Consider the following 115,343-nt stretch of genomic DNA (forward strand, 5'->3'; position numbering starts at 1 on the left):
GTAGCCAGTGGCTTTGCTGCGCCCAACCAAAACCCAAGACACTGGGCCCTCGCGTTCACAAGGGCGACGCGCTTTCCACCCGTCGTGGCCGCGCATGCGGGTAGCCGGTGGCTTTGCTGCGCCTACTTAAAATCAAAGACGCTGGGCCCTCGCCTTCGCAAGGGCGACGGTGCTCATTGGCAGGACCGGCAGTAAGCGGACAGCCAGGGGTTATCTCAGAGTACGAATAACCATTGAAGCTGGCTGACTTCGGTGTTTGCCGGGTTGGGCTCCGCCACGGCTAAGGAGTCGGATCTGTTCAATGAGTTTGATGATGCATTTTACTTTACCCTTGGTGCCGGTTTTTTGGGCAGCTACCACCAAATCGAACCATGCCGCCTCCCCCTCAGGTGCGACCCAATAGTTTGCTCTCTAATCAATTTCGCTCTGGACACTGCATCAACAGCGTTATTATCGAGTCTATTTTTTCGAAGTTGCGCCCAATAAATGCCCAAACAAGCTATTTTAACTAGAGTTTTGGTGCTCTCCTGTTAGGATGAATCGCCCTGCGTGCCTTACCAGAAACCAAAATTCCGAGATGAATTCGGCCAACTGGCCGAGCAACTGCTTTGAATTCAAATCATAATTAAGCCATCCGTCAGGCACCCAGAGGCTCCTGAAGCAACCCGGGCTGAGGCCCAGAAGTGAGGATGAATGACCAAAGGCATCGATAAATACAGCATCGACAGTACCGACTACACCGTCGGTCAGGACAATGTCCAAAAATGGGGCTTTGATGTCCACAACCCAGTATTCGGCATCAGCGCTGGCCTGATTGGCCTGTTTCTGCTGGCCACTTTCATCAGTGACGCTGCCACCGCCAAGGCCACACTGGACGGAATCAAATGGAAGATCATCAATAACTTCGACGGCCTGTTCCTATGGTCCGGCAATGTGTTTGTGATTTTCTGTTTGGCTCTGATCGTGTCTCCATTCGGTCGAATCCGCCTGGGAGGCGCCAGCGCCAAAGCCGATTTCTCCTTCCTGTCCTGGCTGGCAATGCTGTTCGCCGCCGGCATGGGGATCGGCCTGATGTTCTGGAGCGTCGCCGAACCGGTGGCCTACCTGACAGGCTGGTACGAAACCCCTCTGGGCGTCGAAGCCAATACGCCGGAAGCCGCACGGCTGGCCCTGGGTGCCACCATGTTCCACTGGGGCCTGCACCCCTGGGCCATCTATGGTGTGGTTGCGCTGTCACTGGCCTTCTTTACTTATAACAAAGGTCTGCCGCTGTCGATGCGGTCGATTTTTTACCCCATTCTCGGCGACCGCGCCTGGGGCTGGGCCGGTCACATCGTTGATATCCTGGCGGTACTGGCTACCCTGTTTGGCCTGGCAACCTCGCTGGGACTGGGGGCACAGCAAGCCGCCAGCGGCATCAACCACGTGTTTGGCACCGATGGCGGCATCGGCCTGCAGATCGCTGTGATCGTGGTGGTCACCCTGCTGGCCGTGGTGTCGGTGTACCGTGGCATTGAAGGTGGCGTAAAGGTAATCAGTAACATCAACATGGTCATCGCCTTTGTGCTGCTGGTTGCGGTGGCCCTGATCGGTTTCGCGGTGACCTTTGGTACCGTGCCGACCACCCTGATGGCGTACCTGGAGAACCTGATTCCCCTGAGTAACCCCCATGGCCGTCCCGACGAAGCCTGGATGCACGGCTGGACCGTATTCTACTGGGCCTGGTGGATCTCCTGGTCACCTTTTGTCGGCATGTTTATCGCCCGCGTCTCCCGCGGCCGTACCGTGCGTGAGTTCATTACTGCGGTGCTGATTGTTCCTACCATAGTCACGCTGTTGTGGATGTCGGTCTTTGGCGGCATGGCCATCGATCAGGTGATGAACGATGTGGGTATTCTTGGCAGCCAGGGCCTGACCGAAGTGCCTCTGGCGATGTTCCAGATGTTTGAAGCCCTGCCGTTCAGCACTGTGTTGTCGGTAATTGCCATTATCCTGGTGCTGGTGTTCTTCATCACCTCCTCCGATTCCGGCTCTCTGGTGATCGACAGCATCACCGCCGGTGGCAAGGTGGATGCGCCGGTATTGCAGCGCATCTTCTGGGCCGCAATGGAAGGCGCCATCGCCGCCGCGTTGTTGTGGGTCGGTGGCACCGAGTCGATTCAAGCCCTGCAGGCGGGTGCCATCTCCACCGCACTGCCGTTTACCGTGGTGCTGCTGCTGATGTGTGTCAGCCTGATTCTGGGCATGCGCACCGAGCGCCGTTAATCGCGTTCACTTCCCGCTCGCACAAATAAAAAGGTTGGCCTGGGCCAACCTTTTTTCATTTCAGCGCCACAACTGACCAATAGGCAGATCGGGGCTGAAGTGGTGGGCCACCTGAGCCTGAAACAGCTCTGCAGTGGCAATGGCATCCGTCAGGGCGTGGTGCGGTTGATACACCGGCAGGCCATAACGGCTACGGGAGCTGCCGAGGCGAACCGATTCATTCTTTTCTCTGCCCAACAGGCGGCGCCAACTCCACTGTCGCTTGCTGTGCTGCAGATCCGACTCAATCTGCAAGGTATCCACCATGGGGAAAGCAATCCCCTCCCCCAGTCGAGTCATCAGTGCCTTGTCCAGGAACTCTCGCTCGATGTTGCGGTAGTGAACCACCACCACCTTGCCAGCCAGGGCGTCCAGTACCTGATGCAAAATGCGACGCAGATCCGGGGCGTCGGACAGATCCGAGTGGGTGATGCCATGAATCACCACCGAATCCTCCTGTAGCGGGCTCCTGGGGCTGACCAGCCAGTGGCACGCCTGGCGGCAATAGACCCGATTCAGATCAAAGGGCACCAGACCGATACTGATGATGCTGTCATTTTCCGCATCCAAACCGGTGGTTTCAAAATCCAGCGCCACAAAGGGCACCTCGGCAAGCGGGGTAGCGGCTGGCACCAGTCCCGCTCGAAAATAGTGTTTCAGGCGACCATCACGAGCGGTTTTGGCCTGCTCGGCAAAGCGGGCCTCCCAATCCTGAGTCGGAGTCGCCTCGGCAGTGCGTCCAAACAGACGTCGAATCATTGCGACTCCTTACTTGAAGCTATTGGCTTGGTAGCGGAACTTGAGAAAGTTCTGAGCGTTACTCAGAATCTGAAACGCGTCCTTCAGGTTTCGCCGTTCAAACTCCGACATGTTCTCCGGCTCGATATTGTTATCGGCCTCGGTCTGAGCCTGAATATCCAGAGCCTGATGACGAATTCGCACCATGGAGATGTACTCCATGGCATCACGCAGATCCTCGGCCTTACCTTTTGGCAAAATGCCGGCGTCGATGATGTCGTCCAGGCGCTCGAACGAGTTTTGCGACCGGGAGCCCACCGCCAGCGCGTGTACCCGAATCAGATCCGCCAGTGGCGCCGTGCCCCGCCGCTTCAGGTTGATGGTATTGTTATGGCGCCCATCCTTCTCCATCACAAAGCCTTTAAAGAAACCCAAAGGCGGCGTTCGGTTCAGGGCATTGCGGGCCAGACACGCCAGGAACCGGTTGTTCTTCCTCGCCCGGCGTACGATAAAGCCATTGAGCTGCTCGGCCCACTTTACCTTGCCATAGACCCCGTCCAGGTCGAAAAAGATGGAGCTGTTGAGCAGTGCCTTGGGATTGGGGTTATCAATCCAGTCGGCAAAACACTCCTCCCACTCCTTCTGTGTCATCCGCCAGTCGGAGTTGGTCGCCATAATGTCGCCGGTGCAGTAAGCATAGCCACAGCGAGCCAGCGCATCACAGACGAAGGTCGCCAGCTGTTCAAAATAGGCGTTGTGTTTCACCGCATCGTAATTGTCATCGAGGATGATGGCATTGTCCTGATCGGTCACAATCAGTTGCTCATCCCGCGCCATGGATCCCAAAGCCAGGAAGCAGTAGGGCACAGGCGGTGGACCAAACTCCTCCTCCGCCAACTCCAGTATTCTCTGCTTAAAGCTGCGACCGATCACCGCCATGGCGCTGCCGACCATGTGCGAGTTGGCGTCCTCATTGACCATGCGTACGAAACAGTCTTTCACCTGCTCAGACACGCTCTCCAGCTCATCCACGCTTTGCTGCTGGAAGATGCTGCTCACCAGCAGCAGGCTGTTTTGTGACTCGTAGCGAACGATGTCGGTAACGTCGATGATCCCCAGCGGAGTGTTGTTTTTCAGCACCGGCAGGTGGTGGACGTTGTAGCGCAGCATGTACAACATCGCCTCATACACGTAGGCGTTACTGTCCAATGAGATAATGTCACTGCTCATCACCTCCGAGACCGCGACACTGGCACCCAGGCCCTGGGCCAGCACCCGATGGCACAGATCCCGCTCGGTGATGATCCCAACCACACCGCTTTCATCCTCGTCGGCGACGGTATCAGGATCAAACACCAACAGAGACGACACGTTTTCATCGGCCATTTTGGCAGCGGCAGTTTGCACCGACTCCCCCATGAAGATCCAGGCCGGATCGCCGGTCAACAGGGTCTTCACCTTGGAGGTGGTCAGATCGCTAGCATCCACCGTATTGGACACGGTCTGGCGCAGGCGCGCCGCATCCTCCACCTCCACGAAATCGGCGAAGCTGTCGTGGGCCTCATACAGCTCGTGAAACAGGGCTTCAGGAATGCAATACAACAAACCGTCTTCCAGGGCCCTTGCCGGAAAGCGAACCTTATTGTTGGTCATCAGCCCCAGTTGGCCGAACAACGCCCCTTCGGCCAGGCGGTTGTACAACTCACCGTTACGGCGGTACACCTCCACCACACCGCTGCGCACCATATAGAGATCATGAATCGCGTCGCCAAACTTCACAATCTCCTGCTTTTCGCGCACATAGGCAATCTCAGTCTGTCGAGCCACCTGGGCCACCACCTCTTCAGGCAGGGAGTCAAAAGGGGGGTATTGGGATAGAAATCCCTGTATCTCAAATAGTTCAGCTTCCATGGCCTGCACTCAAGCGGGTTTTTATCAATCCTAATTGAAGTTAGGGGATTCAACCAGTGCCCCGGGGGTTGCAACGCAGGGAACGGGATCCGGCCGAGGTTGTTAAGGCTATGAAAATCAGGCAGGTTAATAACATGACCCAGCAGAGGAGACAGGCCGTGAGCCACAGCGTAATTCAAAAGGGATTGGTTGCAGCCGGCATCATCAATATTGGTGGCGTGCTGCTGTTTTCAAAAGGCTTCAGTAACGACGCGCTGACCCAGGCCGACCCGGTGCTGTTCTCCACCTTTGGTCTGCTGTCCATCATACTGTGGGGCGCAGCCTATCTGGCGGTTTCCGGCAGCTATCGGCAGGTGCCCTGGATCATGGCGGTGTTTGCGGTGGAAAAGCTGCTGTACACCCTGGCCTGGAGCCACTGGATGGTCAACTTCAGCCACGACCTGCCGGCCCTGTATCAGCAAGACTGGCTGGCCGGGGCCTTCTTCAGCATCTATGGTCTCAACGACGCCCTATTCATGCTGTTGTTTTTCTACGCCTTCATCAAGACGCGCCATTCCGATGTGCGCCCCTCTCAGATCACCTGAATCGCACAGCGCCCCGCACAGCGGGGCGCACGGCACTACAGTGAATAGAAGTAGTAGATCTGCGACTTCATGCGAATGATGATGCCTCGAATGACGTCCAGAAACGACATGAAGGCGATGGGCTTTTCACCGCTGACCCAGGCCAGCCCCACCGAACCGACAGGCACGGTATAGCCCTCCGGCTCTTCAATTTTAAGACGCACAAAGTGATGCTTATTCTGCACGTTGGCACCGGTAGTCTGGCGAACTGCCTCTTCCCGGCCGATGAGGTTCCCCTGAGACTCACCGGTCGCCTTAACGATGCCGGTCACCTCGGCCTTGAAGATGGTACCCGGGTAGATGGCCGAGGCAAACTCCGCCGTCTGTCCCACCTTGATGTTGCGCATCGCCTGGTGATTAACCCGCATCAGCACGTATTTCTCATCGGTAAACATATTGATGCGGGCCACCGCCCCCACATACTGACCGGGACGCAGAATAAAGTTGGTCATAAAGCCGTCGGCTGGGGCATACACCCTGGTTGAGTCCAGGTTCCAGCGATCCTGAGCCAGAGTCTGAATCGCCACATCCACATCCGCCTGGGCGCTGGCTACCGACAACTGAGCCTGCTCCACCGCCAGCAGCGCCTTATCGGCACTGACTCTGGCTTTAGCCAGCTTCGCCTGCAAAGCCACCTGCTGGGCCTGTGCTGCGGCGACTTTATTGTGCTGTTCATCCAGCAGGCTTTCGGTCACCGACTGGGGCACTACCCTGTTCTGTTCAATGAATCGGGTCAACTGCGCCTGCTTCCAGATTAAATCTTCGTTAGCGGCTTTGAGTTCATTGTCGATGATCTCGATGTCTTTGATCGCTTCCTGGTGCTGCGCCTGGCTGATGGCCACCTCTTCGCCGGCCATGCTCAGTGCCACCTTCTCGGATGACAGGTTGGCCTCCGAGCGCTCGACGGCGATTCGATAGGGTTCATCGTCAAGTTCATAGATTAACTGACCTTCGGTAACGAAATCGTTCGGGGCCACATGCAGCGCTTTGACCTTACCCTTAATGGCGGTATTGCCCGGCCTGAGCTGCACATGAGGCGCCTGCACCACAGAGCCGCCCGACATATCCATGGGGGTGTAGTTCAACAGCCCCACCCAGACAAACAACAGCCACCCACTGCCGCCCAGATAGGCAAAGCTCTTGGTGTAGGTGTTCCAGGGCATGCCGACCAGTCTCAGCAGATAGATAAACAGCGCCCAAACCGCCAATCCCTCAAGCATGATCGCCCTCCTTCACCGGAGATTCACGCCAGATATCACGCACCCGGCGCAGGGCACTCTCACCGTCAACAAAAGCCAGGATCACCGCCAATACCCAAACCCAGTGCCACACAAAGCCTATCCAGGTCAGTATGGTGATCAATCCGGTCTGATGATGCTTGCGATTGTGGGCCTTACTGATGGGCAGCTCGTGCAGCTTCCAGAAACCATACAAGGCCGCCGCAATACTGCCGACCAACACCACCGCCGCCACAACGTGCAAGGTGGTGTCGGCCCCAGTCCCGACAAAAGGTGAACTCAATAAACTCATTGTGGTGCCAAACTCCCGAGTGTGTACTGTGCCCTGCTGCAACACCTTCCCCCGGCGGACTCAAGCCGGAGAAACGGAGCAACACTGACTAAAAAGCGAAGAGGTTCAATCGGCCAGGACCCTGACCAAGGATCTAACGTGCGGAATACAAAGGTATTTTCGCCACCTCGAACCATCCTCTGTATCGATGGCAGACAATGTTACATTTTGTTACTGAACCAACACTTAACTCAGGCGGAAAAATCAGTAGCACCGGCATAATCGGCAGGTAGGTTGCCGAGGCCCGGCCAGCCGCCATTGCAGCGGACGACCGGAGTGCGGCTCAGTCCGGTTCGGACCCGGATGGTTTTAGATTATCGGCATAGCCCTTGGGCGGTGGGGTCCAGCTGCGTTCGGCACGGGAGTGGCGATCGTTGCCTTCCCCCTGCATCGCCTTGGCCAGTAACTCTTCCAGTTGCATAAACAGCTCCCGGTAATGGGTGCCGAAACGATCCTCTTCGCTGGATTGCAGCCACGACTCGTACAACAGTTTATCGTGCTCACGATCCAACGCCTCGTAGACCGCCCGCCGCTGGCGGACCCGGAATGGATGGCCACCGAGGGCGATCATCGCCTCAGAAGCCAGAGTCAGGGCCGACTGCATGGTCTCCTTGATGACGTAATCCACACCGACACTGCGCAGGGCATAGACATGGCCACGATCGTAGCCGCGGGCAAACACTTTCACCTTGGGATAGTGGCGCTTCACATACTGCACCAACTCAACCGAACGCTCCTTTTCATCCAGGGCGACCACCAGCAACGATGCCTGTTCAATACCGGCGGTGTGCAGCAAATCCGGCCGGGTCGCATCCCCAAAGTAACTCTTGATGTTGACGCTCCTGAGGATTTCGACCTGCGAAGCATTATGATCCAGCACCACGGTTTTGATTCCGTTGGCGATCAGCATGCGATTGATGATCTGCCCGAAGCGGCCAATCCCGGCGATGATCACCGTCCCCTGCTCATCAATCTCGTCCGCCTCAGGATCATTACTGCGCCTCTGATACCTGGGCAATATCAGCTTGTCATACAGAATAAACAATCCCGGCGTCAGGAACATCGACAGCGCCACCACCAGAGACAGCATCTGGCCCAAAGCCGGGGTGATCACGTGCTGCTGCTGGCTATAGCCCAACAACACAAAACCAAATTCACCGGCCTGGGCCAGGCTCAAGGCAAACAGCCAACGATCGCTGCCCCGAATCCGGAACACCAGTCCCAACAGATACAACACCAGCAATTTGATGACGATCACCGCCAACGTCAGTGCCAGCACCGTGCCCAACTGCCCGGCCAGCACCGAAAAGTTGATTCCGGCGCCGACGGTGATGAAAAACAGGCCCAGCAACAACCCCTTAAACGGCTCTATATTGGACTCCAGTTCATGACGAAATTCACTGTTGGCCAACACCACCCCGGCCAGAAATGCGCCCAGAGCCGGGGATAAGCCCAGCAGCCCCATCAGTGCCGCGATGCCAATCACCAACAGCAATGCCGTGGCGGTGAAGATCTCCCTCAGGCCGGAGTCGGCCACGAAACGAAACAGCGGCCGACTGAAGTAGTGCCCGGCGGCGACCAGTCCGATAATGGTCGCCAGTACCACCAGAGCGTACGCCCAGCCAGGCAACCCGGCCACCAGGGACAGGTCATGATGGTCGGCGGCTTGAGCCAGTCCTTCAGCCGCCTGCTGCAGCTCCGGCAATGCCAATAGTGGAATCAAGGCCAGCATGGGAATCACGGCAATGTCCTGAAACAGCAGCACCGAAAACGCCGAGCGGCCACCCTCTGTTCGCCCCAGGCTCTTCTCGTTAAAGGTTTGCAATACAATAGCCGTGGAAGAGAGAGAAAAGATAAACCCGATGGCCAGGGCCGTTTGCCAGGCCAGCTGGAAATAGAGCCCCAGTGCCGTCATGGCGGTCGCGGTGAGGGCCACTTGCAGTCCGCCCAACCCCAGCAAACGGTGACGCATCTCCCACAACATCCGCGGTTCCAGCTCCAGTCCAACCACAAACAGCATCATCACCACACCAAATTCAGCGAAATGCTGAATGGTGGCCGTCTCCTCCCCGACCAAGCCCCACAGCGGACCGATCACCACCCCGGCAACCAGATAGCCCAGGACTGACCCCAGCCCCAGCTTTTTGGCAATGGGAACCGCAATCACCGCGGCCAGCAGATAGATAAAGGCCTGTAAAAAATAAGTGGTCATGGGCGGGCCTCCGCATCGTCAAAACAGGCGTTACAGGTCTCCAGAGGCAACATCGCAGGCCAATCACTATCGTCTCTGACCAGGCTGGTGAGCATTCGCTTCCAGCGTTCGGTGTGCTGCTGAAGCCGCAACTCCTCCACCGCTGTCCGAGCCCCGAACAGCACCAGGGGGGGCAAATACTGCATTCCGGTCAGGCGGGCGGTCTGCTCCAGCGGCCGCAGCAACTCCCGGATTGAAAAGTGGTTGTATCCCTGCTCCTGATAGGCACTCTGAGCACCACCGGCACTGACGGCGCACACCAGCCGCTTTCCGTGCAGTGCATTTCCACCCTGACCATAGGCGAAGCCATACTCCAGTACCAGATCCTGCCACTCTTTGAGGATCGACGGAGTCGAGTACCAAAACAGGGGAAACAGAAACACCACCACATCATGATCTCTCAATCGTTGCTGCTCCCGCTCCACATCGATGCGAAAGTCCGGATAATCCCGGTAAAGATCCACCCGGGTAACGCCGTCAATGCCCTCTGCGGCTTTAAACAGCGGCGCATTGATCTCAGACCGGTGTGATGAGGGGTGGGCGTAGAGAATCAAAACGGATTTTTGGTTAAGCATCAGTTCTTCCATGACAGGCAGTCGAAGTCGATAATACGCGGGCAACCACGGTACCGGCATGGCTGCCGGCACCCTGTAACTATAATCCTGATATAGGATGTATACCAATAACTTAGAAATAGGTGAGCAGTTTGAACAGAGTAAGGAAAGCCCGTGCCGACGACGCGCCGCGCCTGTGGCAGCTGCGCATTGATGCCATCCTATGCGGCTGCCGTGGCCACTACCCTCGGGCACTGCTCGATCGCTGGACACAAGGCACGCTCAACAACGAGTTTGTGAACCAGGTCCGCGAGCGCTTCTGGGTTATTGAACAGTGTCGACGGGTCATCGCCTCTGGCACCATAGATCTTGACTCCGGCAAGCTCGATGCCATCTTTGTCTGCCCGTCTGCCATGGGAACCGGCGTGGGCCGTAACATGATGAACCACCTGCAACACCTGGCGCTTGATGCGGGATTGACGCAGATCCACCTTGAGGCCACCCTCAATGCGGCGTCATTTTATCGCCGGTTGGGGTTTAAGGGAGATACCCCTAGCCTCTATCACAGCCCCCGCGGGTTCAACCTGGCGTGCATTTTGATGCACAAGCCGATAGCGTGAACACCGAACGCTTGCAGCCTGGGCACGAATGTACTCTAATGCCCTACCCGCGTTTTCCAGCTCCAGACTATGACCCAGACTACCCGCGTTGATTTCCACAACTGGCAGCCACAGTTGTCCAACACCCTGAAATTCGTTGTGATCATGGCTCGTTATCGGCAGCAATGGCTGCTGGTTCGCCACCACCAACGTGACACCCTGGAGATTCCCGGAGGCAAAATCGATACCGGCGAAACGCCCATAGAAGCCGCCCGGCGCGAGCTCTATGAGGAAACCGGTGCCACTGACTTTACCCTGACTCCGATGGAGATCTATCGGGTGTGTGACGGCAACTCTGCCCCCAGTTTCGGGCTACTGCTGACCGCGGAGATCCGCAGCCTGTCAGCGATACCCAAGGGATCGGAGATCGCCGAAGTTTACCCTGTGACCCGTCGTCCTCAGGACAGCGACATGACCTGGCCCGCCATTCAGCCACGCTTATTCGATCACGTCACCCGGCGGCATCAGCTGCTTGAGCAACTGGGCACCTATCAACACGTAATCTGGGATTGGAACGGCACCTTGGTGGACGATGCGCCACTGGCGACCGACATTGTGAACCGCCTGATGGCCAGCCAGAATCTGGGCAGCATCAGCCTGGAACAGTATCGAAACGACTTCTGTCACCCGGTCATCGATTACTACCAGGGGTTGGGATTCGACTTTAACCGTTTGCCTTTTGATCAGCTGTGTCAGCAGTTTGGTCAACACTATCGCGCCGCTCGGGAGCAGCTGAAACTGCATAACGGCAGTCGCTTTCTGCTGCGCTCACTCAGCCGGAGCCATACTCAATCGCTGCTGTCTGCCAGTGCTCAGCACAGCCTGGAGCAGTGCATCAGCCACCATCAGCTCGATGGTCTGTTTGACTACCTCTACGGCCTGGACAACCACCATGCCGCCTGCAAAATCGACCGCGGGCGGGAACTGCTGCAGGTCAGTGGCATCGCTCCGGAGCGCACTCTGGTCATCGGTGATACCGATCATGACTGGGAGGTGGCCGACGCGCTGGGCACCCACCTGTGGCTGATCGCGGACGGCCACCAGAGTGAGGCCAAACTCGGCGCATTGCACGGCTCTGTTTTCAGAAACTGGCAGCAACTCAACCTCAGTGAAGCGTGATGACAGGCCTTAGAATATGGCCAGGCGAAGATTTTCTATAATCAACACCAAAGTCACAATCCAGCTAAGCAGAGTGCCCCAGAAACGGCCTGCATGATAACCGCCATTGCCGCCGACCAAGCCCCAGGGGTGAAGCACCCTGGCCACCAGCCAGACCGATCCGACCGAATGCAGCAGCCAGGCATTGGCCCCATTCGATTCGGCGGCGATGAGCATCAGCAACACCAGAGGGGCGTACTCCAGCAAGTTAGCGTGGCTGCGTACCCGCAGCTCCAGCGAGCGGTTATCGCCACAGCCAACACCGATGCCGCAGGCCCGTCGCATCGCCACTACCCGATAGGCCAGAACCATCATAATGGCGGCGGTAGCGGCAATGTAAATTCCACTGATCATCAATGACATAAGCTCTCTCCTTAGACCAATTACCCTAACACCGCCGCCGCATCCCGCCCAGCCTTACCAATGGGACAACTAAGTGCCCGGAGGCAGTTATCAGGATGCGGGTTTCGATGATTCGGACTCAGACGCGTAGTAAGGCCGGAACAGTGTCAACTTAACCACCCCCACCCCAAGCCGGAACATCAACCACAGCCAGCTCAAAAACAGTACGTGCCAAGCCTCCAATGCCCAGACCAGGGCGGAGCCTCCCGCGATGAGTCCCACCGAGATCTGAAACACGTTAATGACGTTGGTGTAATGATCCTCAATAACGGTCTGATAAGCCTCTGGCTTCTTTATCACGGTCCAGACACCGCCGCACACCCAAATCAGGGCACACAACCACCAAAACCAGGGGCTGACCAGTCCCAGCGGGCTAATCAGCAGACTGACGCACATCAAAATGTATGAGATTTGCGCATCGAGTCGTGCCATTTCATTGCGCTGGGGAAATGGCAGTAACCCCGGTGGGTTGGGGTGGCGAGCTGACATCATACCTCCTTGTATATACTGTCAGTTTTGCAACGGTGTGGATCCAAGATGGACGGTCCCGGTTATCGAATCAACCGAGAAAATCGCCGCTTTACAATCTGTTGAACAAATAAACGGAGGCTCTGATTCCTGCGCCGGCTCACTAGAGCGGCCGGAAATCTGAAGAGTCGGCGTTTCGATGAAAGTCGACGCCGTTGATGTAGGCGGTGATCACCTGCCCCATGGCTTGTTCCTTAGGGTTCGGCAATGGCATACGAATAACCGCCAAAGCCGCGTAACACAGGCCATCATTGGTCTGAATTCCGCGATCCACCACCTGCTGCAACAGCTGGACTTTATGGGCATCGCTAATCCCGCGGTCCGCCGCCAGCAGTGCCATATTGAAATCCCCCTCCTGCAGCGCTGCACTCACCAACTGCTGCAAGGCCTGTGCCTGCCGGTCTGCCAGCTTATGGGCCAGAGCCGTCTGATACATGGCAAACAGCCACTTTCTTTCACCGGCGTACTCCGGTTTGTCCAGGCTGACTTCTATGGGATCCCGCCCTGCCATCACCAGGGCTTCCATCGCCTGCGCAGAGCCTCCGACGCTGCCCTGTTTGACCACGGTCGTTGCCCGCATCGCCGAGATGCCCAGAGCCATCACCGCCACTACGGCCAGCACATGATGTAGTTTCAAGCCAATTCCTTGTTATTCCTGTCACAGCCGTATACGCCGCCGTCCGTCCCTGAAGCTGACCGCCGCACGAATCCGATAAAACATGCACTTCTAATTTAAGCCAGTCTACAAAGCCATCGGTAAGGATGCAAACGGCACAACCGGTATCACAGCATCTGTGGAGGCGTACGGCTCAGTGGATTGCAACACCACGGTGCTTAGTTGCGTCAAATCGCTGCCGAAATCCGGCCTATCCCCGACTGTCTCGAAACTCCGACGGGGTCTTACCGACCCATTTTTTAAAGTTGCGATAGAAGACCGAGGGTTCGGAGTAACCGAGCCGCTCGGCGATGTCACTGATGGGCAACTCGGAGCTGAGCAGTAACTTGACCGCCCGCCCCCGGCGCACCTTATCTTTCAACTCCAGAAACTGGTGCCCTTCCCGCTTCAGCCGGCGGCCGAGGGTGGCAACACTGATATTGAAGTGATTCGCCACCAGCTCCTGGCTCAGGGTTTCCAACTCCTGCTGGCGATCAATGTAATCACGCACCCGGGCACTCAGAGAGTCGTCGTTACGATAATGGGTGAGGAGTTGTTCCGGGCTGTTGGCCAAAAATGGTGACAGGGTATCGGCGCTTTGCTTAATGGGCGCTTGCAGATAGCGCACCGGCATCACCAACTCCGTGACCGGCGCATCGAAACGGATCGGAGCCTGTAACAGGGCAGACAGGTCGGTATCAAAGCTGTGACGGGGAAAAGAGAACTGAACCCGGCTGAGCAGCAGCGGTGAATCAATCATCCAGGCAGACCAGCGATGCAGGATAATAGCCAGGCTCAGCAGGAAAAAGCTGATGTCGCTGTCACTCTGACCGTTGACCATCCGCAGCTGAAACCGGGCTTCCTCGCCCTGCTCCAGCAATTGCCACTGATACTCATCGGACATCAACCGGAAATACTCGATCACCCGCAGCTGCGCCCGGCGCAGGTTGCGACAGCCGATGCAGGCTTGGCACATCATTCGGAAACTGCCCAGACGCATCGGCTTAACCGCATAGCCGGAGGACTCATCATCCAGCAACTGCCACAACTGCCTCAGCAGCGCCGCATAATCGCGGGCAACCAGCCCCCGGCCCTGCTCCAGCGCCTGCCAATCGAGTGCGAAATTGCCAAGCAACCGGTCAACATCCAGGCCCTGGCGCCTGGCGGCGGTGAGCGCACCGATGATAAAGGCACTGTCGATCATCCCCTCTCCGGGGGCGGCGCTGCATCTGCTCTGGCTCATCTCCCTGCCCTGGCTGTCCATACCCGCTCAGAGTATTACAACTCAATTGGGCCAAGGCAACCCGGTCATCGGCCGCGACAAGGCGGCATGGAAAACGGCGTCCCATCGAAACATCGGCAGTGGATGGCCGGTTTGGCTGAAAATGGCGATCAGCTTCCGTGAACAGGCTAAGAGATCATCAGCCTGATGTTGGTGACTCAAAGATCTTGAAGCGGTGTGTTTTGGGCGATGTCGACTCGATTGATTATCTGGCTAAATCACTGACGCTCACTCAATTGGCAACCCTTTGATTGTTATCAGGATCAAAAAAGCCGGGCATAGGCCCGGCTCTGGTTGGGATAGATAACGTCCGGGTGATTAACCCAGCAGGCCCATCACCAGGTTGGTGTTCTGGTTAGCACGGGACAGGATGTTGGTACCAGACTGAACCAGCAACTGGTTCTTGGTCATCGCCGCACTTTCCGCAGCAAAATCAGCATCCATGATGCGACCGGCAGCAGCAGTGGTGTTCTGGCTAACGTTAGCAAGGTTGTTGGAGGTGTGCTCCAGACGGTTGATGTTGGCACCCAAAGTAGAGCGGGAGGTACCCACAGCATCAATAACGGCATCAACAACGTCGATGGCAGCGTTGGCACCGGTAGTCAAATCTACGGCATCCAGGCCAAGAGCAGCAGTGTCCATGGCCGCAACGGTCACGGTCAGAGTTTCAGTAGAAGACGCACCGATTTGGAAATCAACACCAGTATCCAGAGTAGCGAACAGGTCGTTGCCGGCATACTCGGTATTACCCAGAATACGGCCAACTTCCGCTTTCAATTCGGTGAATTCCGCGTTCAGCGCAGTCAGATCGTCGGCGGAGTTCACGCCGTTAGCGCCCTGAGTCGCCAGCTCTTTCATGCGCATGGCGATGTTGTTTACTTCGTCCAGAGCGCCGTCGGCAGTCTGCAGCATGGAGGTGGCATCGCCGATGTTACGCTGGGCGGTGTTCATTCCGGTCACGTTGGCGTTCAGGCGGTTAGCAATCTGCAGGCCGGCAGCGTCGTCGGAAGCTGAGTTAATACGCAGACCGGTGGACAGACGCTCCATGGCGCTGTTGAGGCCATTGTTGCTCTGGTTCACAGAGTTTTGAGCAACCAGGGATGGGAAGTTAGTTTGTACTGAAAGCATTGGGTAATCTCCGTGAGATGTGTTTTCTAAGTTCAATAATCAAAAGCGCCTGATTCTCTGGGATCTTTAAAATTTTTTTTCGCTTCCAGATAAAAAATCTCTCTGCCTGGGTCTGCAGACGAAAAAAGCCCCGCCAATGGCGGGGCCTAATTCAAACCACCAAGGGTTACAACACGTACTTCAGGGAGAACATAAATCGACTCAGATCGGCGTCGGTGCCGTCGGTACGTTCGTTCAGGGCGTAGAGATACTCCACTCCGACCGTGATCGGCTTCACCGGTGAATACAGCAGGTTGATGTTGCCGCTGTAGGAGGTTTCGTTGACTGCCGCCACAGGAGAGGTATCGTAATCCGCCTCCAGCGCCGAGGCGGTAATGTTGGAACGCCATTTTTCATCCCACCAATGCTGGTAGGAGGCAAAACCGGAATAGGTGGTGATCGCTTCGACCTCGCCATTACCCAGCACCGCACCATTTACGAAGTTCAGTGCCATGTACCGACCCGCGCCTTCACCGACGTTGGCCATAAATTTAAAGGTATCCCTGCCGGAGCCCACCGGAATCACCCCGGAGCCACTTAATGCCCAGCCAAAGGTGCTCTCATCCATGTTCTCCTCTTCGTACTCCAACTCCCTCAGCAGCGCCGCCAGCATGAACTTACTGCTCCCGGTTTTGAAGTTGTAGCGCGCAATCAGGTCGGGAATCAGATCCGAACTGCCGGTCTTTCGAACTCCGGTGGTGTAATCAGTAAAGGTGCTGCTGGGGTTTTCCAGAGCAAACTGCCAACCGCCGTTGGTGTAACGAATCTGCCCCTGGCGGGCAAAGGTGGTGCCTTCAGCGGCTCCGACGAAATCCAGCGCTTCTGGCAGTGCTCCCACATCCTGGAAGGTGGTCCAGGTCTGCCCTACCAACCAGTTGTCCACACTGACAAAGGCGTGCCTGAGCCGGGGCGAGTAGCTGTTGGAGACCCGTTCATTGCCATCCGTATGGGTCAAAAAGTCCATCTCCACGAAAAACTTCAGCTTATGACCATCAATCTCATTGGTTGCGGCGAAGTTGAAGCGGGTCTCCCTGGCATGGAAATCGGTCACACTTTTGCCGCGGGAGCTGTCGCCGTATATGGCACCGGGTACATAGAACTGGCGCGAGATGTTGTTGTCATCCGGCGCCCCTTCGCTGTAGTTACTCACCATCAAATCGGCCTTGACGTAGCCGCCAAAGGCAAACTCGGTGTCACTGAGGGATTGAAGGGATACAGCCGCCTGTGTAGCCGCAACGGGGGTCAGCAAAGCCGCGACCGCCAGGGCCGTGCGATTAAGCAGTTTCATCATCATCTCCATGATATTTTTGTATTCCAAACCACTATCATCCATAGACAAACGGTTGAAAATTAGCCAAAGGTCGAAGATGATTTGATGGCATTTTCTAGAGATTTGAACTAGCAGCCGATCTCAATTGATGACTTGAGCGCAATAAACAGCCACAGCAACAGGGCCATTGAGGCCCACTCGAGCACAAAAAAGCCCCTGACAAGCAGGGGCTGTTGCAACTCGATGTTTTAAGGCCTTAGTTGGCGCTGCTGTCCTGGGACGCCATGGTAAAGCGCTTCATCCAGCCGAGGACATTGTCGTACCACTGCACCAGGTTGTCCTGACTCAGGATCCAGTGGTTCTCTTTCTCGAACACCAGCAATTCAGACGGGATGTTCTTACGCTGCAGTACGGTAAAGGCCGCCAGCCCCTGCTCCAGAGGCACCCGGTAGTCTTTGGCACCGTGAACCACCAACATCGGCGTGCGCCAGTTGTTAATGTGGTTTACCGGATTAAACTTCTCGTAGTTTTCGGTGGCATCCCAGTAAGTACCGCCAAACTCATGCTCGGGGAACCACAGCTCTTCGGTCACCATCGAGAAGCTGCGCATGTCGAACAGGCCGGCATGGTTCACCAGGCACTTGAAGCCATCTGGCCAGTTGCCGGCAATCCAGTTCATCATATAACCGCCGTAGGAACCACCGGCAGCACAGGCGTTATTGGTATCCAGCCAGGGCTGCTGTTGTCCCACTGCAGCCAGACCTTTCTGAAGATCTTCAAGCGGCTTGCCGCCCCAATCCAGAGAGATGGAATCGGTAAACGCCTGCCCGTAACCGGTAGAACCATGGAAATCGACCATCACCACGCCAAAGCCGGCGGCGGCCCACAACTGGGCATTCCAGCGACTGTGCCAGCGGTTGCCGAACGAGCCCTGGGGTCCGCCATGAACCAGGAAGGCTACCGGGTACTTGCTGCCCTTTTCGAAGTTGGCCGGCTTAATCCAGTAACCGTAAACGGTCTCATTGTTCCAGCCCTTAAAATTGAACTGTTGGAATTCACCCAACCCCTGCGGGTTCAACAGATCCTGATTCAGATGGGTCAGCCGGGTCGGCTCGCTGCCATTAAGCCCCACCACATACAGGTCGTTAGGCGACTGCAGGCTGTTGTGGGTATAGAACAGCTTGCCCCCCACCACTTTCACCAGGGAGTTGCTGCCCTCCTCCACCAAAGGGCGCTTGTCGCCAAAGCGTACGTCCATGGCATAGATGGCCACTTGTCCCAGATTCTGGGCAGTGACGTACAGAGTGTGGCTCTCTTCGGCAAAGGCGATGCCGGAGGCGCTGCGATCCCACAGCGGCGATACCTCACGGGTTTCGCCACTGCGCAGATCCTTGAGCATCACCCGGAATCGATCCGCTTCAAAGCCCGGCTTGCTCATGGCCAGATAGGCCAGGTAACGGCCGTCATCGGAGAATACCGGATTGGCGTCCCAGGCCAGATTAGACTCGGTCAGGTTAACCGGTTCGCCACCGGTGACCGGCACCTGCCACAGGTCGTAGTTGGTCTGCCAGGCCTGATCATGGCTGGCCGCCTTGGCACTGAACACCACATGCTGACCGTCTGGAGTAAAGCTGACCTCCTCCATGCCGGAAAACGGCTTAGGGGGCGTCTCGGTATCCAGGCCCGAGGTAACATCCACCGGCGCCGTCAGGCTCTGACCCTCGATTTTGGCAACAAACAGGTGATTACGCAGTCCGTCACCCCAGGTGTCCCAGTGGCGTACCATCAGTTGATCGTAGTGACGGCCTTTCTGTTTGTTTTTCTTATGGGCGTCCTGCTTCTCTTTGCTGCAGGCCAGAGTGTCACACTCCACATTGACCCGAATCTGCATCACCACCTGGCTGTTGTCGTTGGACAGCTTAAAGCCGTCCACGTCCAGAGGCAGATCCGACAGTTGCACCGCCTCACCGCCATCCAGGGCAATCGACCAGATTTGGCTGCTGCCACTGCGACCACTTAGGAAAAACAATCGCTTGCCATCTTTGGACACCACCAGATTGTGCTCGGTGGATTTGTTGTTGGTCAGGCGACGAGGCTCACTACCCAGAGTCTGCAGATACAGATCAGAGCGGGCACCAGCGGCGGTTTTCTTCTTCACGCCATACACCACGGTGTTGCCATCAGGCAGTACCACGGTGGAGTGCAGCTTACTCAACCCGTTGAGTTGGTGGATATCAAATGGGGCCGTCGTCGGCGCCGCCACCACAGAGGCCGACAGCGCCAGGGCACCGCCCAACACAATACCGTGTTTCATTATTGCTTTTCCCTTCAATGCGAAATCCGGCCTGTCGCCGGACTAAAAGGACGCCCACTTAAGGTGGGCGTCATTATTGTTATCCCTGCCAGGCAGGATTATTTACTCAGTTCGGTGTCCAGCTCTTCAATCTTGGCTCGCCAGATGGCCGGCCCGGTCTGGTGAATGTTGTTGCCACTGGAATCAACCGCAACGGTGACCGGCATGTCCTTCACGACGAACTCGTAGATCGCCTCCATGCCCAGCTCCTCAAAGGCCACCACCCGCGACTGTTTGATGGCCTTGGCCACCAGATAGGCAGCGCCCCCAACGGCCATAAGATAAGTTGCCTTATGCTTGGCGATGCTGTCGACCGTAGCCGGCCCACGCTCGGCTTTGCCGATCATACCCATCAGGCCGGTCTGCTCCAGCATCAGATCGGTGAACTTGTCCATTCGAGTCGCCGTGGTCGGCCCCGCCGGGCCAACCACTTCGTCACCCACGGCATCCACGGGACCGACGTAGTAGATAAAGCGGCCCTTAAAGTCGACCCCGTCCGGTAGACTCTGGCCTGAGTCCAGCAGCTCCTTAATGCGTTTGTGAGCCGCGTCCCGGCCGGTGAGAATTTTACCATTCAACAGCAGGGTATCGCCCGCCTTCCATTGCAGCATCTCCTCCTGGGTGATGCTGTCCAGGTTCACCCGCTTAACGCTCTCACCCACCTCCCAGGTGACTTCCGGCCAATCGGCCAGATCCGGTACCGGCAACTCCGCCGGGCCACTGCCATCCAGAGTAAAGTGGACGTGGCGGGTCGCAGCGCAGTTGGGGATCATCACCACCGGTTTTGAGGCGGCGTGAGTCGGCGCCGACTTGATTTTCACATCCAGAACCGTGGTCAGTCCCCCCAGGCCCTGGGCACCGATCCCCAGCTTATTGGCCCGCTCGAAGATCTCCAGGCGCAACTTCTCTTCGGTGGTCTCGGCGCCGCGAGCTTTCAGCTCTTGGATATCGATGTGCTCCATCAGTGACTCTTTGGCCATCACCCCGGCTTTCTCGGCCGTGCCGCCGATGCCGATTCCCAGTACCCCGGGAGGACACCAGCCCGCGCCCATGGTCGGCAGGGTTTTCTCGACCCAGGCGGCAATGTCATCGGAGGGGTTCAGCATCACCATCTTGGATTTATTTTCCGAACCGCCACCTTTGGCTGCCACAAACACCTCGACAGTGTCACCGGCGACCATCTCCACATGCACCACCGACGGCGTGTTGTCTCGGGTGTTTTTACGGGTACCGGCCGGGTCGGCAACGATGGAGGCTCGCAGCGGGTTGTCGGCATTGGTATAGGCCTGGCGCACACCTTCGTCCACCATCTGCTGAACCGTCAGATCGCTGTTCCACTGCACCTGCATGCCAATTTTGACAAAGCAGGTAACGATGCCGGTGTCCTGGCACAGCGGTCGATGGCCCTGTGCAGACATGCGGGAATTAATCAGAATCTGGGCAATGGCGTCCTTGGCTGCCGGGTTGGCTTCCCGCTCGTAGGCAGCGTTCATTGCGTCGACGAAATCTTTCGGGTGGTAGTATGAGATGTACTGAAGAGCATCAGCCACGGAGCTGATGAAATCCTGTTTGCTGATCACGGCCATTTAATCTACTCCACTGAGGCATCCAGCCCCATTTCACTATGCCTGTGTTTTTATTGTGGTTATCAAATCCGACTAATCATACCCCGAGGCAACACCGGCGCGCCAGTGTTGTGCTCACTCTGGCAACAAAACTCAGCGTTCGTTTCATTCACTGAAGCGGGCTTAATGGATCATCGTTACACAGTCGATGTCGATGTCGCCGCCCGTGCCTCGGCAATGCCACGGGCCAGCGTCGCCAGGGTAACCGGTTTGGTCAGAAACCCATCCATGCCACAGTCCAGACAGCGCTGCTTGTCCTCTGCGGTGGCATTGGCCGTCAACGCCACGATAAGAGTGCCGGCTCCCGGGCCAAGGCGGATCTGCCGGGTCGCCCGGTAGCCGTCCATTAGCGGCATCTGGCAGTCCATGAGGATGAGGTCAAACTGCTGTTGCTGACTGGCGTCCACCGCCTGCTGGCCATTGGCGGCAATCTGCAGTTGTTCACAACCCAGTTTTTTCAACATAATCTGCATCAGTTTCTGGTTACTCAGATTGTCTTCCGCCAGCAAAATCGACAGGCCCTTCAATGGCAGAGGGTTGGCGTTCTCTTCGGTTTCGATACGACCACCGGGCACTTGCTGCAGCAGCGGCACCGTCAGGGTCAGGGTAAACCGGCTGCCCTTCCCCATCTCAGACTGCACCTGCAACTCTCCCTCCATCAGCAGGCTGAGTCGCTTACAGATGGCCAACCCCAGTCCAGTGCCTCCGAAACGCCGGGTGACGGAACCGTCGGCCTGAGTATAAGCATCAAAGATGTAGGGCAAATTTTCACTGTCAATGCCAATGCCGGTGTCGGTCACCGCCACTACCAGGGTGCATTGGGTATCATCCCGGGCCAATACTTCGGCCGACAACTGCACCTGGCCAGAGGGGGAAAACTTGATGGCATTGCTGAGCAGATTACCAAGAATCTGCTCCATCCGGCCTTCATCCATGGACACGCAAAGGGGCAGATCATCGGCCAGGTCCAATCCCAGCAACACCTTTTGCAGCCGCGCCGAGCCCTGAAAATGAGCGTGCACTCTTTGCAAAAAATCCACCAGTACCGACGGTTGAGGGTCCAGGCTTAATTTCCCTGACTCCAACCGGGAAAAATCCAGCACATCATTAACAATATGCAACAGGCTTTGCGACGCTCCCTGCAACAGCAACAGCTGCTGTTGGCCTTCGGGATTCAACCGGCTGCGCTGAGCCCCCAGGCAATCAACAAAGCCGATGACCGCATTGAGCGGTGTCCGAATCTCATGGCTGGCATTGGCCAAAAAATCGCTCTTGGCCTGCAATGATTGACTCAGGCGGGTATTTAGATCTTCGGCCTGAATCTGTTTTTCATGCAGGGCCCGATCCGATTGCTCCAGAACCCGTGCCAGCTCCGCCAGTTCATTTTTTTGCCTGCCGGTGCGGGGAAAACTCACTGCGCCACTGCCCATGGCCGGCAACTGGCTCACCAGCTCCGCCATGGGCCGGCTCAGCCATCGACCGATAATTCGGTAGATGGCAGCAAACGCCAGCAGGGAGAACAGCAAGGTCATCGACACCTGCCGGGCGATCTGCCACTGCAGGTCTTCGGTATCGACCTCCATGGTATAGCGAAGCCAGGAAGAGGATTCATATTCCAGCTGCTGGCTGATGTACATGCAGCCATTAAGCAGCGGTGACAACCAGCTCTGCTGCTGCGAACACGCCGCGACGCCGGGTTGACGGCGGTATTCGTAACGTCGCTCGCCATCCAGGCTGAACAGCGTCACCCCGTTCAGGTGGGGGAAATTCCGCAACCGTCGATTGAACTCGATGCCGGCCTCGGCCTGATCCAACATCACCACCTCGATCATGGTCGGTGCCACACTGCTGGCAACGCCGACAAACTGGGTTTCCAGCGTCTGTCGATCCACCCGGTAGGTCCAGGCGCTGCTGGCCAGCGCCAACAACATAAAGCTCAGGAAGATCGCTGCGTTCAGCCTGACCGTCAGAGAGTTAAACATAGAGCCTCACCGCTCTACCGGTAGGTCGCGGGCCGACCAATCCAGCCAGGAACCGTCATAGTGCATCACATTCAATCCGGCCTGGCGCATCAGAAAGTACCCCAGTGTCGACGCTTTGCCGGAATAACAATAGGTGATGTAGCGTTGGCGTTTATCCAGATCCGCAAACAACAGGGCCAGCTGTTCAGCACTTTTCATTCTCGGCTGACCGTCATCCCCCGGTTCATAAAAGGCGGTTATTGGAATATTCACCGCCCCCGGAATGTGACCGAACTTGTCGGTTTCGGAATGTTGCCCGAGATAATCCGGCTCAGGCCGATTATCGATAACGGTGAAGTCGGGGTTAAATCCGGCCAGTTGCGTCATTCTGGCGTTAGCCAGAACGTCGGGATTCAATGTGGACAGATAGCGAGACGGCGATGCCTGGGTCGCTGCCGTGGACAACGCCGACTTGGGCAGCGGCGCATTCAGTACGTAAAGCCGCCGCAGCCCATAGAGTTCTAATACCCAGGCCAGACGCGCCGCATCCAGCAACTGGCCGTCATCGTACACCACAATGGTCGCATCCGGACGCGCGCCCGCCTGACGCAGCCGCGCCGTCATCACCGAGATGGTTTGCACCAGCAACACCCCGTCTTCCTTTCGATAGGTACTGCTGACCGGAAAGCTGATGGCGCCCGGACGGTGCCCCGAGCGATACTCCTGGTGTTCGCGGGCATCATACAACAACACCGGTCGCTGCTGTTGCTGCCAACGCTGCCATTCGGCCTCGGAGAGGGTCTCGGCGGCCCCCAGTGACCCCGCCAGCAAAAGCAGAAATGCAACCGTCAGCACTCTTCCCATGCCAATCTCCTTATGGCTGATATTCCGAAGGTTTCATCCTGAGCCTTGAGTATAGTAGCCAAACGTTCGCCTGGGTGTCTCTTCACCATGAGCCCCACCGACGTCACACAATTTGATCATTTTTTTTACTTTCACTGCGGTGGTCATCTGTGTGACTCTATCAGTAAGACCTCATCTGCCTTCAAGGAAAGAGTATGCGCAGTTTGTTGCTGTTTATTGCTGCCGCCCTGTTCAGCATCGGAGTCCCGGCGACACCGGCAACGGATTTTGAGATTCCGGTGGGAGACCAGACTCACTCGATGCTGGCCCTGAGCCAAAACGGGCCGGTGTATGTGGATTTCTGGGCCAGTTGGTGTGGCCCGTGCCGACGGTCGTTTCCCTTTATGAATCAACTGGTGCAAGATTTTGGTGACAAAGGACTGACCGTGGTTGCCATCAACCTGGATGTCGACAAGCAGGATGCCGATCGCTTCCTGACCGAGTTTCCCGCCAATTTTGCCATCGTCTATGACCCGGACTTTACCCTGGCCGAAGCCTATCAGGTGGGCGGCATGCCGAGCAGTTACCTTATCCACCGGGGAGAGATCATTGAGACCCATGTGGGCTTCAGACCCAAGGATGCCGAGCAGACCCGCGAGACGCTGACGCGATTGCTGCCATAAACGCCTATTAGAGGGACCGACATGAACACCACCAAACTCCTGTTGATGATACTGCTGCCACCGATGCTGAGCGGCTGTGCCAATCTGGGGGTGAAGCCCTATGAGCGCAATCTGCTGGCCCACCCGGCCATGGCGCTGGAGGCCGATGCTATGGATAAGGCCTTTGACGACCATGTCTATTTCAGCAAAGAGGCCAGCAGCGGCGGCCGCAGCAGCGCCGGGGGAGGCTGCGGATGCAACTGACGCCGTTCAGCAACATCACCGCCGCCCTGGCCGTCGCCACCGTACCCTTGGTGCAAGCTGGCGGCGACGTCGCCGGGCTGGAGCCAGAATGGAATATTGATGCCGCCTTCCTCTATTACAGCGAAGGCGACAACCGGGTTGATGCCTACGAGGGGGTCTTAAAGGCCACCCGCAGCAATGCCGATGACCAGATACTCGGCGTCACCGGGACCCTGGACGTTCTTACCGGTGCCTCCCCCAATGGCGCCGTTCCGCAAAATCAGCTGCAGACCTTCACCCGCCCGTCCGGAAAAGGGGAATACCAGATACAACCTGGGGTGCTGCCGCTGGACGACAGCTTCAAGGACACCCGGGCACAGTTAAACCTGCAATGGACCAGTCCGCTGAACCGGGCCATGGGCTACACCAGCGGCCTGCACATCTCCAAAGAGTACGACTACCTGTCACTGGGTCTCAACGGTGGCCTGAGCCGCGACTTTAATCAGAAGAACACCACCCTGGCCCTATCCGGCGCCATATTCTTCGACACCATAGAACCAGAAGGCGGCACCCCGGTCGGCTTGTCGACCATGGCCATCCGCGACGACTTCCCCAGCGAAGAAGCCTTCCAGCAAGCTTTTAATGCCACCCGCAGTGGCAGCGACGACACCAAAACCACCTGGGATCTGCGCCTTGGAGTGACTCAGGTGCTGACCCGTCGATGGATCATGCAAACCAACATCAGCTACGCCCGGGTAGACGGCTATCAGAATGATTTTTTGAAACTCCTCAGCGTGGTGGATGCCACCGGCACTGCAGTGCAGTATCGCTACGAACAGCGCCCGGACAGCCGCAATAAGATGGCGTTTTTCTGGCAGAGCAAATACCACTTCGGCCCCATTGCCGACATCAGCTACCGCTACATGAGCGACGACTGGGAGATCGACTCCCATACTCTGGATGGGCGGCTGCGGTTTGAATTTGGCCGTCACAGCCTGGAACCCCACCTGCGTTATTACACCCAGAGTGCCGCGGAGTTTTACCAGCCCTTTCTGATCACCGGCACCGCACTGCCCCACTACGCCAGTGCCGATTACCGCATCGGTGAACTGGACACCTACACTGTGGGAATCAAGTACGACTACCGGCTTAACGACAATCAGCGAATGGCCGTACGGCTGTCCTGGTATCATCAGGCCCCGGTGGATGACGACGCCCCGAAACCGGGCCAGCTGCAACAGCAGGAGCTGTATCCGACTCTGGACACCCTGATGCTGCAGACGAGTTACCATTTCTGATGTCGGCGGCCGGGAAAACCCCGCTGGAGCTGACCAGGCAGTCTCAGGCTGGCCATTTCAGAGGCCATTTCGAGGCCATGGCATGCCGCTGTGAACTGCTGATCCGCACCGAAAATCAGGCCGAGGCGAAGGCCATCCTGACAATGGCGGCATCGGAAGCGCTGCGAATTCAACACAAGTTCAGTCGCTACAACCGACAGGGCATGTGCCACCGCATCAACCTCAGTCAGGGCCAGGCGGTGGCCATCGACGCCGAAACCCATGCCCTGTTAACCCTCGCCGACACCGCCTATACACTCAGTCAGGGGTTGTTTGACATCAGCAGTGGCATCCTCGGCCGTCTGTGGCGATTTGACGATGACCAGGCGGCGCCGTCGCCGCAACAGGTTGCCGACCTGTTACCCTTGGTTGGCTGGCACCAGGTTCAGTTGGACACCGGCTCCATCACCCTGCCTTTGGGCATGCAGCTGGATTTTGGTGGCCTGGGTAAGGAGTACGCCGTCGACCGCTGCGTCGCCCTGATCCAATACGCCTACCCGGGCGTTGAGGTGCTGGTGAATTTCGGCGGCGATGTCGCCATCAGCGCCGAACCGACGAGGCCCTGGGAGGTGGGGGTCAGCCATCACGTCACCCCCGATGCCCCCTATACCCGTCTGTCCCTGAGCCGGGGGGCGATTGCCACCAGTGGCGACAGCGAGCGTTTTTTGATTGTTCAGGGACAGCGGCTCAGCCACATACTCAACCCCAACACCGGCTGGCCGGTCGCCAACGCGGCGGCCAGTGTCACGGTTCAGGCCGAGCGCTGCATCGATGCCGGCCTGCTGGCCACTCTGGCCATGCTTCAGGGCGAACACGCGGAAGCCTTTCTGGCCGCTCAGCAGGTTCGCCACTGGGTGCAGCGGCGCTGATCCTCGAACCATCGGCCGTCGCCTCCGAGTAACTGAACTGGTATCATGACCCCAAAATGACCCTGCACCGCCGATGACCATGCCTCAGATTGTCCGCCGCACCCTGGATTGGGCCTGCGACGCCCCGACCCTGTTCGCCCCCCTGCAACACCGCCCCTGGGCCATGTTACTGGACTCCAGCTGCGCCAGTGTCGATGGCCGGCACCCGGATGCCCGCTATGACATCCTGGTTGCCGATCCACTCGCCACCCTGGTCACTCGCGGAGCCCATACCGACATCGACAGCCCCGACGGCCACCAGCGCAGTAACGACGATCCGCTGCGGTTGCTGCAACGCGCACTGACCCGATACCTGCCCACGTTGACGGATGCTCAGGATCTGCCTTTTATCGGCGGCGCACTGGGCCACTTCAGCTACGATCTCGGACGCCGGTTTGAACGCCTGCCGGTGGCCGCCGACGACGACATTCACCTGCCGGAGATGGCGGTGGGTCTGTACGACTGGGCACTGGTTCTGGACCACAAACAGCAGCGGGTAGAGCTGATCGTCATCGGCGACGAGTTGCACTGGCAGCGCCGCTACCAGTGGCTGCAACAGTGCCAGCAACAACCTTCGGCTCCGTTCCGGCTGCAGCAGCGCTGGCACCATGACAGCAGCCGCCAGCAGTACCTGGCTGCGTTTGACCGGGTTCAGGCGTATCTGAACAGCGGCGACTGCTACCAGATCAACCTGACCCAACGGTTTCAGGCACCCTATTGTGGCAGCGAATGGCAGGCCTATTTGAGCTTGAGACAACACAACCAGGCGCCGTTTTCCGCCTTTATCCGCCTGCCCGATGCGGCCCTGTTATCGGTGTCGCCGGAGCGGTTTCTTCAGGTTCAGGGAAACCAGGTTCAGACCAAGCCCATTAAGGGCACCCAGCCACGCAGTCACGACCCCCGCATCGACAACCACAACGCCCTGACCCTGGCCCACTCCGAAAAAGACCGGGCGGAAAACCTGATGATTGTCGACCTGCTTCGCAACGATCTGGGCCGGGTCAGTGCCCCGGGAACGGTTCAGGTCCCGTCTCTGTTTGCCATCGAGAGCTTCCCGGCGGTCCACCACCTGGTGAGCACGGTCACCTCTACCCTGGCTGAGGGCGTCAGCCACTGCGATCTGCTGCGGGGCGCTTTTCCCGGCGGCTCCATCACCGGCGCCCCCAAGATACGGGCCATGCAGATCATCGAAGAGCTGGAGCCCTGGCGACGCAGCCTCTACTGCGGCAGCATCGGCTACCTCAGCTGCCACGGCAAGATGGACACCAGCATCACCATTCGTTCCTTGGTGGCCACCGGTCAGCGTCTGTACTGCTGGGCCGGGGGCGGCATTGTCGCCGACTCCCGTGCCGATGCCGAATACCAGGAGTGTTTCGATAAACTGGCCCGCATCCTGCCGGTTCTCGACACCCACGCGGACTGATACCTCGGGCAGCCACCAACCAAAGGCGGATTCCCAAGCGGGTCCGCCTTTGTTATGTTGAAGACTGAGCAGCCACAAGGAGCAGCCTGTCCGTGAATCGCCAGCAGTTTCTGTCCCAGTTTTCCCTGCAACCCATGGGCGCAGGCGAAAACCCACTTCGCCGCCATCCGCTGGCCCCCAGCTTCAAAGACGCCTCGGTACTGCTGGCCCTGTGTGACAGCAATGATGGCCTGCAACTGCTGCTGACCAAGCGCGCCGGTCACCTGCGCCACCACGCCAATCAAATCAGTTTTCCCGGCGGCAAGATGGATGCCGACGATCGGTCGCCCTGGCATACCGCCACCCGGGAAGCCTGGGAGGAGGTCGGTCTGAGTCCGGACGCCCTGACCCAGGTCGGCACCCTGCCGGAGTTTCACACCATCTCCCGGTTTCGAATCCAGCCACAAATCGCCTTTATCGAGCAGGACTTTATTCCGCGCCTGAGCCAGGATGAGGTCTGTGAATGCTTCTTTGTGCCCCTGGCCCACCTGATAGAGCCGGACAACCGCCGCACCGTCACCATCGAGCGCCACAACGACAGTCATCCGGTGTATTTTATGTTCTGGCAGCATCATCGAATCTGGGGCGCCACCGCCGCGGTGATCGAGCAGTTGATCCGCCATCTGGGCTACCCCAGAGCACCAAACTGAGGGGCCGGCACCACTTTTCTTGCAACCGCAGCGGGAATTCTTCCTTAAGCCCTTGAGAAACGAAGTCAGCAAGGTAAGATTAACGGTTCGAAGTCCGTTGGCCATCGTGCCAATCAAAGACTAGTTTTTTATCTCGCTGGAGAGACAACCGAGAATGAGTGTGGCAACTATCGCTGACGTCTTAAAGGGCGTTCACGCCGTCGGTAGCGAAGTCACGGTACAGGGGTGGATCCGCACCCGCCGTGATTCCAAAGCCGGTATTTCCTTCCTGGCCGTTTACGACGGTTCCTGTTTTGACCCTATTCAGGGCGTCGTGCCGAATACCCTGAATAATTACCAGGAAGATGTGCTGCGCCTGACCGCTGGTTGTTCCGTAAAGATGACCGGCGAAGTGGTTGAGTCCCCCGGAAAAGGCCAGCAGTTTGAGATTGCGGTGACCGGCGTTGAGGTCGTAGGCCTGGTGGAAGACCCGGACACTTACCCAATGGCGGCCAAGCGCCACTCCATTGAGTACCTGCGCGAAGTGGCTCACCTGCGTCCGCGGACCAACCTGATCGGTGCGGTCATGCGGGTGCGTAACTGCCTGTCACAGGCCATCCATCGTTTCTACCACGAGCAGGGGTTCCTGTGGGCCTCGACCCCGATTCTGACCGCCTCCGACTGCGAAGGTGCCGGTGAGATGTTCCGGGTGTCGACTCTGGACATGAACAACCTGCCCCGCACCGACAAGGGTGATGTGGACTACGACAAGGATTTCTTCGGCAAGGAGACCTTCCTGACCGTATCCGGCCAGTTGAATGCCGAAACCTACGCCTGCGCGCTGTCAAAGGTGTACACCTTCGGTCCAACTTTCCGCGCCGAAAACTCCAATACCAGCCGCCACCTGGCCGAGTTCTGGATGGTTGAGCCGGAAGTGGCCTTTGCCGACCTGGAAGACGCCGCCAAACTGGCCGAGGATATGCTGAAGTACTGTTTCAATGCGGTACTGGAAGAGCGCATGGACGACCTGAAGTTCTTTGAACAGCGGGTCAACAAAGAGGTGATCACCCGCCTGCAGGACTTCGTCAAAGCCGATTTCGCCCAGGTGGATTACACCGACGCGATTCAGATCCTCAAGGATTGTGGCAAGAAGTTCGAGTTCGACGTTGAGTGGGGCATCGACATGTCCTCCGAACACGAACGCTACCTGGCGGAAGAGCACTTCAAGGCACCGGTAGTCGTAAAGAACTACCCGAAAGACATCAAAGCCTTCTACATGCGCATGAACGACGACGGCAAGACCGTGGCCGCCATGGACGTATTGGCTCCGGGAATCGGTGAAATCATCGGTGGCTCTCAGCGTGAGGAGCGCCTGGACGTTCTGGATAAGCGTATGGAAGAGATGGGCCTGCCAAAAGATGAGATGTACTGGTACCGCGACCTGCGCCGCTACGGCACCGTACCTCACGCGGGCTTTGGCCTGGGCTTCGAGCGACTGGTGAGCTACGTCTCCGGCGTTGCCAACATTCGCGACGTGATTCCTTTCCCACGCGCCCCTCGCAGCGCCAACTTCTAAGTTGCCACGCGGCCAGGAATAAAAAAACCAGCCATCCGGCTGGTTTTTTATTGTCCCCCATTTGGCTCTAACGAGTGCCGCCGGCCACCTTGAGGTACACCAGCGCAAACGGCGCCGAAAACAGCATCCGCTTTTACCACCCCAGCGTCATGTTGCCGCGCCCCCCCTGAATGTCACCGTCTCGACAGCCAGCCTGCCACATCGCCGCCAACGGGGCGCATTCAGCGGTAAACCCCGCCCCACCGACGCGTTCAGTTACACTTGATTACAGATCCGCTAACAACGACCTTTCCGTTTCGCAACCCTTTCCGGTATGGTATCCGCTGATACCTCTGTGTGTAACACAGAAAACCAACACAATAATAACGAACCAACCACCCGCCTCCGCGTTTCTTCCGGTGGGTGCTGCAACCAGCAAAATTTCAAAAGGACGAAATCATGCTTCGACAAACTCTGGTGGCTTCGGCGATCCTGTTATCTTTAGCCGCCTGCTCCTCCATGGAACCCAATCAAGACGTGACTTCCCAGACCCAGGCCGTGGCCCAACTGGCCGACAGCAACCCGCTGAAGCACAAAAGCACCCTGCAATACCAGGCTCCGAATTTCAGCGTTATCGACGACAGCCACTTCAAACCTGCCTTTGAAGCCGGCATGGCCAGCCACATGGCCGAGATTAACGCCATCGCCAACAACCCGGATGCACCGACCTTCGACAACACCATTGTCGCCATGGAGCGCAGCGGCGATCTGCTGAACCGCACCGCCAGCGTGTTTTACAACCTGGTCGGCTCCACCGGTAACGACGCCCGCCAGGCCCTTCAGACCGAAATGAGCCCCAAGCTGTCCGAGCATCAGGACAACGTCTACCTCAACAGCAAGCTGTTTAAGCGGGTGGAAACGATCTACAACCAACGTAACGATCTCAACTTGAACCCAGAACAGATGCGTCTGGTCGAGATCAGCTATGACGGCTTTGTGCTGGCCGGCGCCAAGCTCAGTGACGAGCAGAAGACCCAGGTGCGGGCAATCAACAAACGCCTGTCGGAACTGACCAACACCTTTGGTCAGAACCTGCTGAACGCCAGCCAGGAGGCCGCCATCCAGGTTGAGGACGTTAAGCGTCTCGACGGCATGGCGCAGTCGGAGATTCAGGCCGCCAAGCTGGCCGCCGAGAAAGCCGGCAAGTCCGGTTACCTGCTGACCCTGACCAACACCACCCGCCAGAGCGCGCTGGCGACACTGAACGACCGTGAGCTGCGTGAACAGCTGTGGCGTGCGTCAGCATACCGGGCCACCAACGGTGACACCGACAACCGCCCTGTACTGCTGGAGATGGTGAAGCTGCGGGCGGAGAAAGCCAAGCTGTTTGGCTACGACAACTGGGCCGAGTACCAGCTGCAGACCAACATGGCCAAATCCCCCACTGAGGTGATGGATCTGCTGGGCTCCATGGCACCGAAAGTGGTAGCCAACGCCAGCAAAGAAGCCGCCGACATCCAGGCCATGGCCAGCAAAGGCCACCCGGACTTTGAAGTAAAACCCTGGGATTGGCTCTACTATGCCGAGAAGGTCCGCCAGCAGAAATTCAATCTGGATCCGGCCGAGGTGTCTCAGTACTTCGAGTTCAACCGGGTTCTGGAAGACGGGGTATTCTTCACCATGGATCGCCTGTTCGGCATCACTCTGAAGCCGCGTCCGGACCTGCCGGTCTACCACCCCGATGTTAAGGTGTACGAGATCTTTGACGAGGACGGTAGCAGCATCGGCCTGTTCTATGCCGATTACTTTGCCCGTGAAGGCAAGCGCGGCGGCGCCTGGATGAACGTGTTCACCGGCCAGTCGCACATGAACGGCACCAAGCCCACCATCATCAACGTCATGAACATCAACAAGGCACCGGAAGGCCAGCCACAACTGGTGAACTGGGACGAAGTGACCACCATGTTCCATGAGTTTGGCCACGGCGTTCACGGTCTGTTCTCCGACGTCTACTACCCAAGCCTGGCGGGCACCAACGTCTCCCGTGATTTCGTCGAGTTCCCGTCCACCTTCCAGGAGGACTGGGCCGCCAATCCGCAAGTGATCGCTAACTACGCCAAGCACTACCAGACCGGCGAGCCGATCCCGGCGCCCCTGCTGAAGAAAGTGCTGGCTGCGGGCAAATTCAACCAGGGCTACGACACCCTGGAGTACCTGTCTGCCGCCCTGATCGACATGGAGTGGCACGCCCTGGACGTTGAGCATGCCGACGTGGCCGATGTGGAAGCCTTTGAAGCCGCCGCGCTGAAAAAGCACGGCGTCGATGTGGCCGCGATTCCGCCTCGTTACAAATCCAGCTACTTCGCCCACATCTTTGCCGGTGGTTACTCGGCGGGCTACTACGCCTACATGTGGAGTGAAATCCTGGCCGCCGATGCCTTTGCCTACATCCGCGACCACGGTGGCCTGACCCGTGAACAGGGTCAGCACTTCCGCGACGCCATTTTGTCCAAGGGCAACAGCCAGGATCTGATGAAGACCTACATCGGCTTTAAAGGCGAAAAGCCGAACACCGAAGCCCTGCTGCAGCGCCGCGGCATCTCTCTGGCCAAGTAAGCGGTCACAGCCTTAACAAACCGGCCCCAGCGGCCGGTTTTTTTGTGCCCGAACGCCGTAATTGTGGCTGGGAATTTTGCTCCGGTTCAGGCACCTCTGTTACTCTGTCCGCCACCGGGTCAACGTCGACCCCATAACGGAGGAACTCTTAATGATTGTAATCATCCCCAACCGGGCAGCGGTTTCCTAACCACAGACTCCCTTGCCCGGACGCGTTCCGGGGCACACGCCCCCGATTTCTTTAAAATCATGACGCCATGGCGTCAGGGGTACGATTATCATGAACCAAACACTGTCCTTGTCCCAACTGGGATGGCGACCCTATTTTCAACAACAACTGACCCTCGAAGAGCTGGAATGGCTGACACCGGTGCGCATCAGCAGCCACCACCGCAGTCAGGTTCAGGCACTGAGTGAACTCGGCGAACTGACGTTGCCGCTATCGGCTCAGGGCGATGCCCTCGCCGTCGGCGACTGGGTACTGGTGGACCCTCAGCATCGAATACGGCGACGGCTGAGCCGGCAATCCCTGTTTCAGCGCCGGGCGCCGGGCAGCAAACTCGAGACCCAACTGATCGCCGCCAACATCGACACCCTGTTTGTGGTGTGCTCGCTCAATCACGATTTCAACCTGAATCGCATTGAGCGTTTTCTGGCCCTGGCTCATGAGGCCAGTGTCCAGCCGGTGGTGGTGCTCACCAAGGCGGATCTCTGCTCGGAGGTCGCGGCACGGTTGGCCCAGGTACGGCAACTGGATCCGATGCTGATGGTCGAGGCGATTAATGCGCTGGAACCCGAGCAATTGGTGCGATTGAGCAGTTGGTGTGGCCAAGGTCAAAGTGTGGCCCTGCTGGGCTCTTCCGGTGTTGGCAAATCCACCGTCATTAACGGCCTGTTGCAACAGCCAGAGCAGCAGACCGGGGCGATACGGGAACAGGACAGCAAGGGGCGGCACACCACCACCCATCGCTCCCTGCACCTGATGAGCCAGGGTGGCCTGCTGATGGACACCCCGGGCATGCGAGAGCTTCAGCTCAGCGATTGCGAGCAAGGGGTGAATGACGTCTTTGCCGATCTGCAGTCTCTGGCCCGCGACTGCCGCTTCAGCGACTGCCAGCATCAACAGGAACCCGGGTGCGCGGTTCAGGCCGCCATCGCCAGCGGGGCTCTGCCGCTGCGGCGACTGAAAAGCTATCAGAAACTGATGCGCGAACAGGCTCTGAATGGCGCGACATTGGCGCAGAAGCGTGCCAAAGACAAAGCGTTAGGAAAGTACTACCAGCGCATTCAGTCGGCGAGCCGACAGCAAAAGAAAGGCTATTGAGTCAAGGGGCCGCCGCGGTGGCCCCCTTCAGCAAAGAGCCGCCCTGTGGGCGGCTCTGTTTGTCATCAATAGTAGTTGAGGTACTTCTTGGCGTATTTACGCAATTTCTTGTTCGGCGCCTTGGCAGCCACCTCTTCAACCACTGGTCGATACAGGGTCTCAGCCGAACCGGCCAGGGCCTTGGTCATCCAGGCGTAAGTATCGATGGTCAACTTACCGTCGTCCATCTCCGGTACCCGGCGCTGCAACTGCTGCGCCAGAGTCTGAAGCAGATAATCCGGATAGAGGTGTTCAAAATGCACCCGCTTGGCGGCGATACGCTGCAACTCCAACTCATCACTCTTCATCATGTTTGCCAGCCGGTTCACCTTCAAAGGCTGCGCTGGCTCAAAGCCAGTAGCATCATTGATGATGGGGTTCCACTTCTGGTGCTGAGTCAGCAGGCTCAGCCCCTGCTTGGCGTATTTACGCAGCTTCTTCGAATACGGCTTCTGACTGTACTTCTCCAGCAGCGGGCGGTATTTTTCGTTACCGGAGAACCCCAACGCCTTGAGCAACCAGGCTCCATGTTCTTGATTGGCCTTTGAGTTTGACTCCGACGTCACCCGCTCCAACTGCTCCGCCACGGCATCGAACAGCACTTCATCACTGAGTCCGGCCCACTCCAGGCTGCCCGCCGCCTGAATCTGCTGCTGACGATTACCGGAATCAAACTGCGCCTGATAGTAGGCCAGGTCATACTCCTCTGCCGCCAACAACGGGCTCACCAGCAGTACCATCAACCCCAGCCATTTACTCAATCTGTTCATGTTTGTCTCCGATTTCATTGCATCTACTGCGCACAGGGTAAACCAAAGTCCCCCCGAGTTGCATGGGAATACCGAAACATACTGTTCCAAATCAATAATTTCGACAGCCATATCGGCTTAATGTACGATGTTCACTACACTCACAGCCGACACCAGTTAAAGATGGCCCGTTCACGTAAGTTGACTCTCCTGCTGCTGTTCTTCTGGGCCCCGCTGGCGGCCGCTGCCGTGCCCTCGCTGTGGCTCGGTGGTGGTTATGGCCCCCAACCCGGGGACCACCAACAGAGTAACAGCGCTGTCAGCCTCGACTGGGTGCCCTACCACTACGCACGCTCGAACCGCCAATGGCTCTCAATCGGCGCATCCGCCGCAAGGCTGCGCGCCCATGGCCAGCAGGGCAATGAGGCCTTGTGGGCACTGTCGCTGTTTCCGCAACTGACTCTGAACGGCCCCCATTGGGGCAACCAGCAGACGTTTTTCCAGGTTCGGGCCCTGGGGCCCACCTACCTGTCAGAGACCTCGCTGGGCAGTCGCCATCAGGCCAGCCACTTTGCCTTGCAGGCCCAGATTCTCGCCGGTATCCATTTCGGCCAGCGGCAGCAACACGCCGTCGCCATCGCCTACCGGCACTATTCCAACGCAAACCTTAACCAACCCAATGACGGGCTGGATGTCTCGTTCATGCTGACGGTTGGCCTTACTCTTTAATCAAAGGATCCTAGAATGAAGAAACTGCTCTGCACCGCTGCCCTGCTGGCCTCCGCCGTCCTGGTGGCACCGGCCACCATGGCCCGCGATGACCTGGTTCAATTTGATATTCAGACCGCCATGGAACATGGCAAGGAAAAGCAGGTACTCAATGACAGCATCAAGATGGTGTTTGGCGAGGAGCACCAGTTGACCCCGGTGCAGGAGTTTGGCCAGTTCACCTCCAACAAGAAGACCAACGCCTTTGCCAAGTCGGATCAGGCCGCCTGTAACTGGGCGTTCCTGTCGGCGGTGAAATCTCTGCAGGAGCGGGCCGTCAAAAGCGGCGGTAATGCGGTGATCAACATCCGCTCCTACTACAAGAAAAATGACTTCCGCTCCGCCACCGAGTTTCAGTGCGGCGCCGGCACCATCATGGCCGGAGTCACCCTGGTGGGTGACGTGGTCAAACTGTAATCCCTCAAGCGGGTGTCTGCCGGCACCCGCCGCCCTACAAGATGTACTCCCACAGTGGCCCACGTTTTCCGGCGGCACGCAACATCGAAATGCTGTCGCTCTGATCTTCATCCGGCAACACCCAGCGTTGTTTCACCCCTTGCAGTTGCTGCTGCAACCCGGCTTCATCAAACTCCGGACTCAGGTAGTAACGCGGATGCAGCAGGTCATCTTCAGACGAAAGCTCTCCCGCCGCCACCATCTGCTGCTGCAACAGGGTATCCGGGTAGACCCGCATGCCATAGAAAGGAAACAGCACCGTCGATGGCAGTCGTTCGGCGTTGGCAATGGTCTCACTCAAGGTCTGCCGGGTCTCGCCCCAGCCCCCCAGTATCAAGAAGTGGGCCTGATGAATGCCCAGATCCGCGGCCACTTCGGCGGTGCGCAGCACCTGCTTAAAACGAAATGGCTTGCCATAACTGGCCAGAGTCTGATCCGACATCGCCTCCGTGCCAAACTCCAGGTGGGTCAGCCCCGCCTGCTGATACAGAGCCAGTTGTTGTCGGCTCAGGCGGTGGGGAGCGAAGTACGCCCCCCAGCGGGTCGGCAGTCCCTCTTTGATGAGTGCCCGGGCCAGGGCCTCGTTAAACTCCGGCTCGAGATTAAACACCGAGTCGGTAAAGAACACATAATCGATGCCATGCTGATCCCAGGCCTGGCGCAGTGTCGATACGATCTGCTCCACCTTCAGGGTACGCACCCGGCGACCGTCGATGATGGGATAGCTGCAATAGACACAGCGGTGAGGACAGCCCCGCTTGGTCTGAATGTTCAGCATGCCGCTGTAACGCCAATAATGCGCCACCAGATCCGGCTCAAACTCCAGAGTGGGGTTATCGATATGGTGGTGGCGCGGCGTTAGCCGGCAACCTTGCTCCTCGGGAGTCACCAGTCCCTCAATGAGAGTGACATCGCTACCCTGCTGCAGTCCGTGCAACAGTTGCAACAGCGTCTGCTCCCCCTCTCCGACGATGCCATAATCCGCCTCGAGGGCCTTGAGAATCCGCTCGGGAAACAGCGAATAGCCCGCCCCGCCCAGAATCACCGGCGCCGGTGTTCCTCGACGAATCGCGGCGACCACCTGAGCGTAGCCGTCGATGAAGCTGCGCTGCTGGGTCAGATCCACATCATCGACATTACGCAGCGACACCGCCACATAGTCGGGGGCCAGCTCCGCCACCCGCTGCTGAAGCTGGGCTTCGTTGAGCTGATTCATGTCCAGCAGGGTAACGGTCAACTCCGGCCACTCCCGATTGAGATAGCTTTTCAGGTAACTCAATCCCAGGGGGTAGACCGGATATGGGTTGGTAAATCGATTGGCGGAGACCAAAAGCAGATGGGGCACAACAAAATCCCTAGATGATAGGCAAAACCGGGGGCGTTGCCCCCGCAAGAGGTCGGTCAGGGGCGTTTGAATATCAGTGACGTATTGATACCACCGAAGGCAAAGTTATTGGACATCACCGCCTGGCACTGAATCTCGCGCCCACTGCCGGTAATGTAATCCAGATCGCCACATTCGGGGTCCAGCTTCTCCAGGTTAATGGTGGGGGCAAACCAGCCGTCTCGCATCATCTCGATGCTCCACCAGGCCTCCAGTGCACCACAGGCACCCAGGGTGTGACCGACGTAGCTTTTCAGTGAACTGATGGCGGCCCGCCCCATCACTGCGGCGGTGGCCTGAGTCTCGGCCACATCGCCCCGATCGGTAGCAGTACCGTGGGCACACACATACCCGATGTCGCCGGCGCTCATGCCAGCGTCATCCAAAGCCTGCTGCATGGCGATGGCCATGGTGTCTCTATTTGGCTGGGTAACGTGCATGCCATCGGAGTTGGTACCAAATCCCACCACTTCAGCGTAGATGGTGGCTCCCCGAGCCAGCGCATGCTCCCGCTCCTCGAGAATCAGAGTGCCGGCACCCTCGCCAATCACCAGGCCATCCCGATCGCGATCAAAGGGACGGGGGGTACGCTCCGGGGTGTCATTGCGGGTGCTGGTGGCAAACAGGGTATCAAACACCGCCGCTTCAGAGACGCACAACTCTTCGGCGCCTCCGGCCACCATCAGCATCTGGCGGCCAGAACGGATCGCCTCAAAGGCATAACCAATGGCCTGGCTGCCAGAGGTGCAGGCACTGGAGGTGGTATGAACCCGACCCTTGATGCCGAAGAACACCCCCACATTCACCGCCGTGGTGTGTGCCATCATCTGGATGTAACTGGTGGCCGTCACCCCGTTCATCTCGCCGGTTTCCAGCATCCGCCCAAAAGGGATAATGGGATCGGTAGAGCCAGTAGAGGAGCCGTACGCCACCCCCATGGCCCCGCTTTGCACCACAGGGTCATTCGCCAGCCCGGCATCTTCCAGCGCCAGTTCGGTGGCTCGGGTAGCCATCAGTGACACCCGCCCCATGGAGCGTACTGCCTTACGTTTGTAATGCGCCGGTTTTTCGAAATCCGTTACCGGAGCCGCCAGACGGGTGTTCATCTGTGCCACCCGATCCCAGTCGCTTTGGTACACAATGGCATTGTGACCGGCACGCAAACGGGCCTGGATGCTGGCCCAGTCCTGCCCCAAGGGCGAAATGCCGGCCATGCCGGTGATCACAACCCGCTTCACAACATGCCTCCGTTTACCGACAGCACCTGACGGGTAATGTAGCTGGCATCATCGCTCATCAGGAAACCAACGGCCGCCGCCACCTCTTCGGGTTGACCGAAGCGACGCACCGGCACCATCTCTTTCAACTTTGCCTGGGGCAACTCGTCGGTCATGTCGGTCTCGATCAGGCCGGGAGCCACGCAGTTAACGGTGATTTTGCGCTTCGCCAACTCCAGGGCCAAGGCTTTGGTGGCACCGATGATGCCCGCTTTGGCGGCACTGTAGTTGACCTGACCTCGATTGCCCGCCACGCCAGACAGGGAAGACAGAGTCACGATGCGGCCGCCTTTGCGCGCTTGCACCATCGGCATCACACAGGGATGAACCACATGATAAAACCCATCAAGATTGGTGCGCAGCACCTTGTCCCAACTGGCTTCGGTCATCGCCGGAAAGGCGTTGTCATCACTGATGCCGGCGTTACACACCACGCCATAATAAGCACCATGGCGTTCAATATCGGCCTCGAGTACGCTTCGGCAGGCTTCCCCATCGGCCAGATCAAATTGCACCAAACGGCACTGGCTTCCGCGCTGGCGACAGGCCTCTGCCACGGACTCGGCCGCCGCCTGATTGCTGTGATAATGAAGCACCAGCTCCACACCATCATTGGCCAGGCGCTCGGCAATGGCGCGGCCGATCCCCCGGCTGGCACCGGTAATGAGTATGCGTCGTGTCATCAGGGTGTTCCTAAAAATTCGTTGACGTTATTGGGTTGAAAGACATTGATTTTCGCACTGGCTATGGCGATCTCATCCTGATGGATGTCGCACTGAAACGACGCCATTCCGTCCGAGTCCTGATACAGCCTTTCTACCGTAATTCGATAGGGTTTTCCCAACTCAAAAGCGGGATTGTGAACCGTGTAACGACGGGTGCCCAGCAGAAAACCGATGCGCACCGGCCGGCCCTGCTGGTGGGCCTCAATGCCGGCCAGGGCCGCCACCGTCTGGGCCATGTACTCCATGCCCACCCATTCGGGCACCCGCTGCAGTTTGGCATCATAAAACGGCGACGTCTCGCTCAGCTGCAACTGGCAACACAGTCGGTTGTCCTGATGGGACACCAGTTCATCGATTAAGATCATCGGCTCATCATGCGGCAAATATGCCGCCAGAGGGTGACTCATCAATTACCTCTCACAAGAAAAAATCAAAGCGATGTTACTGCCGCCAAACGCAAAAGAGTTACTCAGCAGATAGGCACCGACACGAGGAAGGCGATGAGATTCCTGTGCCAGCAACACCGGGGACAGGCTAGTATCACGCTCTCCGTTCAGTCGTTGCGGTGGCAGCTTGAACTCAGAATTATCGTCACTGAGCAGCGCCCAGCACATGGCCGCCTCCAGTGCCCCGGCAGCCCCCAGGGTATGACCGGTCATCCCCTTAGTGCTACTGACCGGGACCCGGTCGCCGAAAATTCGGTACACCGCATCACACTCCATGGCATCATTCAGCGGCGTCCCGGTGCCATGAAGGTTGATGTAGCTGATGGCTTCAGGGGCGATCTGGGCCATGGCCAGCGCCCCGCGCATCGCCGCTTCAGCGCCGCGCCCCTGAGGGTGAGGCGCCGATACATGATGGGCATCGCTGCTCTCGCCGGCGCCACACAGGCGTACGCCACCGGCTTCACGGGTCATCACAAACAATACCGATGCCTCACCGATGTTGATGCCATCACGACCCTGGGTTAGGGGGGCCCCCTGCCCCTTTGAGTAAGACTCAAGGGCATCGAAACCATTGACAGTCAGCCGGCACAGGCTGTCACTGCCACCACAGATAACCGCATCCACCTTACCCTGCTGCAGCAATCTGGCGGCGGCGGCCATCGCCTTGGCCGCCGACGAGCAGGCTGTCGAGATGGTGTAAGCGATACCAGGCAATTCAAACCGCTCGGCGACAAACAGGGCACAGGTACCCATCTCCTGTTTGCGATAGTGGTAGCTGCGCGCCTCGGGAGGCCGGCCGTCATCGGCCCACAGCGCCTGTTCATAGGCTTCTATCCCTGAGGTTGAGGTGCCCAGAATCACCGCCAGACGGTCACGGCCATAACGGTTGATCGCATCCTGAACCTGGCTGTCAATCTGTTCACAGCAGTAGGCCAGCATGCGGTTGTTACGACAATCCCAGTGGGCCAATGACTCTGATAACGGCTGACTCAACTCCCTGGCCTGCCCCACCACGGTAGCCCGTTCGAGGTGAAACGCCTCGCTGCTCCTCATGGCACCAGGCTCTGCGGCCATGATCCCCTGCAGTAACTGCTCCGGCGTTGTCCCCAAGGGGCTGAACACCCCCGGCTTCCCCAGCTTTACGCCTTTCATAATGACTCCTGGATCAGGGTGCTAAGGGTCATGCTAACCCCGTACAGATGGTGTTCAAATCGGCGCTGATCCGCCGGCCCGGTGATGGTCACAAGCGGCACGCCTTCGCTGCTCAGTTGGCGGCAATGCAGGCCGTCGCACTGCGACGTCAATTGAGCCGGTCCATTCAGGCGCGATGCCAATTCGGCCAGTGGCCGCTCCGACAGCTGCACCATCGCCAGCAACCAGGCGGGGTCTAACCCTCCGGGCAGCCCGTGAACCTCGGACTCAAGCTGGTTGTCACTCCACTGAATCACCAGACTGATCTGCCCCAGACCACCGGTGGCAGCCAGCACTCGCCGGCCAGGCAGACGCTCATCCACGCCCTGCAACGCCAATGCCGGCAGCGCCGGATCGTCAAACGCCAACTGCACTCGCTGCACAACGCGCGTCGGTGCGATGTCGGTTGCCGCCGGCAACAAGCAGTAAGACACCGACGGACTCAAGCGGGCACACTCGCCGCCCGGTAATCGCATCGCACACCCGGATAACGCCAACAGCAACACCAGACTCAACCACCGCATCACTGGCATACCTCTACCAGGGCCGCCAACCGCCGGCCGCTGTCCTTCACAAAGGGGTTATCTCTGTCCCAGGCGTAGCCGGCCAGGATGGAGCACACCATCTGCCGAATCTTAGGGTTGGCGTTTTCATGGAACACCACGCTCTGAAAGCGGCCGTCGTACCAGGCCTTGACGTAGGTTTTAAAGGTGTCCACCCCCTCCTGAAGCGGGCGGCTGTACTCCTGTTGCCAGTCCACCGCGTGCCCCTGAAGTTGCCGGTGCAAGACCTCGGCGGCCAGCACCGCCGATTTCATCGCAATGGTCACGCCGGAGGAAAACACCGGATCGAGGAATTCGCCGGCGTTGCCCAGCAGGGCAAAGCGCGGCCCGGCCAGGCGACTGACGTTGGCGGAATAGCCCTGCAACTGAGTCACCGGCTGATCAAAACGCGCATCCGCCAACACCGCCGCCAGACTGGGCGTATCGGCGACCCAGCGCTTCAGTGTCTCGGTGGGGTCCTGGTCTACCCGATCGTCAAAATACTCTGCCGATGCCACCACCCCTAAAGACGCCCGGCCATCGGAAAAGGGGATCAACCAGAACCACACATCTTCATGGTCGGGGTGGACAGTAATCAAAATTTTGTTGCGATCGAAGCGACCCTGGGCCCGGTCTTCGATATGGGTAAACAGCGCCTTGCGATTGGGGAAATCGGACGGCGACTCCAGTGCCAACAGCCTGGGCAACACCCGGGCAAACCCGGATGCGTCCAACACAAACTGGCAGTCTATCCGGTAATGACACCCCTGGTCGGTCTCCACCTCCAGCACGGCCCCCTGCTCCTGCATCTGCACCGATGTCAGTGAATGACCATAGCGAATCTCCACCCCCTGGGCGGCGGCTCCATCCGCCAGCAGTTGATCAAACTTGCCCCGCTGTACCTGAAAGGTGGTACCAGGGCCCGGAGAAAACTTGTCGGTGAAGTCAAACTCCGCATAACGCTGGCCACGGCTAAATGCGGCACCGTTCTTAAACTGAAACCCGGCCTGCTCCACCGCCCCGGCCAGACCGGCCAGCTGCAGGTACTCCATGCACTGGGGTAACAGGCTTTCTCCGATAGAGAAACGGGGAAAGTGGGCCCGCTCCAGCACCAGCACATCATGACCGTTGCGCTGCAACAAGGCACTGGCGACCGCACCGGACGGACCGGCTCCGATGATCACCACGGTGCGGCTCTCTTGTTCTGTCATTTTGATTCCTTTCCTATGTGTCGTTCGACAACCGGTGCCAACACCGCTGCCGTCAATAACCCCATACTCAGGCTCTGGCCAAAGGCAGCCAATGGCGGGGTGCTCGACAGTCCCAGCATGCCAAACGCGGCCACGGTGGACAGCACACTGAGCGCAATGGCCAGGCTGCAATGCCCCCACTCCGTTCTTGGGGTCGACGCCAGAAACAGGGTTTGATCCAATGCAATGCCCAGCATCAGCAACAGCCCCAACATATGAAACAGGGTCATGGGAATGCCTGCCAGTCCCCATACGGCAGCCACCAATAACATCGCCGCCACCGGTGGCAACACCACCAACAGCGCCAGTTTCCAGGGGTGCACACGAGAGATCAGCAGCACCGCCATGACCAGTATCAACAGGGTCACCGTCATTAACGCCCAACGATAATGGGCCATCACCCGCCCCAGGTCTTCGATCCGATCCAGATAGCGAACCCCGTCGATGGCCGACAGCGCCTGCAGCGCCGCAACATCCTGTACCCCGGTCAGTAGCACCACACTGCGCCACCCCGATGGCCCCGCTCCCAGCCACTGCAATTTCAACGGCGACCCACCAGGCTGGGCCAGCCATTGCGCCGGCGTCAGCATCGGCGCCTCGGCCAATTGCCCCGCAAGACCCTGGGTGAAATTGGCGGCGAAACCGAGTTGCTGCAACCCCTGGCTCAGCTGTGGCGAGGTGTAAGCCAGGGTCAAAACCTGACGGCTGGTCTGCTGCTGAGCCAGCGACGGAAGGGTGTCGGTCAGCAACGACGCGCCCTGCAGTTGCTGTGCGGCAATCAGCGCCTGCAGCGGCCCACGCAGCGACTCTTCCAGTTGCAGCAACTGCTGTTCGCTGTCGGCGTTCAGCAGCAACATTCGGTGTTGCTCTGGCAACGGCAGCAACTGGTTGAGGTGGCGTTGCTGCTGCATCAGCGACGCTGAGCTCTGCTGGAAATGGCGCACATCATCGTCAAAACGCAGTTGCGAAACGCCCACAGCCATCACCAGCGTCAGCCCCAACCACAGCCAGGGGGAACGGGTCAGCCGGGCGCCCAGTTGCGACCAGTCTCGGGCAACGGCGACGCAGCGTGGATCAGCCGTGGGTTTGACAAACCCCATCACCGGCATCCACTGGACGGTCAAAAATGCCCACAGCAGCCCGGCGATGGAAAACACCGCCATCTGCTTGAGGCCGGGAAAGGGCATGACAATCATCACCAGATAGGCCAGGCAGGAACTCAGCAACGCCAACAACATCGGCAACCTCAGGGTTCGCGCCGACCGGCGGGCACTGCTACCCGGTTGGCAACTGAGGTGCAAGGTATAGTCCACCGCCACCCCCACCAGGGTGGTACCAAACACCAGGGTGATGGCATGCAGTTGTCCCAGTAACAGCAAACAGGCCGAGGCCCCCACCACCAGGGCACTGCCAATCACCAGCAGCAACCAGCCCAGAGGAGCCAGTCGCCGGAACACCACCAGGGTAAACAGCACCACCAGCAGCAAAGACGCGGAACCCAGCCAGGTCATCTCCCGCTTGGCCTGAGCCGTGGCTTCGGCGGCATGAAACACCACTCCGGCCCGGGTTACTGTGATTTCGGGCCAGCGTTCACTCTCCTCATTGAGGGCCTGCAACAACCGCTTCTGGGCCTCTGGCTCAAACGCCGACCCCTGCAGTTGCCAGCGGGTCAGCAGCAGTTGCCGCTGTTCCCAACTGCGGCTCAGGCCACGCTCCTCAGGCTGCCACCCCTCTATCCCCTGTGCCAGGGATTGCAGGTAGTCGGGAAACAGCAACAGAGGGTCACCTTCGATCAGCCCGGCGGCGGGAGTCACCCCCGGTGTTGACAAGGCAAGATACAGCCGGCTAAGCCACTGTTGTGGCGGCTGCTGTTGCAACTCCCTCTGCTGCGCAGGCGTCAGCAATCCGAATCGATAGGGATACAGAAACCGGCCCAAGGATGCCATCCCGGAATCGGACGCCGATTGCAGCACCGCGCCACTGCGGCCCAATCGTTGGCTGAGGCTGTCCGCCATCGCCGTTGCCATGCCACTGTCCGGAGCGTCCAGCAGTAGAAAGAACGTCTGTCCTCCGGCGGTGGCAAACCGGTTTACCACTTCCGATGCTGCTTCATCCTGACCCGAGGGCAACAGGGTGGTGATGTCCGTACTCATGGCTGGCCAGGAAAACCCCTGCCGGAAAGCCGTTGCCAGCAACACCAGCAGCAACAGTGCCAGCCAGCTACACCACCCGTGTACCGGTGTCCACCGGCGAACCGATTCAGAATTGAGCAAGCTCGCTCTCCAGTAAGGGGCCATCCTGGCGATCACTGAAGCGAATCACCGTCGGTTGGCCTGCGGAATCGGTCAGGGTTAACGTGCCGATGGCCTGATGCTCACCGGTCAGCTCGATCTGTCGAAACAAACCGGACAACAGGCTGTCCGTTGGGGTCAGCTGCAACTGCCATGCGTCCAGTTCGCCGTAGGCCTGCATCTCAAAATGACTGGCCAGGGCATCGATATCGCCTCGCATCAGTGCGGTGATCACCGGCAACATCGACGCCATTCCCGGCTGCTGCAGACGCTCGCCGTCCAACACCAGCTCGCCGCGGCTGATCACCATGGTCTGTGGCCAGGGGGTGCGTTGCTTCCACACCACCCCATGCTCTGGAGCGATCAGGTACGCCCCTTCACTGACCATCGGCGCACTCAAAAACGGCAGGGTTTTACTTTGGCTGAAACTGCCGCGCACAGGTTGCGGCTGTCCCAGCGCCTGCGCCAGAGCCGTCAGTTCCAGAGCCTGGCAGGAAAACGCCAGCCCGATGAGCAGCAAAACTAGGCATCGAGCCATGGCAACAACCTCTGCTTCAGTATTTGCGGCGACGCTAGACACATCTCGCCGGTAGCGCCGTTAACCGCCACCTGGACCGTCTCGCCCTTAACCAGTCGACGGCCGCTGTCGGCATCACAGACCCGGTAACGGATCCGCAACCGCTGCTCCCACTCGATCAGCTCGGCATAAACGCGCAACTGCTGTTCGAATTCGGTCGGCTGAGGGTAGCGAATCTTGACGTCAATGATGGGCCAGCGGTAGCCCGACGCTTCCATCTGCCGATAGTTGTAATCCAGTTTGTCCAGCAGCGCGCAACGGGCCAGCTCAAAATAGCGCAGGTAGTTACCGTGCCAGGTAATGCCCATGGGGTCGCAATCGTGAAACGGCACTTTCACCTCGACACTGGCAGACACAATCACTGCCATTGCGGCACCTCCCAGCGCCCTTGCTGGATGCCCATCAGCGTATGGCGCAGCGACTGCTCCAGCGGCCGGTCTTCGATCACCAGATCAAACTCCGACGCCACCTGGTCGGTCAACCCGGCAATGCCGGCAGTCAGGGCCAGGCCACCTTCCTGACGTTGTCTCAGCGTCAGGGCCTGATAGGACGCCAGCAACAGCGCCGACGCCACCTGTTCGGTCAGGGTCAGAACCCGCAGGGCGTCGCGGGCGGAAATGGTGCCCATGCTGACTTTGTCCTGATTGTGGCACTCGGTGGAGCGGCTGAATACCGAGGCTGGCATGGTCTGCTTCAACGCTTCCGCCGTCCAGGCCGAGGCACCAATCTGAACCGCCTTGAAGCCATGATTGATTGGCGCCCGCTCTCCAGTCGAGGCCGACAGATTCCGCGGCAGACCATTGTTAAATTTGGTATCCACCAGGTGCGCCAACTGCCGGTCCATCAGATCCGCCAGGTTAGCCACGGCATTTTTCAGGCTGTCCATGGCGAAAGCGATGTGACCGCCATAGAAGTGGCCACCATGGAGGATACGACCGGCGTCGCCATCGATAATGGGGTTGTCGTTGGCGCTGTTGAGCTCGGTCTCGATGGTCTGGCGTAAAAACGGCAGGGCATCGGCCAGTACCCCGATAACATGGGGAGCGCAGCGCAGCGAGTAACGATCCTGCAGGCGCGGCGGATTGGGATTGCCGTCGTTGCCACCGAGGTCCTGATAGATCCAATCGGCAATCTGGGCCTGGCCAGGGTGCGGTTTGGCTTCAAACAGCACAGGATCGAAGTGGTACGGGTTGCCTTTCAGCGCCAGCGAGCACAGAGCGGTCAGCCGGGCACAGAGCCGGGCCAGATAGTCGGCGCGGGAATAGGCTTCGCAGGCCACCGCCGTCATCACCGCGGTGCCGTTCATCAGCGCCAGTCCCTCTTTAGGCCTGAGTACCAGCGGCTGCCAACCAAGCTCGGCGTAGACATCCTGAGTCTCTCGAATCTGGCCTTGATAGTAGACCTCCCGCTCACCGACCAGGGCGGCGGCAATGTAGGACAGCGGGGTCAGATCGCCACTGGCCCCCACCGAGCCCTCTTCGGGAATCCGTGGAATCACCCCGTGATTGAGCATCTCAACCATGCGCTCCAGCAGTGCAATGCTGACGCCGGAACGGCCGATGCACAGGGAGGCCAAACGCGCCGCCAGGATCGCCCTGCCCTGAGTCTCATCGAAATGGCGGCCCATGCCACAGCCATGGAAACGGGTCAGATGCAGCGGCAACTCCTGAACCAGTTCATCGGGGATGGTGACCGTGCAGGAGTCACCATAGCCCGTGGTGACCCCGTAAATCTCGCCGTCTTGCTGCAACAGGGTATCGAGTAGATCGGCGCTACGCTGCAACCGTTGCCGTACCTCGGGACAGTCACTGAGGCTGACCCGGGCTCCGGCGGCGATGGCATTCACCTGCTTGATGGTCAACGGGGCCGGGCCAAACTCAATGAGGGCGGACTGGGACAGTTGGCTTAACTGCGATTCCATCTGTTATTCCTTATCTACTAGCTGGCCATCATCACGCAGCCAAAAATCATAAAAATTGAACCAGTGCAATGGGTTCCGTATCACCTGCTGCTCCAGCTTGCGGGCATAGTGGTCGACACACTCGCCAATACGCTGGTTGCGGGTTTTGCGCGGCCCGCAAAGGGGATCCGCCAGTTTCTCAAAGTGCAGTTGTGGCGTCGGATCACCGGGCAACCCCAACATCAGATACAGCGGGCAATCGAGCACCGACGCCAGCACGTAGGGGCCGATGGAAAAGGCCGCCGGTTGACCAAGAAAATCGGCGTAGTGCACTCGGCCGAAATTGGTGGCCGAGGTGCGGTCACCGGCGATGATCACCAGTTCGCCGGCAGCCACCCGCTCCTGCAACAGGATGGCGGTTTCCGGCCCCAACTCATCCACCTGCAGCAGCTCCACCTGAGAGCGGGGATTCAGTTCGGCCAGAATGGCATTGAACTTGGCCGCATGGCGAGTCAGAGCCAGCACATTGATGCGCTTACGAAACTCTGATTCAGCGGCGGCCCTGAAAATCTCTATATTGCCAAAATGCGCGGTCAGGATCATCGCTCCCTGACCCCGTTCAAACAGATCGATCATCAACTGCCGGTTAGGAAACTGGGCAGGGCCTACGTTCAGCTTGCCACTCCAGGCGTCCAGTTTGGTCAGGGCGGCCTGGCCAAAATTCAGGAAATGGCGGTAGCTGGTCCAACCGCCATTGCCAATACTCGGCAAGCCCTGGCTTTCGCGCGCGGCGTTGACCCGGGTCAGGTAGGCCTGGGACGCCTGCCTGGCCTCTCGGCCAGTCAGGAAGAAATAACCGATGATAAACGGTAACACCGCCCGGCAAAGCCAGCGACCACCGTGACGGTATAGCCACAGCAGAGTCTTCAGCCCCCACATGGCACCGCGCTCTGACGCCTTGCTCCAGTGCTTACGACGGCGCTTTCTGAACAGCAGCGAGGGCAAACGCCACAGCATGCCAAAGACCAGACGAGTGTGCATGCAACTGATCAGCCAGTTGTCTTCCAGGGCCCGAAAGTGAGATCGTCCCTGTTCGGGGTAGATCACCGAGGTTGGCTGCTGGATGATCGGCGTCCCCTGCCAGAACAGCCGCACCAGTATCTCCGGATCGAAATCCATACGATCACCCACCCGCTGCTGTTCGATGACGTTGGCCACCGCAGCAACCGGGTAGACCCGAAAACCGCACATGGTGTCTTTCAGCTCCAGGCTCAGAGTTTCCACCCAGACCCACACATGGGTCAGGTAACGGGCCAGGTAGCGGTGTCGGGGGACAGATTCATCGTAACGGGGAATGCCGGTAACCACCGCATCGGGCTGCCGTTTCGACAACGACAACAGCTGGGGCAGATCATCGAGATCATGCTGACCATCGGCATCGACCTGAACCGCATGACTGAACCCCTGCCGGCGGGCCCACAGGATGCCGGTTTTCACCGCCGCCCCCTTACCGCCATTGGCCGGACGCCGAACCAGAGTCACCCAGGCGTGATGGGCGGCCAGCGTTTCCACCGCCGCCAGCTCTTCGGCACTGGAGCCATCATCCACCACCACACAGGGCAGTGCCATCGCAGCAAGCCGCTCCAGCACCGGTGCCAACTGCTGGCCATGGTTGTAGTGAGGAATCAGCAAACACGCGTTCATGCCGACTCCGGCTCAAACACAACCCGGCCGCTGGAGTAACGCTTTTCGGAACAGAAGAAAGCAAACCGCACCCGACTCTCATCGAGCTGCTCCAGCTCCAGGGTCAGCTGTTGTCCAGGCCGCTGAAGTTGCTGAAACTTCACCACTTCGAGCCGGGCACAGCTCTCAGGCATGCCGTAGCAAGCCTGGGCCTGGGTGATCGCCCATTGCAACTGGACCACCCCGGGCAGCACCGGGGCGCCGTTGAAGTGGCCGTTAAAATAATCCAGGTCTTCAGGAATCATCAGTGTGAATCGATTCACACCGTCGACACAGTTCTGTTCCAGCCACACGGGATCAATGTTGGTCATCATGGAATAACTCCAGCAAAGCCGCCCTCGTCAGCTTACCTTGATGGTTAAATGGCAGGCGCTCGGGATAGCGCCAGCGTCTGGGCAAAGTCACTCGTTCAAAATGCCCGAGCAGGTGTTCTTTCCAGCGCAGTGCCAACTGCCGGCCGCCGAGCTCAGTCCGGGCCGCCACACCGGCCGCGCTCAGCTGCACCACGGCACCGATCTGTGGCCGTGACGTGGGCAACAGCACCAAGGCAACCTGCGCCACCCAGGGGTGTCGCTCCAGCTCCTTCTCCATGGTCACCAGGCAGACCCGCTTTTCGGCGATTTTTACCGTGCGGTCGGCACGACCGAGGAGCTGCATGCCCTCGACGCCGATGGTGACCCGGTCGTCGGTACAGTACCAGTGGTCGCCATCAAGATAGGGGGAGCGGATCCACAGCCGCTGCTGCTCGCTCTTGACTCGAACACAGTCAAACGGCTGCCACAGCGGATCGGGCTGCTGTTCGCTGGTCTGACGATGAGCAATGCCCCCGGTTTCGGTGCTACCATAGATCTCCACCACACCTTGCTGCCAGTGGCGGCAGCGCTCCAGTGCCGCATCGCGGCGCAGCGGTCCGCCCGAGCTGAACGCCATGACCGGCGCCGGGCCGTCCTGCAACTGCCAGTGCTGCAGTAGTGACGGACTGGCGATCAGGACCGCGGGGGCATGACACCCCAGCGCCGCGGTCAGCGTTTCCGGGTACAGCAGCGTCTCAATAACAAAGGAGCGCCCGGCACAGAATGGCCACAACAACCGGAACAGCAACCCATAGATGTGCTGATGGGAGACACTGGCCACCACCGTCGACTGTTGCAGCGACTCGCCAAACTGCTTCTCCAGCTCATTGATTTCGGTTTCCAGCTGCGACAGGGACTTGTCCACCGCCTTGGCCTCGCCGCTGCTGCCGGAAGTAAACAGACGCAGACACCCGCCTTCACGCCACACTACGTCACCGTGAGCGGTTTCACCAATCTGCCAGTCATCGTCCATCTGCAGCTGGTGATGAGGTGCCAACTGCTGCAGCGTCGACGCCTGGCCATTGGCGGGCAATATCACCTCGATACCCAGGCCCAACAATGCCAGCAAGCGTACCAGGAAAGTCTGTGAGTCATCGCTGTACAGCAGCACCGATGTCGGTGGCTCTGGACCGAGGCTGGCCTGCAACTGCGCCACCCGCTGACGCACGTCGCTCAGCAAAATCTGACCGCGCTCGGCACCACAACAGACCACAGAGTCTTCAGAAAACAGCCGCGCCGCCAGGGACAAGGTCATGCCGCCTCCTGGTATTTCGGCCGTATCAGTAGTTCTGCGACCACCATCAACCCCATCAGCCCGTAAGAGATCAGGCCGTTGTATAGTGTCCAGCACTCCATATCCCCGTAGATCACCGTGGCCGTTGCAATGCTGCCGTTGACCACAAAAAAGACGCACCAGGCCACTGTTACCCGGCGTAAATAGGGTACCGCCTGCGCCGGCAGATTCGGATGCCGCAGGCGGGCAAACTGCTCAATCATCGATGGGGAACGCCGCAGCGACCAACCGAAGGCCAGTAGCATAAGTCCGTTCACCAAAACTGGATACCACAGCAACACCCGCTCATCCCGGGTAAGCAGGTACAAACCAACCAGGCCTGCGCCCACTAGGGGGATCGCCCGGCCAGCCCGGGGAACCATCGCGGCACGGACCAGCAATAATGCCAGTATCAGAAAAGCAAAAGTCGGCCCCAATTGCTGCTGGACCGACACATACACTAATACCGGGTACGCCACCAACAGCAGCGTCACCACGATGGCAAGCAGGGCCTTCATCAGGCGGGAATCAATTTTTCCAGCGCATCCAGAACGTCATTGACACTGCGGACAGCCTTGAACTCCTCAGGCTGTATCTTCACCCCTGTGGTTTGCTGCAGCTTGATCACCAAGTCAACCGCATCGATGCTGTCCAGATCCAGATCTTCATACAGACTGGCCTCCGGGGTGATGTCACCGGCCTCGATTTCGAACTCTTCAACCAGAATGGCCGACAGTTCGGCAAACAACTCTTGACGACGACTCATCACTTCTCCCCTTGTTCAGTTTGGCTGCTGATAAAACGGGCCAGGGCATCAACACTGGCAAAGTGAGAGCGGGTATCTTCGGCATTGGGGTCCAGTTTTACCCCATAGCGCTTCTTAATCGCCACCCCTAACTCCAGGGCATCGATGGAATCCAGACCCAGTCCTTCAATAAACAGGGGGGCACCGGTTTCAATGTCGTCTACCGTAATCTCTTCCAGCTCCAGCGCGTCAATGATCAGCTGCTTTAACTCGGTAATTAATGGGTTCATTCTTTTTCTAACTCCGTATTAAATCTCTGTTCCATCTCGCGGGTCAGTCGTCTCACCCGCAACGACTCGGGAGCCCCCTCATCCACGGGACAGTCAATCGGTTCACCGACGTTCATGCTGATCACAAACCTCGATGGCGAAACCCGATACCAAGGAGTGCCCTTGGTCAGGGTCGTCGGGGTGCAACGCAGGGTAATGGGCAATATCGGTGCCCTGCTCCCCAACACAATTCGAGCCGCACCTCGCTGCATCTTGATCGGCTCTCCAGGGGAGGTTCTGGTGCCTTCGGGAAACACAATAATATTGTCGCCCTGTTGCAACTTCTGCCGGCTCAATCTTACCACGTCATCCGGACAATCATTGGCGATATAACCCGCCGCTTTGATCACCCAGCGCATAAACGGGTTTCGCAGTAACGACTGCTTTACAATGCAGTTGGTATGGGGAATCGCCGAGATCAACACCACCACATCCAGCAAGCAGGGGTGATTGGCAATGATCACCATCCCTTTGGCCTGCTGAAGCCGTTGCGGCTGCTCTATGACGACCCGGGTCACCCACAGCAACTCCATAAACCGCACAAAAAATCGAAACAACCAGTGGACGCAGCGCTGGGCACGCCGCTGTTTCTCTGCGGTGGTACCGGGCATCAGCGACAACACCGGGAACACACCGATGCCGGCGATGAGGCCGCCCAGACCAAAGACGGCAAAACTCAGGCCGGTGGCCAATACCCGGTAGCCATGATAGAGGGCCTGCCTCACCGGGACACGCTCCAATGGTAACGCTGTCGCTCCTGCTGCATCACCACGCCACCGGCGGCACTGTTTAACATCCTCAGCACCTGCCAGGGTACCGAGGTAAGCGGCGGGTGATCGGCCGGAGCCTCGCAGGCCCGGGCCAGCAACCGGGTCGAGGCCGACAGTGACAACCGCAGAGCCAGCGCCATGGCCGGTTGCTGCGGCTCTGCCGGTGTCAGAAATCGAGCCGGTACCGGCTCATCCATGTACACCACCAACACATCCTGATCGGCGCTCAGTTGACTCTGACCTTCAATCAGGGCCATCAACAGGGTATCGCTGCCTGCGGCAATGGAGGTGGACGCCTGGGTATTGGAAAAATGAATGCCATAACTGCCGGACGCGAAATTGTGCACCGACTGGCTAAAACGAGTGGGCGATACCGCCTCTCCCGCCAACAGGCGATCGAGCATGTCGACGGTTTGGCCGACTTCACCATGCTGAGATGCAAACACGGTCGCCAGTTGCCCCTCCCCGTTCAACGGCTCCGCCACATGCAGCGCCATTTTGGCCAGCCGCGTCAGGCGACGACGCTTCATCGCTGGCACAAAAGGCAGTGCCGGCGTTGAGCCATCATCAGCATCGGGATAAACGGGCAGTTCGCTGGCTGGATTCGAGGTTGACGATGTCCACCCCTGCCAACCCAGAACAGGGAAAGTGTATTTCATATCTCGTTGTAATTACGATTAAAGTCGTTATTCTGATTTATGCGACGGCTACAATATCGTTTTTCGCCAATCCACACAAGAATGAGTAAACAAACCGGGCCAGAAATGACGTCTCCTACCCAGATTCATTCACTATTTACATATAACGATCAGCAGCTACGAATTATTATCGGAGAATTTTTCGGCAATCCAGATCGAAAGCAATTAAAACACGCTCAACGAGCCGCGGTGATAAATCTATATAAGCAACTCAATATTGATGGAAAATTCCCCGACACCTGGTCAAAAGACCCCAATGGCAAACCCCATTTCCATCACCACCCCTGGCAACTGTCCATCAGTCACAGCGATCGGTACGTTGCCCTGGTCGTAGCCAGTCACGGCCCCTTGGGCATCGATCTTCAAACCCATGGCCGCCGGCACCAATCACGGCTGTCTCGCTACCTAAACTGGCCCGAATCCCAGTTTTTCCATCGTTGGTGCCTGTACGAAGCGGCGTACAAAGCAGGACTGACGGGTTCGCGTTCCCTGCTCGAGCTGGTTGCGGACGCCGAGTTGTCGCCGCAGCCGTTTTCCTTCCTCAATGCCACCGGCCACTGTTGGTCTCCCGCCCCCGGACTGTCCGCGGCCTTAATCACCGCTACGGACTTGTCGACACCGGCGCTCTGTACTAGTTTGATAACAAGCTAAAAAATCAAATCAGCTCGGACGCATCCCATTTCAATGAGGACGCCAGACCTATGCCGACGTTGTTTTTTTGTTGTTTGCCCCTCCTCCTCTGCGGTTGCAACAACCTGTATTTTTACTCGCCCGGACCCCAGGAACAACCACTCGTGGCGCCACAGCATTCACGTTACCAGGATCACTGGCTGCCCTCGCGCTCCGGCAATACGCTTCACCTTCAGTACCACTTCGCTTCCAGCCGCAGTGATCGGCTGGTGGTCCACTTTCATGGCAACGCCGGCAACCTCAGCGAGACCGGAGAAAAGGTCCTGTGGCTGCTGGAACACGGGTTCGATGTGCTGATGTTCGACTACTCCGGCTATGGCCACTCCACCGGCCGGGCCACTTCTGACGCTCTGGCTCAGGATGCCGCCACCGTGTTGCGCTTTGTCAGCCGCAACCCAATCACCCGCCACAAAAACACCACCATTATTGCCACCTCGATGGGCAGTGCCATCGCCCTGGAAGGGCTGGCCTTAACCGGGCTGGAAGCCCATTTCAACCAGCTTCTGGTGGACAGCTCATTTGATCTCTATTCGCTGTTAGCCCGGGATGTGGTGGCCGACTACCCGGGCGGGCGGCTGTGGCGCCACCTAATTCCCTGGTTTGTTGATGACCGCGCCTCACCGATCCATACCGCCAGCCAGCTCAAGCAGTTGCCGGTCATCATCTCCCACTGCCGCGATGATCACCTCATCCCCTACCAACGGGCCGCGGGTCTGTATGACTCCCTGAATACCAACAAGCAGTGGTGGTTACTGGATAATTGCCAGCACGCCAGAGGCTTTACCGACGAATACCCCAACCATCAACAGCAATTACTTTTTCAGCTAAATATCGGGGAGGCGCAGGTGGGGTTCGAATCGAATCCGGAGTCAAAGCACCCGCCGCGAGCCAAGCCTCATAATTCGGCACCAATAGGGGGCAATTCATTTACCGCCCCAAGGGGCAAATAGTTTATCGGGATTTGATACTAAATATGCAACTTAAGCCTAATGAGTATCGCTCAACCTAAATATCCTATCCGGGGTAAAGAATAAAAAACGCGGCCATCAGTCGCGCTTTAATTCCACCGTAATGGATAAAATTTGATGGATTGACCGCGCTATTTCAACGCCTTTCGATCATTACCCGCTTGTCCGGTAATGGCTGCATCCTGTGTTACAGGCCCACCTCTGAACTCCCTATTACGCTTTATGGCGCAAGCCACCGCACCCACCATAAAAAGTCATAGCAATGAATCATTCTGTTGCTTCAGGACGTTGAAGAGAGCTAAAAAAAGCCAAATAATAGTAGCCCCTCATCAAACTCCCACAGGAAAGCGATACCATGAGCCCCAACCCAGGCAAGGCCGTTTTTCTCACCGCCCTGAGTGTGATGGCCTCGCTGCTGATGTTTCTCTATCTTCAGCCACGCTACGGCAGCGGCATTGCCGCCCTGACCTGGCTGCTGCCGGTGGTGGTCGGTTTGGCTCTGCTATTACACCATCGCCGTGCCGACCGGCACGCTGCCCCAGACCACCGCGGCCAGGACTGGAGCGGCGTCTACCAGTATCAAATGAAACGAGTCGTTTACCGGGTCTGTCCCGCCCTGGTTCTGTTCGCCCTCAGTTGCGCCCTGCTGGCACTGCAAGGACGAGGCAGCAACACGCTACTCAGCCTGTGCCAAAGTCCGCCTGGCCAGGTGTCTGCGACCACATTGGCACTGGTGGTCACCCTCGTCGGCTCCATCTGCAGCGTGATTGTCGGCCTCTATCGCTGGGCGCGCTGTCCGGCCTGCGGGGAGTTACCTCCGGGAACCGGCGGCAGCACCGGCGGCGTGCCGCTGTTTCTGGATCATTGTCCCAGGTGCCACGCCACTCTCAGTCGCGCGCCCGCCGTCAGGAAGTAAACCCAGGTAACACCGGCGTTGGGCGGCCCCTCGGTCAGGGCTTGGGGAACGCCCATGATCTTCAGGCCATCAGACTTTAGATAGGTCACGACGCTGCCGCATTGGATGGTCGCTCCGGTACTGGAAAGCGGCGCATGGGTGCCTCTGTTGCCATACAGTCAGGGCGATGGATTGCCTGGCTACACCACCTATCCGCAAAGTCACCATATGTCGTCGCAAGTGTGGACGTTCATCCGGCTCTTACAGGCGAGTCTGGCGCAGGTTCCGCTGTTCGCCCCGCTGGCATCAAGGTAAGCCGCCCCGGCGGCTAACCAGGGCGGCTCCTCAGCCCGCTCTATGGGCTGACACTAACGCCGTCCGGACACGGCTATTCAGGCTCATCCAGCGCCACGCGAGCCGGATCCGGTGCCACCCACTGACGACGCTGTCCGGGTTCCGAGATCACATAGCCCAGCATCACCCCGATGCAGCTGAGGCCAATGGCGATGCCCACCGCTTCCAGCGCCCGGCTGGCGAACAGGGCTACCGCCGCACTGGCAGCAAAGCTGATGCTGATTTGAATGCTGTTTTGCAACCCTGCCGCCGTGGCCGGGCACTCTTTGGCACACCCCAGTGCCCGGTTGACCACAATGGGGTACAGGGCGCCGTTGGCGGCCGCCAGCAGGCAGAAAGGCGCCAGAAGCGGCCAGATCACCGGAATCGACAGCTGAGACACCACCAACAGGATCAACGACGCCAGACCAAACACCAGCAGCAACTGTTTCAATACCCAACCATCGCCGCATTTCTCCACCGCCCGCTTGCCCAGATAGCCGCCAACCATAAAGGCCAGAGTCTGGGGAATGAACACCCCGGCAATGTCACCGGCGCCGTAGCCTAAGGAGGTCATCACCTTGGGCAGGCCGGTGAGAAAGGCAAAGAATGCCGCCGAGCCAGCACTGTAGATCAGCACGTTTCCCAGATAGTTAGGACGACGCAGCAGCAAACCAAAATCAGCGGCGATGCTGGTGTTGGTCGGCAGCGGCCGATCCGCAGATCGCATCAGGGTCACCCCAAAACAGAGCGCTCCCATGGCCGCCAGGGCAACAAAGATCGCTTGCCAGTCAAAGCCATGCAGCAGTGCCACCCCTAACTGAGGCGCCAGCGCCGGGGTCAGTGCCACCAGCGGCATAATGGTGGCAAACAATCGCCGGGCATCGGACTCGCTTTTTTCTGCGATCACCATCGCCTGCCAGATCACCGCCGCCGCCGACACTCCCAGGGCCTGCAGCGCTCTCAGCAGCAACAGTTGCCAGATGCTGTCCACCACCAGTACCGCCAGAGAGGAGAGCACAAACAGACCCAGTCCCAGCAACAAAGCATTGCGACGACCAAAGCGGTCGGAGATCACGCCCCACAACAGCTGCCCCAGCGCCAACCCCGCCAGAAACACCGACAGGCTCAGCGCCACCGCTTCGGCGCCGGTACCAAAGTAGTCCTGCATGCGTTCAAAGGCGGGCAGGTACATGTCCGTGGCCACAAACCCCAGCATCGACAACGCAGCCAGATACACCATTTCCAATCGAGCCATCTTCATAACATTTCCAATCAAAATAATTAATCAATGGAGTGGCGCCTACCCCATGTATATCAAGGGCTGCGATTGTAGAGATCGTCATGAAGAAAATTAAACGATATAATCACCCTCTATCGTTCAAAAAATTTGATTAGTATGTTTTCCAAACACACCTTGGTGATGCTGGACACCGTCGCCAGGCTGGGGAGCTTTACCCTGGCCGCCCAGCAACTGCACAAAGTGCCGTCGGCCATCAGTTACAACGTCAAGCAGGTGGAACGGGATCTCGGAGTCACCCTGTTTCAACGCCTGCCCCGACGGGTCGAACTGACGGAAGCGGGCCGGCACTTTATGGCGGAAGCCCGAGTGATGCTCAGGCAGATGGAGGAGCTTCGGCAGCAGACCCAGCGGGTCGCCAACGGCTGGCAACAGACCCTGAGACTGGCGCTGGATAATGTGGTCAAACCGCTGCGGATCACGACATTGGTACGCGACTTCTATCGCCAGTTTGACGACGCCGAACTGGTGATCAGCATGGAGGTGTTTAACGGCGTGTGGGATGCGTTGGCCGATGGCCGGGCCGACATCGCCATTGGCGCCACCTCCGCCATTCCGGTCGGCGGTGACTTTGGTTTTCGCGACATGGGAGAGCTGCAATGGCGCTTTGTCATGGCCCCCCACCACCCCTGCGCCAAAGAGGCGGTGCTCACCCATCAGCAGCTGGAACAATACCCGGTGATCTGCCTGGAGGACAGTGCCCGAACCCTGCCCAAACGCAGTAACTGGCAACTGGATAATCAGCGCAGACTGATGGTACCGGACTGGCCCAACGCCATCGCCTGCTTCATCGAAGGGCTGGGTCTGGGCTGCATGCCCAGCCACTATGCCGACCCGTTGATTGCCAGGGGACTGCTGGTCGAACGCGCTTTGCCGGATCCGCGCCGCCCCAGTGCCTGCTGCCTGGCCTGGCGCAATGACGATAGCAACGCGTTACTGGCCTGGGTCCTGGATTATCTGGGAGACAGCGAGCAGCTTAACCGCGAATGGCTCAGCTAACCGACCGAACCTCAGCCGAAAGCAGGATGGTAGGCGACCTCGCCACAAGGGACACTTCCCTTCAGGCTCCGGGCCATAAAGTACTGAGCCGGAACCCCGGGGTAGGTCAACGAGGATTCCGCCACAAAGCCAAAACGACCGTAATAGGCGGGATCACCCACCAGCACCACCCCGTTCACACCCTGGGTGCTGAGTCGTAAAATCGCCTCATTGACCAGCGCCGAACCAATGCCCTGGCCCTGGCTGTTCGGCGTCACCGACACTGGGGCCAACCCGACCCAGCCCAGATCCTCGCCATCAATGGTCACCGGAGAGACGGCGATGTGTCCCACCACCCGCTCCTGCTCCAGCGCCACCAACGACAACACCAAGGCCCCCTGACCACGCAGCCTTTCCACAATCAGGTGCTCGGTAGGCTGGGCTCCTGGCTCATGATGAGGATGGTTGAGAAACGCCTCGTAAGTGATGCGGCCGATGGCCTCACTGTCACCAATCTGTTCAACCCGTATCTGCATATCCCACCTCAACCATTTATTGTCCCTAAAGTGTACCTGAGTGGCCCACGCAAACAATCACTTACACAGTTTTATCCGTTGACTTGCATCCGGTTTTGCAGCGCCAGTCGCTTTTCCCTCCGCCGCCAACAGCAGGGTCTGGGCATGAACCGGATTCCGGATGGTATAGATACCCTCCCTGGCGACGACAGGTTTAGAAACCGTGAACAAGCTGTGGTATTTTTGCCACTCCCTGCGTCTATCCGCAACAATAAATTACAACAGGAACACCGCGTGTCATTTCGATCTCTTTTTCTGGGACTGTCCCTTGTGGGATCAGCCGCCATGGCGGCCGATCCCCTGTCGGTTGCCACCGACCCCTTCCGTCAGCTGGATGAACTGCTGCCCACCCCCACAGTATACCGAACCGCATCGGGCCAACCCGGCCACCAATACTGGCAACAGCAGGCTGACTACCGCATCCAGGTTTCCCTGGATGACAGCAACCAGTCGCTGTCAGGAAAAGAGACCATCAGCTATCAGAACCACTCTCCGGATCGGCTGAGATACCTGTGGGTTGCCCTGGATCAGAATAAATTCCGTCAGGACTCCCTGGCCAACCGCATGCGAACGGTCACCGTTGCCCGCGAAGGCGACCAGGCCAATCGCGTCGACATGGGCAGCTACCGCCGCGCCCTGGAAACCCAGACTCACCCGGCCGGCGTTACCCTCTCTCTGGTGGCCGATGGCCAGGGTAAGCCATTACCCTACACCGTGGTCGATACCATGATGCGGGTCGACCTTGCCACGCCGCTGGAACCGGGCCAGGCCACCGAACTCACCATTCACTGGCAGTATCAGATTCATGAACAAAAAGCCCTGGGCGGTCGCTCCGGCTATGAGTATTTTGAGCGGGACGACAACTACCTGTATGAAGTTGCCCAATGGTTCCCCCGCATGGCGGTGTACAGCGATGCCCACGGCTGGCACAACAAGCCCTTCCTGCGCCACGGGGAGTTCACCCTGGAGTTTGGCGACTACGACGTCAGCATTACGGTGCCCGCCGACCACATCGTCAGCGCCACCGGCCAACTGACCAATCCACAGCAGGTGCTAAGCGACACACAGCAGCAGCGGCTACAACAAGCCAGAACCGCCGCCAAGCCGATAAAAATCATTACTCTGGATGAAGCGCTGGCCAATGAAAAGCGCCGTGCCAGCACCACCAAAACCTGGCGATTCAAGGCGGAGAACGTCCGCGATTTCGCCTGGGCCTCCTCGCGCAAATTCCTCTGGGACGCCCAGGGCTTTAAACAGGGTGATACCGATACGCTGGCGATGTCGTTCTACCCGGAGGAGGCCACTCCGTTGTGGGATCAGTACTCCACCGCTGCCATCATCCATACCCTTGAGGTCTACAACCGCTACAGCTTCGACTACCCCTACCCGGTGGCCATCTCGGTCAACGGACCGGTCGGAGGCATGGAGTACCCGATGATCTCCTTTAACGGCCCCAGACCGGAGATCAACAAAGAGGATCGTAGCGATCGCACCTGGTCCAGACGCACCAAATATGGCCTGATCACGGTGATCATTCATGAAGTTGGCCACAACTACTTTCCGATGATCGTCAACTCCGATGAACGACAGTGGACCTGGATGGATGAGGGCATCAACACCTTCGTGCAGTACCTGGCAGAGCAAAGCTGGGAGGCAGACTACCCCTCCAAAGGCGGAGAACCCCGCCACATCACCGGCTACATGAAGAGCGATGGCCAGGTGCCGATCATGTCCAACTCAGAATCGATTCTGCAGTTTGGCAACAATGCCTACTCCAAGCCGGCCACCGCCCTCAACATTTTGCGCGAAACCATTCTCGGCCGGGAACTGTTTGACTTTGCATTTCGCGAATACGCCGAACGCTGGAAGTTCAAACGACCGATGCCGGCGGACTTTTTCCGCACCATGGAGGACGCCTCCGGTGTGGATCTGGACTGGTTCTGGCGCGGCTGGTTCTACACCACCAATCACGTCGACATCAGCATCGACGACGTACGCCAGTTCAGCGTCAACACCCAGGATCCTGACATCGAGTCCCAGTGGCAACGTCAGCAGGAGCAGGAGAAGCCGGAAACCATCACCGATCAGCGCAACCAGGGCATGAGCCGGTTTACGGACGGCAAACCGGAGCTGTTCGACTTCTACAATGAGCACGACAAGTTCACCGCCACCAATGCCGACCGCAATACCTACCGTAAGGATCTCGGCAAACTGGAGCCCTTTGAGCGCGAACTGCTTAAAGACGACCACAACGTCTATCTGCTGGACTTCAGCAACCGCGGCGGTCTGGTGATGCCGATTCTGCTGCAGCTCAGCTATGACGACGGCAGCAGCGAACGCCTGACCCTGCCCGCCGAGATCTGGGTCAAAGACGCCAGCCAGGTCACCAGCATGCTGATTCGCCCCAAGGGCAAGCAGTTGACCCAGGTCGTGGTGGATCCCCATTGGCAAACCGCCGATGTGGACACCGGCAACAACCACTTTCCACGCCGAATTCAGCCATCGCGATTGCAGCTGTTTAAGGAGAAGAAAAAGAAAAACATGATGCAGAAACAGCGCGAAGTCCTGAAGACTCCCGCTCAGGATGAAGATGACTCATGAAACGGCTTATCACCACGATGTGTTTGTTACTGCTGGCGCTGCCGTGTTGGAGTCATCGCTATCACTTTGGCATGACCCAAATGAGCCTGAGCGCCGATGGCACCAGCCTGGAGGTCGTGCATCGCTACAATGCCAATGACATGAGCCAGGCATTGGCGCTGCAGGCCGACGAGGGCTTCGAAGACAACGAGGCCCGACTGCGGGCCTACTTAAACCAGCACTTTGTTGTTCTCGATAACGACGACCGGGTCATCGCGCCGCAATGGGTCGGCCAGGAGTCGGATGTACGGGACCTGTGGATCTACCAGGAGCTGCCGCTAACCGAGCGGCTGCGCGCTCAGTTCAGCCAAGGAGTCCGCGTCGGCGTCACGCTGCTGTTCGAACTGGAGCCCTCACAAGTCAACACCCTGACACTGCAGAGCCACGGCACCCTGCAGACCTGGCAGCTGGACAGGCGTCAACCCGCGGCCACAGTGCAGCTGAAGCGGCACTGATTACTGGCCCGGAGTGCACACCCGGGCCATCAATAACGCATCAACGTACCGGCCGTCCCGGAAGGCGTACTTACGGGCACGGCCCTCCTGCTCGAATCCCTGTTTGCGATACAGCGCCAGTGCCGCGGAGTTATCCGCATAGACCTCCAGCTCAATGCGCCTCAAGGCCAGCCAGTTATCGGCCAGATCCAGCAGGGCCGTCAGCAGCGCACTGCCCACTCCCATACCTCATGACCGGCCGTATTTCGCAAGCTCTGAACGCAAAAAGCCCGGCTGGATGCCGGGCTTTTGGGTGTCACTCTGTGTGCACTTAACCGATGTGGGTCAAGCCGCCCATGTAAGGACGCAGCACCTGCGGAATCTCAATGCGACCGTCAGCCTGCTGGTTGTTTTCCAGAATGGCCACCAGGGTGCGACCCACAGCCAGGCCGGAACCGTTCAGGGTATGCAGCAATTCAGGCTTGCCGGTGTCCGGGTTACGCCAGCGCGCCTTCATGCGGCGAGCCTGGAAATCGCCCATGTTGGAGCAGGAGGAGATTTCACGGTACTTGTCCTGGCTCGGTACCCACACTTCCAAATCGTAGGTTTTGGTGGAGCCAAAGCCCATGTCGCCGGTGCACAGCACCACTTTCCGGTAGGGCAGATTGAGGTTTTTCAGAACCTGCTCGGCGTGACCGGTCAGCTCTTCCAGGGCCGCCATCGATTCTGACGGCTTGCTCAACTGAACCAGTTCGACCTTATCAAACTGATGCTGACGGATCAGGCCGCGGGTATCACGGCCCGAGGCGCCCGCTTCACTGCGGAAGCACGGTGTATGGGCGGTCAGTTTAACCGGCATCTCTTTGGCCTCGATGATCTCATCGCGGGCCATGTTGGTCAGCGGCACCTCGGCGGTGGGGATCAGGCTCAGACGACGATCGGTGTCCTCTTCCAATTGCTCGGTGTGGAACAGATCTTCACCAAATTTTGGCAACTGGCCGGTGCCACGCAGGCTGTCCGGATTCACCAGCAGCGGCACATACATCTCGGTGTAACCGTGCTCCTGGGTATGCAGATCCAGCATGTACTGAGCCAGGGCACGATGCATGCGGGCGACCTGGCCCTTCATCACGATGAAGCGGGCACCGGACAGCTTGGCGGCCGCGCCAAAATCCAGGCCGTTGACGCCTTCACCAACATCAACGTGATCCTTGATATCAAAATCAAACTGACGCGGTTCACCCCAACGGCTGACTTCCACGTTTTCATCTTCATCGGCACCAACTGGGCAGGAAGCATCCGGCAGGTTAGGAATGCCAGCGACGATGCCGTCCCACTCCTCCAGCAGCTTGTCCTGTTCCGCTTTGGTGGCGGCCAGCTTATCGCCCATGGAAGCCACTTCGGCCAGCAATGGCTCGATGTCTTCACCGCGGGCCTTGGCCTGTCCGATCGACTTCGAGCGACTGTTACGTTCAGCTTGCAGTTCCTGAGTTTCGACCTGCAGCGCTTTACGCTGTTCATCCAGTTTGGTCAAACGAGCCACATCCAGGATGTAGCCACGAGTTGCCAGACGCTCGGCGGTTTGCTCGAGGTCGGCACGTAGGTATTTGCTGTCTAACATATCGCTCTTATTTTAAATTCGTGCATAAACCAGTTGCTGACCGCACAGCACCATCAACAGACAGAGGCCGACGTTCAGCAACACATTCAACATGGCTTTAATCCAGAATCCTTCCTGCATCAACAGAATGGACTCATTGGAGAAGGTCGAGAAGGTGGTTAACGCACCTAACATGCCAACACCAATGAAGGCTTTCAGGGCCGGAGGCAGATCGGAAACGTCGCCCCACGCATAAAGCGCCCCCATGATCAGAGAGCCGATGCAATTTACGATCAGTGTACCAAAGGGAAAGCCAGTTCCGAATAGCTTTATGGCCAATAGTGATATGCCATAACGTGCGCTTGCTCCCACTGCGCCCCCAAAAGCCACAGCGATTAGGTTATTCATAACGTTTGTTCTCGCTTAAACGGTCCAAATCCGCCAAATGAGCCAGCTTTTCCCTGATTTTCCTCTCCAGCCCACGATCCGTCGGCTGATAAAATTGTTGCTGCGCCAGCTCCTGCGGCAGGTACACGTCCCCGGCGGCATAAGCACCAGGTTCATCGTGGGCATAGCGGTATTCGGCGCCATAGCCGAGATCCGCCATCAATTTGGTCGGGGCGTTCCTCAGGTGCACCGGCACCTCCAGATGGCCGGTTTCCCGGGCAGCCACCCGTGCGGCCTTGAACGCGGTATACACCGCGTTGCTCTTGGGCGCGGCGGCCAGATAGACAATCGCCTGGGCGATGGCCCGCTCCCCTTCTGCCGGCCCCACCCGATGAAAGCAGTCCCAGGCGTTTAGGGCGATCTCCATGGCACGGGGATCGGCATTACCCACATCCTCGGAGGCGATGGCCAGCAAACGCCGGGCCACATAGAGCGGATCACCGCCGCCCTCTAAGATGCGACAGAACCAGTACAGGGCGCCATCGGGGTTGCTGCCCCGCACCGACTTGTGTACCGCCGAGATCAGATCGTAATACTGGTCGCCCTTGTTGTCGTAACGGGCGATGGGTTCACCAGCCACGTCCGCCAGATGGGTCAGGGTCAGTGGCGCGCCGTCGCTCATGTCCACCATCAGCTCCAGCAGATTCAGGGCCCGGCGGGCATCCCCATCCACCAGCTCGGCCAGCGCCTGGGCCACCTCTTCGGGCAACACCACCTGCTGCTTCCCCAGCCCCCGCTCCGAATCGGCGACTGCGTCACAGACGATGCGCTTGATGGCCTCGGTAGAGAGCTTTTTGATCACGTACACCCGGGCACGGGACAACAGCGCGCTGTTGACCTCAAACGACGGGTTTTCGGTGGTGGCGCCAACGAAGATCACCGTGCCGTCTTCGATAAAGGGCAGGAACGCATCCTGCTGACTCTTGTTGAAGCGGTGCACTTCGTCCACAAACAACAGGGTTCGGCGACCATGGGCCTGGGCGATATCTTTCGCTTTGGCAATGGCATCGCGGATCTCTTTCACCCCCGAGGTCACCGCCGAGATGCGCTCGACATGGGCGTTACTGTACTCGGCCACCAACTCGGCCAACGTGGTCTTGCCGGTGCCCGGCGGCCCCCACAGAATCATCGAGTGGGCTCGGCCCGCCTCCAGCGCTTGTCGCAGGGGCTTACCCTTGGCAAACAGGTGTTCCTGACCGATGTAATGCTCCAGCTTACTGGGGCGCATCCGCGCCGCCAGCGGCCGAAAGTCGGGGCTGAAATCCAGATTCAGAGTACTCATTGCCCGCGCTGATCGTCGATCTCAGTCCCCTCGGGGGCGGTAAAGACAAACATCGCATCCGCCAGAGGGGCGGTGGAGAAGTTAGTCAGCGCAAACTCGCTGCGTACCGCCTGGCTGTCGGTCATCGCCAGCGAGGCGATGGCATCGCCGGCAAAGCACACCGACATCTTGCGCACATGGCTGTCTTCATCTTTGGGTTCGGCGTCAAAGCAGTCGCCGCGCTGGCTGAACTGGTATTGTTGCCAGGCTTGCTCGTCGGTTCGAGTCAGTATGGTCAGCGGGGTCTGGGCAATGGCGTCGTCCTGGCGGTATACCGACACCGATTCCATCAGAGGCTCATACACCCACACCGCCTCGCCGTCGGCCACCAACAGGCTCTCCTCCGGTGCGGTCAACTGCCACAAAAACCGATCCGGCGCCCGTAGCGCCAACCTGCCTTCGCCGGTTTGAATCAGGTTGCTGTCTTCGTCGAACACCTGCTGCTGAAACTCGGCCTGAAACTGGCTCAGGTTGTCCAGTCTCAACTTCAAGTTCTGTTCGGCGTTGGCATGGGCCAGCAATGGCAACAACGCCACCGCAATTGCAATTCGTTTCATTCAACCTCTCACTGTCGTGCTGGTACCAGCACTTCTCGGTTACCGTTGTGCCCCGGCGCGCTCACCAGGCCACTTTGCTCCATCTCCTCGACCATTCTGGCGGCGCGGTTGTAGCCAATTTTCAGCTTTCGTTGCACGCTGGAGATGGATGCCCGGCGGGACTCGATGACAAAAGCCACCGCCTCGTCGTAAAGGGCGTCTTTCTCACCGTCAGAGTCGGAGCTTTCTCCCGGCAGCAGCACCTGCTCACCACCACTCTCTCCGGCCAGAATCTCTTCGATGTAATTAGGCTTACCCCGGGCACACCAATCGGCCACCACCCGGTGCACCTCATGGTCATCCACAAAGGCTCCGTGAACCCGCACCGGCACTCCGGTTCCGGGCGGCAGATACAACATGTCCCCCTGCCCCAGCAACTGCTCGGCGCCCTGTTGATCCAGAATGGTACGTGAGTCGACCCGGCTGGACACCTGGAAGGCGATCCGGGTCGGAATGTTGGCCTTAATCAGACCGGTAATCACATCCACCGACGGACGCTGCGTCGCCAGAATCAGGTGAATCCCGGCGGCCCGGGCCTTCTGGGCGATTCGGGCGATCAACTCCTCCACCTTCTTACCGACGATCATCATCATGTCGGCAAACTCATCCACTACCACCACAATGGAAGGCAGTTTCTCCAGCTCCGGCGGCTGCAGATCCATGCTGTCGGTGGGCTGCCAGAACGGATCCGTCAGTGGTTGGCCCTGCTGCTGGGCGTCCAGAATCTTGGCATTATAGCCCTTGAGGTTTCGCACCCCCATGGCCGACATCAGTTTATACCGGCGCTCCATCTCCCCCACACACCAGCGCAGGGCGTTGGCCGCCTCTTTCATGTCGGTCACCACCTCGCACAGCAGGTGCGGAATGCCTTCGTACACCGACAGTTCCAGCATTTTGGGATCGATCATGATCAAGCGGACGTCTTCCGGCGTCGACTTGTACAGCAAGCTGACGATCATGGCGTTCACGCCCACCGATTTACCGGAGCCGGTGGTACCGGCCACCAGCAGGTGGGGCATCTTACCCAGGTCCACCACCACCGGGTAACCGGAGATGTCCTGCCCCAGCACCATGGCCAGGTTCGACTTGGACTGCTCAAACTGCTCGCACCCCAACACGTCCCGCATAAATACGGTTTCCCGGCTCTTGTTGGGCAGCTCCAGGCCGATCACCGACTTACCGGGAATCACCTCCACTACTCGAACACTCACCGCAGACAGGGCCCGCGCCAGATCCTTTGCCAGGTTGGTGATTTTAGAGACTTTGACTCCTGGAGCCAGATCCAGTTCAAACCGGGTGATCACCGGGCCAGGATGCACATCCACCACCTTGGCCACCACATTGAAGTCTGCCAGTTTCAGCTCCACCAAGCGGGCAATCTGATCCAGCTCCTCCTGGGAGATCGGGTTCTGCGCCTTATGGGGTCGATCCAACAGCTCCAGTGTCGGCATCAGGGTCTGGGCTTCCACCTGCGCCGGAGTTAACGCTGGCGGGGCTGCCGGCACGACCTTGGCCGCGGGCGCTGCCGGTTCGGCGGCCGCTGCCTGAAGTTCTGGAGACAGAGCCGGGGCGGAGTCCGGGAACGGCTCGGTCAGGTTGTCAGGAAGCAGCGGTTCCAGCGGACTCAATTTGGGTTCGGCCCGGGGGCCGTCCATCGCCTGCTTCAACTCCTCGGGCAACGCCGCAGGCTCGTCGCTGGCCGTCAGCGATTCGTCCTGCTCCTCCTGTGGGCCGTACACCCGTTCGTCGTACCAGTCGACAAAACGCTTAAACCAGGCAAAACGATGCAGAACCGGCACCTTGTCCAGCCAATCGGAGACCTCGTCATCGGTCACCGCTGACTCGGGTCCGTCCTCGATCACTACCGAGTCGGCCCGGCCCGCCTTAAGCTGGGACGATGCGCGCTGTTTATGGGACTGGGCCACCTGCAGCAGCTCATCGGCATCGTCGTTGTCATTTCGGTCACGACTCATCAGCTTCGACGGCAATCGCCACAACCAGGTCATCGCGGTGATGACGCCGAACCCTACCGCTTCCACCACGGTGGCCCAGCTTAAGCCAGTAAACAGGGTAAAGCCGGCGCCAACAAAGCACAGCAGCAGCAGGGTGGTGCCCAGCAGGTTGAAATAGGGCAGCATGGCATCACGAATCACATCGCCAATGACGCCGCCGGCAGAAAAGTAGTAGATGTCATCGGCATTCATCGACGCCAGGGTAGAAAAACCCAGTAACATCAACAACAGACCAACAATGCGAAGGGCCACCGAGAAGTAATCAATCTCACCGATGCGGTAGCTACGGCGAAACATCAGCCAACCGGTGACTGCGGTCAGCACCGGTACCGACCAGGCACTGAGGCCAAAAGAGAAGTACAGCAGATCGGCAAGCCAGGCGCCTACCCGTCCCATGAGATTGTGTATCTGCCCATCCCAGGCGGTTTGACTCCAGCCGGGATCCGCCGGATGGAAGCTGCCCAGGGCGGCCAACAGATACAGGGCCAGGGCGCAACAGACTATCAGCCCGCCTTCCAGCAACCGCTGAATCCCATTGAGGGTACGGGGCTGAATCGCTTGGTCACTCAAGCTCGTTACCTTTTATGCACTTAACTAATTACGATAAAGAATACCATATCAGACAACGGCCACTGATGCATGGTTATCTATACAGTTATCCACGGCGGCGTCATCGCCTGCCCCGCCATGAAAAGGCCGGGCGGCTAAAACGAAAAAATGCCTCATAAAGAGGCACTTTTTAGGTAAATCAGAAGGCACCAGGCTTAGGCTGGCACGCTGTGCTGGGCGATAAGCACCCGACTGGTCTGTTTTACCTCTTCCATCACCACGTAGGTGCGAGTGTCTTTTACACCGGGCAGTTTCAACAGCGTTTCCGACAACAGCTGACGATAGGCGGACATGTCGCTAACACGAGTCTTCAGAAGGTAATCGAAGTCACCGGAGACCAGGTGACACTCTTGGATGTCATCCAGCGCCATCACTGAGTGGTTGAATTTATCGAACACTTCTGGGGAATCGCGGTTCAGGGTGATTTCGACATAAACCAACAAAGAGGCGCCAAGATAATGAGGATTTACCAGTGCGGTGTAGCCCTGGATAAAGCCTTGACGCTCAAGACGTTTTACCCGTTCCAGACAGGGCGTTGGGCTAAGGCCGACGCGCTTGGAGAGTTCAACATTGGAGATACGACCATCCTTTTGCAGTTCATTCAGGATGTTGCGGTCGATTCTATCCAACTCTTTGAGTGGCTTTTTCTTATTATATGCCATTATGTGCTTCCTTTTCCCTTCTTGGTTGGGATTTTATCCTAATAATGCCCAAATATATCGGAAGAAAAACTTCCGACTGAATAATATACTGATTCGCACCCGATAGCCACGAAAAAATCATATTCAGGCGCATAAATTCACTACATACGCCTATGGATTAGTAGAAAACAACAAAAGGGGAAAATATGATCATCGGTGTGCCAAAGGAGATTAAGAACCACGAATATCGTGCCGGCATGGTGCCAGCCAGTGTGCGGGAACTGACCCGTCGCGGCCATAAGGTACTGGTGCAAACCCAGGCGGGAAGCGGTATCGGGTTCGACGATCAAGACTACATCAACGCCGGCGCTGAGATCCTCGACAGCGCCGATGCCGTCTTCGCCAGCGCGGAGATGATTGTAAAGGTAAAAGAGCCTCAGGCAGTGGAACGCGCTATGCTGCGCCCCGGCCAAATCCTGTTTACCTACCTCCACCTGGCACCGGATCTGCCACAGACTCAGGATCTGGTGAACAGCGGCGCTGTCTGCATCGCCTACGAAACCGTGACCGACAATAAAGGTGGCCTGCCCCTGCTGGCACCGATGTCCGAAGTAGCCGGCCGTATGTCCATCCAGGCCGGTGCCCAGGCACTGGAGAAGTCCAACATGGGCCGGGGCATGCTGCTGGGTGGCGTCCCCGGTGTTGAGCCCGCCAAAGTGGTGGTCATCGGTGGCGGCATGGTCGGCCGCAACGCCGCCCTGATGGCCGTTGGCCTGGGTGCCGACGTCACCATCCTGGATCGTAACGTCAACGTATTGCGGGATCTCAATCACCAATTTGAGAACCGGGCCAAGGTGATCTACTCCACGGCCGAAGCGTTGGAAAAGCACGTTCTGGAGGCTGACCTGGTGATCGGTGGCGTCCTGATTCCGGGTGCTGCGGCACCGAAACTGATAACCCGTGAACACATCAGCAAGATGAAGCCCGGTGCCGCCATTGTCGATGTCGCCATCGACCAGGGGGGCTGCGTCGAAACCTCCAAAGCGACCACCCACCAGGATCCGGTGTTCATCGTCGATGATGTGGTGCACTACTGTGTGGCCAACATGCCCGGCGCCGTTCCCCGCACCTCCACCTTTGCCCTGAACAACGCCACCCTGCCCTACATCATTGCACTGGCAGAAAAAGGCTATAAACAGGCACTGCTGGACGACGAGCACCTGCTCAACGGCCTGAATGTCATCAACGGTAAAATCACCTGCGAAGAGGTGGCCGAAGCGCTGAACTTTGAGTTCTTCGACCCCCGCAGCGAACTGACTGGATAAAAAACCTGACAGGGCAATCGAAAAAAGGGGGCAAGAGCCCCCTTTTCTTTTGCCCGTCGGCCCCATAGAATCCGGACAATTCCGTATAAAAGGATGGAGACCCTAATGAGCCAGGTAAAACACTGTGGCCTTTTAATTCTAGGTTCCGGCCCCGCCGGCTACACCGCAGCGGTGTACGCCGCCCGAGCCAACCTGAACCCGGTGCTGATCACCGGCATGCAGCAAGGCGGACAGTTGACCACCACCACCGAGGTGGAGAACTGGCCTGGTGACGCCAGTGACCTGACCGGTCCGGCACTGATGCAGAGGATGCAGCAGCACGCGGAAAAATTTGATACCGAGATTCTGTTCGACCACATCAATGAGGTGGATCTAAGCACCCGCCCGTTCCGCCTCAAAGGCGACAGCGCCGAGTACACCTGTGATGCCCTGATTATCTCCACCGGTGCCTCCGCCAAGTATCTGGGACTGGACTCGGAAGAGGCGTTTAAGGGCCGCGGCGTTTCAGCCTGTGCCACCTGTGACGGCTTCTTTTACCGCAACAAGCCCGTGGCGGTAATCGGTGGCGGTAATACCGCAGTCGAAGAGGCTCTGTATCTGTCCAACATCGCGTCTGAAGTGCACCTGGTTCATCGCCGCGAAGGCTTCCGGGCCGAAAAGATCCTGATGAAACGCCTGAAGGACAAAGTGGAAAACGGCAACATCGTATTGCACACCGACCGTACCCTGGATGAGGTGCTGGGCGATGAGATGGGCGTTACCGGCGCCCGTATCAAAGACACCCGCTCCGACGCCACCGAAGAGCTGACCGTGGATGGCGTGTTTGTCGCCATCGGCCATCAGCCTAACACCGGCATCTTCGACGGCCAATTGGCGATGAAAGACGGCTACATCCTGGTACAGAGCGGCCTGGAGGGCAACGCCACCGCCACCTCGGTGGCCGGCGTCTTTGCGGCTGGCGACGTGATGGATCACAGCTATCGACAGGCGATCACCTCCGCCGGCACCGGCTGCATGGCGGCCCTGGATGCCGAGCGCTACCTGGATGCCCTGACCGACCAATAAAGTCGGCTCTTTCCACCTGAATCAAGAGGGAGCCGGTCTCCCTCTTATTGTTTGTCAAAGAAGAATCTATGGACAAAGCGTTACAGCGCCAACTCAATGGCTGGCTGCGCGGGGCCGCCAGGCCCGCCCGCAGCTGGCTGCTGCTTACCATCGGCTTCGGCTTGCTGGCCGGCATCTGCATCATCGGTCAGGCCTGGGTACTGGCCAACCTGCTGCATCAGTTGGTGATTGAGCAGGTCGACAAAACCACACTCACCAATGACTTCCTCCTGCTCGCGGCATTGATCGCCGCAAAATCCCTGGCCCTGGCTGGCCGGGAAGTGGCCAGTTTCCGCATCGGATCGCTGGTGCGCCACAACACCCGCCGGGCGATTTTGGATAAGCTTGACCGTCTCGGTCCGGCCTTTGCCAGCAGCAAAAGTGGCGGTGCCTGGACCACCATGCTGCTGGAACAGACCGAGCAGATGCAGGACTTCTTCTCCAAGTACCTGCCGCAGATGATGCTGGCCGGACTGATTCCGCTGATGATTCTGGTGCTGCTGTTTCCCATCAACTGGATCGCCGGCCTGATCCTGCTGGGCACCGCGCCGCTGACCGTGCTGTTTATGGCCATCATCGGCATGGGCGCCGCCGACGCCAATAAACGCAACTTTCAGGCCCTGGCACGACTATCCGGTACCTTCCTGGACCGGTTACGCGGTATGAGTACCATCCGCCAGTTTGCCGCAGCCCAGTCCCAAGCCGACACCCTGCGTGATGCCTCCGACGAGTTTCGGCAGCGAACCATGGAGGTGCTGAGAATGGCGTTCCTGTCGTCGGCGGTACTGGAGTTTTTTGCCGCCATCTCCATCGCCCTGATCGCGGTCTATTTTGGTTTCAGCTATCTGGGCCACCTGGATTTTGGCCATTATGGCGCTGGCATCACCCTGTTTACCGGCTTTCTGGTGCTGCTGCTGGCTCCGGAGTTTTATCAGCCGCTGCGGGATCTGGGGGCGTTTTATCACGCCAAAGCCCAGGCGCTGGGCGCGGCCGAGTCCATCGTCGATTTTCTGGATCATCAGTCCGAACTCAATCAGGGCGACCGCCGCCTCGACGCCGACTCACCGATGCACATCCGCGCCTCAAAGTTGGTAGTCTGTGCCCACGACCACACCCCGCTCACTCAGCCTGTGGACTTTGAACTGCTTCCCGGGCACAAACTGGCCCTGGTGGGCCCGTCCGGCGCCGGCAAGAGTTCGGTGATGAAAGCCCTGATGGGACTGTTACCCTACCAGGGCAGTCTCACCGTTGATGGCATCGAGGTCCGGGAACTCAGTCGCGACCCCTGGATGCGCCACTACAGCTGGCTGGGCCAAAATCCGGCCCTGGTGCACGGCAGCGTCCGTGACAACCTGCTGATGGGGCGTTGCGACATCGATGACGCCCGCCTGCGGCAGGCCTGTGAACACGCTCATCTGGATCAGGCCCTGGCCCAGTTCGACCAGGGTCTTGAGCACAAGGTGGGCGATCGCAACAGCGGCCTGTCCGTCGGTCAGGCCCAGCGCATCGCCCTGACCCGGGCTTTGCTCAAGGACGCGCCCTTGCTGCTGCTGGATGAGCCCACCGCCAGTCTGGATCAGCGCAGTGAACAACTGGTGATGGATGGGCTGAGGCAACACTGGGTCAACAAAAGCGTAGTGATGATCAGTCACCGCCGTGACAGCCTCAACGAGATGGACACCGTGGTCACCCTGACTGCCAAGGAGCACACCGATGCGTGATTTACTGCCCTTCGTGGCTCTGTTCCGTCCCCATTGGAAACCCATGCTGTTGGGGGTGTTTCTGGCTGTTCTCACCCTATGTGCCAGCATCGGCCTGCTGTCTCTGTCAGGCTGGTTTCTGGCCGCCTCGGCCAGTGCCGGCCTGGTGGTTGCCACCCGGGGACAGTTTAACTACATGTACCCTTCCGGTGGCGTTCGTGGCCTGTCCATCCTGCGTACCGCGGCTCGCTGGGCCGAGCGGGTCGTCAGCCATGACGCCACCTTTCGGCTGCTGACCGATCTTCGCGACCGGTTCTTCCGGGTCCTGGCTCCCCTTACCCCGGCGGATCGCAGTGATCTGCGCGATGGCGACCTGCTCAACCGCATGGTGGCCGACGTCGACACCCTGGATCACCTGTACCTGAGGCTGATCTCACCGCTGATTGCCGCCCTGGTGGCCATTGCACTGGTGTGCCTGCTGGTGGCCAGCTTCGACCCTCAGCTGGCGCTGACGCTCGGCGCCGTGCTAATGAGCCTGCTGGTACTGCTGCCGCTGCTGTTTTACCGCCTGGGCCGCCGTCCCGGCCAGCTGCTCGGCGACAGCACCCGTCTGCTGCGGCAGCAACTGGTGGATCTCATCAGCGCCCAGACCGAACTCAGTGTCTACGCCGCCACCGCCAACCAGAGGCAGAAGATTCACTCCGCCGAAAACCAGCTGATTGGCGCCCAGGCCAGGCTGACCCGGGTCACGGCCCTGTCCCAGGCCCTGTTGCAACTGCTCAACGGCTGGACGCTGGTGCTGATGCTGTACCTGGCCGCCGATCAGGTGGGCAGCGCGGCGCCTCCGGGGCCGCTGCTGGCGCTGATCGCCTTTGTCACCCTGGCCAGTTTTGAAGCCCTGATTCCGGTCGCCGGTGCCTTTCAGCACCTGAGCCACACCGTCAATGCCGCCCAGCGACTGAAACCGGTGTTGGAACAGCGCTCCAGCGTCCGCTTCGGCGATGCCGACTGGCAGCAGGGCAGCATCACCCTGGACAAGCTCCACTTCAGCTACCCAGGCAGTCCCAATCCGGCGGTCAACGGCGTGTCCCTGACATTGGCACCGGGGGAGAAGATCGCTCTGGTGGGCAAAACCGGCTGCGGCAAATCCACCCTGCTCAGCCTGCTCAGCCGTGAGTGGCAACCCCAATCCGGTCAGATCCGCCTCAATGACACCCCGTGGGAGTCGCTGTCCGAAACGGCCTTGCGGCAACAGCTCTGTGTTGTCGAGCAGCGGGTGCACGTCTTCAATGGCAGCCTGAGGGACAACCTGCTACTGGCCAGCCCCGACGCCGGCGACGCCCAATTGACTCAGGCGCTGACCCAGGTCGGACTGAGTGCCCTGCTGGACGGGGAGGGCCTGAATCAGTGGCTGGGAGAGGGCGGGCGTCAGCTGTCCGGTGGTGAAGCCCGCCGCATCGGTCTGGCCCGGGCACTGCTGCACCCGGCACAGCTGCTGTTGATGGATGAGCCCACAGAAGGACTGGACGATGCCACCGAGGGCGAGGTGCTCAAGCAGTTGCTGCAAGGGACCCGCAGCATCATCTACGTCACCCATAAGCAGGCGGGACTGGCGCAGATGGATCGGATCCTACACATGGAGCAGGGGCAGATTCGGTCCTGACCCAGACAACAAGGGCGCCTGCAGGCGCCCTTGTCTTTAGCGGAGTGTTACATCGCCTTGTCCACCCGGACACTGCCGCCCTGAAGGTACACCAGCCGGACTTCATCCCCGGCCTGGAACAGCATGCTGGGGTCCCGATCCTGCAACACCATCAGCTGCTCTCCGGCCTCGGTCTTCACTATTAGCTCCACCAGCCGAATCTGCCGCACCTGATAGGCCGGATTATTGTTGTGTACCATACCGGCGCCCAGCAGCGCCCCGACCACGGTTGCCACGTCTTTACCCGATCCACCACCAAACTGGTTGCCAATCAGACCGCCTACCAGGGCACCGCCAAAGGTTTTCCAGCCCCGGTTGCGATCCTCCACCAATTCATCCTGCGTCACCTGGCGCACAGATTCCACTGTGGCATAATCCACCTTCTGAACCGGCACCGCCTGGTTGCGATTGTAGACCTGAGCCTGGGCCTGCACCGTCACCAACAGCATCAAAGCCAGTAATCCTCGTTTCACCCACATGATTTTTTCGCTAACTTTAATAGATACACGGTTTAATAGTACGCCTTATGGTTAAAGTTGTCCGTTACCTGAATACTGAAAGTCACTGGTTTCCTACCCCGCAGGAAGCTCTGAATGACCCCAATGGCCTGCTGGCCATCGGCGGCGACCTGTCACCGAAGCGTTTGATACAGGCCTATCACAGTGGCATCTTTCCCTGGTTCAATCCCGATGAGCCCATTTTGTGGTGGTCGCCGGATCCCAGGGCCGTGTTCCGGGTAAACGATCACCATGCCGGCAAAAGCCTTCGAAAGAGCCTACGCCGCGCGGGGTGGCAGATAACCTTGAATCGGGATTTTGCCGCCGTCATCGATGGCTGCGCCGCCCCCCGGGCCAAACAGGACGGCACTTGGATCAGCGCGGCCATGCGACAAAGTTACCTGACACTGCACCGGATGGGGGTCGCCCACTCCATCGAGGTCTGGGATGGCGACCAACTGGTTGGAGGGCTGTATGGCCTGCGGGTGGGCGGACTGTTTTGCGGCGAATCGATGTTTCACCGCCAGACTGACGCTTCCAAGGTGGCCTTCTGGGCCCTCAACCATCACCTGCACCAGTGTGGCATCGACTGGATTGACGCCCAGGTTCCCAACGCTCACCTGGCTAACCTGGGAGCCAGAACCCTGTCGCGGGATCGGTTTCTCAACCTGCTGGCCAGGCACCGGGATCAGCCTGTCTGCGCCAGTCAGTGGCAGACCCGGGAGATTGAGTTAGATGTCTGAAGTCAGCCGCCTGCCCGTGGGACTCAGCCAGCCGTTCGACTGCAGCTACCGGCCGGAGAAGAAGGAGCAGCTGCTCATCGTCCAAAGCAAGATGACGCCGGCTCACTTCGAGGGGTTGATGCGACTGGGGTTTCGTCGCAGTGGCAGTGACGTCTACCGGCCTCACTGTCCCGAGTGCCGTTCCTGTCAGCCGATACGGGTAGAAGCCGCCCGCTTTCGCCCCAGCCGTTCGCAAAAACGGATCCTGGCCAAAAACCGCGATCTGATCTGGAGCCAGGTGGACACCCCCACCGATGAGCATCGGCGCCTGTACCACGACTACATTCGCCTTCGACACCACGACGGCCCCATGTTTCCGCCCACCGACGAGCAGTTCAACCGGTTCCTGCCCTGCTCCTGGCTGCCGCAACGCTATCTGGAGGCTCGATTGGATGGCCGTCTGGTACTGGTCGCGGTCACCGATGAACTGGAGCATGCCCTGTCGGCGGTCTACACCTTTTTTGCACCGGATCTGGCCCAGCGCTCCCTCGGAGTACTGGGCATTCTCAAACAGCTGGAGCTGGCACAACAACGGAACAAAGCCTTTCTGTACCTGGGCTATCAGATCGATGAGTGCCGGAAAATGGCCTACAAAACTCACTATCGGCCCTACCAGGTTCTCGTCACAGGAGGATGGCAAGCCATTGATTAATAATGCAACATCATGCCTGTCTGTTTAACCTGCCAGAGTACAGAGACAAAGTTGGTGACACCGGCAGGGGAAACTGGGCGGGGAGCGCCGATGTGGCGTATAGTTGGAACAGGTGTCAGCTTTCGACCGCTGCGAAGGAAAGCCGCTGAACAGCCTGATGAAGCGCGCATTTCGCCGCTGATGGGTATAACTTTACAGTGGCCGGTTTTTACGGCATGATACGCCCGATTTTTGTTTCGTAACAGGATAACCATTTAATGGCAAAAGAAGACAGTATTGAGATGCAGGGGACCATTTTGGAAACCCTACCTAACACTATGTTCCGTGTTGAGTTGGAAAATGGTCACGTTGTTACCGCCCACATCTCTGGTAAAATGCGTAAGAACTACATCCGTATCCTGACTGGTGATACCGTTACTGTAGCTCTGACTCCTTACGACCTGACCAAGGGCCGCATCGTCTTCCGCTCCCGTTAATCGCCTGTTCCGACTGCGCGATGCACTCGCGCCACAGACCGATTAAAATAAAAGCCCAGCTCGATGCTGGGCTTTTTAGTGGCCGGAGCACACCGCCTCCGAGGGCGGTGGCCCTATCAGGTTTCAGTAACGGTGCTGTCCTCACTGGAGTAATCGAAACACAGTTCGTCCGCTTTCACGCAGACGCTGACCTCGCCCCCCTGCTGCAGACGACCGAAAAGAATCTCATTGGCCAGCGGCTTTTTCAGCTGCTCCTGCACCAATCGGCTCATGGGGCGAGCCCCCATGTTCTGATCGTAACCCTTCTCAGCCATCCAGACCCGGGCATCCTCATCCACAGTCAGGGTCACGCCCTTATCGTCCAGCTGCGCCTGCAGCTCCACCAGGAACTTATCCACCACCTTGGCGATCACCTGCATATCCAGGTGATTGAACCAGACGATGGAGTCGAGACGGTTACGAAACTCAGGGGTAAACACCCGATTAATTTCGCTCATGGCATCGAGACTGTGATCCTGCTGACGGAAGCCAATGGACTTACGCACCGTCTCCTGCACCCCGGCATTGGTGGTCATCACCAGAATCACATTACGAAAGTCCGCCTTGCGACCGTTATTGTCGGTCAAAGTACCGTGATCCATCACCTGCAACAGCAGGTTATAGACATCCGGGTGCGCTTTTTCAATCTCATCCAGCAGCACCACACTGTGGGGTTGCTTGAGCACGGCATCGGTCAGCAATCCACCCTGATCGTAACCAACGTAGCCCGGAGGGGCGCCCACCAAACGGCTGACGCTGTGACGCTCCATGTACTCGGACATATCAAACCGAATCAGCTCAATCCCAAGCAATCTGGCCAACTGTTGAGTGATCTCGGTTTTCCCCACCCCGGTCGGACCGGCCAGCAGGAAGTTACCCACAGGCCTGTCTTCATTGCCCAGGCCACTGCGAGACAGGCGAATGGCCGCCGTCAGCGAATCGATGGCCTGATCCTGGCCGAACACCACCAGCTTCAGGTTGCGATCCAGGTTGGCCAGCAGATCCTTATCCGACGCCGACACCGACTTCTCCGGGATGCGGGCGATTTTGGCGATAATGCTCTCGATGTCGGTCACCGACACCGTCTTCTTACGCTTGGAGGGTGGCAACAGCGCCATACGGGCCCCGGCCTCATCGATGACGTCGATGGCTTTATCCGGCAGGTGACGTTCATTAATGTGCTTGGCCGACAGTTCGGTGGCGGCAGTCAGGGCCGACTGGGTATAGCGTACTCCATGGTGCTGTTCGTAACGCTCTTTCAGCCCCTGCAGAATGCGAATGGTCTCCGGCACACTGGGCTCGACCACGTCAATCTTCTGGAATCGGCGCGCCAGGGCGCGATCTTTCTCAAAGATTCCCTGGAACTCCTGGTAGGTGGTGGAGCCGACACAGCGCAACTTACCGCTGGATAGCAGTGGTTTCAAAAGGTTAGAAGCATCCATCATGCCGCCACTGGCGGCGCCGGCACCGATGATGGTGTGAATCTCATCGATAAACAGGATGGCGTTCTTGCGCCGCTGCAGTTGCCGCAGCACCGCCTTGAAGCGCTTCTCGAAGTCACCGCGGTATTTGGTGCCCGCCAGCAGCGAGCCCATGTCGAGGCTGAAGATGATGCAGTTTTTCATCACCTCAGGTACCTGCTCATTCACAATCCGATAGGCCATGCCTTCGGCAATGGCGGTTTTACCGACCCCGGCTTCCCCCACCAGCAGAGGGTTGTTTTTGCGGCGGCGGCACAGCACCTGAATCGCCCGCTCCAGCTCGGAGTCCCGGCCAATCAGCGGATCAATCAGGCCGGCCTGGGCCTGTTCGTTCAGGTTGGTGGCGAAGTTCTCCAGCTTTTCGCTGCCCTCGCCAGACTCCTCGCTCTGAATCTCGTCCTGAGGGCCGTCATTGCTGGCATCAAGCTCGTCGCTGCCGCCTTTGACCACCCCATGGGCAATAAAATTAACCACGTCGAGGCGGGTTACATCGGATTTTCGCAGCAGGTACACCGCCTGGGACTCCTGCTCGCTGAAGATGGCCACCAGCACATTGGCACCGGACACCTCATTGCGGCCGCTGCTCTGGACATGGAAAACCGCCCGCTGCAGCACTCGCTGAAAGCCGAGCGTAGGTTGAGTCTCACGCTCCTCGTCGTCCTCGGGGATCAGTGGCGTTGTCTGCTCAATGAAGCCCTCGATCTCCTGCTTGAGGGTCACCAGCTTGGCGCCGCAGGCTTCCAGGGCTTCTTTGGCTGCCGGATTGTCCAGCAGGGCAAGCAGCAGATGCTCCACGGTCATAAACTCATGGCGGCTGCTTTTGGCCCTTTGAAACGCGTTATTCAAGGTCAATTCGAGATCTTTGTTCAGCATATAGATTTCCCCTGAGTTACGTTGCACATGCCTGTTAGACGCGCTCTGTTGAGCACAACAGAGGGTGGTCGTTTTCACGGGCGTAGCGGTTGACCTGGGCAGCCTTGGTCTCGGCCACATCCAGGGTATACAAACCGCATACGCCTTTTCCCTGATAGTGGATCGCAAGCATTATTTCCGTTGCTTGTTCAACTGTTTTCGAAAAATATTTCTGCAGGACCAGTACCACAAAATCCATGGGGGTGTAGTCGTCGTTGTTCAGTATCACTTTGTACTGAGGGGGTGGCTCTACCGCCTGTTGTTGAGATTCCTTTTCAACAACAAAATCTGTTTGGCTCTCTCTGCTCATAGTAAAAGCGTAGTCACTTTGGGTCGATTTGTTGAAGATTGTGCGGTAATAAAGTCTTGACTCCCATGTTATCCATTTGTTAATAGATAGGGAGTCAACATCATAGTTGGCCGCTATGTTTCATTCCTATCTCTGTTATATGGGTGAAACCAGACGATTACAAGACGATTCAAGACAATGGAAGGAAGTCGAGGTATGGCTAACGGAACGGTTAAGTGGTTTAACAACGCCAAAGGATTCGGATTTATCTGCCCAGAGACTGGCGGCGAGGACGTGTTCGCGCACTACTCCACCATCCAGATGGAAGGGTATCGCACGCTGAAAGCTGGCCAAACTGTGGAATTTGAAATAGAGCAGGGCCCCAAGGGCATGCACGCTTCAAACATCACCCCCGCCAAGTAACACCTGGCCGAAGGCCGAAAAAAAGCAGACCCGAGGGTCTGCTTTTTTATGTAAGCGGGTTTATCACCCTCAATTACATGTTGTCGATGATGGCATCGCCAAACTCGGAACAGCTCAGCAGCGTGGCATCGTCCATCAAGCGATCGAAGTCATAGGTCACGGTTTTGGCGGCAATCGCCCCTTCCATGCCGTTGACGATCAGATCCGCCGCTTCGATCCAGCCCATGTGGCGCAGCATCATCTCACCGGAAAGAATCAGAGAGCCGGGGTTCACCTTGTCCTGGCCAGCGTACTTGGGCGCGGTGCCGTGGGTCGCTTCGAACAGCGCCACACCGTCACCGATGTTGGCACCAGGAGCGATGCCGATGCCGCCCACCTGAGCCGCCAGTGCGTCGGAGATGTAATCGCCATTGAGGTTCATGGTGGCGATGACGTCATACTCCGCCGGACGCAGCAAAATTTGCTGCAGGAAGGCATCGGCAATCACATCTTTAATGATGATCTCTTTGCCGGTGTTGGGGTTGGTCATCTTGCACCAGGGTCCGCCATCGAGCAGCTCGGCGCCAAACTCTCGCTGGGCCAGTTCATAACCGAAGTCCTTAAAGGCCCCCTCGGTGAACTTCATGATGTTGCCTTTGTGCACCAGGGTCAGTGAATCGCGATCGTTGTCGATGGTGTACTGAATCGCCGCCCGCACCAGGCGCTCGGTGCCGGCCTTGGAGATCGGCTTGATGCCGATGCCGCAGTTATCTTCGAAGCGGATCTTGGTGGCGCCCATCTCCTCGGTCAGGAACTTGATCACCTTGTCGGCCTCGGCCGTGCCCGCCTGCCATTCGACACCGGCGTAGATATCTTCACTGTTCTCACGGAAGATCACCATGTCGGTCAGCTCAGGCTGCTTCAACGGGCTTGGGGTACCGCTGTAATAGCGAACCGGACGCAAACACACATAAAGATCCAATTGCTGACGCAGGGCCACGTTCAAAGAGCGGATACCGCCGCCCACCGGCGTGGTCAACGGGCCCTTAATGGCCACAGCGTAATCCTTGACCGCCTCCAGGGTCTCTTCTGGCAACCAGGTATCGGCGCCATACACCTGGGTGGATTTCTCACCGCAGTAGATCTCCATCCAGTGAATCTTGCGCTCACCGCCATAGGCTTTTTCGATGGCAGCATCCAGGACTTTTCGCATTGGCGGGGTCACATCCACACCGATACCGTCGCCTTCGATAAATGGAATGATGGGTTCATTGGGGACGTTCAGCGCACCGTTGTCGGTAACCGTGATCTTCTGACCTTCGGCAGGAACGACAATCTTTGACTCCATGTTATTCTCCTTTTTCCTTGCGCTTAATGTGCGGCCGACTCTGCGACCGGCAGTTTGAGCTTTGTCACAATTCGCCGTCATCATAAAACATTCCGCTTATTTTAGAAACGATCAGCCGGTGAACTGTTCGCCAGTATTCACCAGCTCCGAACCAGGCTCCATTGCACCTTGGTCTAGTCCCCAAACGCAAAGACCGGTACACTGTCGCCATGCAAAAACAACGCCCATTCAAAGCCGCCAAGCGGCCTGGACAGCGACCCGCGCCACGACCGAAACGCCCTCGCGGCCCCCGGCAGGTGCTGCTGTTCAACAAACCCTTCGACGTATTGACGCAATTTACCGATGACGCCAATCGAGCCACCCTTAAAGATTACATTCCCGTCGAGGGGGTGTACGCCGCCGGGCGCCTCGACCGGGACAGCGAAGGCCTGCTGGTGCTGACCAACGACGGTCAGCTGCAGGCCAAACTGACCCAGCCAGGCAAAAAGACCAGCAAGACCTACTGGGTTCAGGTGGAAGGGGTGCCCAGCGATGACGCCCTGGTCCAGTTGCGTCAGGGGGTCACCCTCAATGACGGCCCTACCCTGCCGGCCAAAGTAGAGCGCATCGACGAGCCGGCCATGCTGTGGCCCCGCACCCCCCCCATTCGGGAGCGCAAGTCGATTCCAACCTGCTGGCTGGCCATCACTCTGATAGAGGGACGCAACCGCCAGGTGAGGCGCATGACCGCCCACATCGGTCACCCGACCCTGAGGCTGATTCGCTATCGAATGGGTAACTGGACCCTCGACGGTCTCGACAGCGGCGACTACCGGCAGGTGTAAGGGGCGACGGTTCGAATCTGACGAACATTTTTTGATTGCCCCCTTGAAGCCATTCGCCAATAGCCCCATATGGCCAATTCATGGTAAAATCTGCGCCCGCGCACAAATGGGCGCATTTTTCTTTTTGCACTTACTCTATTCGGAAATAGCGTGTCTATGTCAGATAACCGTTCCAAGAAGGTGATCGTCGGCATGTCCGGCGGCGTTGATTCCTCCGTGTCCGCCTACCTGCTGATGCAACAGGGCTATCAGGTCGAAGGCCTGTTTATGAAAAACTGGGAAGAGGACGATACCGAAGAGTATTGCGCCGCTGCCCAGGATCTGGCCGATGCCCAGGCGGTGTGTGACAAGCTGGGAATCACTCTGCACAGCATCAACTTTGCTGCCGAATACTGGGACAACGTGTTCGAGTACTTCCTCGAGGAGTACAAAGCGGGCCGCACCCCCAACCCAGACATCATGTGCAACAAAGAGATCAAGTTTAAGGCATTCCTGGAGTTCTCTGCCGAAGCGCTGGGCGCCGACTACATCGCCATGGGCCACTATGTCCGCCGCCGTCAGACCGCCGACGGCCGCTTCGAGATGCTACGGGGCCTGGACAGTAACAAAGACCAGAGCTACTTCCTGTATACCCTGAGTAGCGAGCAGGTCGGGCAAACCCTGTTCCCCGTCGGCGATCTCGAAAAACCGGAAGTACGCCGCATTGCCGAAGAGCAGGGTCTGGTCACCGCCGGCAAAAAAGACAGCACCGGCATCTGCTTTATCGGTGAGCGCAAATTCACCGATTTTCTGGCCCAGTACCTGCCCGCCCAGCCCGGCGACATCGAAACCGTGGACGGCGAGTGCATCGGTACCCATCAGGGCTTGATGTATCACACCCTGGGCCAGCGCAAGGGCCTGGGCATCGGTGGCATGAAGGAGTCCGGCGCCGAGCCTTGGTATGTGGTGGACAAAGACCTGAAACGCAACGTGCTGGTGGTAGCTCAAGGCGCCGATCATCCGCGGCTGTTCTCCAACGGCCTGGTGGCCAACCAGCTGCACTGGGTCGATCGCTGCGGGCCCGCCGACGGCAGCAAATTAAGTATTAAAACCCGTTATCGCCAACAAGATATTCCTTGTTCCATCAAGGTATTGGATAATGGCGACCTTGAAGTCCTGTTTGACGAGCCGGTCTCCTCCGTGACTCCGGGCCAGTCTGCCGTGTTCTACGACGGCGACGTGTGCCTGGGCGGTGGCATTATCGACGCAGTCATTCGTTAACGGAAACTGAGATGCAAGATAACCTGCAAGCACGCACCATGGCTTTTGCCGCCCTGTCCCAGGCCATCTGGCAGGTGCAACAGCTGTCCCGTTATGGCCGGGTAGACGAAGACGCCATGGCCATGAGCCTGAACGCCATCCTGATCACCGATCCGGACAACCCGGAGGAGGTGTACGATCGCGAACGCCTTAACGCCGGCTATCGTACCCTGGTGGATCAGATTGGCGACGGCAACCGCAAAGACGTCGATCTGACCCGCTACATCGTCGGCATCATGGCACTGGAGAGAAAGCTGGCCAAAAACCAGGCTGCGCTCAGCATGCTGAGTGAGCGTCTGTCTCAGGTGAAACGCCAGCTGCACCACTTTGAGATCACCGATCCCCAGGTACTGGCCAACCTGTCTTCCATCTACAGCGACGTCATCAGCCCTCTCGGGGCCAAGATTCAGGTGGTGGGCAATCCAGAGCAGTTGCAGCAGACAGTGAATCAGAACCGCATTCGGGCCCTGCTGCTCGGTGCCATTCGGGCGGCGGTGTTATGGCGTCAACTCGGCGGCAAGCGGCGACAGCTGATGTTTGCCCGCAGCGCCATGGTGAAAACCGCCATGCAGGCGATTAAATAGAATACTCATAAGATGCGCTGGGATCCCCGGCGCATCTTCATTATAACGAACCGTTGCCCGAGCAATGGTCATACTCTCTGACTTTGTACCCAAGGAGATTTACATGGAGCTGTCCAGCCTTACTGCCGTCTCACCCGTTGATGGCCGTTATGGAAGCAAAACCGCCCCTCTTCGTTCCATTTTCAGCGAATACGGCCTGGTAAAATACCGGGTTCAGGTAGAGATCAGCTGGCTCAAGCTGCTGGCCGCCTGTCCGGACATCACCGAAGTGCCCTGCTTTTCCGAACAGGCACTGGCGACACTGGATGCCATCACCGCCAATTTCAGCGAGACGGACGCCGCCCGGGTCAAAGAGATCGAGCGTACCACCAACCACGATGTGAAAGCGGTGGAGTACTTCATCAAAGAGCGCATCGCCGACTGCGCCGAGCTGCACGCCATTAACGAGTTTGTCCACTTTGCCTGCACCAGCGAAGACATCAACAACCTGTCCCACGGTCTGATGCTGACCGAAGCCCGGGATCAGGTGCTGCTGCCTTACTGCCAGCAACTGGTCGACGCCATCAAGGATCTGGCCCGCCGCTACGCCACCATTCCGATGATGGCCCGCACCCACGGCCAACCCGCTTCTCCCACCACCATGGGCAAGGAGATGGCCAACGTCGCCATTCGACTGGAGCGACAAGTAAAACAGATCGCCCAGGTGGAGATTCTCGGCAAGCTGAACGGTGCCGTGGGCAACTACAACGCCCACCTGTCCGCCTACCCGAATGTGGACTGGCATCACCTGTCCGAGCGCTTTGTGTCAGGCCTGGGCCTGACCTGGAACCCCTGGACCACCCAGATCGAACCGCACGACTACATCGCCGAGCTGTTCGATGCCTTCGCCCGCTTCAACACCATCCTGCTGGACTTCGATCGTGACCTGTGGGGCTACATCGCCCTGGGCCACTTCAAGCAAAAAACCGTTGCCGGCGAGATTGGGTCCTCCACCATGCCGCACAAGGTTAACCCCATCGACTTCGAAAACTCCGAAGGCAACCTGGGTCTGGCCAATGCGTTGTTCGGTCACCTGGCCGCCAAGCTACCGGTATCCCGCTGGCAGCGTGACCTGACCGACTCCACCGTGTTGCGCAACCTGGGTGTGGGAGCTGGCTACAGCCTGATCGCCTACCAATCCACCCTCAAAGGGATCAGCAAGCTGGAGGTGAACGAGCAAAGCCTGCTGGATGAACTGAACAACAACTGGGAGCTGCTGGCCGAACCGATTCAGACGGTAATGCGCCGCTATGGCATCGAAAAGCCGTACGAGAAGCTTAAAGAGTTGACCCGGGGTAAACGCGTCAACCAGCAGATCATGGCCGAGTTTATCGATGGCCTGGCCCTGCCAGACAACGTCAAAGCGGAGCTGAAGCAGCTGACACCGGCCAACTACATCGGCCACGCTCACGGCTTTATCGAACAGCTGTAATCGCCCAAAACACTCTATTTAACGCCACCCTACGGGTGGCGTTTTTGTATCAGCAACCCAATCCCTTGCCGTTGAACTAGGCTTGTCTGAATCATTCCTCACCGCTGGGTGATTCCATGAAGCCACGCATTTTGACATTGTTGTGCCTGTTGCTGACGTTTATCGGCTGCAAGCCATCCCCGGAAACCACCGCTACCGTCAAAGTCCGACCGGTAAAGCTGGTTACTCTGGACAATACCGCCCTGGCCACCACCTACCAGTTTCCCGCAGTCATAGACGCCTCCAAAGACGCCGATCTCAGCTTTCAGGTCAGCGGCCTGCTGCAGGAGCTGAACATCATGGAGGCGCAACAGGTTAAACAGGGCGACGTGTTGGCGATGCTGGATCAGCGCGATTTCATCAATAAGCTGGCCTCGGCCAAGGCGGAGTACGATAACGCCGAACGCGAATACCGGCGACTGGAGCAGGTCGCCTCCAAAGGGCTGATCTCCCAAAGCGAGCTGACCAAGCAACGCTCCGCCCGTGATATTGCCAAAGCCAACCTGGGCATCGCCGAAAAAGCCCTTAGCGACAGCGTCATCACCGCCCCCTTCGACGGCACCATCGCTCAGATCCCGGTGACCAAATTACAAAACGTCACCGCCGGTGACCTGATCGCCAAGATGATCGACACCTACGAACTGGAGGTGAAATTCGATGTGCCCTCCCGGCTGATTCAAGACAACACGCCCCCCAGGATAGAGGTAATGCTCAATGCCGATCCCAGCCGCCGCTTCGAGGCCAGATTCAAGGAGCTGGGACTGATCGCCGATCCCAACTCCCAGACCTACCCGGTCACCATGGTAATCACTCCGCCGCAAGATCGGCTGGTACTCCCAGGCATGCTGGCCACGGTGGAAGTGATTCCTGAATCTGCTGACCAGGCCAGCATGGTCGCCATCCCCATGGCCGCGGTCCAGTCCCAGGGGGACAGCACCTACGTTTGGCTATTCAATGAAGCCAGCTCCACCGTCAGTCGTCGTGACATCGAGGTCGATGACGACATCGGTGAACAGATTCGGGTTCGCCAGGGGCTTCAGATGGGTGACACCATCGTCGGCGCAGGGGCCGCCTACCTCGCCGAAGGGATGGAGGTGCGACCATGGCAGGACTGAACCTGGCGGAATTCAGCATCCGCAGCACCGTACTCAGCGTCATCGTCATCCTACTGGTGATCGCCGGAGGCTGGAACGCCTACCAGGAGATGCCCAGACTGGAAGATCCGGACTTTACCATTCGCGAAGCGCCTGTGATCACCCTCTACCCCGGCGCCAGCCCGGAGGAGGTGGCCGAAGAGGTCACCGATCCTCTGGAACAGGCGATTCAGGAGATGCAGGAGGTGGACACCATCGAGTCGATCTCCGCCGACGGCTACTCGGAGATCAAGGTCAACATCAAGTACGAATTTTCCACCACCAAGGATGCCCTGAGCCTGGTGTGGACCAAACTGCGCAACAAGGTGCGAGACGCCCAGGTAGAGCTGCCTCCAGGCACCTATGAGTCGGTGGTGGTCGACGATTTTGGTGATGTCTACGGTCTCTACTACCTGATCACCGGCGAAGGGTTCAGTGCCGCCGAACTGCGTCGCTACGCCAAGGCGCTGCAAAACGAGCTGCTGCAGGTGGAGGACGTCGCCAAAGTCAGCCTGGGGGGAGAACAGAGTGAAGCGATTTACGTTGAGATCTCCCGCGCCCACGCCACTGCATTGGGGGTGTCCATCAACACCATCTACGACATCCTGCAGCGACAGAACGCCGTCAGCGATGCCGGCACCGTTAAGATTGGCGATCTGCGGGTCACCATCTACCCCTCGGGCACCATCGACTCAGTGGAGGCGATACGCAGCCTGCAGGTCTCCGACAGCGCCGATGGCCGGGTAGTCTACCTGAGGGACATCGCCAACGTCTGGCGAGGCTACCAGACCCCCAGAGACCACAGCTACCGCTACAACGGCCAGGAAGCGATCGCCATCGGCATCTCCGGCGTTCTGGGCAGCAACATCGTTAAGGTGGGCCAGGCCATTGACGCCAAACTGGCGGAGTCCACCAGTCGACGCCCCTGGGGCATCGAGGTCCATCAGTTTTATCATCAGGGGCAGGAGGTGGCCAACTCAGTTCAAGGCTTTGTAACCAATGTGGTCGCCGCTCTTGCGATCGTGGTGGTGACCCTGTTTTTGTTCATGGGATTCAAGTCCGCCTCGGTGATCGGTGCCATCTTGCTGCTGACCATCGCCGCGACCCTGGCCACCATGCAGATAGGCGGGATCCCCATGCACCGCATCTCGCTGGGGGCACTGATCATCGCCCTGGGGATGATGGTCGACAACGCCATTGTGGTCACCGAAGGCATACTGGTCGGGATGCAAAAAGGCGCCCGAAAGCTGGCCATCGCCAAGTCGGTGGTAGCCCAGACTCAGTGGCCGCTGTTGGGAGGCACCCTGGTGGGAATCATCGCCTTTGCCCCCATCGGTTTTGCCCCCGGCGACACCGCCGAGTACACCGGCCACCTGTTCTGGGTCATCCTGATCTCCCTGATGTACAGCTGGCTGTTCGCCCTGACCCTGACTCCGCTGTTTTGCTACTGGCTGTTTAAAGAGCAGACACCAGAGGGTGACACAGACAATAACGACGGCGCCTTTACCCGCGCCTACAAGGCCAGCCTCAAGCTTGCCCTGAAGTTACGCCTGCTGGTGTGTGCCGGGGTGGTCGCGCTGTTCATCGCCTCGGTCTGGGGCTTCCAGTTTGTCAAAGAGGGGTTCTTTCCGGCCTCCACCTCTCCGCAGATGGTGGTGGATTACTGGCTGCCCCAGGGCAGCGACATCGATCGCACCTATCAGGATCTCAGCCAAATTGAAGCCTATGTCCGTCAACAGCAGGGGGTGGTCGGGGTCACCAGCACCATCGGCGCCGGAGGCCTGCGCTACATGCTGATATACGCTCCCGAATCCCCCAATGACGCCTACGGCCAATTGTTGATTCGACTGCAGGATTACCGCCAGGCCGATGAGCTGATCCCCCGTATTCAGAACTACATCGATGATCACTACCCCAACGGCCAGGCCAAGGTGTGGCGTTTTGTATTGGGGCCGGGCGGCGGCTCCAAAATTGAAGCCACTTTTAAAGGTTCGGATCGGGTGATCCTCCGGCAGCTGGCGGATCAGGCCAAGTCCATCATGATCGCCGACGGCGGAGCCATGGCAATTCAGGACGACTGGCGGCAACCGATCAGCGTCATTGAGCCAATCTATTCCGATGCCGAAGCCCGCCGGGCCGGCATTAACCGCGAAGATCTGGCCGCTGCCCTGCTGACCAACTTTTCCGGCCGGCAGATCGGTACCTACCGCGAGTTTGATGACCTGATCCCCATCATCGCCCGGGCACCGGCCCTGGAACGGGTCGGCATCGAAGAACTGCGCAACATTCAGGTGCTCAGCTCCAGCACCGGCCGCACCGTTCCCATCACTCAGGTCACCGATGACATCCGCACCGTCTGGCGCAACGGCCAGTTGCGGCGCGAGGATCGCATCTGGACCATCAAGGCCCAGAGCGACCCGCTGCCGGGGGATCTGGCGTCGGATCTGCTCAGGCGCATTCGGCCACAGGTAGAGGCCATTGCCCTGCCCGACGGCTACAGCCTGGAGTGGGATGGTGAGTTTGGCGACTCCAGCGAGTCCCAGCAGGATCTGGCCTCCACCATTCCCCTTGGCGTGCTGTTTATGGTGATCATCGTGTTTGTACTGTTTGGCAGCGTCCGCCAACCGCTGATGATCTGGTTGGTGGTGCCCCTGGCCCTGATTGGGGTGGTTGCCGGCCTGCTGCTGACCAGAACACCGATGGAGTTCATGGGGATTCTGGGACTGCTGTCGCTGTCGGGGCTGCTGATCAAAAACGCCATCGTACTGGTGGATCAGATCGATCTGGAGATCAGTGACGGCAAACCCGCCTACCAGGCCATCGTCGATGCCTCTGCCAGCCGGGTCCGCCCGGTGATGATGGGGGCCCTGACCACGGTTCTGGGGGTGCTGCCGCTGTACGCCGACGCCTTTTTCCGCTCCATGTCCGTGGTATTGGTTGGCGGGCTCTCATTTGCCACCGTGCTGACCCTGATCCTCATTCCGGTGTTGTACGCGCTGTTTTTCAGAGTTCCAACCCCCGCCCCCTGAGCATGTATAATCCGGGCCTGCCAAGCAGGCCCGTTTATTTTTCAAGGACACCTATGTATTCGTTGCAACCGGACAACCTCGACGCCATTCGCCACCACTGGCAACACCGCCCGTTGTATATTCCCACCGCCTTTGCCGACTTTGTCGACCCGTTGGAGCCGGATGAGGTGGCCGGGGTGGCCCTTGAAGAGGCCGCCAGCAGCCGCGTCGTGATTCAGGAGAGCGGCCAATGGCGCGCCGAACCCGGCCCCATTGAGGATTTCAGCCGCTTTGGGGATCAGGGCTGGCAGTTACTGGTGCAGGCGGTCAACCATTTTGTGCCGGCGGCAGCCGAACTGGCCTATGCGTTTCGATTCCTGCCGGACTGGCGCTTTGACGACCTGATGGTCTCCTTTGCCGTGCCCGGCGGTGGCGTCGGTCCCCACATCGATAACTACGACGTCTTTATTATTCAGGGGCAAGGGCGACGGCGCTGGCAAGTCGGCGACCGCGGCCGGCATCGACCCCGTCCGGGGCACCAAACCATGGCCCTGGTGGAGGATTTTGACGCCATCATCGATGTGGAGATGGCACCGGGCGACCTGCTTTACATTCCTCCTGGCTACCCCCACTGCGGCCAGACCCTGGCCCCCTCCCTCTCCTACTCGGTGGGGTTTCGGGCCCCCAGCCAGCAGGAGCTCATCGGTCAGCTGGCAGACCACCTGCAGGATCAAGACCTGGGCAATACACGCTTTGTTTCCAGTACCGAGCCGACACAGCCACAGCGCATCAGCCTGTCGCACCAGCAGGGGATGGCCAAGCTGATCAACCAGCTGATGGCCGACCCTGACACCCTGGGGCCGATGCTCGGCACCCTGCTCAGCCAAAACCGCTTTGAGCTGGATCTGCAGCCACCGCAGCCGCCATTGACCCTGTCGCAGCTGCAACACGCCCTGCAACACGGCGCGCATCTGCAACGGGTAGGAGGATTAAAGTGCCTGCAACTGGAAGGCGACGACTCCAGCCTGTTTCTGGACGGCCAACGCTGGGCCCTGCCCGGCAGCCTTGGCAACGCCGCCACCGATCTGGCCCGGTATCACCGACTGGAGGGCCACAGGCTCACGCCCCTGCTGGCCTGCCCCAAGGCCGCCGACGAGCTGCTGCAGTGGGTCAACCAGGGCTACTGGTATCTGGATGATGACGACCGGGATTGAGCATAAAAAAGGGGAGCCAACGGCTCCCCTATTTGGGTGGTTTCCGAGTGGATTAATCGGCCAGCAAAGACACGGCGATGGCGCCGGTATTGCTGTAGCGTTTTGACGGCACCGCCTGGCCGTTTTGCTCAATCTGGAACTTCAAATCGTGGCCATAGGCCTGGTAAGCGCGACGATCTTTCAGCTCAATCCGGTATTCACCCTGATCGGCGTTAAACACCAGATGGATGGGCGCTGAGGTGTAGTGGTCATTGGCCTCAGGATGGCTGATAAAGGGGTTGATGTAACGCAGGGTCACCACCTGCTTGCCCTGACCCAACTCGATGGTGTTCTGCTGCCCGGATACCGCTTCGCCGTTGACGTTCATCGCCTCAAACCCCAGCGGCAGCTGCAGTGTTGCTGCCGTTGTGGTGGCCGAAGCCAGCACCAGTGCCGCGCCGATCATAAGTGTGTTCATGTTATCGTCTCCCGATAGCTGTTTGTGGGCCCGGACTCCGATGCCATCCAGCCCAGTCCCTATTAGATCTAACAGAAAATGTGACATTGATCACACTTCAATTTCATTGGCGCAGCAGAAACTGAGGTAAACAGCGCCGATCATCACCATGACTCACTGCCGGCAAGCCGAAATCGCTGCCAGGCAAACTATTAGATTGACTAATAAAAAAAGTTCACTCTGAATTAGGTGCTGCTGAATGGTGAGGACAGGGCCGACAACGGCGGCAATCAAGGAGGAGCAGATAAAAAAAGGGGAGAGCCCGAAGGCTCTCCCAAATCGTGCAGGAATTGATTGTTGCAGAGCTTACTTGGCGTACTTAGCCGCTTGCTCACCGGCCAGACGACCGAAGGTGACGATGTCGGAGATGGCGTTACCACCCAGACGGTTGGCACCGTGAACACCGCCAGTCACTTCACCGGCACCGTACAGGCCAGGAATCACTTTGCCTTGAGCGTTCAGAACCTCAGACTTGTTGTCGATCTTCACGCCGCCCATGGTGTGGTGTACACCTGGACCCACTTCGATGGCGTAGTACTGGCCTTCGTTCAGGGCGCGAGGCAGCTGAGGACGCTCGAAGTCGCTGTCTTTACCGGACGCTACCAGCTCGTTGTAACGGGCAATGGTTTTCTCCAGGTTTTTACCGTTGATGCCTTGGGAATCGCCCAGAGCCACGGCAGACGCATTGGAAGGCACAACACCCAGACCGATGTACTTCTCAATCTTCTTCAGAGAGTGACGTACAGAATCATCGAAGATCAGGAAGGCGGTCTTGCCAGTCTGCTGCAGGATGGCTGCGGCAGCCTTGTCACGGGTGGTGATCTCGTTGACGAAACGCTTACCTTCGCGGTTCACCAGAATGGCACCGTTACCGCGAACCGCTTCAGTCACCATCACGCCGCCCTTGATGGACAGAGTTGGGTGAGCCTGGATGTACTTCAGGTCAACCATTTCGGCACCGGCTTCAGCGGCCACATCCAGACCGTCACCGGTTGCACCAGGTTGGTTGGTGGCTTTAAAGCCTTTCAGCTTAGGATCCAGCTTGGAAACACGTTCGTTGTTCTTACCGAAACCACCGGTAGCCAGTACCACGGCGTCGGCTTTCACCCAGTAGTAACCGGTGTACTTACCTTTCACCAGCATGCCTTTCACTTTGCCGGCGTCATCTTTCAGTACTTCAACACCACGGCTGTTCATGCGCATGTCAATGCCACGCTTAACGGCGTTATCGTACAGCACCTGTACTACGTGAGCGCCAACACCAGCGCCGCCGGTAGGCCGGTGGGTCCGGTTAACGGAAGCGCCGCCCATACGGCCCACATCGCTCAGGTCGGCACCCATGCTGGTCATCCAGTCAATGGAGCCGGCGGAGTCTTCAACCAGTACCTTAACCAGGGCAGGATCGTTGATGTTACGGCCACCTTTCATGGTGTCTTTGGTCATCAGTTCGATGCTGTCTTTGATGCCCTTAGCCGCTTGCTGTTTGGTTTCCGCTGCGTTCATGCCGCCGGCGGCCAGTTTGGCGTTACCACCAATAACCGGTTCTTTTTCAATCAGCATCACCTTGGCACCGTTATCGAACGCCGATACCGCCGCAGAGAAACCGGCGCCGCCGGAACCCACAACCAGTACGTCTACGGTGTCACGAGGCGCCGCAGCCAGTGCAGCCTGACGGTCTGCCTTGTCTTTGTGCAGTTCGGCAATGCTCGGCTCATGACGCTCCCACTTGCCGCGGTACGGCATGTCGAAATCGAAGCTGTGGCAGGAGTCACAGTAGTTCAGAGATTGCTGGTGACCGCTGTGGCAGGAGGTACAGGCAGGCTCACCCGGGAAGTGAGAGTCGTGAGCGTTGTAGTGCTCATGCTTGGTGGTGTCAGCAACCTCTTTCAGGTCGCCGTGGCAGGACACACACTGGGCATTTTCATGGCTCAGGTTGTCATCGGACAACTCCATGCTTTCGGTGTGACAAGCGTCACACTCCATGTTTTCACCATGAAAATCGGCCAGATTATCGGCAGCAAAGGCGCCGGTAGATAGCAGGCCGGACACCAATACCGCACCAATAGATAGTGCATATTTGCGAGCGTTCATCAATATCTCCTAAGTGTATTTAGCAATCCGATAATTAACAGGTAATACGGACAACCAATAAAGTGCTTAAAATAAAGACCCGTGACCAAACATTCAGTACACAATTTATTTCAGCTTTCTTTTGATACCTATAATTGAGTACTCAAAACTCAGATTCAAGTGTCTTAGGCAGAACTGGAGCTAGGGTCACAACCGGCCTTCGAGGCCATGCACAACTGCATGAAGGATAAGGGCGCTATGCAATTTTGCATAGCGCCGCGCCAAGCCGATCAAACAAAAACCAAAAACAAGAAGGCGGACAAAAAACAGAAAATGAGATAAATTCAAAAAACAAATTTGGTAATGGATCACATAACAATATTGAATCTTTCCTTAATCTAGCCAGCAAATAATCCCCACTCTAAATAAAAAGGGTTTTAAGATGAAAAAAAGCATTATTGCTTCTTCAATGCTGCTGGCACTGATGGGTTCCGCTGCTGCTCAAGCTGAGATGCCAACCTTCTACGGCGCCATGCGCATGGCCGTGACCAACGCCGACACCGGCTTCGCCTCCAACATCGGCGGTGGCGAAGGCACCACCATCGAGAACGACTTCTCCCTGGTGGGCATCAAGGGCAATGTAGCCCTGAACGACGCCCTGGCTCTGGTGTACAAGGCCGAAGTGATGGTTCGCGGTGAAGACAGCGACGCCAGCAACCCTTTCTCCTCTCGTGATACCTACCTGGGTATGAAAGGCGGCTTCGGTGAACTGACCTTCGGTAAGATGGGCCAGGCATTCTGGAAAGCGGAAGGCGGCGTAGACAAGTTCAACCTGACCAACACCGACATCAACCGTCTGTTCTCCGGTAACAGCCGTCACGGTGACATGATCAGCTTCACTTCGCCCTCTCTGGGTGGGGTTACCGTTATCGGTACCTACCAGCTGGAAGACGATGCCTACGGCGCCGACGCCGATATTGAAGGCGATCTGTACTCCGTTGCCGCTCTGTACGGCGACAAGAAGCTGGCTAAGAAAAACTACTTCGTGGCGGTTGCCTACAACGCCGGCATCGGCGGCGACGAAGCCTACCGCGTAACCGGTCAGGTAAAACTGGGTCAGGTTAAACTGGGCGCCATGTTCCAGGATACCCAGGATCTGAACAACAAGAATCTGGATGGCAACGGTTTTGCCATCGACGCCAGCTACCCGCTGACTGAAAAGCTGAGCCTGAAGGCCCGTTACGGCCAGGACGACTCCGGTAACGGTAAGTACGCCGGTAACGTTATGAAGAGCCTGTCCGGTCTGGACAAGGCCGACGTCACCGTCGCCGAAGTCACCAACTACGCCGTGGGTGCGGACTACAAACTGAGCAAAGCCGCCAAAGTCTACGCTCACTACAGCCGCTTCGACGCCGAAATTGCCACCGCCGGTGCCAAGCTGTACGACGAAGGCGACAACATCTTCTCCATGGGTCTGCACTACAAGTTCTAAAACCGCTTGCACTGACTCACAAAAAGGGGCCATCTGGCCCCTTTTTTTCATTCCTGACTGAGTCAAATTCGCGACCTCGAGCACACCCCAGCGGGCCGGCCTTAGGTATCATTCCTGGCTATGAAATATTGTCTGTTTTTGCTTATCGCGCTGTCGGGTTTCGTCAGTGCCAATGCCGACCCCGTCATCTTCGGTGTGCACTCCAATACCGCGCCGCTGGAGTGGCGCAATAATGGCGTCGACCAGGGGTTTCACGTCGAACTGATGTCCCGCATCGGCCAATTGACCCAGCACCAAATCCGGGTACGAAGAAAATCGTTTCAGCAACTGGTACGGGATGTCCAGAACCCCGACAGCGACATCGACGTCATTGCCGTGGTCAGCCCGGTCAGCATCAACCGCACCCTGCAGCAATCCGATCCCATCTACGCCACCCACGCCAAAGCCTACACCCTGCAGGGTAAGAGCTTCATCAATAACTGGCAGGATCTGGCCAACAAGCGGGTGGCGATTAAAGTGGGCTCGTTCGTCGACGTCTACCTGCAAGGCCACCCGCAGAATTTTATCCGCATCGATGTCGACCTCTACGAAACCGGCTTTAAGATGCTGCTGCAAAAACGGGTCGACGTGGTACTGGCAGAAAATTTCGTTGCCCGACGACTGCAGCCCCACTACCCTTCGGTTCGAAGTGCCAGTGATCCGCTGATTTTCGGTGCCTTTAACTTTGTCAGCAACGATGAGAACGCCGAACTGATGGGGCAGATCAACTCCGCCCTGAGGCAGTTGAAACTGTCCGGAGAATACGACCGGCTGGTCAACAAGTGGTTTGGTACCGGACGGGAGAAGGTTGACCTGATCTCAACCCAGGAGAAGGTGATGTGGTGGGCGCTGTTCGTGGCTACCCTGTCCGCCACCGGCATGGTGTTCACCTGGTCCATGAGCCGGCGACTGCACAAACGCACCCTGGACCTGGACAACGAACTGGCCCAGCGCCGAGCCGCCGAAAAGCAGATCTTCCAGCTGTCGGAACAGTTCCAGTCGGTATTGGACGGCATTCCCCACGGCGTCATTCTGTACGATCGCCAGCAGACACGGCTGTGGAGCAACGGCAAAAACATCGAGTTGCTGGAGTCCAGCGCTTTGCTTAACGCCAGTGGCCTGCACTTTCAGTTAGCGCCGCTGTTGCGTCTGGTGCTCAACACCCAGAAGCCGCAGATGAGAGAGTTGCATCAGGATCAGCGTTATTGGCAACTGCAGGTTCACCCCATCGGCGGCGAGCAGGTGGTGGTGCTGCTGGAGGAGACCACCGAGCAGCATCAACTGCGTCAGGCCAACGACCAGGCCAGCCGCCTGGCCTCGCTGGGAGAGCTGTCCGCCGGCATCGCCCACGAGATCAACAACCCCACCGGCCTGATTGTGCATGCCATCGCCCTGTTCAGCGAAGCGATGCAGGATCTGAAGCCGGCCATCGAACACTACCAGCACCAGGACCCCTTCTGGCTGATTGCCGGCCTGGAGCCCCAGCGTGCAGTGTTGGAGCTGGATCACGGCAGCCAGACCATTGAGGAGGGCGCACGACGCATCAGCCGCATCGTCAATGACCTGAAGCAATACGCCCAGCCTGAGCAACACCGCAATCATCAGCAGCTGAACGTCAATGACGTTATTCAGGTGTCACTGCGCCTGACGGCCAACCAGGTAAAACGCTTCAGCGTTGAGACCCACCTGTCGGAACCGGGACCAAAGATTTACGGGGATGCCCAACAGCTGCAACAGGTGGTGATCAACCTGATTCAGAACGCCTGCCACGCCATGACACCGGACAGTGGCAAGCTGATCCTCAGCAGCGGTATCGAAGAGGGAATGGTCTTCATTCGCGTATCTGACAATGGCTGCGGCATGGATCATGCCACCCTGCAACGCATTAAAGAACCTTTCTTTACCACCCGCCGCGCCATTGGCGGCAGCGGACTGGGGCTGTCGGTGTGCAGCCGCATCGTCAATGAACACCATGGCGACTGGCAAGTGCAATCCAGCCCAGGTAAAGGCACCACTATGACTCTGCTGTTTTCCGAGGAACCCAGCCAATGAAACTGGCAAGAAACCTGCTGTTGGTCGATGACGAATCTCAGTGGCTCAGAACCCTGTCCATGACTCTTAACCGGCTGGTACCGGAAGCCAATGTCGACACCTGTGTCGACAGCCGCCAGGTCATGAACCGGCTCGATACCAAGGACTACGCCCTGGTATTGCTGGATCTGACCATGCCGTTTCATTCCGGAGAAGAGCTGCTGGAATCGATTCGCAATCAGTACCCCAACACCCGGGTCATTATCGTCACCGGGGTTAACGAGGTGGATACCGCCGTGCGCTGCATGAAGCGGGGCGCCTATGACTATTTCATTAAAACCGGCGATGTGGACGATCTGGCGACCTCAGTTCGCCGGGCACTGGAGGTGGTCGGGCTGGAGCGAAGCTATCAGCACGTCAAGGACAGCTTCCTTACCAAGGAGCTGAGTCAGCCACAAGCCTTTAACCACATTCTGACCTGTGAGCCGGCAATGCTGGATCGGCTGCGTTATCTGGAAGCCCTGGCCATCAGTCCGGAGCCGATATTGATTACCGGCGAAAGTGGCTGTGGCAAGGACCAGTTTGCCAAAGCACTGCACCTGTTGTCCTACGCCGATGCCCCCTTTGTGTCCATCAACCTGGCTGGCCTTAACCTGTCCACCATCGAAGCCACCCTGTTTGGCCAGGTTCGCGGCGCCCTGGGAACCGATGAACCTGCACGAGCTGGCCTGGTGCACAGCGCCGCCGACGGCGTGCTCTATCTGGATGAGATCGGTGATCTGCCCCTGGAAGCCCAGAGCAAGCTGCTGGATCTGCTTCAGCACCGGCAATATTACCCGCTGGGCAGCGATCGGCCGCAACCGGTCCGCTGCCGCATCGTCGCCTCGACCCAGCATGACCTGCTCGCGCTGAAGCAAGCGGGCAAGTTCCGTAACGATCTGCTGTACCGCCTGCGTTCCCACCGCATCAACCTACCGCCACTTCGAGATCGGCCCCTGGATCTCACCATGCTGATCAATCACTTTATAGAGATGGCCGCCAAGGAGATGCAACGCAGCGTACCGCTGCAACCACGGGATCTGGCCGACAAACTGCGCGGCTACCAGTTTCCCGGCAATCTGCAGGAGTTGAAAGGGATGGTGTTCGATGCAGTCAGCCGCAGCAATGACACCCACCTCAATATCGCCCCGTTCCTGGAGGCGATTAACGAGCTCAATGGCTCGGTTAACCCCATCGACCAGCATCTGCGTTTCCCTGACCAGCTACCTACCCTGGCCGAAGCTGGCAAGGCGCTTATCGATGAGGCCATGAGCCGTACCGCCAACAACCAGACTGCCGCCGCACAGATGCTGGGAATCAGCCAGAGCGCCCTGAGTCGGCGCATCACCAAGGGCGAGTAAGGCCACAACCATGAAAAAAGGGAGCCGACGGCTCCCTTTTTATTCCTGCTGCAATCAGGCTGATTGTTGCTGCCAGTAGCGATCGGTCATGTGCATGGTGGCCATGGACTCGGCTCGGGCGATCATCAGATTGGCAAACTCCACCTGAGTCTTATCTTGTGTGGTGCGCAGGATGTTCTCCGCCTTCAACTGCCAGTTCAGGGCGAAGTGGCGCAGCGCTTCTCGAGCATCCGGAATGTTCTGGGCATCCAGCAGATCCGTAGGCAGGTCACCACTGATCACCCAGAAGCGACGGTTGGCACTGCCAGTTTCCTGAATTTTCCACAGCGTCACGAAGGGAGGCAGAATACGGCTGTCTTTATCCAGCACCTTACCGGGAATCAGGCCCTTCTCTGCCATATGGCGGTTGGCTTTCTGAAACTGCTCACGAATCCAACGCTGTTCCTCGGTGCCTTGTTGTTCTTTCATTACTTCTTCCTTATTTATTTCAGCGCTTACCAGTCAACTGATGGGCTTTCGCCTCCGGAGTGTGATCTATGTCAACTTTGCTTGCCATCTTTGCCACTAAGGTACCGTGGTTCTACTTGGCGCACCCGGTCGTCACTGGTATGGTTGCGTCCATAATCACATATAAGAAGGCCTGAAACCAAGGCCAAACTGCACAGGGAGCAAGCAAGTGGCTATTTTTGAGCACATCTCTTTTGACGAGCACGAGCACGTCATGTTCTGCCATGACAAGGCCTCGGGCCTGAAAGCGATCATCGCTGTCCATGACACCACTCTGGGCCCAGCAGTCGGCGGATGCCGTATGTGGCCCTATGACAGCGAAGCGGACGCCATCAACGACGTACTGCGTCTGTCCCGGGGTATGACCTATAAAAACGCCCTGGCCGGCCTGGAGTTTGGTGGCGGCAAATCGGTGATCATCGGCGATCCCAAATCCGACAAATCCGAGGCCCTGTTCCACGCCTTCGGCCGCGCGGTGGACTCTCTGGGTGGGCGTTACTACTCTGCCGAAGATGTTGGCATCAACACCTCAGACATCATGACCGCCCACGAAGTGACCCCTTACATGTGCGGCCTGGAAGGCCAAAGCGGCGATCCTTCACCGTTCACGGCACTGGGCACCTTCCTGGGGATCAAGGCGGCGGTAAAACACCAGCGCGGCCTGGACAGCCTAGAAGGAATCAAGGTCGCAGTCCAGGGACTGGGTCACGTCGGTTTCGATACCTGCCGCTACCTGTATCAGGCCGGTGCCGAACTGGTGGTCTGCGATCTCAGCGCCGAACAACTGGACCGCGCCGCCACCGAATTCGGTGCCACCATCGTCGGCCTGGACGAGATCTACAGCCAGGCGGTTGACGTCTATTGTCCGTGCGCCCTGGGTGCCACCATCAATGACGCCACCATTCCCCAGCTCAAGGCCACCATCGTCGCCGGCTGTGCCAACAACCAACTGGCCGAACCCCGCCACGGCGAAGTGCTGAAGCAAAAAGGGATACTGTACGCACCGGATTACGTCATCAATGCCGGTGGCATCATCAACGTCTCCTTTGAAAAGGACTACGACGCCGCCAAGTCAGACGCCAAGGTACGTAAAATCTACGATACCCTGCTGACCATCTTCCGCACTGCCGAAGAGCAGGACCGGACGACTGGCGACGTGGCCGATGTCATGGCCCGTGAGATCATTGCCAAGGCCAGAGCCACCAAAGCCTGATTCTTTGGCCCAGCTTGCACAAACCCCGCCCCGCGGGGTTTTTTTCTGCCTGAAGGCCGGCATTCATCGCTCCATTTTTGTGATCCTGCGCCTTGAATCGAACTAACCCCCTACATACACTCACTCAAGGATTTAAAGCAAGGCATTGATACATAAGCTTATTTGCATGTGTCGATGGCGCAATTAACCCTGTAGTGGCCGAGCATCTTAGGAGTCGGCGCCGAATTTAAGGATGAAGTAATGAAACCAGCCCTGCTGCTGTGTACGGCCCTGCTGCCCCTGCACGCCGTCGCCAACACCTCCTCCCACAGCGTCGAGTACCAGATGGATTTTTCCGCCATGGACAGCGATCGCAGCGACATCACCCATGAACTGAATGATGTAGGCAGCTTCCACAATACGCTGTCCTACCGCTACGCCGTCACCGACTGGTTGTCGGTGGGCGTCGGCTACCTGTGGGGCGACAGTGAAGACTTTGCCCTGTGGCCCGTCGATTTGTTTACCGATTCCAAGCTGGAGTACCAGGGCATTCAGTACAGCGTCCGTCTGCAGCTGCCGCTGTCACAGCGCAACCGCTTCTATCTGCAGGCCAACGGCCTGGATTTCGACTACGACGTCTTGGATGACGGTGAGACCGTAGGCAGCGACGACGGCTTTGATTTCGGCCTGTCTGCGGGCTGGCGCTACGAGTGGGACATCGGCCTGGGCTTGAAAGTGGGCTACGACTATCAGAAACTGGGCGATCACATCGACATCAAGGGGATCAGCATCGCCCTCAGCTACCGATTCTGACCACCCTGCCCGCCACAACGCCGTGCCCGCCCCGGCACGGCCACCATCGACCGCCTCCCCAAAGAGTTCGGCGGCAAACCGGGGGGCGGATCGGCTCACACTCACTCGCTGTCAACCGCAGCGCCCCGTTGTAGGTGTCAGGCCGCCTAGGGCACCACAAAATCCCGCCCCGGATCGCTTGCGGGCACAGGTCCTGTGACAGCGCCCGGTGGCAATGGTATCCTAGCGCCCTCACAGCAACTGATTTAGCGCTCATATGCCTCAACTAACACAACCTGGACACGCCGATCTTCACCGCTGGCTGGAAGCCCTGCAGGTGGAATTTTACCTGTGTGACGCCTGCGACGGCTTTCACCTGACCCGCCTCCAGGAGTGCCCCGGGGTGTTCGACAGCAAGCTGGAGCTGGCAGAAGACCAGAGCCTGATCCAGTTCAGCACCTCCATGGAGCTGCGTCCAGCCGCGCTGTTCAAACTGCACAGTGAGTTGGGCGAACTGAACCAACGATTCGGCGAACTGAAACTGTTTATCGAGCTGCTGGACGACACCCTGCCGAAGCTGATCATCAGCGCGCAGGTGCGCACCGCCGCCGGTCTGAGCGAAGCCCAGTTTAACGATTTTGTCGGCCATCACAGCCAACAACTCAAGACACTTCTGGCCTGGGTGCATGAACAGGGCTATGCGCTACTGGAAGGGGACGACGACGAACTGCCCGCAGAGATTGAGATTGAATTGGGTCAGCAGCATCAGCTTCACTGAGCCCGGTCTCAGCCATAAAACACGGTTCTTCGCCGATTAGCGGCAACTGGAAATAAAAACGGCTGGAAGGTGATGGTTTGGTCGTCAAACACCAACCATGACCACCGGCCGTTTTCGATGCAACAACCTGCCTTGCCCTTCTCCCTGTGGAAAGGGGCCTTTGCACTCCTACTGAGTGCCATCAAGATACAATCAGTCTCCACCTAGCCCCTTCAGGCCAGGCCGGTATCGTGGGTCGTTGACCACTGGGCACTGCCTTTGCGCCGACGTTGCTGCCCGCGCTGTGGCGCTGCCACCGGGCAACCCTCCTGGCTGGCGTTCCGCGCTCGTCAAACGGGCCGCCGTTCACGGCAATGGGCGACGAACCTTTTGGGGTTCTTCGCCCATGAAGGGGAATTACACGTATCCCATCGCCTGAGCGGCCACCACCACCACACTGGAGATGGCAAACAGCATCAGCATAAAGCGCCAGATGAAGCGAAGCCAATCGATCCAATCGATGCGACACACCCCCAGTGTGGCCATCAGCGAGGCCGAGGTCGGCACCAGAACATTGGTAAAGCCATCCCCAAGCTGAAACGCCAATACCGCCACCTGGCGACTGACACCAACAATGTCCGCCAGGGGTGCCATTAGCGGCATGGTCAACGCCGCCTGCCCCGAACCTGAGGTCACAAAGAAGTTAAACACCGACTGGAATACCAGCATAAACCAGGCTGACAGCATCTCCGGCATGCCACCGATGGCATTACCGGCACTGTTCAAGATCGAGTTGAGCACAGACGCTTCGGCAGGGTCGCTGCCCCCAAGAAGCAGTAAAATCCCTTTGGCAGCCCCCACCAACAGTGCCGGTGGCAACATCAGGCCGGCCCCCTCTTTAAAGGCATCGGCAGCGTCGTTCATGGTCATGCTGTTCAATCTAAAGGCCACCGCAATGACGGCAGTCACCACTCCCATGGTAAAAAATTGTGATGCAATTTCAGGGATATACCAAGCATGCACCACCACACCCCAGATCACCCAGATGACGGTCGCGACCACAGTGAGCATCACCAGAGCGTCGCCCAGATTCCAGCGGCTGTCTTTCAGATCTGGTTGCGGCGCATCCCGCAGCGGCTGATCGGACGCGAAGCTGTATGAGCGGCGCGGATCGGCCTTTACGCCTTTGGCGTACCACAGGGTAAACGCGATGCCGATCAGGGTGAAACCCACCCACAGGGCCATGCGCAGATCGGCACCGGAAAGCACCGGCACACCGCTAACTCCCTGGGCAATGGCCACCGAAAACGGATTCATCCAGGATGCGGCAAACCCCACCTGGGTCGCCACATAGGTCACCATCACAGTGGTAATGCCATCGTAGCCAAGGCGGATCATCAAAGGCGCAATGATGATGGCAAAGGCCACCGCTTCCTCGCCCATGCCGAATACGGCGCCTCCTAGGGAGAACAGGGCAAACATCACCGGTATAAACAGCGACTCATTGCCCTTGGTCTTGCCGATGATGCGCAAAATGCCATTGTCGATGGTGCCGGTTCGCATCACGATGCCAAAGGCACCGCCGATGATCAGCATGAACATGATCACGCCGATGGCGCTGCCCCATTTCGAACCGGAAACCAGACCTTCAAACACAAAGTTGAGTAGACCTACACCGCCGCCGCCTTCAAACAGGCCAACGCTGTTATAAACAATCTCGCCATCCTCATCGGTGGCATAGGCAAAGGAAGCGGGATCGATGACGGTTCTGGTCTTCTCAGCCCCATCCATCACATAGGTGGCGGTCTGAGTTTCAAAACTGCCCGCAGGAATCAGATAGGTGGCTGCCGCAGCCAGCACACCGATCAGAAAGATCAAAATCAGGGTATCCGGCATCTGCCAGGTTTTGCTGCCCGGCATCGGAACCGCCGTGGTTGAAGTGTCGCTCATGATGACGTCGCTATGGAGTGATTGTTAGGGTTGTTAATGGCAGCGATGATAGAGGAATCTTGATTAATGAACACCCTTTAACGGCAAAAATCGTGACAAAATCGCATTTAAAATCGATAGGAGCGCATAATTATTGAGTAAGGCAGTAAGAGAGAAAGCCGATGGTGTTGCGATCCCGTATTAGCAACCGGGCGAGAAGACAGCGCGTACCCCAAATGGGTAAAACCACAGAATCGGAGGTGCCGTAACCAGAAAAAATGCCAGTCAGCTTAGCTGACTGGCATGACTCCGTAACGATCCTGTTGCTTATTGCTGGACGGCTTAGCTGATTTTCGCCGCCACCAACGCCTTGCCGGCCTCGTTGGCCAGTCTCAGCCCTTCGCCGTCCCGTTCAATGGTGCCGGTACACGGCATCAGAACCGGGCGCTGGAACTGGAAACTGGCCTGAGTCAGTGGCTCATTGACGCTGGCCAGCATCTTGGCCACCAGATACATGCCGTGGGCAATGGGGGCATCGAAGCCAAAGGGTTTGGCCGTCAGGCGGTGCAGGTGGATAGGGTTATAATCGCCGGAAATCGACGCATATCGACGGGCATCGGCCTCTTCGAGCGCAATCTGTCCAATCGCCTTCCAATCGTAGGCGATCTTGGGCTCGCGGGTAGGACGCCCCCGTTTACGGGGTCCGTCCAGTTTCAACAGACAACGGCTGACGTAACGGGCCACGCACTGACCGGCCAGGTAAAACTCGCCGATCAACTCAAACTCCAGCCCTTTGATGGTTTCCTGCTGGTCACCCACCTTGAGGGTGAAATCGTATTCCTGCTCCAAACTCAGGGGCTGCAGCAGTTCAAAACTGACGCCGAGATGGATCATGCCCAGGGGTTTCACCGGCACATCCCGCTGAATCAGCAGCATCAGTTGCACCGGCTGAGTGGCCACAAACAGGTAACTCAGCGGCAGACTGCCCGAGGCAAACCCACAAAAGGCGTTGTACTTCTCCAGCTTGCTTTGATCGAATCGAAACCCGGTAATCTCGATGGCCTTTTCAGGCAACTCCGCGGGCACGGCACGCTTCATAATGGCGCGGGCAATCAGGGGGATCGAAGCAGGGATCTGGTTAGCATGGTATTGAAGCACGGCGTTTCCTTGAGGGGGCATAACAATGCCTAACAGTTGAATCTACAACCCACTAGGATACCGATTTTCCCGGGCCACATGGACAGACCAGTATGAAGTCAGGGGCTAACGCCCCGTCAAAATGCACGATGAGCCGCCAAATTCTTCAGCTTGGCCATGCTGGCTTCATTGAGCGACAGCCGATCTTCCGCCTGCTCCTGCATCCAGTCAAACATCGCTTTCACCGCCGGAGTATCTTTGCGATCCGGGTGGCACACCATATAGTAACGCTGCCCTGCGGGTACGAATGATTCTATCGGCACCACCAGATTGCCGGCCTCCACCTGGGGCGCCACCATATTCCAGCGACCGATGGCGACTCCCTGGCCGGACATAGCCGCCCGATAGGAGAGATCGGCCCGGTTAAACACAAAGCCGCGATCTACCGACAAGCCGTCAATCTCCGCCAACCGGGCCCAGTACTGCCACTCGGTATAAAAACCGGAGCCCTGCCAGGCGGTCTCATCATGCAGCAGCAGGCAATCAGCCAGCTTACTCGGGTTATTCCACAGATCGTGGTTGTCGGCGTACTCCTTGCTGCACACCGGCACCAAGCTCTCCTCCATCAGGTCTTTGCCAAACAGGCCGGCACTGAGGTGATCGGAGTAATAGACGGCGATGTCCACCGATTCGTGCTGGAAATCCGTGGCTCTGGACTGGGCCCGCACCTGCAGGGTCAGCCGCGGGTATTTGCTGTGCAGATCCCCCAGCCGCTCCGCCAGCCAGCAGCGGGCAAAGCTGTGTGGCACGGCGATGCTCAGGGTTGAGGAGAAGTCCTGTTGCTTAAGATCCCGAATGGCGATCTCCAGCCCGCCCAGGGACTGATCCAGCTCCGCCAGCAAACCGGCGCCCTGCTCCGTCAGCTGCAGCCGGCGGTTAAAGCGCAGGAACAGCTTAAAACCCAGCTGCTCTTCCAGTTTCTTGATGCGATGACTGACCGCAGACTGGGTCAGGTACAACTCTTCCGCCGCCTTGGTGAAGCTCAAATGACGAGCCGCACATTCGAAGCAGTGCAAAGATGACAATATGGCGCCGTTCAGCATACCGACCTCGGATTAATATGATTAATTCGAGGATAATAATAATTCGTTGGTCGACATTGGCAAGGCTAAGTAGTATCAACCCATCGACAGCGGGACAGGGCTCACAAAACAAGTGTGTGAACCCATCGAGTTAGCGCTTACACATCCCAGTCGAATGCGGCCTTTCGATGCTCCCTTACCTTTCGAAAGGCCGTGCAATATTGCACTCTGAGCGGCAATGGATTGCCAGCAGAGTCGCAATAACCTCCCCCCGACCAGCACCCGCCTGTTTACTAAATCGTCACCACAACCTAAGCCAGATTAAAACGATTCACTTCAAAGCATGATGCTCATCGATATTGCATCAAGGCCCCCCAGGTATTGGTCACCGTTTAACCGACCAGGATCTGATGCAGGGCTTCCAACGGGTGACGCGGCCGCTGTTGCTGATAGCGCTTTACCTGGGAACGGCAAGAGTAACCTGACACCAGCACCTCCTCCGCCGACGCCTCAATGGCCGGCTGCCAGGAGAGGCGATACAGGTCCTGGGAGATCTGCAGATTCGATTGCTCATGGCCAAAAGTGCCGGCCATGCCACAACAGCCACTGTTCTGGTTGGCCAACTGCGCGCCAAAATGGGCAAACACCTGTTGCCACTGCGCCACTGCCTGCGGCCGCAGGCTGTTTTCAGTACAGTGGGTCATCAGCCTGTAACTCTGCCCGCAGGACGCCCGCTCGGGCCAGCGTTGCAATTGGGTGACCAAAAACTCATTCAGCAGCCACACCTTGAAATCGCCTCTGGCCTCCCCCAGCACCTGGTCATACTCATCCCGATAGGTCAGTACCAAGGCCGGATCCACCCCAAGCAGGGTGACGCCGTAGCTGGCTACCCGGTTTAAACAGCGGGCCCCCCGGGCGGCGGTAACCGCAAAACGATCCATAAAGCCTTTGATGTGCTGTGGCTTGCCGTTGGCGACAAAATCCATCACCCGCACCCTATACCCCAGCTGCTGCAACAGCTCGGCGGCTTTCACCACCACCTCGGCATCGTAGTAGCTGGTAAAGGGATCCTGCACCAGCACCAGGGTATTAGCCCGCTCCTGCTCCGAGGATTGGGCCAGCTCCGCCTCATCCAGACGCAGTGACTGCGGCAGACGCTGGGCCAGTGGCGGCACCGACAACGCCGGCGTATCCACGTAGCCAAACAGCCTTTGTGCCAGCCAGGCCGACAGCGGGTTCTGGGTCAGGCTGTTCACCAGCCTGGGCGCCTTGGCCATCCACACCAGCGCCCCTTCGATGCCAGCCACCAGGTGGTCTTTGACCGGTCGCAGGTAGCGCTTGTGATACAGGTGCAGAAACTCGGCCCGAAAACTGGGTACATCCACCTTCACCGGACAACCACCGGAGCAGGCTTTACAGGCCAGGCAGGTGTGCATCGCCTCATACACCTCCACCGAGAAGTCGTCCTGCTTATGGCGGCTCAGGGTCGCCTTGATCCGTGACCGCAGTGACGCCATGGGCACCGATTTCAGGTTGGCGGTGTCTACCCCGTCGTTAGCCAGCAGCCGCAGCCACTCCCGCATCAGGGTCGCCCGCCCCTTGGGTGACCACACCCGATTGCCGGTGACCTTGTAGGAGGGGCACATGGGGCTGTTGCTGTTGTAATCAAAACACAGGCCGTTACCGTTGCAGCTGATGGCTTTGTCAAACTGGGCCCGGCCCTTGGCCGCTATCTGGCGGTCAAAACTGCCCCGCTTGACCTCGTCGATGCTGTAGAGATCCGACTCGCTCTGCAGCGGCGCACAGATCTTGCCGGGATTGAGTTTGTTATCGGGATCGAACCAGCCTTTCACCCGGCGCAGATCATCAAACAGTTCACCAAACACCGCCGGGCCGTATTCGGAGCGCACACCGCGGCCATGCTCGCCCCACATCAGGCCGCCGTATTTACGGGTCAGGGCCGCCACTTCATCGGAGACCTGGCGCAGCAGGGCTTCGTCGGCGGGGTCGCACATGTCCAGCGCCGGACGCACATGCAGCACCCCGGCATCCACATGGCCAAACATGCCATAGCGGAGTTGGTGGCGATCCAGCAGCGTTCGAAACTCCATAATGAAGTCCGCCAACTGCTCCGGCGGCACTGCGGTATCCTCGGCAAAGGCGATGGGCTTACGTGCCCCCTTAGCGTTGCCCAGCAGCCCCACCGCTTTCTTACGCATCTGATAGACCCGGGCGATCTCGTCCGGCTGTTCACACAGACGATAGCCCAGTACACCATTGCCCCCGGAGGACAGCGCCTCGATCAGCCGCTGCACCTTGGCATCGACCTCATCGGCACGGCCGGCAAACTCCACCATATTAATGCCGGCCATGGCGGCATCGAAGGCGTTGGGTACCAACTCCCCCACCGAATGCCAGATGATATCCTCCTTGGCCAGTCCCAGCACCGTGGAGTCGATGGTTTCCACCGCTGTGGCTTCGGCCTGCACCAGGCTGGGTGCATGGCGCAGGGCCGACTCGAAGCTGTCGTAACTGATGTTAACCAGGCGCCGCTGGGCCGGAATCGGGGTCAAGTCCAGGGTGGCACTGACGACAAAGGCCAGGGTGCCCTCGCTGCCGCACAGCAGCCGGGTCAGATCCAGCACGTCGGTGTCGGCATCGTAGGCGTGACGCAGGTCATAACCGGTCAGGAAACGGTTAAGCTCGGGAAAGGTGTCGCGGATCTGTGACTGCTTCTGCTGACACAGTGCCAGTACCGCCTCCGCCAACTGACGGGCACGACCACCCAGGGCGGCCCGCGCCTCGGCATCCCAGGGGCCGGTTTCCAGCAGGGAGCCATCGTCCAGCACGGCGGTGATCCCCAGCACGTGGTCCGAGGTTTTGCCATACACCAGCGAGCCGGCACCGGAGGCATCGGTGCTGATCATTCCCCCCAGAGTGGCGCGATTGGAGGTGGACAGATCCGGAGAGAAAAACAGCCCGTGAGGACGCAGGGCGTCATTGAGCGCGTCTTTGATGACGCCGCTTTCCACCACTGCGGTGCGACCGCCGGCATCGATGTGCCGAACCTGGTTGAAATAGCGGCTGGTGTCCACCACCACCCCAAAGTTCAGGCTCTGGCCGTTGGTGCCGGTGCCGCCGCCACGGGGGGCAAAGTGGATCTGGCGAAACGCCGGCGCCTGGGCCAGGGTCATCAGCAGCTGTAGATCGTCACGGTCTTTGGGAAACACGACCGCTTGCGGCAGGAACTGGTAGACGCTGTTGTCCACCGCCATGCTCAGACGGGTCCCGTAGCGGGCATCAATGTCGCCCTTGAATCCCTGTTGAAAAAGCTGCTCTAGGTAATTTTTATAATGCGCATCGAGTCCTTGCGCTGTCAGCAATGCTGGGATCATCTGACTGCCTGTCCCTGTGGTGCAAAAGTGACCCCCATGATAATAAAAAAGGGGCCGCTTTAGCAGCGGCCCCTTCGGTTATCTTAGAATTTACCAGACTTATTTCTTAGGCAGAGTCTTGCCCAGGTACAGCCAGGTTTCGATAACGGTGTCCGGGTTCAGGGACACAGAATCGATGCCCTCTTCCGCCAGCCAGGCGGCGAAGTCTTCGTGATCCGAAGGACCCTGGCCACAGATGCCCACGTACTTGCCACGGGCCTTGGCCGCTTGAATGGCCATGGACAGCAGTTTCTTGATGGACGGGTCACGCTCATCGAACAGGTGGCTGATGATGCCGGAATCCCGATCCAGTCCCAGACCCAGCTGAGTCATGTCGTTGGAACCGATGGAGAAGCCATCGAAGTGATCCAGGAACTGGTCCGCCAACAGGGCATTGGATGGCAGTTCGCACATCATCTGCACCTTCAGGCCGTCTTGGCCGCGTACCAGGCCGTTTTTACCCAGCTCGGCAATCACGCCCTCGGCTTCACCCAGGGTGCGGACGAATGGGATCATGATCTCCACGTTGGTCAGGCCCATCTCACCGCGAACCCGTTTAATCGCTTCACACTCGAGGGCGAAACAATCACGGAAGCTGTCATCGATGTAACGGGACGCACCACGGAAGCCCAGCATCGGGTTCTCTTCCTCAGGCTCGTAACGCTCGCCACCCACCAGGTTGGCGTATTCATTAGACTTAAAGTCAGACAGGCGAACAATTACCCGCTTCGGGAACACCGAGGCGGCGATGCAGGCCACACCTTCGGCCAGACGCGCGGTGTAGAACTCAACCGGGTTGTCGTAGCCGGCCATCAGTTCGTCAATCTCGGCCTTCACCTCGGCTTCCTGAACGTCGTAGTTCAGCAGCGCCTTCGGGTGTACGCCGATCATGCGGTTAATGATGAACTCCAGGCGAGCCAGGCCGATGCCTTCGTTAGGCAGGCGACCGAAATCAAAGGCACGATCCGGGTTACCGACGTTCATCATGATCTTCATCGGCAGTTCAGGCAGGTCGTCCACCCGAGAGGAGGTCAGGGAGAAGTCCAGCTTGCCGGCGTAGATGAAACCAGTGTCGCCTTCGGCGCAGGACACCGTCACTTCACTGCCGTTTTCAATCTTGTCGGTGGCATCAGCACAACCTACGACGGCCGGGATGCCCAGCTCACGGGCGATGATCGCCGCGTGACAGGTACGGCCGCCACGGTTGGTGACGATGGCACTGGCACGCTTCATGATCGGCTCCCAATCCGGGTCGGTCATGTCGGTAACCAGTACGTCACCTGGCTGAATCTTGTCCATCTCTTCGATGGAGTCCAGTACCTTGGCGGTACCGGCACCGATCTTGTGACCAATGGCACGGCCTTCACAGACCACATCACTGCTGCCTTCCAGGGTGTAGCGCTCCATCACCTGAGCGTCTTCATTGGAGCGAACGGTTTCAGGGCGCGCCTGTACGATGTACAGCTTGCCGTCGATGCCGTCTTTGGCCCACTCGATGTCCATCGGACGACCGTAGTGCTTCTCGATGATCACCGCCTGCTTAGCCAGTTCCAGCACCTCTTCATCGGTTACCGAGAACTGCTTCTGCAGATCGACATCCACGTCAACAATCTCAACCTGCTTACCGTGAGCTTCGTCGCCAGAGTAGATCATCTGGACCAGCTTGGAACCCAGGTTGCGACGCAGCACGGCTTTGTGACCCGACAGCAGGGTTGGCTTGTGCACGTAAAATTCATCAGGGTTAACCGCACCCTGCACCACCATCTCACCCAAGCCGTAGGCCGAGGTAACAAATACCACATCTTCATGGCCGGACTCGGTATCGATGGAGAACATCACACCGGAGGAGGCTTTATCGGAACGCACCATGCGCTGAATACCGGCAGACAGCGCCACGCCACGGTGGTCGTAGCCCTGGTGCACACGGTAGGAGATGGCACGGTCATTAAACAGAGAAGCAAATACGTGTTTGATGGCGACCATGATCGCATCGATGCCACGTACGTTCAGGAAGGTTTCCTGCTGGCCGGCGAACGAGGCGTCCGGCATGTCTTCAGCGGTTGCAGAGGAGCGCACGGCGAAGGAAGCATCTTCGCTGCCACCCTGATTCAGCTCCGTGTAAGCCTCAGTAATGGCCGCTTCCAGAGCAGGCTGGAACGGGGTATCAATAATCCACTGGCGAATTTCGGCACCGGCCTTGGCCAGGGCATTCACATCGTCCACATCAAGAGAGTCCAGAACGGTATGAATCTTTTCGTTCAGGCCACTTTGCTCCAGAAATTCGTCATAGGCTTCAGCCGTGGTCGCATAACCACCTGGAACCTGCACACCGGCGTTCGCCAGGTTGCTGATCATCTCGCCGAGAGAGGCATTCTTACCGCCAACCCGGTTGACGTCGTTCATGCCAAGTTCCTGATACCAGAGTACGTATTGGGTCACTGTTCTGTCCTCACAACCTCAGATTTATTATATGCCCCTTCCTAAGGGGTCGCTGGCATCATACACTTCCCCCCAAGTAGCGCAAAAGCCTAATTATTCTGTAATTTTATTACTACAAGAGGCCTGTATGACCCGCAAAGTATTCTACATTTCTGATGGCACAGCGATCACCGCCGAGATATTTGGCCATGCTGTTTTATCGCAATTTCCAGTAGACTTTGAGCAGAAAACCATCCCTTTTGTCGAAACTCTGGTGAAAGCAGAAGAAGTCAGAAACTTAATAAATGATTGTTTTATTACAACGGGCGAGCGGCCATTAATCTTCCACTCCATTGTTAATCCAGAGATTCGTGCCATCATCTACTCCTCCGAGGGTCTGGACTATGATTTTCTGAATACCTTTGTGGCACCGCTGGAGCAGCAACTGGGGATCAAGGCTGAACCCAAGGCACACCGGACCCACAGCATCGCCAACGACTCCTACGATGCCCGCATTAACGCCATTCACTACGCCATGGATAACGATGACGGGGTTACCCTGAAGAACCTGGAGGAAGCCGATGTGATTCTGGTTGGGGTCTCCCGCTGCGGCAAAACCCCGTCCAGCCTCTACCTGTCGATGCAGTTCGGCATCAAGGCGGCCAACTACCCCTTCATTGCCGAAGACATGGAAAACCTGAAGCTGCCGACCGAACTTAAGAAATACAAGAAGAAGCTGTTTGGCCTTACCATCAACCCGCAGCGTCTGCAGGAGATTCGCCAGTCACGCCTGGCCGACTCCAAATACGCCTCGGCACGCCAGTGCCGCATGGAGGTCAAAGAGGTGGAGTTTCTGTTTAAGAAGGAGCGCATCCCCTTCCTGAATACCACCAATAACTCGGTGGAAGAGATTGCGACGAAAATTCTGTCCCAGACCGGGTTGGAAAGAAGTATGTTCTGAACCAACACCCCCCATCGAGGCTTCTTGGCCCCGATGGGGGAGTCGATTAATGCTTGTGTTCCGGATAGTAGCCGGCCAGCCCCTCGATGGCGGTGGTCAACGACTTGGCAAACTTAGGATCCGCATTCTGCTTGGCCTTCATGGCCGCCACGATCACCGCATGATGATCCGTCAACCGCTTCTGGTAATCCTTCTGGCTGCTCTTGACCCGCTGGGTCAAGAAATAGTCACTGATGGTGGCGATCACCTTCTGGGCGTGCTGCTCTTTGTTCATCACCCAGCGAACCATCTGATTCTGCGACTGCGCATCGCTCTTGCCACTGAGCTCGGCCATCATGGCGGTGGCTTTGGCCACCGTCGCCGCATCCTCCAGCATCTGTTTTACCCGGGCATGATCATCGTAGATGCCACAAGGCACCTGGCAATGAGACCAGGCCAGCGGTGACATCAATCCCAGGCACAGGCTGAGCAACAGCATCATCTTCTTCATGGTTATTCTCCTTTATCCATACAGTGAGAGAGCCGGGCTCCAGGCAACAAGATCTTCAAACCCGGCGCCTTTTCCCTCTCCCGAAACCCAATTCCCCTAGCAGTATGGCTCGCTCGTGCCAGGTCTGCCGAAAAAACACCGTCACCACCGGTGACCCTCTCCCTTCGGCCTTGCAGCGTGATGGCGGGCCTTAATTCAGCTTCGCCCAGGAGTAGTACAGATCCACCAGAGCAACCTGTAGCAGGCTGTCGTAACTGACCTGGCCGCTGGCGATGCCATAGGCAAACAACCGCTGCCGGGCGCCGACCTCAAAAACACGCCCATAATATAGCCACCGGTGTAATGCTGAACGTTAGAGTTCTGGCGGTTCCCATGGCGGCAAGGGTTCGCCTGGTTAACCGAATAACCCGCTCGCCATGACAATATGGCTTAAGCGCGTTGACGGCTGAAAACCGACACGCCTGTCCGATCCCCACCATTAGGTCAGCTTCACCATCGAAGAGGCTTTCGAGGCACTGAATCATCCCCTCACCGCGATGGTTACGGCCTCCAAAGACCTATAAAAACCAACACCAACCCCAGCAAAACATCGAAAAAACCGAATCGAAATGAAGCTAGAAACGGGGGATTATCACCACCGACTTCATTTACAAGGTAATAACTAAATAATATTATTAAACCATGGATAACGAAAAGCTATT

100 protein-coding genes and 1 pseudogene are annotated in these 115,343 nt (G+C 58.2%); 43 read left to right on the forward strand and 58 right to left on the reverse strand.

The genetic code is table 11. From position 1 onward, the window contains the following. Positions 1-693 precede the first annotated feature (693 nt). A complete protein-coding gene (locus BLT77_RS04440; RefSeq protein ID WP_090362723.1) occupies positions 694-2,265 on the forward strand; it encodes a BCCT family transporter in 1,572 nt (523 codons plus the stop codon). A gap of 60 nt (positions 2,266-2,325) precedes the next feature. Here BLT77_RS04440 and BLT77_RS04445 read toward each other — a convergent pair whose 3' ends face one another. Both BLT77_RS04445 and BLT77_RS04450 read right to left on the reverse strand, forming a co-directional pair. Then, complete coding sequence (locus BLT77_RS04445; protein WP_090362726.1) at positions 2,326-3,063, reverse strand: 3'-5' exonuclease; 738 nt, start codon at positions 3,061-3,063, stop codon at positions 2,326-2,328. 9 nt (positions 3,064-3,072) lie between these two features. Next, positions 3,073-4,953 carry a DUF294 nucleotidyltransferase-like domain-containing protein gene (locus tag BLT77_RS04450; protein WP_090362729.1) on the reverse strand — a complete coding sequence of 627 codons (1,881 nt, stop codon included), beginning with the start codon at positions 4,951-4,953 and terminating at the stop codon, positions 3,073-3,075. Between the two features lie 158 nt (positions 4,954-5,111). On the opposite strand from BLT77_RS04450, the gene BLT77_RS04455 reads away from it, so the two are divergent. Next, on the forward strand, positions 5,112-5,537 hold the full coding sequence (locus tag BLT77_RS04455) for a hypothetical protein (protein WP_090363453.1): 426 nt from the start codon (positions 5,112-5,114) through the stop codon (positions 5,535-5,537). Positions 5,538-5,572: 35 nt separating this feature from the next. Here BLT77_RS04455 and BLT77_RS04460 read toward each other — a convergent pair whose 3' ends face one another. The 4 genes from BLT77_RS04460 to BLT77_RS04475 all read right to left on the reverse strand — a co-directional run bounded on the left by BLT77_RS04460 (position 5,573) and on the right by BLT77_RS04475 (position 9,971). Further along, positions 5,573-6,796: an HlyD family secretion protein gene (locus BLT77_RS04460; protein ID WP_090362730.1), complete on the reverse strand. Its 1,224-nt coding sequence runs from the start codon at positions 6,794-6,796 to the stop codon at positions 5,573-5,575. Further along, on the reverse strand, positions 6,789-7,106 hold the full coding sequence (locus BLT77_RS04465; protein WP_090362732.1) for an MFS transporter: 318 nt from the start codon (positions 7,104-7,106) through the stop codon (positions 6,789-6,791). The genes BLT77_RS04460 and BLT77_RS04465 overlap by 8 nt, the downstream gene beginning before the upstream one ends. Before the next feature lie 322 nt (positions 7,107-7,428). After that, positions 7,429-9,357 (reverse strand): monovalent cation:proton antiporter-2 (CPA2) family protein, encoded by a 1,929-nt coding sequence (locus tag BLT77_RS04470; protein WP_090362734.1) that lies wholly within the window; start codon positions 9,355-9,357, stop codon positions 7,429-7,431. Continuing rightward, a complete protein-coding gene (locus tag BLT77_RS04475) occupies positions 9,354-9,971 on the reverse strand; it encodes an NAD(P)H-dependent oxidoreductase (RefSeq protein ID WP_090362736.1) in 618 nt (205 codons plus the stop codon). The genes BLT77_RS04470 and BLT77_RS04475 overlap by 4 nt, the downstream gene beginning before the upstream one ends. Positions 9,972-10,102: 131 nt before the next feature. Here BLT77_RS04475 and BLT77_RS04480 point away from each other — a divergent pair, with 131 nt between their 5' ends. Together BLT77_RS04480 and BLT77_RS04485 are read left to right on the forward strand one after the other, a co-directional pair. Further along, the gene (locus BLT77_RS04480) at positions 10,103-10,570 is read left to right on the forward strand and encodes a GNAT family N-acetyltransferase (RefSeq protein ID WP_218126898.1); all 468 of its coding nucleotides are present in this window, start codon (positions 10,103-10,105) and stop codon (positions 10,568-10,570) included. A 69-nt stretch (positions 10,571-10,639) separates the two neighbouring features. Next, complete coding sequence (locus BLT77_RS04485; protein ID WP_090362742.1) at positions 10,640-11,728, forward strand: HAD hydrolase-like protein; 1,089 nt, start codon at positions 10,640-10,642, stop codon at positions 11,726-11,728. A 9-nt stretch (positions 11,729-11,737) separates the two neighbouring features. Here the strand turns inward: BLT77_RS04485 and BLT77_RS04490 are convergent, their stop codons facing one another. The 10 genes from BLT77_RS04490 to BLT77_RS04535 all read right to left on the reverse strand — a co-directional run bounded on the left by BLT77_RS04490 (position 11,738) and on the right by BLT77_RS04535 (position 23,874). Beyond that, on the reverse strand, positions 11,738-12,130 hold the full coding sequence (locus BLT77_RS04490; protein WP_090362744.1) for an MAPEG family protein: 393 nt from the start codon (positions 12,128-12,130) through the stop codon (positions 11,738-11,740). Positions 12,131-12,220: 90 nt separating this feature from the next. Further along, complete coding sequence (locus tag BLT77_RS04495) at positions 12,221-12,661, reverse strand: hypothetical protein (protein ID WP_143026556.1); 441 nt, start codon at positions 12,659-12,661, stop codon at positions 12,221-12,223. 139 nt (positions 12,662-12,800) lie between these two features. Beyond that, positions 12,801-13,334 (reverse strand): hypothetical protein, encoded by a 534-nt coding sequence (locus BLT77_RS04500; protein ID WP_143026557.1) that lies wholly within the window; start codon positions 13,332-13,334, stop codon positions 12,801-12,803. A 229-nt stretch (positions 13,335-13,563) separates the two neighbouring features. Next, positions 13,564-14,595, reverse strand: a complete 1,032-nt coding sequence (locus tag BLT77_RS04505) for an AraC family transcriptional regulator (RefSeq protein WP_176819179.1) — start codon at positions 14,593-14,595, stop codon at positions 13,564-13,566. A 357-nt stretch (positions 14,596-14,952) separates the two neighbouring features. Further along, positions 14,953-15,762, reverse strand: a complete 810-nt coding sequence (locus tag BLT77_RS04510) for a flagellin N-terminal helical domain-containing protein (protein ID WP_090362754.1) — start codon at positions 15,760-15,762, stop codon at positions 14,953-14,955. Positions 15,763-15,928: 166 nt separating this feature from the next. After that, positions 15,929-17,089: a DcaP family trimeric outer membrane transporter gene (locus BLT77_RS04515; RefSeq protein WP_090363454.1), complete on the reverse strand. Its 1,161-nt coding sequence runs from the start codon at positions 17,087-17,089 to the stop codon at positions 15,929-15,931. A 238-nt stretch (positions 17,090-17,327) separates the two neighbouring features. Next, a complete protein-coding gene (locus BLT77_RS04520) occupies positions 17,328-19,385 on the reverse strand; it encodes an alpha/beta hydrolase family protein (RefSeq protein WP_176819180.1) in 2,058 nt (685 codons plus the stop codon). Positions 19,386-19,483: 98 nt separating this feature from the next. Next, the gene (locus BLT77_RS04525) at positions 19,484-21,010 is read right to left on the reverse strand and encodes a fumarate hydratase (protein ID WP_090362756.1); all 1,527 of its coding nucleotides are present in this window, start codon (positions 21,008-21,010) and stop codon (positions 19,484-19,486) included. 176 nt (positions 21,011-21,186) lie between these two features. Further along, positions 21,187-23,031, reverse strand: coding sequence for an ATP-binding protein (locus BLT77_RS04530; protein ID WP_090362758.1), 1,845 nt, complete (start codon positions 23,029-23,031; stop codon positions 21,187-21,189). Positions 23,032-23,037: 6 nt separating this feature from the next. Further along, a complete protein-coding gene (locus BLT77_RS04535) occupies positions 23,038-23,874 on the reverse strand; it encodes a sulfurtransferase (protein ID WP_090362760.1) in 837 nt (278 codons plus the stop codon). A gap of 194 nt (positions 23,875-24,068) precedes the next feature. Here BLT77_RS04535 and BLT77_RS04540 point away from each other — a divergent pair, with 194 nt between their 5' ends. The 9 genes from BLT77_RS04540 to rsgA all read left to right on the forward strand — a co-directional run bounded on the left by BLT77_RS04540 (position 24,069) and on the right by rsgA (position 34,589). Further along, a complete protein-coding gene (locus BLT77_RS04540; protein WP_090362762.1) occupies positions 24,069-24,536 on the forward strand; it encodes a TlpA family protein disulfide reductase in 468 nt (155 codons plus the stop codon). 21 nt (positions 24,537-24,557) lie between these two features. After that, complete coding sequence (locus tag BLT77_RS04545; protein WP_090362765.1) at positions 24,558-24,779, forward strand: DUF4266 domain-containing protein; 222 nt, start codon at positions 24,558-24,560, stop codon at positions 24,777-24,779. Next, on the forward strand, positions 24,770-26,056 hold the full coding sequence (locus BLT77_RS04550) for a DUF3570 domain-containing protein (protein ID WP_090362767.1): 1,287 nt from the start codon (positions 24,770-24,772) through the stop codon (positions 26,054-26,056). Before BLT77_RS04545 ends, BLT77_RS04550 begins: the two co-directional genes overlap by 10 nt. After that, positions 26,056-26,964 carry an FAD:protein FMN transferase gene (locus BLT77_RS04555; RefSeq protein WP_090362769.1) on the forward strand — a complete coding sequence of 303 codons (909 nt, stop codon included), beginning with the start codon at positions 26,056-26,058 and terminating at the stop codon, positions 26,962-26,964. The genes BLT77_RS04550 and BLT77_RS04555 overlap by 1 nt, the downstream gene beginning before the upstream one ends. Positions 26,965-27,037: 73 nt before the next feature. Further along, positions 27,038-28,426 carry an aminodeoxychorismate synthase component I gene (gene pabB / locus BLT77_RS04560; protein ID WP_090362770.1) on the forward strand — a complete coding sequence of 463 codons (1,389 nt, stop codon included), beginning with the start codon at positions 27,038-27,040 and terminating at the stop codon, positions 28,424-28,426. Positions 28,427-28,518: 92 nt separating this feature from the next. Beyond that, on the forward strand, positions 28,519-29,115 hold the full coding sequence (locus tag BLT77_RS04565) for a CoA pyrophosphatase (protein WP_090362772.1): 597 nt from the start codon (positions 28,519-28,521) through the stop codon (positions 29,113-29,115). Positions 29,116-29,269: 154 nt separating this feature from the next. After that, entirely contained in the window at positions 29,270-30,670 is a 1,401-nt protein-coding gene (asnS, locus tag BLT77_RS04570) for an asparagine--tRNA ligase (RefSeq protein WP_090362774.1), read from the forward strand. Between the two features lie 438 nt (positions 30,671-31,108). Then, the gene (locus BLT77_RS04575) at positions 31,109-33,265 is read left to right on the forward strand and encodes a M3 family metallopeptidase (RefSeq protein ID WP_090362776.1); all 2,157 of its coding nucleotides are present in this window, start codon (positions 31,109-31,111) and stop codon (positions 33,263-33,265) included. Between the two features lie 280 nt (positions 33,266-33,545). After that, positions 33,546-34,589, forward strand: coding sequence for a ribosome small subunit-dependent GTPase A (gene rsgA / locus BLT77_RS04580; protein ID WP_090362778.1), 1,044 nt, complete (start codon positions 33,546-33,548; stop codon positions 34,587-34,589). A 65-nt stretch (positions 34,590-34,654) separates the two neighbouring features. On the opposite strand, the gene BLT77_RS04585 is transcribed toward rsgA, so the two are convergent. Further along, entirely contained in the window at positions 34,655-35,398 is a 744-nt protein-coding gene (locus BLT77_RS04585) for a hypothetical protein (protein ID WP_090362781.1), read from the reverse strand. Positions 35,399-35,560: 162 nt separating this feature from the next. Here BLT77_RS04585 and BLT77_RS04590 point away from each other — a divergent pair, with 162 nt between their 5' ends. Next, positions 35,561-36,106 (forward strand): acyloxyacyl hydrolase, encoded by a 546-nt coding sequence (locus BLT77_RS04590; protein WP_176819181.1) that lies wholly within the window; start codon positions 35,561-35,563, stop codon positions 36,104-36,106. A 15-nt stretch (positions 36,107-36,121) separates the two neighbouring features. Continuing rightward, a complete protein-coding gene (locus tag BLT77_RS04595; protein WP_090362785.1) occupies positions 36,122-36,562 on the forward strand; it encodes a hypothetical protein in 441 nt (146 codons plus the stop codon). Between the two features lie 34 nt (positions 36,563-36,596). On the opposite strand, the gene BLT77_RS04600 is transcribed toward BLT77_RS04595, so the two are convergent. The 19 genes from BLT77_RS04600 to BLT77_RS04690 are packed head-to-tail and all read right to left on the reverse strand — an operon-like array spanning position 36,597 to position 54,056. Next, positions 36,597-37,946: a lipid biosynthesis B12-binding/radical SAM protein gene (locus BLT77_RS04600; protein WP_143026558.1), complete on the reverse strand. Its 1,350-nt coding sequence runs from the start codon at positions 37,944-37,946 to the stop codon at positions 36,597-36,599. 56 nt (positions 37,947-38,002) lie between these two features. Then, positions 38,003-39,223: a beta-ketoacyl-ACP synthase gene (locus tag BLT77_RS04605; RefSeq protein ID WP_281241960.1), complete on the reverse strand. Its 1,221-nt coding sequence runs from the start codon at positions 39,221-39,223 to the stop codon at positions 38,003-38,005. Further along, complete coding sequence (locus tag BLT77_RS04610) at positions 39,220-39,945, reverse strand: 3-ketoacyl-ACP reductase FabG2 (protein WP_090362789.1); 726 nt, start codon at positions 39,943-39,945, stop codon at positions 39,220-39,222. Before BLT77_RS04610 ends, BLT77_RS04605 begins: the two co-directional genes overlap by 4 nt. Then, positions 39,945-40,394 carry a hotdog family protein gene (locus BLT77_RS04615; protein WP_425431715.1) on the reverse strand — a complete coding sequence of 150 codons (450 nt, stop codon included), beginning with the start codon at positions 40,392-40,394 and terminating at the stop codon, positions 39,945-39,947. Before BLT77_RS04615 ends, BLT77_RS04610 begins: the two co-directional genes overlap by 1 nt. A 3-nt stretch (positions 40,395-40,397) precedes the next feature. Next, positions 40,398-41,585: a beta-ketoacyl-ACP synthase gene (locus tag BLT77_RS04620; protein WP_245709870.1), complete on the reverse strand. Its 1,188-nt coding sequence runs from the start codon at positions 41,583-41,585 to the stop codon at positions 40,398-40,400. After that, positions 41,582-42,157, reverse strand: a complete 576-nt coding sequence (locus BLT77_RS04625; protein ID WP_090362794.1) for a DUF3261 domain-containing protein — start codon at positions 42,155-42,157, stop codon at positions 41,582-41,584. The genes BLT77_RS04620 and BLT77_RS04625 overlap by 4 nt, the downstream gene beginning before the upstream one ends. Next, entirely contained in the window at positions 42,148-43,377 is a 1,230-nt protein-coding gene (locus BLT77_RS04630) for an NAD(P)/FAD-dependent oxidoreductase (protein ID WP_090362796.1), read from the reverse strand. The genes BLT77_RS04625 and BLT77_RS04630 overlap by 10 nt, the downstream gene beginning before the upstream one ends. Further along, positions 43,374-45,689, reverse strand: coding sequence for an MMPL family transporter (locus tag BLT77_RS04635; protein WP_143026559.1), 2,316 nt, complete (start codon positions 45,687-45,689; stop codon positions 43,374-43,376). The genes BLT77_RS04630 and BLT77_RS04635 overlap by 4 nt, the downstream gene beginning before the upstream one ends. Further along, positions 45,676-46,245, reverse strand: coding sequence for an outer membrane lipoprotein carrier protein LolA (locus BLT77_RS04640; protein WP_143026560.1), 570 nt, complete (start codon positions 46,243-46,245; stop codon positions 45,676-45,678). The genes BLT77_RS04635 and BLT77_RS04640 overlap by 14 nt, the downstream gene beginning before the upstream one ends. Continuing rightward, positions 46,230-46,652, reverse strand: coding sequence for an acyl-CoA thioesterase (locus BLT77_RS04645; protein ID WP_090362802.1), 423 nt, complete (start codon positions 46,650-46,652; stop codon positions 46,230-46,232). The genes BLT77_RS04640 and BLT77_RS04645 overlap by 16 nt, the downstream gene beginning before the upstream one ends. After that, positions 46,643-48,205 (reverse strand): HAL/PAL/TAL family ammonia-lyase, encoded by a 1,563-nt coding sequence (locus tag BLT77_RS04650; RefSeq protein WP_090362804.1) that lies wholly within the window; start codon positions 48,203-48,205, stop codon positions 46,643-46,645. The genes BLT77_RS04645 and BLT77_RS04650 overlap by 10 nt, the downstream gene beginning before the upstream one ends. 3 nt (positions 48,206-48,208) lie before the next feature. After that, positions 48,209-49,888, reverse strand: a complete 1,680-nt coding sequence (locus tag BLT77_RS04655; protein ID WP_090362806.1) for a glycosyltransferase family 2 protein — start codon at positions 49,886-49,888, stop codon at positions 48,209-48,211. Beyond that, positions 49,885-50,241, reverse strand: a complete 357-nt coding sequence (locus BLT77_RS04660) for an ApeI family dehydratase (protein WP_090362809.1) — start codon at positions 50,239-50,241, stop codon at positions 49,885-49,887. Before BLT77_RS04660 ends, BLT77_RS04655 begins: the two co-directional genes overlap by 4 nt. After that, positions 50,225-51,535, reverse strand: a complete 1,311-nt coding sequence (locus tag BLT77_RS04665) for an AMP-binding protein (protein WP_090362811.1) — start codon at positions 51,533-51,535, stop codon at positions 50,225-50,227. Before BLT77_RS04665 ends, BLT77_RS04660 begins: the two co-directional genes overlap by 17 nt. After that, complete coding sequence (locus BLT77_RS04670) at positions 51,532-52,071, reverse strand: COG4648 family protein (protein WP_090362813.1); 540 nt, start codon at positions 52,069-52,071, stop codon at positions 51,532-51,534. Before BLT77_RS04670 ends, BLT77_RS04665 begins: the two co-directional genes overlap by 4 nt. Continuing rightward, complete coding sequence (locus tag BLT77_RS04675) at positions 52,071-52,319, reverse strand: acyl carrier protein (protein WP_090362815.1); 249 nt, start codon at positions 52,317-52,319, stop codon at positions 52,071-52,073. Before BLT77_RS04675 ends, BLT77_RS04670 begins: the two co-directional genes overlap by 1 nt. Further along, positions 52,319-52,588 carry a phosphopantetheine-binding protein gene (locus tag BLT77_RS04680; RefSeq protein ID WP_090362817.1) on the reverse strand — a complete coding sequence of 90 codons (270 nt, stop codon included), beginning with the start codon at positions 52,586-52,588 and terminating at the stop codon, positions 52,319-52,321. Before BLT77_RS04680 ends, BLT77_RS04675 begins: the two co-directional genes overlap by 1 nt. Then, complete coding sequence (locus BLT77_RS04685) at positions 52,585-53,352, reverse strand: lysophospholipid acyltransferase family protein (RefSeq protein ID WP_090362818.1); 768 nt, start codon at positions 53,350-53,352, stop codon at positions 52,585-52,587. The genes BLT77_RS04680 and BLT77_RS04685 overlap by 4 nt, the downstream gene beginning before the upstream one ends. Then, positions 53,349-54,056, reverse strand: a complete 708-nt coding sequence (locus BLT77_RS04690; RefSeq protein WP_090362819.1) for a beta-ketoacyl synthase chain length factor — start codon at positions 54,054-54,056, stop codon at positions 53,349-53,351. Before BLT77_RS04690 ends, BLT77_RS04685 begins: the two co-directional genes overlap by 4 nt. A gap of 81 nt (positions 54,057-54,137) precedes the next feature. Between BLT77_RS04690 and BLT77_RS19975 the strand changes: the two genes are divergently transcribed. From BLT77_RS19975 to BLT77_RS04700, 3 genes are all read left to right on the forward strand, one after another. Further along, the gene (locus BLT77_RS19975) at positions 54,138-54,746 is read left to right on the forward strand and encodes a 4'-phosphopantetheinyl transferase family protein (protein ID WP_143026561.1); all 609 of its coding nucleotides are present in this window, start codon (positions 54,138-54,140) and stop codon (positions 54,744-54,746) included. 143 nt (positions 54,747-54,889) lie between these two features. Further along, a complete protein-coding gene (locus tag BLT77_RS04695; protein WP_176819182.1) occupies positions 54,890-55,735 on the forward strand; it encodes an alpha/beta hydrolase in 846 nt (281 codons plus the stop codon). A 373-nt stretch (positions 55,736-56,108) separates the two neighbouring features. Beyond that, positions 56,109-56,669, forward strand: a complete 561-nt coding sequence (locus BLT77_RS04700; protein ID WP_090362824.1) for a hypothetical protein — start codon at positions 56,109-56,111, stop codon at positions 56,667-56,669. Positions 56,670-57,036: 367 nt separating this feature from the next. Here the strand turns inward: BLT77_RS04700 and punC are convergent, their stop codons facing one another. Continuing rightward, entirely contained in the window at positions 57,037-58,239 is a 1,203-nt protein-coding gene (punC, locus tag BLT77_RS04705; RefSeq protein WP_245709871.1) for a purine nucleoside transporter PunC, read from the reverse strand. Positions 58,240-58,380: 141 nt separating this feature from the next. Between punC and punR the strand changes: the two genes are divergently transcribed. Continuing rightward, positions 58,381-59,280 carry a DNA-binding transcriptional activator PunR gene (gene punR, locus BLT77_RS04710; RefSeq protein WP_090362828.1) on the forward strand — a complete coding sequence of 300 codons (900 nt, stop codon included), beginning with the start codon at positions 58,381-58,383 and terminating at the stop codon, positions 59,278-59,280. Positions 59,281-59,291: 11 nt separating this feature from the next. Here the strand turns inward: punR and BLT77_RS04715 are convergent, their stop codons facing one another. After that, on the reverse strand, positions 59,292-59,795 hold the full coding sequence (locus BLT77_RS04715) for a GNAT family N-acetyltransferase (RefSeq protein ID WP_090362830.1): 504 nt from the start codon (positions 59,793-59,795) through the stop codon (positions 59,292-59,294). A 324-nt stretch (positions 59,796-60,119) separates the two neighbouring features. Here BLT77_RS04715 and BLT77_RS04720 point away from each other — a divergent pair, with 324 nt between their 5' ends. Further along, positions 60,120-62,435, forward strand: a complete 2,316-nt coding sequence (locus tag BLT77_RS04720; RefSeq protein WP_090363457.1) for a M1 family metallopeptidase — start codon at positions 60,120-60,122, stop codon at positions 62,433-62,435. Next, a complete protein-coding gene (locus BLT77_RS04725; RefSeq protein WP_090362833.1) occupies positions 62,432-62,929 on the forward strand; it encodes a DUF6702 family protein in 498 nt (165 codons plus the stop codon). Before BLT77_RS04720 ends, BLT77_RS04725 begins: the two co-directional genes overlap by 4 nt. Here BLT77_RS04725 and BLT77_RS04730 read toward each other — a convergent pair. From BLT77_RS04730 to lrp, 7 genes and pseudogenes are all read right to left on the reverse strand, one after another. Then, positions 62,930-63,157: pseudogene (locus BLT77_RS04730) on the reverse strand (GNAT family N-acetyltransferase); the annotation flags it as partial. An 82-nt stretch (positions 63,158-63,239) separates the two neighbouring features. Further along, on the reverse strand, positions 63,240-64,529 hold the full coding sequence (serS, locus tag BLT77_RS04735) for a serine--tRNA ligase (protein WP_090362837.1): 1,290 nt from the start codon (positions 64,527-64,529) through the stop codon (positions 63,240-63,242). A 12-nt stretch (positions 64,530-64,541) separates the two neighbouring features. Further along, positions 64,542-64,916, reverse strand: a complete 375-nt coding sequence (gene crcB, locus BLT77_RS04740) for a fluoride efflux transporter CrcB (protein WP_090362839.1) — start codon at positions 64,914-64,916, stop codon at positions 64,542-64,544. Continuing rightward, positions 64,909-66,237: a replication-associated recombination protein A gene (locus BLT77_RS04745; RefSeq protein ID WP_090362841.1), complete on the reverse strand. Its 1,329-nt coding sequence runs from the start codon at positions 66,235-66,237 to the stop codon at positions 64,909-64,911. Before BLT77_RS04745 ends, crcB begins: the two co-directional genes overlap by 8 nt. Then, the gene (gene lolA / locus BLT77_RS04750) at positions 66,234-66,833 is read right to left on the reverse strand and encodes an outer membrane lipoprotein periplasmic chaperone LolA (protein WP_090362843.1); all 600 of its coding nucleotides are present in this window, start codon (positions 66,831-66,833) and stop codon (positions 66,234-66,236) included. The genes BLT77_RS04745 and lolA overlap by 4 nt, the downstream gene beginning before the upstream one ends. An 8-nt stretch (positions 66,834-66,841) precedes the next feature. Continuing rightward, positions 66,842-69,454: a DNA translocase FtsK gene (locus BLT77_RS04755; RefSeq protein ID WP_090362845.1), complete on the reverse strand. Its 2,613-nt coding sequence runs from the start codon at positions 69,452-69,454 to the stop codon at positions 66,842-66,844. A 194-nt stretch (positions 69,455-69,648) separates the two neighbouring features. Beyond that, positions 69,649-70,155: a leucine-responsive transcriptional regulator Lrp gene (gene lrp, locus BLT77_RS04760; protein ID WP_028113551.1), complete on the reverse strand. Its 507-nt coding sequence runs from the start codon at positions 70,153-70,155 to the stop codon at positions 69,649-69,651. A 185-nt stretch (positions 70,156-70,340) separates the two neighbouring features. On the opposite strand from lrp, the gene ald reads away from it, so the two are divergent. The 4 genes from ald to cydC all read left to right on the forward strand — a co-directional run bounded on the left by ald (position 70,341) and on the right by cydC (position 75,926). After that, positions 70,341-71,459 (forward strand): alanine dehydrogenase, encoded by a 1,119-nt coding sequence (ald, locus tag BLT77_RS04765; RefSeq protein WP_090362848.1) that lies wholly within the window; start codon positions 70,341-70,343, stop codon positions 71,457-71,459. A 105-nt stretch (positions 71,460-71,564) separates the two neighbouring features. Continuing rightward, positions 71,565-72,524, forward strand: coding sequence for a thioredoxin-disulfide reductase (gene trxB, locus BLT77_RS04770; RefSeq protein WP_090362851.1), 960 nt, complete (start codon positions 71,565-71,567; stop codon positions 72,522-72,524). 68 nt (positions 72,525-72,592) lie between these two features. Beyond that, positions 72,593-74,284 (forward strand): heme ABC transporter permease/ATP-binding protein CydD, encoded by a 1,692-nt coding sequence (cydD, locus tag BLT77_RS04775; RefSeq protein ID WP_090362853.1) that lies wholly within the window; start codon positions 72,593-72,595, stop codon positions 74,282-74,284. After that, a complete protein-coding gene (cydC, locus tag BLT77_RS04780) occupies positions 74,277-75,926 on the forward strand; it encodes a heme ABC transporter ATP-binding protein/permease CydC (protein ID WP_090362856.1) in 1,650 nt (549 codons plus the stop codon). Before cydD ends, cydC begins: the two co-directional genes overlap by 8 nt. A gap of 47 nt (positions 75,927-75,973) precedes the next feature. Here the strand turns inward: cydC and BLT77_RS04785 are convergent, their stop codons facing one another. Continuing rightward, on the reverse strand, positions 75,974-76,414 hold the full coding sequence (locus tag BLT77_RS04785; protein ID WP_245709882.1) for an outer membrane lipoprotein: 441 nt from the start codon (positions 76,412-76,414) through the stop codon (positions 75,974-75,976). 77 nt (positions 76,415-76,491) lie between these two features. On the opposite strand from BLT77_RS04785, the gene aat reads away from it, so the two are divergent. The 3 genes from aat (at position 76,492) to infA (ending at position 78,372) form a co-directional block, all read left to right on the forward strand. Further along, positions 76,492-77,205, forward strand: coding sequence for a leucyl/phenylalanyl-tRNA--protein transferase (gene aat / locus BLT77_RS04790; RefSeq protein ID WP_090362861.1), 714 nt, complete (start codon positions 76,492-76,494; stop codon positions 77,203-77,205). After that, entirely contained in the window at positions 77,198-77,896 is a 699-nt protein-coding gene (locus BLT77_RS04795) for an arginyltransferase (protein ID WP_090362864.1), read from the forward strand. The genes aat and BLT77_RS04795 overlap by 8 nt, the downstream gene beginning before the upstream one ends. A 257-nt stretch (positions 77,897-78,153) precedes the next feature. Then, a complete protein-coding gene (gene infA, locus BLT77_RS04800; protein WP_028113557.1) occupies positions 78,154-78,372 on the forward strand; it encodes a translation initiation factor IF-1 in 219 nt (72 codons plus the stop codon). 116 nt (positions 78,373-78,488) lie between these two features. Here infA and clpA read toward each other — a convergent pair whose 3' ends face one another. After that, positions 78,489-80,765: an ATP-dependent Clp protease ATP-binding subunit ClpA gene (gene clpA, locus BLT77_RS04805; RefSeq protein ID WP_090362867.1), complete on the reverse strand. Its 2,277-nt coding sequence runs from the start codon at positions 80,763-80,765 to the stop codon at positions 78,489-78,491. A 34-nt stretch (positions 80,766-80,799) separates the two neighbouring features. After that, on the reverse strand, positions 80,800-81,114 hold the full coding sequence (clpS, locus tag BLT77_RS04810) for an ATP-dependent Clp protease adapter ClpS (protein ID WP_028113559.1): 315 nt from the start codon (positions 81,112-81,114) through the stop codon (positions 80,800-80,802). 195 nt (positions 81,115-81,309) lie between these two features. Between clpS and cspD the strand changes: the two genes are divergently transcribed. Then, positions 81,310-81,516, forward strand: coding sequence for a cold shock domain-containing protein CspD (gene cspD / locus BLT77_RS04815; RefSeq protein WP_090362870.1), 207 nt, complete (start codon positions 81,310-81,312; stop codon positions 81,514-81,516). A gap of 73 nt (positions 81,517-81,589) precedes the next feature. On the opposite strand, the gene icd is transcribed toward cspD, so the two are convergent. Next, a complete protein-coding gene (gene icd / locus BLT77_RS04820) occupies positions 81,590-82,843 on the reverse strand; it encodes an NADP-dependent isocitrate dehydrogenase (RefSeq protein ID WP_090362873.1) in 1,254 nt (417 codons plus the stop codon). A 209-nt stretch (positions 82,844-83,052) separates the two neighbouring features. On the opposite strand from icd, the gene rluE reads away from it, so the two are divergent. From rluE to BLT77_RS04855, 7 genes are all read left to right on the forward strand, one after another. Beyond that, the gene (rluE, locus tag BLT77_RS04825; protein ID WP_090362876.1) at positions 83,053-83,667 is read left to right on the forward strand and encodes a 23S rRNA pseudouridine(2457) synthase RluE; all 615 of its coding nucleotides are present in this window, start codon (positions 83,053-83,055) and stop codon (positions 83,665-83,667) included. Positions 83,668-83,823: 156 nt separating this feature from the next. Further along, positions 83,824-84,927, forward strand: a complete 1,104-nt coding sequence (gene mnmA, locus BLT77_RS04830) for a tRNA 2-thiouridine(34) synthase MnmA (RefSeq protein ID WP_090362879.1) — start codon at positions 83,824-83,826, stop codon at positions 84,925-84,927. A gap of 11 nt (positions 84,928-84,938) precedes the next feature. Beyond that, positions 84,939-85,550 (forward strand): high frequency lysogenization protein HflD, encoded by a 612-nt coding sequence (hflD, locus tag BLT77_RS04835; RefSeq protein ID WP_090362883.1) that lies wholly within the window; start codon positions 84,939-84,941, stop codon positions 85,548-85,550. 103 nt (positions 85,551-85,653) lie between these two features. After that, entirely contained in the window at positions 85,654-87,021 is a 1,368-nt protein-coding gene (gene purB, locus BLT77_RS04840) for an adenylosuccinate lyase (protein WP_090362885.1), read from the forward strand. Between the two features lie 116 nt (positions 87,022-87,137). Continuing rightward, entirely contained in the window at positions 87,138-88,175 is a 1,038-nt protein-coding gene (locus BLT77_RS04845) for an efflux RND transporter periplasmic adaptor subunit (RefSeq protein WP_090362888.1), read from the forward strand. After that, positions 88,163-91,222, forward strand: a complete 3,060-nt coding sequence (locus BLT77_RS04850; protein ID WP_245709872.1) for an efflux RND transporter permease subunit — start codon at positions 88,163-88,165, stop codon at positions 91,220-91,222. The genes BLT77_RS04845 and BLT77_RS04850 overlap by 13 nt, the downstream gene beginning before the upstream one ends. A 53-nt stretch (positions 91,223-91,275) precedes the next feature. Beyond that, the gene (locus BLT77_RS04855; RefSeq protein ID WP_090362891.1) at positions 91,276-92,415 is read left to right on the forward strand and encodes a JmjC domain-containing protein; all 1,140 of its coding nucleotides are present in this window, start codon (positions 91,276-91,278) and stop codon (positions 92,413-92,415) included. Between the two features lie 52 nt (positions 92,416-92,467). Here the strand turns inward: BLT77_RS04855 and BLT77_RS04860 are convergent, their stop codons facing one another. Next, positions 92,468-92,872: a DUF2057 family protein gene (locus BLT77_RS04860; protein ID WP_176819183.1), complete on the reverse strand. Its 405-nt coding sequence runs from the start codon at positions 92,870-92,872 to the stop codon at positions 92,468-92,470. Between the two features lie 345 nt (positions 92,873-93,217). Beyond that, positions 93,218-95,002, reverse strand: coding sequence for a flavocytochrome c (locus BLT77_RS04865; RefSeq protein ID WP_090362895.1), 1,785 nt, complete (start codon positions 95,000-95,002; stop codon positions 93,218-93,220). 421 nt (positions 95,003-95,423) lie between these two features. Between BLT77_RS04865 and BLT77_RS04870 the strand changes: the two genes are divergently transcribed. The 3 genes from BLT77_RS04870 (at position 95,424) to BLT77_RS04880 (ending at position 99,943) form a co-directional block, all read left to right on the forward strand. Continuing rightward, positions 95,424-96,473 (forward strand): porin, encoded by a 1,050-nt coding sequence (locus tag BLT77_RS04870; RefSeq protein WP_090362898.1) that lies wholly within the window; start codon positions 95,424-95,426, stop codon positions 96,471-96,473. 120 nt (positions 96,474-96,593) lie between these two features. Further along, a complete protein-coding gene (locus tag BLT77_RS04875) occupies positions 96,594-98,564 on the forward strand; it encodes an ATP-binding protein (RefSeq protein WP_090362901.1) in 1,971 nt (656 codons plus the stop codon). Continuing rightward, positions 98,561-99,943 carry a sigma-54-dependent transcriptional regulator gene (locus BLT77_RS04880; RefSeq protein ID WP_090362903.1) on the forward strand — a complete coding sequence of 461 codons (1,383 nt, stop codon included), beginning with the start codon at positions 98,561-98,563 and terminating at the stop codon, positions 99,941-99,943. Before BLT77_RS04875 ends, BLT77_RS04880 begins: the two co-directional genes overlap by 4 nt. Positions 99,944-99,997: 54 nt before the next feature. On the opposite strand, the gene BLT77_RS04885 is transcribed toward BLT77_RS04880, so the two are convergent. Next, positions 99,998-100,411, reverse strand: a complete 414-nt coding sequence (locus BLT77_RS04885) for a DUF4826 family protein (RefSeq protein ID WP_090362906.1) — start codon at positions 100,409-100,411, stop codon at positions 99,998-100,000. Between the two features lie 208 nt (positions 100,412-100,619). On the opposite strand from BLT77_RS04885, the gene BLT77_RS04890 reads away from it, so the two are divergent. From BLT77_RS04890 to BLT77_RS04900, 3 genes are all read left to right on the forward strand, one after another. After that, positions 100,620-101,663, forward strand: coding sequence for a Glu/Leu/Phe/Val dehydrogenase dimerization domain-containing protein (locus tag BLT77_RS04890; protein ID WP_218126899.1), 1,044 nt, complete (start codon positions 100,620-100,622; stop codon positions 101,661-101,663). A 240-nt stretch (positions 101,664-101,903) separates the two neighbouring features. Next, positions 101,904-102,455 (forward strand): porin family protein, encoded by a 552-nt coding sequence (locus BLT77_RS04895; protein WP_090362908.1) that lies wholly within the window; start codon positions 101,904-101,906, stop codon positions 102,453-102,455. Positions 102,456-102,711: 256 nt separating this feature from the next. Then, on the forward strand, positions 102,712-103,212 hold the full coding sequence (locus BLT77_RS04900; RefSeq protein ID WP_090362910.1) for a YbjN domain-containing protein: 501 nt from the start codon (positions 102,712-102,714) through the stop codon (positions 103,210-103,212). 396 nt (positions 103,213-103,608) lie between these two features. On the opposite strand, the gene yfcC is transcribed toward BLT77_RS04900, so the two are convergent. The 5 genes from yfcC to ppsA all read right to left on the reverse strand — a co-directional run bounded on the left by yfcC (position 103,609) and on the right by ppsA (position 113,212). Then, positions 103,609-105,141: a putative basic amino acid antiporter YfcC gene (yfcC, locus tag BLT77_RS04905; protein WP_090362914.1), complete on the reverse strand. Its 1,533-nt coding sequence runs from the start codon at positions 105,139-105,141 to the stop codon at positions 103,609-103,611. A 321-nt stretch (positions 105,142-105,462) separates the two neighbouring features. Next, the gene (locus BLT77_RS04910) at positions 105,463-106,278 is read right to left on the reverse strand and encodes a MaoC family dehydratase (RefSeq protein ID WP_176819184.1); all 816 of its coding nucleotides are present in this window, start codon (positions 106,276-106,278) and stop codon (positions 105,463-105,465) included. A gap of 116 nt (positions 106,279-106,394) precedes the next feature. Further along, positions 106,395-107,360 carry a DNA-binding transcriptional regulator DsdC gene (gene dsdC, locus BLT77_RS04915; protein WP_090362920.1) on the reverse strand — a complete coding sequence of 322 codons (966 nt, stop codon included), beginning with the start codon at positions 107,358-107,360 and terminating at the stop codon, positions 106,395-106,397. A 371-nt stretch (positions 107,361-107,731) separates the two neighbouring features. After that, complete coding sequence (ydiJ, locus tag BLT77_RS04920) at positions 107,732-110,734, reverse strand: D-2-hydroxyglutarate dehydrogenase YdiJ (RefSeq protein WP_090362923.1); 3,003 nt, start codon at positions 110,732-110,734, stop codon at positions 107,732-107,734. 99 nt (positions 110,735-110,833) lie between these two features. Further along, positions 110,834-113,212: a phosphoenolpyruvate synthase gene (gene ppsA, locus BLT77_RS04925; RefSeq protein ID WP_090362926.1), complete on the reverse strand. Its 2,379-nt coding sequence runs from the start codon at positions 113,210-113,212 to the stop codon at positions 110,834-110,836. A gap of 127 nt (positions 113,213-113,339) precedes the next feature. Between ppsA and ppsR the strand changes: the two genes are divergently transcribed. Beyond that, the gene (gene ppsR / locus BLT77_RS04930) at positions 113,340-114,152 is read left to right on the forward strand and encodes a posphoenolpyruvate synthetase regulatory kinase/phosphorylase PpsR (protein WP_090362929.1); all 813 of its coding nucleotides are present in this window, start codon (positions 113,340-113,342) and stop codon (positions 114,150-114,152) included. 46 nt (positions 114,153-114,198) lie between these two features. Here the strand turns inward: ppsR and BLT77_RS04935 are convergent, their stop codons facing one another. After that, on the reverse strand, positions 114,199-114,642 hold the full coding sequence (locus BLT77_RS04935) for a superoxide dismutase [Ni] (protein ID WP_090362932.1): 444 nt from the start codon (positions 114,640-114,642) through the stop codon (positions 114,199-114,201). Positions 114,643-115,343: the final 701 nt, after the last annotated feature.

This window comes from Ferrimonas sediminum (assembly GCF_900100175.1).
In the GTDB taxonomy this organism is placed as follows: Bacteria; Pseudomonadota; Gammaproteobacteria; order Enterobacterales; family Shewanellaceae; genus Ferrimonas; species Ferrimonas sediminum.

Coding starts and splice junctions, on each gene's coding strand:
- BLT77_RS04440 (WP_090362723.1), top strand. CDS start 694: ATGACCAAAGGCATCGATAAATACAGCATCGACAGTACCGACTACACC.
- BLT77_RS04445 (WP_090362726.1), bottom strand. CDS start 3,063: ATGATTCGACGTCTGTTTGGACGCACTGCCGAGGCGACTCCGACTCAG.
- BLT77_RS04450 (WP_090362729.1), bottom strand. CDS start 4,953: ATGGAAGCTGAACTATTTGAGATACAGGGATTTCTATCCCAATACCCC.
- BLT77_RS04460 (WP_090362730.1), bottom strand. CDS start 6,796: ATGCTTGAGGGATTGGCGGTTTGGGCGCTGTTTATCTATCTGCTGAGA.
- BLT77_RS04465 (WP_090362732.1), bottom strand. CDS start 7,106: ATGAGTTTATTGAGTTCACCTTTTGTCGGGACTGGGGCCGACACCACC.
- BLT77_RS04470 (WP_090362734.1), bottom strand. CDS start 9,357: ATGACCACTTATTTTTTACAGGCCTTTATCTATCTGCTGGCCGCGGTG.
- BLT77_RS04475 (WP_090362736.1), bottom strand. CDS start 9,971: ATGCTTAACCAAAAATCCGTTTTGATTCTCTACGCCCACCCCTCATCA.
- BLT77_RS04485 (WP_090362742.1), top strand. CDS start 10,640: ATGACCCAGACTACCCGCGTTGATTTCCACAACTGGCAGCCACAGTTG.
- BLT77_RS04490 (WP_090362744.1), bottom strand. CDS start 12,130: ATGTCATTGATGATCAGTGGAATTTACATTGCCGCTACCGCCGCCATT.
- BLT77_RS04495 (WP_143026556.1), bottom strand. CDS start 12,661: ATGATGTCAGCTCGCCACCCCAACCCACCGGGGTTACTGCCATTTCCC.
- BLT77_RS04505 (WP_176819179.1), bottom strand. CDS start 14,595: ATGAGCCAGAGCAGATGCAGCGCCGCCCCCGGAGAGGGGATGATCGAC.
- BLT77_RS04510 (WP_090362754.1), bottom strand. CDS start 15,762: ATGCTTTCAGTACAAACTAACTTCCCATCCCTGGTTGCTCAAAACTCT.
- BLT77_RS04515 (WP_090363454.1), bottom strand. CDS start 17,089: ATGAAACTGCTTAATCGCACGGCCCTGGCGGTCGCGGCTTTGCTGACC.
- BLT77_RS04520 (WP_176819180.1), bottom strand. CDS start 19,385: ATGAAACACGGTATTGTGTTGGGCGGTGCCCTGGCGCTGTCGGCCTCT.
- BLT77_RS04525 (WP_090362756.1), bottom strand. CDS start 21,010: ATGGCCGTGATCAGCAAACAGGATTTCATCAGCTCCGTGGCTGATGCT.
- BLT77_RS04530 (WP_090362758.1), bottom strand. CDS start 23,031: ATGTTTAACTCTCTGACGGTCAGGCTGAACGCAGCGATCTTCCTGAGC.
- BLT77_RS04535 (WP_090362760.1), bottom strand. CDS start 23,874: ATGGGAAGAGTGCTGACGGTTGCATTTCTGCTTTTGCTGGCGGGGTCA.
- BLT77_RS04540 (WP_090362762.1), top strand. CDS start 24,069: ATGCGCAGTTTGTTGCTGTTTATTGCTGCCGCCCTGTTCAGCATCGGA.
- BLT77_RS04545 (WP_090362765.1), top strand. CDS start 24,558: ATGAACACCACCAAACTCCTGTTGATGATACTGCTGCCACCGATGCTG.
- BLT77_RS04550 (WP_090362767.1), top strand. CDS start 24,770: ATGCAACTGACGCCGTTCAGCAACATCACCGCCGCCCTGGCCGTCGCC.
- BLT77_RS04555 (WP_090362769.1), top strand. CDS start 26,056: ATGTCGGCGGCCGGGAAAACCCCGCTGGAGCTGACCAGGCAGTCTCAG.
- pabB (WP_090362770.1), top strand. CDS start 27,038: ATGACCATGCCTCAGATTGTCCGCCGCACCCTGGATTGGGCCTGCGAC.
- asnS (WP_090362774.1), top strand. CDS start 29,270: ATGAGTGTGGCAACTATCGCTGACGTCTTAAAGGGCGTTCACGCCGTC.
- BLT77_RS04575 (WP_090362776.1), top strand. CDS start 31,109: ATGCTTCGACAAACTCTGGTGGCTTCGGCGATCCTGTTATCTTTAGCC.
- rsgA (WP_090362778.1), top strand. CDS start 33,546: ATGAACCAAACACTGTCCTTGTCCCAACTGGGATGGCGACCCTATTTT.
- BLT77_RS04585 (WP_090362781.1), bottom strand. CDS start 35,398: ATGAACAGATTGAGTAAATGGCTGGGGTTGATGGTACTGCTGGTGAGC.
- BLT77_RS04590 (WP_176819181.1), top strand. CDS start 35,561: ATGGCCCGTTCACGTAAGTTGACTCTCCTGCTGCTGTTCTTCTGGGCC.
- BLT77_RS04595 (WP_090362785.1), top strand. CDS start 36,122: ATGAAGAAACTGCTCTGCACCGCTGCCCTGCTGGCCTCCGCCGTCCTG.
- BLT77_RS04610 (WP_090362789.1), bottom strand. CDS start 39,945: ATGACACGACGCATACTCATTACCGGTGCCAGCCGGGGGATCGGCCGC.
- BLT77_RS04615 (WP_425431715.1), bottom strand. CDS start 40,394: ATGAGTCACCCTCTGGCGGCATATTTGCCGCATGATGAGCCGATGATC.
- BLT77_RS04620 (WP_245709870.1), bottom strand. CDS start 41,585: ATGAAAGGCGTAAAGCTGGGGAAGCCGGGGGTGTTCAGCCCCTTGGGG.
- BLT77_RS04625 (WP_090362794.1), bottom strand. CDS start 42,157: ATGCCAGTGATGCGGTGGTTGAGTCTGGTGTTGCTGTTGGCGTTATCC.
- BLT77_RS04630 (WP_090362796.1), bottom strand. CDS start 43,377: ATGACAGAACAAGAGAGCCGCACCGTGGTGATCATCGGAGCCGGTCCG.
- BLT77_RS04640 (WP_143026560.1), bottom strand. CDS start 46,245: ATGGCTCGATGCCTAGTTTTGCTGCTCATCGGGCTGGCGTTTTCCTGC.
- BLT77_RS04645 (WP_090362802.1), bottom strand. CDS start 46,652: ATGGCAGTGATTGTGTCTGCCAGTGTCGAGGTGAAAGTGCCGTTTCAC.
- BLT77_RS04650 (WP_090362804.1), bottom strand. CDS start 48,205: ATGGAATCGCAGTTAAGCCAACTGTCCCAGTCCGCCCTCATTGAGTTT.
- BLT77_RS04655 (WP_090362806.1), bottom strand. CDS start 49,888: ATGAACGCGTGTTTGCTGATTCCTCACTACAACCATGGCCAGCAGTTG.
- BLT77_RS04660 (WP_090362809.1), bottom strand. CDS start 50,241: ATGATGACCAACATTGATCCCGTGTGGCTGGAACAGAACTGTGTCGAC.
- BLT77_RS04665 (WP_090362811.1), bottom strand. CDS start 51,535: ATGACCTTGTCCCTGGCGGCGCGGCTGTTTTCTGAAGACTCTGTGGTC.
- BLT77_RS04670 (WP_090362813.1), bottom strand. CDS start 52,071: ATGAAGGCCCTGCTTGCCATCGTGGTGACGCTGCTGTTGGTGGCGTAC.
- BLT77_RS04675 (WP_090362815.1), bottom strand. CDS start 52,319: ATGAGTCGTCGTCAAGAGTTGTTTGCCGAACTGTCGGCCATTCTGGTT.
- BLT77_RS04680 (WP_090362817.1), bottom strand. CDS start 52,588: ATGAACCCATTAATTACCGAGTTAAAGCAGCTGATCATTGACGCGCTG.
- BLT77_RS04690 (WP_090362819.1), bottom strand. CDS start 54,056: ATGAAATACACTTTCCCTGTTCTGGGTTGGCAGGGGTGGACATCGTCA.
- BLT77_RS19975 (WP_143026561.1), top strand. CDS start 54,138: ATGAGTAAACAAACCGGGCCAGAAATGACGTCTCCTACCCAGATTCAT.
- BLT77_RS04700 (WP_090362824.1), top strand. CDS start 56,109: ATGAGCCCCAACCCAGGCAAGGCCGTTTTTCTCACCGCCCTGAGTGTG.
- punC (WP_245709871.1), bottom strand. CDS start 58,239: ATGGCTCGATTGGAAATGGTGTATCTGGCTGCGTTGTCGATGCTGGGG.
- punR (WP_090362828.1), top strand. CDS start 58,381: ATGTTTTCCAAACACACCTTGGTGATGCTGGACACCGTCGCCAGGCTG.
- BLT77_RS04715 (WP_090362830.1), bottom strand. CDS start 59,795: ATGCAGATACGGGTTGAACAGATTGGTGACAGTGAGGCCATCGGCCGC.
- BLT77_RS04720 (WP_090363457.1), top strand. CDS start 60,120: ATGGCGGCCGATCCCCTGTCGGTTGCCACCGACCCCTTCCGTCAGCTG.
- BLT77_RS04725 (WP_090362833.1), top strand. CDS start 62,432: ATGAAACGGCTTATCACCACGATGTGTTTGTTACTGCTGGCGCTGCCG.
- serS (WP_090362837.1), bottom strand. CDS start 64,529: ATGTTAGACAGCAAATACCTACGTGCCGACCTCGAGCAAACCGCCGAG.
- crcB (WP_090362839.1), bottom strand. CDS start 64,916: ATGAATAACCTAATCGCTGTGGCTTTTGGGGGCGCAGTGGGAGCAAGC.
- BLT77_RS04745 (WP_090362841.1), bottom strand. CDS start 66,237: ATGAGTACTCTGAATCTGGATTTCAGCCCCGACTTTCGGCCGCTGGCG.
- lolA (WP_090362843.1), bottom strand. CDS start 66,833: ATGAAACGAATTGCAATTGCGGTGGCGTTGTTGCCATTGCTGGCCCAT.
- lrp (WP_028113551.1), bottom strand. CDS start 70,155: ATGGCATATAATAAGAAAAAGCCACTCAAAGAGTTGGATAGAATCGAC.
- ald (WP_090362848.1), top strand. CDS start 70,341: ATGATCATCGGTGTGCCAAAGGAGATTAAGAACCACGAATATCGTGCC.
- trxB (WP_090362851.1), top strand. CDS start 71,565: ATGAGCCAGGTAAAACACTGTGGCCTTTTAATTCTAGGTTCCGGCCCC.
- cydD (WP_090362853.1), top strand. CDS start 72,593: ATGGACAAAGCGTTACAGCGCCAACTCAATGGCTGGCTGCGCGGGGCC.
- cydC (WP_090362856.1), top strand. CDS start 74,277: ATGCGTGATTTACTGCCCTTCGTGGCTCTGTTCCGTCCCCATTGGAAA.
- BLT77_RS04785 (WP_245709882.1), bottom strand. CDS start 76,414: ATGCTGTTGGTGACGGTGCAGGCCCAGGCTCAGGTCTACAATCGCAAC.
- aat (WP_090362861.1), top strand. CDS start 76,492: ATGGTTAAAGTTGTCCGTTACCTGAATACTGAAAGTCACTGGTTTCCT.
- BLT77_RS04795 (WP_090362864.1), top strand. CDS start 77,198: ATGTCTGAAGTCAGCCGCCTGCCCGTGGGACTCAGCCAGCCGTTCGAC.
- infA (WP_028113557.1), top strand. CDS start 78,154: ATGGCAAAAGAAGACAGTATTGAGATGCAGGGGACCATTTTGGAAACC.
- clpA (WP_090362867.1), bottom strand. CDS start 80,765: ATGCTGAACAAAGATCTCGAATTGACCTTGAATAACGCGTTTCAAAGG.
- clpS (WP_028113559.1), bottom strand. CDS start 81,114: ATGAGCAGAGAGAGCCAAACAGATTTTGTTGTTGAAAAGGAATCTCAA.
- cspD (WP_090362870.1), top strand. CDS start 81,310: ATGGCTAACGGAACGGTTAAGTGGTTTAACAACGCCAAAGGATTCGGA.
- icd (WP_090362873.1), bottom strand. CDS start 82,843: ATGGAGTCAAAGATTGTCGTTCCTGCCGAAGGTCAGAAGATCACGGTT.
- rluE (WP_090362876.1), top strand. CDS start 83,053: ATGCAAAAACAACGCCCATTCAAAGCCGCCAAGCGGCCTGGACAGCGA.
- mnmA (WP_090362879.1), top strand. CDS start 83,824: ATGTCAGATAACCGTTCCAAGAAGGTGATCGTCGGCATGTCCGGCGGC.
- hflD (WP_090362883.1), top strand. CDS start 84,939: ATGCAAGATAACCTGCAAGCACGCACCATGGCTTTTGCCGCCCTGTCC.
- purB (WP_090362885.1), top strand. CDS start 85,654: ATGGAGCTGTCCAGCCTTACTGCCGTCTCACCCGTTGATGGCCGTTAT.
- BLT77_RS04845 (WP_090362888.1), top strand. CDS start 87,138: ATGAAGCCACGCATTTTGACATTGTTGTGCCTGTTGCTGACGTTTATC.
- BLT77_RS04850 (WP_245709872.1), top strand. CDS start 88,163: ATGGCAGGACTGAACCTGGCGGAATTCAGCATCCGCAGCACCGTACTC.
- BLT77_RS04855 (WP_090362891.1), top strand. CDS start 91,276: ATGTATTCGTTGCAACCGGACAACCTCGACGCCATTCGCCACCACTGG.
- BLT77_RS04860 (WP_176819183.1), bottom strand. CDS start 92,872: ATGAACACACTTATGATCGGCGCGGCACTGGTGCTGGCTTCGGCCACC.
- BLT77_RS04865 (WP_090362895.1), bottom strand. CDS start 95,002: ATGAACGCTCGCAAATATGCACTATCTATTGGTGCGGTATTGGTGTCC.
- BLT77_RS04870 (WP_090362898.1), top strand. CDS start 95,424: ATGAAAAAAAGCATTATTGCTTCTTCAATGCTGCTGGCACTGATGGGT.
- BLT77_RS04875 (WP_090362901.1), top strand. CDS start 96,594: ATGAAATATTGTCTGTTTTTGCTTATCGCGCTGTCGGGTTTCGTCAGT.
- BLT77_RS04880 (WP_090362903.1), top strand. CDS start 98,561: ATGAAACTGGCAAGAAACCTGCTGTTGGTCGATGACGAATCTCAGTGG.
- BLT77_RS04885 (WP_090362906.1), bottom strand. CDS start 100,411: ATGAAAGAACAACAAGGCACCGAGGAACAGCGTTGGATTCGTGAGCAG.
- BLT77_RS04895 (WP_090362908.1), top strand. CDS start 101,904: ATGAAACCAGCCCTGCTGCTGTGTACGGCCCTGCTGCCCCTGCACGCC.
- BLT77_RS04900 (WP_090362910.1), top strand. CDS start 102,712: ATGCCTCAACTAACACAACCTGGACACGCCGATCTTCACCGCTGGCTG.
- yfcC (WP_090362914.1), bottom strand. CDS start 105,141: ATGAGCGACACTTCAACCACGGCGGTTCCGATGCCGGGCAGCAAAACC.
- dsdC (WP_090362920.1), bottom strand. CDS start 107,360: ATGCTGAACGGCGCCATATTGTCATCTTTGCACTGCTTCGAATGTGCG.
- ydiJ (WP_090362923.1), bottom strand. CDS start 110,734: ATGATCCCAGCATTGCTGACAGCGCAAGGACTCGATGCGCATTATAAA.
- ppsR (WP_090362929.1), top strand. CDS start 113,340: ATGACCCGCAAAGTATTCTACATTTCTGATGGCACAGCGATCACCGCC.
- BLT77_RS04935 (WP_090362932.1), bottom strand. CDS start 114,642: ATGAAGAAGATGATGCTGTTGCTCAGCCTGTGCCTGGGATTGATGTCA.